The 105,894-nt window shown below is 38.8% G+C and carries 88 protein-coding genes, 1 tRNA gene and 1 pseudogene (1 of these 90 cut by a window edge); 4 read left to right on the top strand and 86 right to left on the bottom strand.

Annotation, left to right across the window (positions count from 1 at the left end; all coding sequences use genetic code 11):
• Positions 1 to 327: 327 nt before the first annotated feature.
• The 51 genes and pseudogenes from G622_RS0108775 to G622_RS0108525 form a co-directional block, all read right to left on the bottom strand.
• Positions 328 to 1,725 (bottom strand): MFS transporter, encoded by a 1,398-nt coding sequence (locus G622_RS0108775; RefSeq protein ID WP_026510413.1) that lies wholly within the window; start codon positions 1,723 to 1,725, stop codon positions 328 to 330.
• A 14-nt stretch (positions 1,726 to 1,739) separates the two neighbouring features.
• Positions 1,740 to 2,636 carry an alpha/beta hydrolase gene (locus G622_RS22260; protein WP_049945759.1) on the bottom strand — a complete coding sequence of 299 codons (897 nt, stop codon included), beginning with the start codon at positions 2,634 to 2,636 and terminating at the stop codon, positions 1,740 to 1,742.
• 17 nt (positions 2,637 to 2,653) lie between these two features.
• Positions 2,654 to 5,134, bottom strand: a complete 2,481-nt coding sequence (locus G622_RS0108765) for an AMP-binding protein (protein WP_026510412.1) — start codon at positions 5,132 to 5,134, stop codon at positions 2,654 to 2,656.
• Positions 5,135 to 5,164: 30 nt separating this feature from the next.
• Positions 5,165 to 5,542 carry a NusG domain II-containing protein gene (locus G622_RS0108760; protein ID WP_026510411.1) on the bottom strand — a complete coding sequence of 126 codons (378 nt, stop codon included), beginning with the start codon at positions 5,540 to 5,542 and terminating at the stop codon, positions 5,165 to 5,167.
• On the bottom strand, positions 5,529 to 6,734 hold the full coding sequence (locus G622_RS0108755; RefSeq protein WP_026510410.1) for an AI-2E family transporter: 1,206 nt from the start codon (positions 6,732 to 6,734) through the stop codon (positions 5,529 to 5,531). Before G622_RS0108755 ends, G622_RS0108760 begins: the two co-directional genes overlap by 14 nt.
• A 110-nt stretch (positions 6,735 to 6,844) precedes the next feature.
• Positions 6,845 to 7,735, bottom strand: a complete 891-nt coding sequence (locus tag G622_RS0108750; RefSeq protein WP_026510409.1) for a mechanosensitive ion channel family protein — start codon at positions 7,733 to 7,735, stop codon at positions 6,845 to 6,847.
• 228 nt (positions 7,736 to 7,963) lie between these two features.
• The gene (locus tag G622_RS0108745; RefSeq protein ID WP_026510408.1) at positions 7,964 to 8,995 is read right to left on the bottom strand and encodes a branched-chain amino acid aminotransferase; all 1,032 of its coding nucleotides are present in this window, start codon (positions 8,993 to 8,995) and stop codon (positions 7,964 to 7,966) included.
• Between the two features lie 226 nt (positions 8,996 to 9,221).
• The gene (locus tag G622_RS0108740) at positions 9,222 to 10,667 is read right to left on the bottom strand and encodes an AI-2E family transporter (protein WP_026510407.1); all 1,446 of its coding nucleotides are present in this window, start codon (positions 10,665 to 10,667) and stop codon (positions 9,222 to 9,224) included.
• Positions 10,668 to 10,788: 121 nt separating this feature from the next.
• Positions 10,789 to 11,607, bottom strand: coding sequence for an Mrp/NBP35 family ATP-binding protein (locus tag G622_RS0108735; protein ID WP_026510406.1), 819 nt, complete (start codon positions 11,605 to 11,607; stop codon positions 10,789 to 10,791).
• A gap of 64 nt (positions 11,608 to 11,671) precedes the next feature.
• Positions 11,672 to 12,667 (bottom strand): glycosyltransferase family 2 protein, encoded by a 996-nt coding sequence (locus tag G622_RS22255; protein ID WP_044957380.1) that lies wholly within the window; start codon positions 12,665 to 12,667, stop codon positions 11,672 to 11,674.
• Positions 12,657 to 13,145, bottom strand: a complete 489-nt coding sequence (gene leuD / locus G622_RS0108725; RefSeq protein WP_026510405.1) for a 3-isopropylmalate dehydratase small subunit — start codon at positions 13,143 to 13,145, stop codon at positions 12,657 to 12,659. Before leuD ends, G622_RS22255 begins: the two co-directional genes overlap by 11 nt.
• 29 nt (positions 13,146 to 13,174) lie before the next feature.
• On the bottom strand, positions 13,175 to 14,440 hold the full coding sequence (gene leuC, locus G622_RS0108720; protein WP_026510404.1) for a 3-isopropylmalate dehydratase large subunit: 1,266 nt from the start codon (positions 14,438 to 14,440) through the stop codon (positions 13,175 to 13,177).
• 68 nt (positions 14,441 to 14,508) lie between these two features.
• Positions 14,509 to 16,959: a YfhO family protein gene (locus G622_RS24530; protein ID WP_049945758.1), complete on the bottom strand. Its 2,451-nt coding sequence runs from the start codon at positions 16,957 to 16,959 to the stop codon at positions 14,509 to 14,511.
• Between the two features lie 59 nt (positions 16,960 to 17,018).
• Positions 17,019 to 18,047: a ketol-acid reductoisomerase gene (ilvC, locus tag G622_RS0108710; protein WP_026510403.1), complete on the bottom strand. Its 1,029-nt coding sequence runs from the start codon at positions 18,045 to 18,047 to the stop codon at positions 17,019 to 17,021.
• Between the two features lie 119 nt (positions 18,048 to 18,166).
• Complete coding sequence (gene ilvN, locus G622_RS0108705; protein WP_026510402.1) at positions 18,167 to 18,682, bottom strand: acetolactate synthase small subunit; 516 nt, start codon at positions 18,680 to 18,682, stop codon at positions 18,167 to 18,169.
• 198 nt (positions 18,683 to 18,880) lie between these two features.
• Positions 18,881 to 19,369, bottom strand: coding sequence for an acetolactate synthase small subunit (gene ilvN, locus G622_RS0108700; protein ID WP_026510401.1), 489 nt, complete (start codon positions 19,367 to 19,369; stop codon positions 18,881 to 18,883).
• A 17-nt stretch (positions 19,370 to 19,386) separates the two neighbouring features.
• On the bottom strand, positions 19,387 to 21,021 hold the full coding sequence (ilvB, locus tag G622_RS0108695) for a biosynthetic-type acetolactate synthase large subunit (RefSeq protein WP_026510400.1): 1,635 nt from the start codon (positions 21,019 to 21,021) through the stop codon (positions 19,387 to 19,389).
• A gap of 43 nt (positions 21,022 to 21,064) precedes the next feature.
• Positions 21,065 to 23,653 (bottom strand): homocysteine S-methyltransferase family protein, encoded by a 2,589-nt coding sequence (locus G622_RS0108690; RefSeq protein ID WP_026510399.1) that lies wholly within the window; start codon positions 23,651 to 23,653, stop codon positions 21,065 to 21,067.
• Positions 23,654 to 23,730: 77 nt separating this feature from the next.
• Complete coding sequence (locus tag G622_RS0108685; RefSeq protein ID WP_026510398.1) at positions 23,731 to 24,810, bottom strand: acyltransferase family protein; 1,080 nt, start codon at positions 24,808 to 24,810, stop codon at positions 23,731 to 23,733.
• 22 nt (positions 24,811 to 24,832) lie between these two features.
• Positions 24,833 to 25,258 (bottom strand): ATP synthase F1 subunit epsilon, encoded by a 426-nt coding sequence (gene atpC, locus G622_RS0108680; RefSeq protein WP_242832984.1) that lies wholly within the window; start codon positions 25,256 to 25,258, stop codon positions 24,833 to 24,835.
• A 99-nt stretch (positions 25,259 to 25,357) separates the two neighbouring features.
• Positions 25,358 to 26,761, bottom strand: a complete 1,404-nt coding sequence (gene atpD / locus G622_RS0108675) for a F0F1 ATP synthase subunit beta (RefSeq protein ID WP_026510396.1) — start codon at positions 26,759 to 26,761, stop codon at positions 25,358 to 25,360.
• A 26-nt stretch (positions 26,762 to 26,787) separates the two neighbouring features.
• Positions 26,788 to 27,723, bottom strand: a complete 936-nt coding sequence (atpG, locus tag G622_RS0108670; RefSeq protein WP_026510395.1) for an ATP synthase F1 subunit gamma — start codon at positions 27,721 to 27,723, stop codon at positions 26,788 to 26,790.
• Positions 27,724 to 27,734: 11 nt separating this feature from the next.
• Positions 27,735 to 29,534 carry a F0F1 ATP synthase subunit alpha gene (gene atpA / locus G622_RS22245; RefSeq protein WP_049945757.1) on the bottom strand — a complete coding sequence of 600 codons (1,800 nt, stop codon included), beginning with the start codon at positions 29,532 to 29,534 and terminating at the stop codon, positions 27,735 to 27,737.
• Between the two features lie 24 nt (positions 29,535 to 29,558).
• Complete coding sequence (locus tag G622_RS0108660; RefSeq protein ID WP_155831438.1) at positions 29,559 to 30,050, bottom strand: ATP synthase F0 subunit B; 492 nt, start codon at positions 30,048 to 30,050, stop codon at positions 29,559 to 29,561.
• A gap of 22 nt (positions 30,051 to 30,072) precedes the next feature.
• A complete protein-coding gene (atpE, locus tag G622_RS0108655; RefSeq protein ID WP_026510393.1) occupies positions 30,073 to 30,288 on the bottom strand; it encodes an ATP synthase F0 subunit C in 216 nt (71 codons plus the stop codon).
• Positions 30,289 to 30,322: 34 nt separating this feature from the next.
• Complete coding sequence (locus tag G622_RS0108650) at positions 30,323 to 31,012, bottom strand: F0F1 ATP synthase subunit A (RefSeq protein WP_026510392.1); 690 nt, start codon at positions 31,010 to 31,012, stop codon at positions 30,323 to 30,325.
• 133 nt (positions 31,013 to 31,145) lie between these two features.
• Entirely contained in the window at positions 31,146 to 33,992 is a 2,847-nt protein-coding gene (locus tag G622_RS0108645; RefSeq protein ID WP_026510391.1) for an InlB B-repeat-containing protein, read from the bottom strand.
• A 22-nt stretch (positions 33,993 to 34,014) separates the two neighbouring features.
• Positions 34,015 to 34,896: an HAD-IIA family hydrolase gene (locus G622_RS22240; RefSeq protein ID WP_044957378.1), complete on the bottom strand. Its 882-nt coding sequence runs from the start codon at positions 34,894 to 34,896 to the stop codon at positions 34,015 to 34,017.
• Positions 34,897 to 34,972: 76 nt separating this feature from the next.
• Positions 34,973 to 35,357: pseudogene (locus tag G622_RS27010) on the bottom strand (galactoside ABC transporter permease); the annotation flags it as partial.
• 104 nt (positions 35,358 to 35,461) lie between these two features.
• Positions 35,462 to 35,665, bottom strand: coding sequence for a DUF6465 family protein (locus tag G622_RS22235; protein ID WP_049945756.1), 204 nt, complete (start codon positions 35,663 to 35,665; stop codon positions 35,462 to 35,464).
• An 82-nt stretch (positions 35,666 to 35,747) separates the two neighbouring features.
• Positions 35,748 to 36,425, bottom strand: coding sequence for a UDP-N-acetylglucosamine pyrophosphorylase (locus G622_RS0108625; protein WP_026510389.1), 678 nt, complete (start codon positions 36,423 to 36,425; stop codon positions 35,748 to 35,750).
• A gap of 123 nt (positions 36,426 to 36,548) precedes the next feature.
• On the bottom strand, positions 36,549 to 38,624 hold the full coding sequence (locus G622_RS0108620; protein WP_026510388.1) for a DNA topoisomerase: 2,076 nt from the start codon (positions 38,622 to 38,624) through the stop codon (positions 36,549 to 36,551).
• The gene (locus G622_RS0108615) at positions 38,617 to 39,996 is read right to left on the bottom strand and encodes an ATP-binding protein (protein WP_026510387.1); all 1,380 of its coding nucleotides are present in this window, start codon (positions 39,994 to 39,996) and stop codon (positions 38,617 to 38,619) included. Before G622_RS0108615 ends, G622_RS0108620 begins: the two co-directional genes overlap by 8 nt.
• 37 nt (positions 39,997 to 40,033) lie before the next feature.
• Positions 40,034 to 41,119 (bottom strand): aspartate-semialdehyde dehydrogenase, encoded by a 1,086-nt coding sequence (gene asd / locus G622_RS0108610; RefSeq protein ID WP_026510386.1) that lies wholly within the window; start codon positions 41,117 to 41,119, stop codon positions 40,034 to 40,036.
• Between the two features lie 67 nt (positions 41,120 to 41,186).
• The gene (argH, locus tag G622_RS22230; protein ID WP_044957377.1) at positions 41,187 to 42,605 is read right to left on the bottom strand and encodes an argininosuccinate lyase; all 1,419 of its coding nucleotides are present in this window, start codon (positions 42,603 to 42,605) and stop codon (positions 41,187 to 41,189) included.
• A gap of 150 nt (positions 42,606 to 42,755) precedes the next feature.
• Positions 42,756 to 42,828 (bottom strand) — tRNA-Thr (locus tag G622_RS0108600).
• Positions 42,829 to 42,937: 109 nt separating this feature from the next.
• Positions 42,938 to 43,843, bottom strand: a complete 906-nt coding sequence (locus G622_RS0108595; RefSeq protein WP_044957375.1) for a mechanosensitive ion channel family protein — start codon at positions 43,841 to 43,843, stop codon at positions 42,938 to 42,940.
• Positions 43,843 to 46,392, bottom strand: a complete 2,550-nt coding sequence (gene glgB, locus G622_RS22225) for a 1,4-alpha-glucan branching protein GlgB (RefSeq protein WP_049945755.1) — start codon at positions 46,390 to 46,392, stop codon at positions 43,843 to 43,845. Before glgB ends, G622_RS0108595 begins: the two co-directional genes overlap by 1 nt.
• A gap of 119 nt (positions 46,393 to 46,511) precedes the next feature.
• Positions 46,512 to 46,949 carry a dUTP diphosphatase gene (gene dut / locus G622_RS0108585; RefSeq protein WP_026510384.1) on the bottom strand — a complete coding sequence of 146 codons (438 nt, stop codon included), beginning with the start codon at positions 46,947 to 46,949 and terminating at the stop codon, positions 46,512 to 46,514.
• Positions 46,950 to 46,985: 36 nt separating this feature from the next.
• Entirely contained in the window at positions 46,986 to 47,462 is a 477-nt protein-coding gene (locus G622_RS0108580) for a hypothetical protein (RefSeq protein ID WP_026510383.1), read from the bottom strand.
• 97 nt (positions 47,463 to 47,559) lie between these two features.
• Entirely contained in the window at positions 47,560 to 48,519 is a 960-nt protein-coding gene (locus G622_RS0108575) for an ROK family protein (RefSeq protein WP_026510382.1), read from the bottom strand.
• Positions 48,520 to 48,545: 26 nt separating this feature from the next.
• Positions 48,546 to 51,662, bottom strand: coding sequence for a sensor domain-containing diguanylate cyclase (locus G622_RS0108570; protein WP_026510381.1), 3,117 nt, complete (start codon positions 51,660 to 51,662; stop codon positions 48,546 to 48,548).
• 168 nt (positions 51,663 to 51,830) lie between these two features.
• Positions 51,831 to 52,484 carry a fructose-6-phosphate aldolase gene (fsa, locus tag G622_RS0108565; RefSeq protein ID WP_026510380.1) on the bottom strand — a complete coding sequence of 218 codons (654 nt, stop codon included), beginning with the start codon at positions 52,482 to 52,484 and terminating at the stop codon, positions 51,831 to 51,833.
• Positions 52,485 to 52,610: 126 nt separating this feature from the next.
• The gene (gene rnhA, locus G622_RS0108560) at positions 52,611 to 53,099 is read right to left on the bottom strand and encodes a ribonuclease HI (RefSeq protein WP_026510379.1); all 489 of its coding nucleotides are present in this window, start codon (positions 53,097 to 53,099) and stop codon (positions 52,611 to 52,613) included.
• Positions 53,100 to 53,110: 11 nt separating this feature from the next.
• Positions 53,111 to 54,799, bottom strand: coding sequence for a MutS-related protein (locus tag G622_RS0108555; protein ID WP_026510378.1), 1,689 nt, complete (start codon positions 54,797 to 54,799; stop codon positions 53,111 to 53,113).
• A 9-nt stretch (positions 54,800 to 54,808) separates the two neighbouring features.
• On the bottom strand, positions 54,809 to 56,119 hold the full coding sequence (locus G622_RS0108550) for an amidohydrolase family protein (protein WP_026510377.1): 1,311 nt from the start codon (positions 56,117 to 56,119) through the stop codon (positions 54,809 to 54,811).
• A gap of 49 nt (positions 56,120 to 56,168) precedes the next feature.
• Positions 56,169 to 56,993, bottom strand: coding sequence for a purine-nucleoside phosphorylase (locus G622_RS0108545; protein ID WP_026510376.1), 825 nt, complete (start codon positions 56,991 to 56,993; stop codon positions 56,169 to 56,171).
• Positions 56,994 to 58,961, bottom strand: coding sequence for a serine hydrolase domain-containing protein (locus G622_RS22220; RefSeq protein ID WP_049945754.1), 1,968 nt, complete (start codon positions 58,959 to 58,961; stop codon positions 56,994 to 56,996).
• The gene (locus G622_RS0108535) at positions 58,942 to 60,891 is read right to left on the bottom strand and encodes a heavy metal translocating P-type ATPase (RefSeq protein WP_026510375.1); all 1,950 of its coding nucleotides are present in this window, start codon (positions 60,889 to 60,891) and stop codon (positions 58,942 to 58,944) included. The genes G622_RS22220 and G622_RS0108535 overlap by 20 nt, the downstream gene beginning before the upstream one ends.
• Positions 60,892 to 60,950: 59 nt before the next feature.
• Positions 60,951 to 61,166 carry a cation transporter gene (locus G622_RS0108530; protein WP_026510374.1) on the bottom strand — a complete coding sequence of 72 codons (216 nt, stop codon included), beginning with the start codon at positions 61,164 to 61,166 and terminating at the stop codon, positions 60,951 to 60,953.
• 51 nt (positions 61,167 to 61,217) lie between these two features.
• Positions 61,218 to 61,535 carry an ArsR/SmtB family transcription factor gene (locus tag G622_RS0108525; RefSeq protein ID WP_026510373.1) on the bottom strand — a complete coding sequence of 106 codons (318 nt, stop codon included), beginning with the start codon at positions 61,533 to 61,535 and terminating at the stop codon, positions 61,218 to 61,220.
• A 215-nt stretch (positions 61,536 to 61,750) separates the two neighbouring features.
• On the opposite strand from G622_RS0108525, the gene G622_RS0108520 reads away from it, so the two are divergent.
• On the top strand, positions 61,751 to 62,347 hold the full coding sequence (locus G622_RS0108520) for a hypothetical protein (RefSeq protein WP_155831437.1): 597 nt from the start codon (positions 61,751 to 61,753) through the stop codon (positions 62,345 to 62,347).
• 21 nt (positions 62,348 to 62,368) lie between these two features.
• Here the strand turns inward: G622_RS0108520 and G622_RS0108515 are convergent, their stop codons facing one another.
• The 7 genes from G622_RS0108515 to G622_RS0108485 all read right to left on the bottom strand — a co-directional run bounded on the left by G622_RS0108515 (position 62,369) and on the right by G622_RS0108485 (position 70,337).
• Positions 62,369 to 63,007, bottom strand: coding sequence for a phosphoribosyltransferase family protein (locus G622_RS0108515; protein WP_026510371.1), 639 nt, complete (start codon positions 63,005 to 63,007; stop codon positions 62,369 to 62,371).
• A 149-nt stretch (positions 63,008 to 63,156) separates the two neighbouring features.
• Positions 63,157 to 63,840: a TVP38/TMEM64 family protein gene (locus G622_RS0108510; protein WP_026510370.1), complete on the bottom strand. Its 684-nt coding sequence runs from the start codon at positions 63,838 to 63,840 to the stop codon at positions 63,157 to 63,159.
• On the bottom strand, positions 63,837 to 65,186 hold the full coding sequence (locus G622_RS0108505) for an MATE family efflux transporter (protein WP_026510369.1): 1,350 nt from the start codon (positions 65,184 to 65,186) through the stop codon (positions 63,837 to 63,839). Before G622_RS0108505 ends, G622_RS0108510 begins: the two co-directional genes overlap by 4 nt.
• A 15-nt stretch (positions 65,187 to 65,201) precedes the next feature.
• Positions 65,202 to 66,710 (bottom strand): coproporphyrinogen dehydrogenase HemZ, encoded by a 1,509-nt coding sequence (hemZ, locus tag G622_RS0108500; RefSeq protein WP_026510368.1) that lies wholly within the window; start codon positions 66,708 to 66,710, stop codon positions 65,202 to 65,204.
• A 41-nt stretch (positions 66,711 to 66,751) separates the two neighbouring features.
• Positions 66,752 to 67,438 carry an MBL fold metallo-hydrolase gene (locus G622_RS0108495; protein ID WP_026510367.1) on the bottom strand — a complete coding sequence of 229 codons (687 nt, stop codon included), beginning with the start codon at positions 67,436 to 67,438 and terminating at the stop codon, positions 66,752 to 66,754.
• A 71-nt stretch (positions 67,439 to 67,509) separates the two neighbouring features.
• Positions 67,510 to 69,789 carry a RelA/SpoT family protein gene (locus tag G622_RS0108490; protein ID WP_044957373.1) on the bottom strand — a complete coding sequence of 760 codons (2,280 nt, stop codon included), beginning with the start codon at positions 69,787 to 69,789 and terminating at the stop codon, positions 67,510 to 67,512.
• Positions 69,790 to 69,812: 23 nt separating this feature from the next.
• Positions 69,813 to 70,337 carry an adenine phosphoribosyltransferase gene (locus G622_RS0108485; RefSeq protein WP_026510365.1) on the bottom strand — a complete coding sequence of 175 codons (525 nt, stop codon included), beginning with the start codon at positions 70,335 to 70,337 and terminating at the stop codon, positions 69,813 to 69,815.
• A gap of 131 nt (positions 70,338 to 70,468) precedes the next feature.
• On the opposite strand from G622_RS0108485, the gene G622_RS0108480 reads away from it, so the two are divergent.
• A complete protein-coding gene (locus G622_RS0108480) occupies positions 70,469 to 70,753 on the top strand; it encodes a hypothetical protein (RefSeq protein WP_026510364.1) in 285 nt (94 codons plus the stop codon).
• Positions 70,754 to 70,866: 113 nt separating this feature from the next.
• Here G622_RS0108480 and G622_RS0108475 read toward each other — a convergent pair whose 3' ends face one another.
• The 23 genes from G622_RS0108475 to G622_RS0108365 all read right to left on the bottom strand — a co-directional run bounded on the left by G622_RS0108475 (position 70,867) and on the right by G622_RS0108365 (position 99,415).
• Positions 70,867 to 71,970, bottom strand: coding sequence for a hypothetical protein (locus G622_RS0108475; RefSeq protein ID WP_026510363.1), 1,104 nt, complete (start codon positions 71,968 to 71,970; stop codon positions 70,867 to 70,869).
• Between the two features lie 18 nt (positions 71,971 to 71,988).
• Positions 71,989 to 73,506, bottom strand: a complete 1,518-nt coding sequence (locus G622_RS0108470) for a HAMP domain-containing sensor histidine kinase (protein WP_026510362.1) — start codon at positions 73,504 to 73,506, stop codon at positions 71,989 to 71,991.
• Between the two features lie 33 nt (positions 73,507 to 73,539).
• Positions 73,540 to 74,214: a response regulator transcription factor gene (locus G622_RS0108465; protein WP_026510361.1), complete on the bottom strand. Its 675-nt coding sequence runs from the start codon at positions 74,212 to 74,214 to the stop codon at positions 73,540 to 73,542.
• Positions 74,215 to 74,255: 41 nt separating this feature from the next.
• Positions 74,256 to 74,984, bottom strand: a complete 729-nt coding sequence (locus G622_RS0108460) for a hypothetical protein (protein WP_026510360.1) — start codon at positions 74,982 to 74,984, stop codon at positions 74,256 to 74,258.
• Entirely contained in the window at positions 74,974 to 77,145 is a 2,172-nt protein-coding gene (gene glgX / locus G622_RS0108455; RefSeq protein WP_026510359.1) for a glycogen debranching protein GlgX, read from the bottom strand. The genes G622_RS0108460 and glgX overlap by 11 nt, the downstream gene beginning before the upstream one ends.
• Before the next feature lie 181 nt (positions 77,146 to 77,326).
• Positions 77,327 to 78,727, bottom strand: a complete 1,401-nt coding sequence (locus G622_RS0108450) for an oxaloacetate decarboxylase subunit alpha (RefSeq protein WP_026510358.1) — start codon at positions 78,725 to 78,727, stop codon at positions 77,327 to 77,329.
• Positions 78,728 to 78,829: 102 nt separating this feature from the next.
• The gene (locus G622_RS0108445; RefSeq protein ID WP_026510357.1) at positions 78,830 to 79,981 is read right to left on the bottom strand and encodes a sodium ion-translocating decarboxylase subunit beta; all 1,152 of its coding nucleotides are present in this window, start codon (positions 79,979 to 79,981) and stop codon (positions 78,830 to 78,832) included.
• Between the two features lie 31 nt (positions 79,982 to 80,012).
• Entirely contained in the window at positions 80,013 to 80,375 is a 363-nt protein-coding gene (locus tag G622_RS0108440) for a biotin/lipoyl-containing protein (RefSeq protein ID WP_026510356.1), read from the bottom strand.
• Positions 80,376 to 80,425: 50 nt separating this feature from the next.
• Positions 80,426 to 81,262, bottom strand: a complete 837-nt coding sequence (locus tag G622_RS24525) for an OadG family protein (RefSeq protein WP_049945753.1) — start codon at positions 81,260 to 81,262, stop codon at positions 80,426 to 80,428.
• A gap of 14 nt (positions 81,263 to 81,276) precedes the next feature.
• Entirely contained in the window at positions 81,277 to 82,707 is a 1,431-nt protein-coding gene (locus G622_RS0108430; protein ID WP_026510355.1) for an acyl-CoA carboxylase subunit beta, read from the bottom strand.
• Between the two features lie 129 nt (positions 82,708 to 82,836).
• On the bottom strand, positions 82,837 to 83,406 hold the full coding sequence (scpB, locus tag G622_RS0108425; protein ID WP_026510354.1) for an SMC-Scp complex subunit ScpB: 570 nt from the start codon (positions 83,404 to 83,406) through the stop codon (positions 82,837 to 82,839).
• A gap of 7 nt (positions 83,407 to 83,413) precedes the next feature.
• A complete protein-coding gene (locus G622_RS0108420; RefSeq protein WP_026510353.1) occupies positions 83,414 to 84,166 on the bottom strand; it encodes a segregation and condensation protein A in 753 nt (250 codons plus the stop codon).
• Between the two features lie 16 nt (positions 84,167 to 84,182).
• Complete coding sequence (locus G622_RS0108415) at positions 84,183 to 85,058, bottom strand: metallophosphoesterase (RefSeq protein ID WP_026510352.1); 876 nt, start codon at positions 85,056 to 85,058, stop codon at positions 84,183 to 84,185.
• A gap of 96 nt (positions 85,059 to 85,154) precedes the next feature.
• On the bottom strand, positions 85,155 to 85,331 hold the full coding sequence (gene rpsU, locus G622_RS0108410) for a 30S ribosomal protein S21 (protein WP_022755619.1): 177 nt from the start codon (positions 85,329 to 85,331) through the stop codon (positions 85,155 to 85,157).
• A gap of 140 nt (positions 85,332 to 85,471) precedes the next feature.
• Positions 85,472 to 88,129 carry an alanine--tRNA ligase gene (alaS, locus tag G622_RS0108405; protein ID WP_026510351.1) on the bottom strand — a complete coding sequence of 886 codons (2,658 nt, stop codon included), beginning with the start codon at positions 88,127 to 88,129 and terminating at the stop codon, positions 85,472 to 85,474.
• A gap of 26 nt (positions 88,130 to 88,155) precedes the next feature.
• Positions 88,156 to 89,553 (bottom strand): glycine--tRNA ligase, encoded by a 1,398-nt coding sequence (locus G622_RS0108400; protein WP_044914609.1) that lies wholly within the window; start codon positions 89,551 to 89,553, stop codon positions 88,156 to 88,158.
• Between the two features lie 62 nt (positions 89,554 to 89,615).
• Positions 89,616 to 90,230 (bottom strand): hypothetical protein, encoded by a 615-nt coding sequence (locus G622_RS0108395; protein ID WP_026510349.1) that lies wholly within the window; start codon positions 90,228 to 90,230, stop codon positions 89,616 to 89,618.
• 91 nt (positions 90,231 to 90,321) lie between these two features.
• Positions 90,322 to 90,984, bottom strand: coding sequence for a DNA repair protein RecO (recO, locus tag G622_RS0108390; protein WP_026510348.1), 663 nt, complete (start codon positions 90,982 to 90,984; stop codon positions 90,322 to 90,324).
• An 11-nt stretch (positions 90,985 to 90,995) separates the two neighbouring features.
• Positions 90,996 to 92,069, bottom strand: a complete 1,074-nt coding sequence (era, locus tag G622_RS26495) for a GTPase Era (RefSeq protein ID WP_442855609.1) — start codon at positions 92,067 to 92,069, stop codon at positions 90,996 to 90,998.
• Entirely contained in the window at positions 92,062 to 95,007 is a 2,946-nt protein-coding gene (locus G622_RS0108380; RefSeq protein ID WP_026510346.1) for an insulinase family protein, read from the bottom strand. The genes era and G622_RS0108380 overlap by 8 nt, the downstream gene beginning before the upstream one ends.
• A gap of 133 nt (positions 95,008 to 95,140) precedes the next feature.
• A complete protein-coding gene (locus tag G622_RS0108375; protein WP_026510345.1) occupies positions 95,141 to 97,156 on the bottom strand; it encodes a hypothetical protein in 2,016 nt (671 codons plus the stop codon).
• A gap of 83 nt (positions 97,157 to 97,239) precedes the next feature.
• Positions 97,240 to 97,980, bottom strand: a complete 741-nt coding sequence (locus G622_RS0108370) for a YebC/PmpR family DNA-binding transcriptional regulator (RefSeq protein ID WP_026510344.1) — start codon at positions 97,978 to 97,980, stop codon at positions 97,240 to 97,242.
• A gap of 19 nt (positions 97,981 to 97,999) precedes the next feature.
• On the bottom strand, positions 98,000 to 99,415 hold the full coding sequence (locus G622_RS0108365) for a hemolysin family protein (protein ID WP_026510343.1): 1,416 nt from the start codon (positions 99,413 to 99,415) through the stop codon (positions 98,000 to 98,002).
• 202 nt (positions 99,416 to 99,617) lie between these two features.
• On the opposite strand from G622_RS0108365, the gene G622_RS0108360 reads away from it, so the two are divergent.
• Positions 99,618 to 100,673, top strand: coding sequence for a hypothetical protein (locus tag G622_RS0108360; RefSeq protein WP_026510342.1), 1,056 nt, complete (start codon positions 99,618 to 99,620; stop codon positions 100,671 to 100,673).
• A gap of 76 nt (positions 100,674 to 100,749) precedes the next feature.
• On the opposite strand, the gene alr is transcribed toward G622_RS0108360, so the two are convergent.
• From alr to G622_RS0108340, 4 genes are read right to left on the bottom strand one after another with little or no spacing between them, the layout of a single operon-like run.
• Entirely contained in the window at positions 100,750 to 101,955 is a 1,206-nt protein-coding gene (gene alr, locus G622_RS0108355) for an alanine racemase (RefSeq protein WP_044914598.1), read from the bottom strand.
• Positions 101,955 to 103,616, bottom strand: coding sequence for a bifunctional ADP-dependent NAD(P)H-hydrate dehydratase/NAD(P)H-hydrate epimerase (locus G622_RS0108350; RefSeq protein WP_049945752.1), 1,662 nt, complete (start codon positions 103,614 to 103,616; stop codon positions 101,955 to 101,957). The genes alr and G622_RS0108350 overlap by 1 nt, the downstream gene beginning before the upstream one ends.
• Positions 103,588 to 104,277, bottom strand: a complete 690-nt coding sequence (locus tag G622_RS22210) for a hypothetical protein (protein WP_044914596.1) — start codon at positions 104,275 to 104,277, stop codon at positions 103,588 to 103,590. The genes G622_RS0108350 and G622_RS22210 overlap by 29 nt, the downstream gene beginning before the upstream one ends.
• 26 nt (positions 104,278 to 104,303) lie before the next feature.
• Positions 104,304 to 104,948 (bottom strand): redox-sensing transcriptional repressor Rex, encoded by a 645-nt coding sequence (locus tag G622_RS0108340; protein ID WP_026510339.1) that lies wholly within the window; start codon positions 104,946 to 104,948, stop codon positions 104,304 to 104,306.
• A gap of 393 nt (positions 104,949 to 105,341) precedes the next feature.
• Between G622_RS0108340 and G622_RS0108335 the strand changes: the two genes are divergently transcribed.
• Positions 105,342 to 105,677 (top strand): hypothetical protein, encoded by a 336-nt coding sequence (locus G622_RS0108335; protein ID WP_026510338.1) that lies wholly within the window; start codon positions 105,342 to 105,344, stop codon positions 105,675 to 105,677.
• 90 nt (positions 105,678 to 105,767) lie between these two features.
• On the opposite strand, the gene G622_RS0108330 is transcribed toward G622_RS0108335, so the two are convergent.
• Positions 105,768 to 105,894, bottom strand: the end of a protein-coding gene (locus G622_RS0108330) for an ABC-F family ATP-binding cassette domain-containing protein (RefSeq protein WP_026510337.1). 1,871 nt of this gene lie beyond the right edge of the window; the window shows 127 of its 1,998 coding nt (coding positions 1,872-1,998); the start codon falls outside the window, past its right edge; it ends in the stop codon at positions 105,768 to 105,770.

Here is a 105,894-nt window from a genome sequence, read left to right as displayed (position 1 = left end):
CCCTTGATGGCACAAAAAATAACTGCTACACTGCTGCAAACGACGGAGAAAATCTGATTGTTCTTGAGTTCTTCGCCGTCGGTGATTAACCGTCAGCAGTTATTTTTTGTGCTGTCAAGGGTGGCGTCCGGCTACCTCAATCTAAATATCTGCATTTTTCAAGGTTCATCTGAGCCTATTTTTTTGACCCAGTTTTTTCATAGATTATTTGACACTATCTTTTTTATATTTAAAAAGATATAAGCAATATAATAGTTTGAAATTATATAAATTCCAACCATATATTGCTTATTTTTGAAATTTTTTTGATTTATTTTTTAAATTGAATTATTTCCGATCTTTAGCTATCAACTGTCTTATTTCACAGTTTTTATTAAAAATTATCGAAGAAGTGATAAACGCTATAGATTGACCAATTAAAGGTGCAACAATAAAGAAAAACGTGATCACTCTTAGCACTGTATCTGGCTGCGTCATTCCATTTGCTGCATTGAACCCTGCAGCTGACATAGCGAATCCTAAAACAACTGATGCTGCACCTGCTCCTATTTTATTTGCAGCGGATATGCCTGCATTAGCTATTCCTGCAGAAAAAACGCCGTTTTTCTTTTCTGTAAATCTTATAACATCAGCTAAAACACCCCAAAGTGACGGCATCGAGATACCCATTCCTACACCACTTATCATGAAAAATATTATCATTATGTTAAGGTTTGGTGCAGATAAAAAGATTCCTATAGCTGCAATAAAACCTATAAACTGTCCCAGAATAAAAGTGCCAAAATTATCGAATTTTCTAATAATAGACGGCATAAGAAATTTTATTGCAATCCCGGGAAGTGTATTACATACCGAAATCAGGCCTAAACTTGCAGGATCTCTTAATATATAAGTACAGTAATATATATTAAATGTAAATGCACCTGAAAAGAGAATAGCCATTATTATTGATTGAATTATCATCGTTAGCCAATACTTGTTACTAATAAGTACTCCTAATGACTTAAATATCGGTATTCTCTGCCTTTTATGTTCCAAAGAAAGTGAGTCTTCTCTTCTCTCTTTTGTTCCGAATACACTTACAAGACTTCCAATAATTATGAAAGCGCACATAATGAGAATCACTGATGTAAATCCTCTTTGAGTGTAAGGATTTTCAGGATTTTTTGAAAAAAATATAAGAAGCGGAACAAATGAAACGTTAAATATCAGTCTGAAAATGCTTGTGAATAACGAACTAATATTGCTTAACATTCCATGCTCCATTCCGCTTTTTGTCATAAGTGACAAAAGCGAAAAATGAGCTATATTCATAAATGTGAACAAGCATGTATTTATAAGATTATAAAGAACAAAAAAATAAACGTATTTGGCCGCTGCAGGCAATGCTGGAGGCATAGAAAACATTAAAAACAGAGATATCGCAAGCGGCACACAAATCCTAAGTATCCAGACTCTCGCTTTACCATATTTTGAATTCGTATTATCTATTATATTTCCGATTAAAATATCAGAAACACCATCAAGACCTTTTGATACTGCTATAAGTGTTGACAGGATAGCCATATCTAAAAATGCTACATTTGTCATATATATCATCAGATATGACGCCATCATACTCATGATTATTCCAATCGGAATATCACCGATTCCATAACAGATTCTTTCAGGCCATCCTAAAACCATAACATCTTCTTTAACGTTTTCATAAATTCTTATATCCATCTTCCCCTCATTCACTACTTTCTCAGATTCAAAGTCCACTTTTTTATTTTTGATAAAGTTTCTGCGCTTTCAGGTAAAAGTGGCAGCATTGAAATAAATGCATGCTTTAAATGATTAGCATTTTTGAAATATACTAGCTCATGCATATGATTTTCACGTTTTAATTTTTTGGCGAATTTCAAAGAATAACGTTTTAGAAAATCCCCGCTGCTGGTGATAAGAAATATGGGCGGCAGTGCAGACATAATCTCTTCATTATTTGGGTTCATAAGCTTCATAAAGCTCTTATTTTTAGCCCTTTTTCCGTATAAATCATCTTTGTACACCATTCCGATGGGATCATTAAGGGTTGTATAGAGCATTCCACTTATGCATATAAGCCCTTTAACCCTGCAGAACCTATCAGGTTTATAAATGATTCCTGAAAAAATATCAGAGTTCGCAACAACACTGGCATACAAAGAAAGGAAAGCTCCCGCGCTTTCACCAATCAAAAATACGTTATTAAGGTCACCACCAAATTCTTCAGCACAATCAGTAACAAATTTAATAGCTGAGCAGACATCCGATATTTCTCCGATTGCATCAGCTTCATCAATAAGTCGATAATCTATTGAAAAAACCAAATATCCTATTTTCGCTAAAATCTCACAGAATAATCGGTTGAATTTTCTGTTTCCAATAAAAAGTCCCCCACCATGAGCAAAAATAACTATTGGAAGCTCAGATATATACCGCCCTTTGGGGCGGTATATATCTGCAAACAGTTTATTACCATCAATTCCAAGATATTCACGGTCAAAAACTTCTTCAAGGTCGTCAGGAATATTTACATTCTCATCAATAACATTCGAAACATGGCTAGAATGACTTCTTGCATTTTTCATCAAATGTGCAAGAACCGGATTCATATGTAATACCTCAAATATTAATCTTCATAGTATTTGTTAAAATCAGATGCATTAAATAACTTACTCAGAATATCAGTAATAGAAGGATTATTCATCATGCTTCCGCCATTATATCCACCAGCATTAGGATTTTGCTGATACCCCATATCAGACATCTGGTTATTAGCGCATCCCATGCCTTGCGGCATTATATTATTGGCGCATCCCATACCACCCTGTGGCATCATACTATTGGCACATCCCATACCACCCTGTGGCATCATATTATTGGCGCATCCCATACCACCTTGCGGCATACGATTGTTTGTACAACCCGCACAATTACGTGGAATCTGAACACAACCCATATAAGGCTGAACAAATTCTCCTTGCGTCATAAAGTTATAGCCATTTCCTGGTTGTACCAAATTGCCTGATGAATACATTTGGTTAATAATTTGCCCTTGCTGGATAGCCATGTTCTGAATAAGCTGTATCAGACGCTGAAGGTCAATTTCTCCCGGAATAAAATCACAAGGCATGCATTGTCCATTCATATTTTGTCCTTGCATACCATAACCTGACATAGCACCTCCATGGATTCCCTGTGCTCCCATACCAGGCATTCCCATTCCGGATGCACCCATACCGGGCATACCCATTCCCGGATGGTTATTCATGTTACTCATTTTCTTAAAGAACCTTTTAGCAGCCTTGGCATCATTTCTCAGTTCTTCAGGAACAGTATGAATAAGTCCGAAACCAAACTCATATGGTCTTATTTTGAAATCAACTACTTTTCCGCCTCGTCTCACAGGCTTAATTACATATTCCTCGCCCTTGATATTATTTTGTATTATCTGATACACATCAACTTTTCCGGCATCATTTAAAGGAACATTGTCACATATTGAAAGAATTCCAGGAATGTTAGTATCCTCTAATAAATTCTTACTAATAAATACATCGATAAGCGCATCTATAATTGTTTCCTTTGCTTTCTCGCCACTATTTCCAGTCTTTACATATAGTACCGGAACTGTATCGTGAAGCAGCTTGTCATATTTAGGGACAAGTCCGCAGGCTTCAATTCCTTTTTCAGCGCTAAAAGCAGTTTCTATTAGTCCTGCATCAAATCTGATACCTTCATTATTAACAAAGAACTTATTCATTCTTCCGATGCAATTTAAACTACCGTCTTCGTTTACTCTTACAAGATCAAAAGTATTTAAATATTTATCACCATCTATCTCTTCAAGCTCAAAAAATTCTATCCCATTTAAAACACCATTACTTACAGATGGTGAGGCCAAATAAAGGACTCCTGTCCTTTGCCCATCTTCAAGGTTATAGAATTTTTCTTCTTTTTCATCAAATATCTTTACCTTTATTCCAGGCAAAGGATATCCCATGGAATCATCATTTCTTTCAGGAGAAGAAAGAATTGCCGCACCACCTATTTCAGTTGCACCATAGCCAATTGAAACTTTTGCGTCAGAACCACATTTCTTTAAAACTGAATTACACTTTTTCCTCTTTTCAGCAGAAAGATATGCGCCTCCAATAAAAACAAACTCAAGAGAAGACAAATCAATCTTAAATGGTAGTTTGTTAAGCAAATCAAATGCCATAGGTGCTGCAAACAGGACATTGATTTCATACTGCTTAATATATGTAACCAGCTGTGGTCCTCTGGCACCATCAGCAAGCATGACAACACATCCGCCGAAAGAAAATGGTAAATGAACCATATCCATCAATGCATATGCCGCAGTAGGTTCCATCGAAAGAATTGTTGTAATAGGTTTTTTGAATTTTTTAAACCATTCACAGCGAAGAAGTCTTGCGGCAGATTCATTTATTCCTCTGTCGGATAAAGGAACAGGCTTATGTATACCATTAGTTGTTCCCGAAGTATGCATTACAAGCGCATCATCACGTAATGCGTCCTTCCCGTAATGGATAGGCATAGCCTCATATTTTTTTAGAAGATCAGGCATAAAAAGGACACCTTTTACCTGCTTCAGCATCCTGTATTCATTCTTATGCTGTTCTGCCATTTGATTTAGTCCATTTGTCTTCTTTTGGCTGGTATGAAGAACAATAATATTTCTTATTCCTAACCTCTTTTTTGAAGATACGACATCTTCCAACAGCTTTACATCAATCTTCCTGTCACATAATATAAGATCCGTTATGCCTTCTTTTTCAATCATCTTATCAAAGCGACCGGTTTCCAAAAAGTCAAGATAATGAAGCATTGATACTATAGCTCCGGTCATATTAAGAGCATAAAAGGAAAATATCGCTTCTGTAGAAAAGCCGGGCAGCATCCCTACACAGGAATTGTTTTCATCAGTCATGCCCAAAGCAGAAAAAACTTCTGCATACATATCAAAGCGCCTGAACATCTGTCTATATGAATAATTTCTATAATCATTTCTGATAGCCAGAGCATCGAGATGTTCATCATCAAATGAATTTAATTCCTTTATAAAACTCTGACTTCTTGTGGGCATAAACGAAAATAGCCCACTAAATTCTCTGTTCTATTTTGAAATTGTATCTACTTTGTTCTCATTTTCATTTATGACAGTTGCAACAACTCTATGTGGCAGGCAAATTATTGATTCTCCCGATTTTGATATCTTACCCTGTTTTATACAGAGCTTATCAGGACAATCAGCTTCATTAACATAGCAAAAACCATCCTGAATAATTATTGTATTTTGCCCACCATCATAACCATTAATTCTAAACGTGGTATTTTTAGAAAGAGGAAGCTTATTTACAACATTTCCGTTTACACTGATTTCCACATAATTGCCATTTTCCGAAGTGAAATAATTAAGTGCCATAACAAATAAAGCAGCAGTCAAAATAATTATCATAAGCAAGTATGTTCTGTGCCCTTTATTTATTTTCATTCCTATGGCCTCTTCGAATTTCGAGAATTTTTAAAAGCTTGTCAAACTGAATCTTTATAAATGCTGCAATAGGTACCGAAACAAGCATACCTATGAATCCGCCAATAGAGCCTCCAAAAAGTAAAGCTACAATGACAAGCACCGGATGGACATTTACGCTATTACTAAGGAGCTTGGGATTGACTATATTTCCATCAATGGTCTGGATAATAAATATTATGACTATACCTATAGCAAGCATTTTGAATTGTCCATTCATAGCACAGCTTACTATTGTCATTCCATAAGCTACAAAAGGCCCAACATAAGGCACAAGATTACCGATACCGGTAGCAACACCAATCAGAGCTGCATAGGGAACACCTGCGATTCCAAAGGAAATACTAACAACAACGATCATGAATATTGCATCCGCAAGCTGTCCTCTGATGTAACCGGCAAAGCATTTATCCAAATCACCGACTATTTCAGCGCATACACCATAGACCTTATCACCAAAAATGCTTTTGAAAGCATTTTTCCAGTATCCATAAATCTTGGAGTCATACATAAAGTATATGCTGAAAATAACACCAAAAAAGAAATTCACAACTGTATTCTTGACGATATTAACTGCACCAAGGAGTCCTGATCCAAAGGAAGTGAAATATCCAACACCACTTTTTGAATCAATATTTGAGATATTCTTTTTAGCTGCGTTTACCATGTTTTCAATCGAAGGAATAGCTATGTCAAATCTCGATAAAAGTGCTTTTCTCAGATTCTCATAAAAATTATATGCCTGGACTCCAATGTACTGAATCATTCCTGAAAGTTCATCAATAGTTACAAATTGAATTTTTGAAGTAAAGGTTGAAATGATTAATGATAATAATGCGAAAAGCAGAATAAAAATCATTGCAAAAGTAAGAAAAACTGAAATTCCTCGCCTAAAACCATCTTTCTTTGAAAAGAATTTGATTTTTCCAAGGAGCCTGTCAAAAAAGTCCATGATTGGCATAAGAAGATATGCAAATATCATACCAAGTATCATCGGAGCAATAACATTAAATATCCATACTATTCCTCCAAGCAAGCCTCTAAGGAAATTCCCTGCCTGACCAAGTATAAGTATTGCTACATAGCTAATTGCTATCGTAGCTATAGCAGCAACAGATATTTTGAAATATTTACTCTCCTTAAGATTCTTCATTATTTACTCTAAAACCTCCCAACAACACTAGTCATAAATTAATTCACGTAATTATCATTATAACATCAATTACAAGATATTTTGACGATTATGTAAAAAGTCTCATCTCACTATTGTTTTAGCAAAACAGTTTCGTGAGGATAAGGCACCTCTATTCCTGCATTTTCGAGTGCCATATATACTCTGGTGTTTATATCGTCCTTAAGAACTTCTGTCGGTGTGGCGTGGTCATAATATACCGTAACCATCATCATAAGTGCGCTATCTTCTAAAGAAATAAAATATACAGGCGAATATATTTTTTCACCATTCTTATTTCTCTTACCCGGAACTGAATATGAACTCTCTTCTACTGCACCTTCTATTATTTCCTTAGTCTTTTCAATGTCACTGTTATAGCCCACCGGAAACTTAAACTGTGCTGATCTTGGAACATAATCATAACTATAATTTTTTAGTGCAGCACTATTCAGTTTGCTATTGGGGATTACAAGTCTGACTGTATCAACGAGTGTAACCACCACATGTCTCATGGTTATTCGCTCGACTATGCCTGATGTTCCGTCCTCAAGTTCAATCCTGTCCCCAAGGTCAAAGGGCTTGTAAATACTGATAAGAAGTCCTGATAGAACGTCCTGGATTATATCCTGTGCAGCAAAACCGACTATGGCCGCAATAACAGCAGCACTTCCGAGAATTGATTTTCGTATCTGATCACCTGCAAGAGGTATTACAATAAAAATAAAAATTATCGCAGCCTTGGTAAGGTTCTCAGCAAACTGCAGGTGTATCTTCCTGCCGCGTTTTTTCTGTATAAACGCAAATATCTTTCTACTAATCTGAATGGATACCCATACAAAAAATACATACACAAGAACCATAAGCAAAATGATCAGAAATGTAATCGCTAATGTAATGATAAAACCGCCAAAATCCTTGCGTATCATTTCATCGATAGCATCTATATTTTGATCTAATATATCATCCAGAAGTGCAAGCATAATTCCCCCTCTTTTTACTTAAAATCTACTGAACGCGTTGTATTTATGATAACACCTTTCCGCGAGCTGCGCATCTCACGGAGTGCTTTTTATCATATAGGAAATCCAACGGAATTTCCTATATGAAAAAAAAGACGGACATACAACCATGTCCGCCTCTTACGTTTTCGAAATATTATATTCACTCCAGAATCTTGTACAAATACTCTGAGTTGTACAAATTATTCCTTATTTAATTACATGTACCCATCCTTCAGGAGCTTCAATTTCACCCATCTGAATTCCTGTCAGAGTGTCATAAAGCTTCTTGATAACAGGACCCATTTCATCCATACCTGATTCGAAGCAAATCTCTTTGCCATGATCGTTGATCTTACCGACAGGACTTATAACAGCAGCTGTTCCGCAAAGACCCATTTCCTTAAAGTTATGAACTTCATCAAGTCTTACAGGTCTCTCATCAACCTCAAGTCCAAGATAATCCTTTGCAACCTGTACGATTGATCTTCTTGTTATTGAAGGAAGGATAGAATCAGTAAATGACTTAGGAACTACAAGATTACCATTCTCATCTACAAATAAAATATTAGCTCCGCCTGTTTCCTCAATATAAGTTCTGCTCTGTGCATCAAGATATACGTTCTCAGCAAAGCCCTCTTCATGTGCGGTTACAATTGCATGAAGACTCATAGCATAGTTTAAGCCGGCTTTGATATTTCCAGTACCATGCGGTGCTGCTCTGTCAAAATCACTTATTTTAACAACGATCGGTTTTGCGCCGCCCTTGAAGTAAGGTCCTACAGGTGTTACAAAAATTCTAAACTGATATTCATCTGCAGGCTTAACTCCGATAACATTACCGGTAGCAAACATTAAAGGTCTGATGTAAAGTGTTGCTCCGCTTCCAAAAGGAGGAACCCAGTCTTCATTTGCCTTTACAACTTCCTCAACAGCCTTGATAAATCTTTCAGCAGGGAATTCCGGCATCTCAAGACGTCTTGCAGAATCCATCATTCTTGTGGCATTAAGATCAGGTCTGAAACATACGATGTGACCATCCTCAGTCTCATAAGCTTTAAGTCCTTCAAATACCTCCTGCGCATAGTGAAGAACTCCGGCATCCTCACTGAGAACTATCTTTGCATCTGTTGTGATTTCTCCATCATCCCATTTTCCGTCCTTGTAGTTTGATACATAGCGATAATCCGCTACATGATAATTAAATCCAATGCTTGACCAATCCAAATCTTTCTTACTCATAAATTTACTCCTCCTAAAATTATCTTGATCAGTTCAGGGGATGATAGATACTCCTAAGCCGATTTAGTAAGCTAGTTATACTAATTCAACGCTTTAAAGTGCTAGCTTTTTAAAAATAATTATAATTACATTATATCAAGTGTCAAGGTGTGAATTTAAGCATTAAATTCACATGGCATACATTACAAAATTAATCTATTGTCATATTCCAACCAAAAAGAATGCATCAGATTTCATCGTTTTTATCTTCATCAGAATTATTTTCATCCATCCTGAAATCATCCTGATTTTCACTGTTTATATCATTATTTGTTTTATTCGGCAGTACATGCTCGATATATTTTTTATTCTTTTTATACAGTTTAAAAATACGTCTCCAGGTAGACCCTTCATTATGGACATAATATTTTGTATTGTCCGCCTCTGATAAAGGTACTATTCCGTTCTCATCCATATATGCTGTTTCTATGTAAATTGAGGTATCTCTCGGAAGCCTTTTTGCCCTCAGTCTCTTCATGGTAATATGTCTGCAAAATGTATAAATACATGCAAATACAGGAACACCAATGATCCATCCGATTGGCCCCCATATACCGCCAAACACCATTATTGCAAAAATCACCCAAAATCCGGAAAGTCCGGTGGAATTTCCAAGAATAAGCGGCCCTAAAATATTACCGTCAATCTGCTGGAGAATTACTATTGTAACCAAAAACACCAAAGCCTTAACCGGATTGATCATTATAAGAAGTATAAATCCAAATCCGCCGCCGATATATGGTCCAAAAAACGGGATAAGATTTGTAATTCCTACACCGAATGCAAGTACGATAGGATAAGGGATATTCAGAAAGCTGATCACAATAAAACATATAAGACCGACCAAAAGCGAATCCACTACCTTACCTATAAGAAAACTCGTAAAGGTATGATGCGCATACCTGAATGCGCCAATCACTTCATTTGCAAAATCCCTTCGAAGATACGCATAGCAGATTTTCTTACCCTGACCGATGAAATTCTCCTTTGAATTAAGAATATAGACTGCAACAACTATACCTACAATCAGATATAAGAATACCCTTATTATACTCATCATACTTTTGGATAAGGTTGTTATCATGGTTGATATGCTTGGAACAACAAAGTCTTTAAGCATATTATTGATATTTGTAGAGTATTGCTGCAAAACAGAGTCAACTACCCGTCTTACCGCAGGATTATCATTCAGATACTTGTCCATGATCCGTTGTAAATTATTAACATAGAACGGTAAATTACGGATAATATCACGTATACTTCTAATAAGCTGCGGCACCAAAATAAGAACCATAGCGTACACGATTGCCAAAAACAGAATAATGGTAATTGCTACACTAAATTTCCTTACCTGTCGTCTTTTCTTAAAATACTGCCGGTCATTTAAATCTATTCCTCTTAGCCTGTAAAAAGAATAAATCCATTTTTTCTCAATAACATTTAAAAGTGGTGTTAAAATATAGCCGATAGCACAGCCTATGATAATAGGCGTAAGAATTGATAGAATGTTGTTGATTGTCCTGGTAAGTCTGGAACCGTTGAAAAGAATATAGTATATCAGCATAATTACAAGACTGCATAAAATCACAGACACCATTATGCTTAACTGCTTTTTCCCCGGCTTCCATTTCATAGAACACTTCCCCCAAATCATGTCATAAGGAATTCTGAAATTGAACTCCTTATGACCTTTTTTCATATTTCTATTATAGCCTTACCTACAGAAATAGTAAAACACTAAGACCTTCCGGTAATCATAAGTTTTCAAGTCTGTAAACAAGAGAATCCATAAAATCGGGTTCGTAGTCTTCTATTTTTCCATTGTCGCATTTTGATGCAAACTCAGGATCAAGCGGAATTCTTGCAAGAACATCAAGTCCGTTTGCAGCAGCATATGAATCAATTTTGCTCTCACCAAATACATAAACAGGCTCTCCGCAATGAGGACAATTCATATAGCTCATGTTCTCAACAAGACCGATAACCGGCACATTCATCATTTTTGCCATGTTGACAGCTTTTTCAACGATCATTGAAACCAGCTCCTGAGGAGTTGACACAACAATGATGCCATCAACAGGCAGAGACTGGAATACTGTGAGCGGGACATCTCCGGTTCCCGGAGGCATATCTACAAACATGAAATCAATATCTCCCCAGCTTACTTCACCCCAGAACTGCTTTACAACACCTGCAATTACAGGTCCTCTCCAAATAACGGGATCTGTATCGTTATCCATTAAAAGATTTATGGACACAAGCTTAATTCCGTTTTCAGATTCTGAAGGAATCATATTACCATCATCATCTGCGTATTTTATCTGAGATGCTCCGAACATTTTAGGGATTGAAGGTCCGGTGATATCAGCATCAAGAACGGCTGTTTTATATCCTTTTTTATTCATGGCACAGGCTGATAAACCTGTAACAAGACTTTTTCCTACTCCGCCTTTACCACTGACAATGCCGATTACTTTTTTGACACTGCTTCCTTTAGCAAGGTTTACCTTAAAGCTTGCCTCACTCTCTTTTCTAAAATCTTCAGGAGTCTTTTTTTTCTTCTGTTCTGACATTTTAAAACCTCTCTAAAACTTATATTAATAACCGGAAAATGTATCAAATATATTATTCCGGATATTATTTCTTTACTTTGACATCAATAAGATCAACCACATCATCCTTATCACCAAGATATTCACTGATAATGTATCTTGGTCTGTTTTTGGTTTCAAGGTATATCTTACCAATATACTCGCCAATAACACCCAGGGAAATCATGGTAAGTCCGCCGATTGCCCATATGGACAAAACAGTTGTAGTCCATCCCTGAATCGTATTACCTGTAAAATGCCTTATAAGTGTATAAATAAGAATGATTACGCTTACTGAGAAAATAAATACTCCAAGCCCGGATATAAATCTTATGGGCTTAACACTAAGAGATGTAATACCCTCAAAGGCAAATGAAAGCATTTTCATAAGTGGATATTTACTTTCTCCCGCGAATCTTTCTGATCTTTCGTAATATACAATATCTGTTTTTAAGCCAATCATCGGAACTATGCCGCGAAGAAACAGATTGACTTCAGAGTATTCTGATAGCATCTCAAGCGCATCTCTACTCATCAGTCTGAAATCAGCATGATTATAAACTATGTCCGCACCCATTCTGTTCATGAGCTTGTAATAGCCCTGGGCTGTTCCGCGCTTAAAGAAGGTGTCTGTCTGTCTGCTGCTTCTTACGCCATAGACTATTTCAGCTCCCTCTTTATATTTTTGAAGCATCTCATCTATAGCATCAATGTCATCCTGAAGGTCAGCATCCATTGATATTGCCACATCACAAACACTTCTTACAGTCATAAGCCCTGCAAGAAGTGCATTCTGATGTCCTCTGTTCCTGGATAGCTTTACACCCTGAAAAAGAGGATTCTTCTTATGAAGTTCATCTATTAATTGCCAGGTAGTATCCTTTGATCCGTCATCAACAAGTACTACCCTGCTTGTATCTGAAATAACTCCCTTATTAATAAGACTATTTAATTTTGCTTCTAGTCTTTTTGATGTTTCAGGTAATACCTCCTGCTCATTGTAGCAGGGGATTACCATAAATAATCTGATATTACTTTGCATTGATGTAGTTAACCAGTCCTTCACAATCTATAATTTTCTGCATGAAAGGCGGAAATGCCTGTCCCTGATAATACTTACCGGTTGTCTCATCAACAATAACACCTGTATCAAAGTCAATCTTAACTATATCGCCGGCATTTATCTCTTTTGCTGCTTCTTCACATTCAACAATGGGTAAACCGATATTGATACTGTTTCTGTAAAAAATTCTTGCAAAAGTTTCAGCAATTACACAGGACACACCTGCAGCCTTAATGGCAATAGGTGCATGCTCTCTTGATGAACCGCAGCCAAAGTTTTTATTGGCAACGATTATGTCACCCTTCTTTACATTTTTAATAAATGATTTATCTATATCTTCCATACAATGAGCAGCAAGCTCTGCGTGGTCAGTTGTATTAAGATATCTTGCAGGAATGATAACATCAGTATCTACATTATCACCAAATTTGAAAACAGTTCCTCTTGCTTCCTTCATAATCCCTATGCCTTTCTATAATATTGTCATTAAAGTTCGCTTGGCTGTGATAACTTACCGGTCACAGCACTTGCCGCAGCAACAGCAGGTGAAGCAAGATAGATCTCAGAATCAGTAGCTCCCATTCTGCCTACAAAATTTCTATTGGTTGTTGATACGCATCTCTCTCCTGATGCAAGAATTCCCATATATCCGCCAAGGCATGGTCCACAGGTAGGCGTAGAAACGACTGCTCCTGCTTCAACGAAAGTCTTAAGAAGCCCTTCCTCCATAGCCTGCAGATAGATAGCCTGAGTTGCGGGAATGATGATACATCTTATGCCTTCAGCAACTTTTCTTCCCTTAAGGATTTTAGCTGCCATTCGGATATCGTCAATTCTTCCGTTAGTGCAGGAACCTATTACAACCTGATCGATCTTAATATCATCGATTTCATCAAAAGTGTGGGTATTTTCAGGAAGATGAGGGAATGCAACAGTTGACTTAAGCGTACTAAGATCAATCGTATATTCTTCATCATAAACCGCATCGGGATCAGCTTCAAAAATCTTATATTCTTTATTAGGAGCGTGCTCTTTTAAATATTCGATTGCTTTTTCATCAACAGGGAATATACCGTTTTTGCCGCCTGCCTCGATAGCCATGTTGGCAATTGTAAATCTGTCATCCATTGAAAGCTCTTTTACGCCTTCACCGGTAAACTCCATTGATTTATAAAGAGCTCCGTCAACTCCGATCATACCTATTATGTGAAGAATGACATCCTTACCGCTTACATATTCATTAAGCTTCCCTGTCAGATTGAACTTTATGGCTGAAGGCACTTTAAACCATGCTTTACCTGTAGCCATACCGGCTGCCATATCAGTAGAACCTACGCCTGTACTGAAAGCTCCGAGAGCACCGTATGTACAGGTATGTGAATCAGCACCGATAATAAGGTCTCCTGGAACTGTCAGGCCTTTTTCAGGCAGCAGTGCATGCTCTATACCCATCTGACCGACTTCGAAATAATTCGTGATAGAATTTCTCTTTGCAAATTCACGTACACATTTGCAGTTCTCTGCAGACTTTATATCCTTGTTCGGAACAAAGTGATCCGGAACCAGTGCTATTTTGTCTTTGTTAAAAACTCCCTTAGAGTTAAATTTTTCCATTTCCTTAATTGCCACAGGACTGGTTATATCATTTCCAAGTACCAGATCAAGATCAGCTTCAATAAGCTGTCCGGCCTTGACTTCTGATAAACCGGCGTGTGCTGCCAGAATTTTCTGGCTCATTGTCATACCTGCCATTTACAATCACTCCTCACCTTTCTATATCTATAATTTTTCCGAAAATATCTTGAATAAACATACCATATTTAGCGTTTTTTGTAAAAACGTACAAACATAATATATGCGCATAATATTACAATTCCGATGATGCTTATAACCGTTCCTTCTTTATACCCATAAGGTAAAAAATCAGCACGAATGTTATGAACACCCTCAGATAACTTTACCGCAATCATGCCATAGTCAGCATTTATTATCTCTGCCTCTTTCCCGTCTACTTTAATATCAAAGCCTTTCATATTTGGTACTGAGAAAAACATAAACGTTTCTGACATAAAATTATTGGTCATGGCAGTAAAGCCCCTGGTATCCGGCTCGAATTTCTGGCATGAGCTCTGGGCTCTGTCCAGACAGTTTTTGTTAAAAAGATCAAGCGGCATTTGTTCTTTGTAATAAGATTTAGGCAATTCTTTTATAATGCCACTGTATTTTTCAACATCATCATCGGATAAAATCATTGCTACCGATAAAATTCTGTCTTTTATAATCTGATCATCTATCATTTCATAATCAGATTCACTGATGCAATAATCATAAGTAAAACCCATCGGAATATAATTAGTGTTCCGGTAAATATCTATTCCATTTTCTGAGTTTAAATATATAAATCCATCTATTCCGCCTTCAGTTTCAAATATGCCTTCATCATTTATCAGTGAATTTTCAAAGTAATACTTGTTTGATGATATTGCTCTAAGACCGATGTTTTCCTTGGGTATCCTTGTCTCAACATTTCTTGTTATATCACCTGCTCCCTTCAGGAAATTGATGGTTTCTGCAGGTATCGTACTTATAAAGCTGTGTAGTGAGCCATATCCCCAGAACATATCATAATTTGTGGCAGTATCATCTGTTTCAGTTCTGAAAAATTCATCATCCGAAATCGTTGGCTTAGAATAAAGCATCTGATTTTCCCATTGCTCTTTTCCAAAATCACTTATAAGTCCGCTTCCGTTTTTCAAAACTATAAACAATGAGATAATTGAAGATATTACTGTAAAGAGTAGCATTATCTCTACTCTCATAATGGGCTTTTTTAAAACAAGGAATGCATCCTCCCTAAAAGGAATCCTTACTTTTCTTATACATTTAGGCACAGCAAAAACTGAAACAATCAGTAACAACAGAATTATTGATGTTCCGATAACATCTCTCCAGAAAATCTTTTCATTGAATATCAGTTCGAAAAAGGTGATATCACCATACTGGTCATAGGATGGCAAAACTGATATCGCAAGAATCAGCAGAAACAATAAGCAAGTAGCCAGAACGCCTTTTCTTAACTGATATGAGGAACCTCTCTCTATCACAATTGATGTTACAAGTGACATAATCAGGATTGGCATATAAAACCATCTGGCATAATAATTTTCATTCAGCAATGAAAACATGGCATTTAATCCAGGTACCAATGCAATAACAAGGCTTACTGCTAAAAGTTTTCTGTAACCACCTTTTTTATTTTTCTTTAACAAAAAGTATGCGATTACTCCTGATAATCCAAAAAAAGGAAGAAATACAGCCAGCGAAGCATTCTTTACAGGAGTTGTATAAAATACCGTTCCCTTCCCGATAATATCAGGAATCATTACCATACTCTTAAGGATATCCCATAGCATGTTCATACTTTCATAGGATACAAAATCATATCCAAGAGAAAGCTTTGATAATCTGTTGTTCCCTGCAACCCCCAATATGGCCTGGAGAAAATAAAATCCGCTTATGGCTACGCCAAGAAATCCTCCCAATAATGCTCTGAAGAACATTCTGAATATATGTTTTATCTTATTTCCGGACACATAACATGTGAAAAAATACAGAAGTAAAAAAATCACTTCTCCAAAAAAGAAATAATAATTTATAACAGCCATTAAGGTTGTCATAAGCGTAAAAAATATGAATTTTTTACCGGCTGGAACAAACAAAAGACGATCCTTATGATGATCAATTTCCATCAGCTTATCAAATGAATACAAATAAAGCGGGAAAAAGCATACTATATCAGTAAAATGATTAAATACAATATTACAGTCATTGAATCCGGAAAATGCATATAGAAGCGCTCCTATCATGGCAGCTTCATCACGGATTACTTTTCTCCTTATGAAAATATAAGCAGTTACTGCACATATTCCATATTTCATTGCCATCAAAAGCGGCATTAAGTATGGAATTGCATTCTCAGGAAAAGGAATGGTAAGCCAGAAAAAAGGACTTCCCAAAAGATAGAAAGAGAAACTCCCTATCAGGGATCCTCCGAAATCCATATTCCACAGATAAAAGAAATCACCGTTTCTTATTGCTCTATGGGCAACAGTATAAAAAGGAATCTGCTGAACGTTATAATCGCCATAATAGAAAAACGGCAAGCCTCTTTTGATAAAGAATGGCAAAACCGCTACCATATACATTGTAAAGGAAAGCGCAAAAAGCTGCACTGCTCTATAGCCATTAGACCTGTTTCTGTAATATTCCATAATTTTCTAAAATGAGCTGCCGCTAAGCGGCAGCTCTTCCTTTAAAATTATTATTATTATCAGTTGTTGATAAGCTTGTCGTTTTCGTTGTTCCAGCTGTAAAGCTTTCTGATCTCAGCGCCAACCTTTTCAGCGGGATGCTCAGAAGCAAGCTTTCTCATAGCATTGAAGTGAACCTGTCCACCGGCCTCACTCATATCAAGCAGGAACTCTTTTGCAAATGTACCATCCTGGATATCTGAGAGAATCTTCTTCATAGCCTTCTTGGTATCCTCAGTAACGATCTTGGGACCTGTTACATAATCACCATATTCAGCAGTATTGGAGATTGAATATCTCATTCCTGCAAAACCTGACTGATAAATAAGGTCTACGATAAGCTTCATCTCGTGAACGCATTCGAAGTAAGCGTTTCTCGGATCATAACCTGCATCAACAAGTGTCTCAAAACCAGCCTGCATAAGTGCACATACACCGCCGCAAAGAACAGCCTGTTCACCGAAGAGGTCTGTCTCTGTCTCTGTTCTGAAAGTTGTCTCAAGGATACCGGCTCTTGCTCCACCGATTCCGGCGCCATATGCAAGTGCCTTATCAAGAGCCTTACCTGTAGCATCCTGATATACAGCAACAAGACAAGGTGTACCCTTACCAGCCTGATACTCACTTCTTACTGTGTGGCCGGGTGCCTTAGGAGCGATCATAGTAACATCAACATCCTTGGGCGGATTGATAAGACCAAAGTGAATATTGAAACCATGAGCAAACATAAGCATATTGCCTGCCTCAAGGTTGGGCTCGATGTCTTCCTTGTACATCTTAGCCTGCTTCTCATCGTTGATAAGAATCATAATCACGTCAGCCATCTTTGCTGCTTCTTTTGTGTTATAAACCTTAAGTCCCTGTGCCTCAGCCTTAGCCTTGCTCTTTGAACCTTCATAAAGGCCTATAATGACATTGCATCCGGACTCCTTAAGGTTCAGTGCATGTGCATGGCCCTGAGAACCATAGCCGATAATTGCAATTGTCTTACCTTCTAAAAGTGAAAGATTGCAATCCTCCTGATAAAAAATACGTGCTTCCTGTGACATGTTTCTTACCTCCGTAAAAATTGTTTTTATATACTGACGAAAATCACTTAAGTCATAATTAAGCAGTTTTCGGAGTTAACAGTTTGACCATAAATAAATTCAAGGCACTATCTAAATAATTACATGTTTCGCAGCTCTTCAATTGGAATAACCTTATCTGTTCCTCTTCCAAGACCTGCAATACCGGTTCTTGCCAGCTCAAGAATCTCCTGTCCTTCAAGCATCTTAAGAAGTGCATCTACCTTTGACTGGTTACCTGTGATCTCGATAATCAGAGATTCAGGAGTAACGTCTATAATATTGGCTCTGAAAATATTAGCGATAGTCATAATATTTTCACGTTCCTTCTCACCTGCCCTGACCTTAACAAGAGCCAGTTCTCTGTATACGCTCTCTTCAGGTTCAAGTTCATGAATGTCCCTGACATCAACAAGTTTGGAAACCTGTTTCTCAATCTGGTCCAGTATGACATCATCACCGGATGTCACAATTGTAATTCTTGTAAAATTGGGATCTGCTGTAGTTCCTGCTGTTATACTCTCAATATTGTAGCCTCTTCTGGCAAACAGCGCTGATATCCTGGTAAGAACACCGGATGTATTATCTACAAGCAATTGAAAAACTTTTCTTTTCATACTTCTCCACTAAATTTAAATAATCTGATATAAAATACAAATTATCTAATATCTAAATATAAATAATCTAATATCTTCACATTTTATGCGCTTTTATTCTTAAAGTCAATAAAATACTTTTATTATTTAAAACTTTAACGTTGTAAATTATTGATTTATTTTAATCAGATACTATTGATCAAAATTAATCAGATACCGCTACTTCTCACTCTCACTGCATTTTGTGAGTGCTACAGTTCCGGTGCGGGCCATTTCAACAATAGAAACTGTACGCAACATTTCTATAAAAACTTCCACCCTTTCAGGTGTATCACATATCTGGATAATCATCATATTTTTGCTCATGTCTACTATTTGTGCCTTCATGATGTCACAATTTTCCATGATATCTCGTCTGTTCTCGCGATTATAGCGCACCTTTATAAGAGTTAGCTCTCTGCAGATGCTCATGCTCTCCTTAAAGGTTTTTACTTTTATGACATCAAGCTTTTTATTAAGCTGCTTCTCAATCTGTTCAATTGTTCGCTCATCACCGCTGGAAACAATTGTCATACAGGAGACATCCTTGGAATTGGTCTCACCAACCACAAGTGAATCAATATTAAAATTCCTTCTTGAAAACAGTCCGGCAACCTTTGACAAAACACCGGCATGATTTTCAACCAAAACAGAATAAATTCGCTTCATTTTTTCTCCTCTAATCTTTATTTGGCCAGGTCCATAGGGTCTACTACAACTTCACACAAAATGCTTTCGTCTGATACCATAAGCTCATCAATCAGCTTTGTTGCCTCAGCTTTTGATGAAGCCCTGAGATATTTCATGTCATAGGCCTCTGCGATTTTATCAAGCTTTGGTGTGTTGTGAAGCTCAACCATATTATATCTGTCATTAAGGGCATAATGCTGATACTCTCTTACCATGCCAAGATAGCCGTTGCAGAAAACAATGATACCTACATTCATGCCATACTGTCTCATGGTTGAAAGTTCCATCATGGACATCTGAAATGCACCATCTCCCATAACAGCAACAACCTTTTTATTCGGAGCGGCATATTTTGCACCAAAGGCAGCAGGTATTGAATATCCCATTGTTCCCATTCCGCCTGAAGTTAAAAATCTTCCTTCCCTGACAAGATGCCATCTGCAGGACCATATCTGGTTCTGACCAACATCTGCCACATAGATTGCATCAGCGGGGAGCTTTCTCGAAAGCTCATGAAGAAAATCCATGGGATCCACGTACTTGGTGGTATCTATTAGAGGACGCTTTTCAAGCATCTCTCCCTTGTATTGATTAAGAGTTTTTATCCATTCCTTTCTTTCATGGATAAGATCCTCTTCATCCTCAAAATCATTGATTTTCTTAAAGATGTGTTTTATATCGCCAACCAGAGGAATTGTAGGTCCAACGTTTTTACCGATCTCTGCAGGATCTACATCTATATGTATGAGAACCTTATTCTCAGTTATAAGGTCAGGTCTGTTCACGGCTCTGTCCGCAACTCTCGCTCCCACCATCAGTAACAGATCAGACTCATTGAGTGCTCTGTTGGCACAGGGTCTTCCATTATTGCCAACCATACCAAAGTAGTAAGGATCCTCTGATGCCATTACACCTATTCCCATCATGGTTGATACGACAGGAATACAATTTTCCTTAACAAACTTTCTGATCTCATTAGTAGCTCCGGAAAGATGAACACCTCCTCCTACACAGATGATTGGTCTCTTTGCCTTTGCAACTTCCTTGACAACCTTTTTTATCTGTGCAGCATTTCCCTCAACAGTTGGCTTATAAGTTCTCATATTGACCTTTTCAGGATATGAAAACTTTGTAATAAGCTGCTGCTGAATATCAATCGGAATATCAATTAGTACGGGACCTTTTCTTCCAGTACTTGCGATATGAAAAGCCTCCTTGAATATTCTCGGAATGCTGTTCACATCCCTTATCAGATAACTGTATTTTACAAATGATTCAGCAGCTCCTGTAATGTCTGCCTCCTGAAATACATCACTTCCAATCAGCTCGCTGTTAACCTGCCCTGTAATGCATACCAGGGGTATACTGTCAGCATATGCAGTCGCTATTCCTGTAATAAGATTTGTAGCTCCGGGGCCGCTTGTTACAGCACAAACGCCCACTTTCCCACTTATTCTTGCGTAACCGCTTGCACAATGTGCCGCATTTTGCTCGGTTCTTATCAATATCTGTTTAATATTTGTCTCCCCCAGGGCATCATAAAAAGGTGCGATTGCCACACCGGAGTATCCATACACTACATCAACATTCTCTGCCTGCAAGCATTTAACAATAGCCTGAGCACCGTTCATTGATATTCCTCCATATATTAATATTCAAAATTCATTTTAAATCTTAAGCATTCTCAATAATTTTCTTTACAACTCTCACGCAATTGGCGGCATCTGATGAATAACCGTCTGCACCGATTTCCCATGCATAATCCTCTGTAACAACAGCACCACCAATAATTATTTTTGATGGGCAGGATTTTTCTTTTGCAAGCTTAACTACATTTTTCATTTCCTGCATAGTTGTCGTCATAAGTGCAGAAAGAGCAATTATTTTTGCATTGGATTCTATAGCTGTATCAACGATTTTTGCACTTGGAACATCCTTTCCAAGATCGATTACATTAAAGCCGTGATTCTTAAGCATAAGTGCCACAAGATTCTTGCCTATGTCATGAATGTCGCCATGAACCGTAGCAATAACAATGGTTTCCTTCTCTTTATCATTGTCGCCGCCTGCTTCTTTAAGTAGCGGCTCAAGCTTTGCAATGCTGAGTTTCATTGCTTCTGCACTGGCAATAAGCTGAGGAAGGAAATATTTTCCTTTATCAAAAAGTTCACCCACTTCATTGATTGCAGGCATGAGAACTTCATTTAAAATAAGCTTAGGCTCGCACCCTCCATCTACAGCTTCCAGAGTGTCTTTTTCAATATTTCGCTTATTACCCTTTAAGACATCATTCCTTACTTTTATATACAGATTCGCTGTAGCTTCATCTGCCCCAAAAGGATTTGCCGCATTCTCTTTAGCGGTATCTGATTTTTTATCAGCTTTCACATCTGCATTTGCCTGTGAAGCTGTTTCTGCAGTATCTTCACTTTTAGCAACAAGCTTTTGTCCCTTTGGAACGCAAGCCACCTGCACATTCATGCCATCATAGCGGTCCATTCTTTCGATATACCGAAGGTCGGCTTCTTCTTTATTTCGTAATAAATCTGACGCAAAAGCGCTGTTGACCAAAAGCTCCTGAGAAGGATTGCAAATTGCCATGGTAAGACCATTTGCGATAGCCATGGTTAAAAATGCAGTGTTAATGAAAGCTCTCTGAGGAAGTCCAAATGAAATATTTGAAAGTCCGCATATAGTCGCAAGCCCATTCTCCTTGCAATAACTAATAGTAGAAAGAGTCTCCAATGCAGCATTCTTATTGGCACCAATTGTTGCAACCAGTCCGTCAACAACAATATCCTCTTTCCTAAGTCCAAGCTCGTAAGCTTTCTCGCAAAGAGTGTCTATAAATTCGTGCTTCTCATCAAGGCTACCCGGTAACCCTTTAGGGCCAACAGGAAGCGCAATAAACATTGCACCATATTTCTTAGCCAGAGGAAGGAAACGCTCAGCCTTATCCTTCTCCAGGGATATAGAGTTCATCAAAGCTCGTCCCGGATATTTTCTAAGCGCCATTTCCATTGTGGCTTCATCACTTGTATCGATACAGAGCGGAAGTGAAGTCAAAGGAATAATCTCATCGAGAACATCACTCATCATCTGCTTTTCATCAATACCGCTCATTCCTACATTGACATCAAGAATTGCAGCGCCGTCCTCTTCCTGCTTGGATACAAAATCACAGACCATATCAAGCCTGCCTTCTCTAAGCTCAGCCTGAAGTTTTTTCTTTCCGGTGGGATTTATTCTCTCTCCAACAATCATGAATGGATCATCCAGTTTAAATGCCACATGCATTCTCTCACTGGTAAGGAAACGGATACCGTCCTGTTTTCTTGTAAAAGGCGTTCCATCGGGATATTCAAGGCTATCCTCTGTTACAGGATAATCCTTGTATTTTTCATGGATCCCTTTAATATACTCAGGCGATGTTCCGCAGCAACCTCCAATGATAGTTGCACCTGCCTTTATAAGCTTTTCCATCTCAGGAACAAATACACTGCACTCCATGTCATAGGCAGTTGATCCATCAGGTGTAACAACAGGTAGTCCTGCATTAGGCTTTGCTATGATCGGAATTGAAGTAACAGATGCCATATCAGCGATGATTTCCGCCATATTATCGGGACCCGTACCGCAATTGGCACCTACAGCAGCAGCTCCCAAAGACTCCATAACAATTGCCGCAGTTTTTGCATCCGTGCCAAAAAGTGTCCTTCCGTCTGCTTCAAAGGTAAGAGTAACCATTACTGCTATATCAGAAACTTCCTTTGCAGCAATCATTGCAGCCCTGCATTCCTGAAGGCTCATCATAGTTTCCACAACAAGAACATCACAGCCAGCCTTCACCAGAATTTTTATCTGTTCCTTATAGACATCTATGAGTTCTTCAAAATCAAGATCTCCCATTGGCTTAAGCTGTCTCCCGGTCATGGTAAGATCACCAGCTATCAGCGCCTTTGTACCTGCACTTTCCTTTGCTATGGCAACAAGCCTTGAGTTAATCTCTTCTATTCTGTCTTCCAGCCCAAAATTCTTAAGCTTTATTCTGTTACCGGTAAATGTAGGAGCATATAAGATATCACTTCCGGATTCTACATAACTCTTTTGAAGCTTCTTAATAATATCGGGATTATCCAGTATCCATTCCTCTGTACATGCACCTGCCGGTAATCCTTCTTTCATAAGGTTTGTGCCTGTTGCACCATCCAGAAACATCAATCCCTTGCTCTTAACTAATTCCCAAAAACTTTCTCTAGTCATACCTTAAACCTTCCAGCAATTATCAAATATAATTTATCAATAAATACATCATACTTTTAATATAAACAATATGCCAACTATTTTCTCAGATTCTTATCGTTTTTAATAGTGATAAATTTCACCTTATATATAAAAATCGAGATTAATATTGTAATGGTAATTACTATTACAGGTCTTAAATACATAAAAATTGCACTTCCATAGAGTTCAGCATTCACCCTGTCAATGCACCATCCCAAAAGAGAGATTACAAGAACATGATAAAAATAGATATTTGAAGATAACTCCCTTCCAACAAATGCAAGACTTCTGTGAACTATTGAAGCTTCCTTATCAGAATCCTTTTTATCAGTATTACTGCAAGCTGCTATTAAAAGTCCTGTGACAATAAGAAGCGATCCAAAGTACACCTCAACGGATCCCCATTTTTTAAATTCCATGAGTGTAGAAAAAATGCCGGTAATCGTAAGTACACTTCCTACGGTTAAAGGCTGCTTGAGCATTAAAGAAACATTATTGTTTTTTATATAATATCCAAGAAGTGTAAAAGGTATGCCTACAAAAAGCCAGTTTCTGATCGTATACCATACTGATACACTTATTCCAAAAGGTCTTATAGGATAATAAATCTGAAGGAATTCTCCGAAATATAAAAATCCCATCAATACTACACTTATTGGAAGTGCTCCTTTTTTCAAAAGCGGAGCAAAGATATAGCACAAACCGTAGACATATATAAGTGCAAATAAATACCACATATGATCAAATGCATATGTAAAGTCATATATAAATTTTCCGGAATTAAAAAGAATAAGTCTTGAAAACTCGAACAAGTTGAATTTCTCGTTAAACCACTCTAAAGCTCCGTACTTCACAGTCATGGCATATATAAATGAATAAACGGTATAAATAAGCCATACCTTAAACGTGATTGATACGGTTTTTTTTAGTTTTCTTAACAGATTACTTCTGATTGATCTTATATCAGAATCTTCATTTTTTACCAGGTAAACACCCGCGATAGCAAAAAACATCGGCACGCCGAAACGTGCCAATGCTTCACACAAGTCCCCAAAAACAGAGGGAAATTTACAATGTATAAGAATAATCAGTATACAGGCTATAGCTTTTAACTTATCAAAGGTTTGATTTCTCATCTGTTTTCCTTAAAAGTTATTTTTAATCTATTCCATAATCAGCAGAATGCTTTAATCTGCTTAAGGCTCTGGCCATAGCTGCCTGAGCTGTATAATATTCCTTAATTGAATTATTCTGGCGCATTTCTTCTTCAGCTCTCTCCAGCGCCCTTTGAGCTCTGTTACGGTCAATATCTTCCGGTCTCTCAACAGTATCAACAAGGACTATAACCCTGTTATTAGCAATCTGAGCAGAGCCAATACCAACTATTGCCTCTATTTTATCGCCTATCTCATCTCTGATGATCATTTTACCGTTATATATAGCAAGGACCATCTCCTCATGATCAGCAAGAATGGCAAACTCACCATCAACGCAGGGTAAAATTATCTCTGATGCTCTATTGTCATAAAAGATACCGTTTATAGACATTACCTGTAAACGAAAAGTTTTCCTATCACCCTTCAATTCAATACTCCTCTATAAACGTCAGTTTATATCAAACTTATTCCGGTAGGATGCGAATACCATAAGCGCCCTAAAGATGTGCGCTTCGGTAACCATTTCTTACTCAGCATCACCTTCAAGCTTCTTTGCTTTCTGAATAACATCATCAATAGTACCGACGTTAAAGAAAGCGGCTTCAGGATAATTATCCATCTGTCCTTCGATAATCATTTTGAATCCTTTTATTGTTTCATTTAAAGGAACGTATACTCCCTTAACGCCTGTGAAATTCTCAGCAACATGGAAAGGCTGTGAAAGGAATCTCTGTATTTTACGGGCACGATAAACTGTAAGCTTATCCTCTTCTCCAAGTTCATCCATACCAAGAATCGCAATGATATCCTGCAGCTCCTTATACTTCTGCAACATCTCCTGAACCTTGGTAGCTACATAATAGTGCTCTTCACCTACAACATCAGCCTCAAGGATTCGGCTTGATGATTCAAGGGGATCAACTGCAGGGTAAATACCCTGTTCAACAATCTTTCTTGAAAGAACGGTGGTTGCATCCAGATGCGCGAATGTAGTTGCAGGCGCAGGGTCAGTCAAATCATCTGCAGGTACATATACAGCCTGAACTGAAGTTACTGAACCTGTCTTGGTTGATGCAATTCTCTCCTGAAGCTGACCAAGATCAGTTGCCAGTGTCGGCTGATAACCTACGGCTGACGGCATACGTCCAAGAAGTGATGAAACCTCAGAACCTGCCTGGACAAATCTGAAAATATTATCAATAAACAAAAGCACATCCTGACGCTCTCTGTCACGGAAATACTCTGCCATTGTAAGTCCGGTCTCAGCAACTCTCATACGTGCTCCCGGAGGCTCATTCATCTGTCCGAACACAAGTGCAGTTTTCTCAATAACACCGGACTCTTTCATTTCTGTCCAAAGATCATTACCTTCTCTGGAACGCTCTCCTACACCTGTAAAAATAGAATATCCGCCATGCTCTGTAGCAATATTCTGAATAAGCTCCTGAATAAGTACAGTCTTTCCAACACCTGCACCGCCAAAAAGACCAATCTTACCGCCCTTTGCATAGGGAGCAAGAAGATCGATAACCTTTATTCCGGTCTCAAGTATTTCAGCAACAGGGCTCATATCCTCAAGCTTGGGAGGTTCTCTATGGATTGACCAGTGCTTCTCACCTTCAAGACTTTGCCCACCATCAATGGTATCGCCAAGTACATTGAACAGTCTTCCCAGATTTTTCCTTCCAACAGGCACACTAATAGGTCCGCCGGTCTGATACACAGGCATATCCTTGGCAAGGCCTTCGCTTGCAGTAAGCATAATGCATCTGACAACATTGTCGCCAATATGCTGAGCGACTTCCATTACGCCTTTCTTTTCGCCTATCTTTACTTTTAAGGAATCACTTATGTATGGCAGATTGCCGTTTTCAAATAAGACATCCACTACAGGTCCCATAACCTGTAAGATTTTACCTTCATTACTCACTTATCTGTCCTCTTATCATCAATTGATTACTTACCCGCCTGTTTCTTTTGTTTTGCAGCCTTGGCGCGTCTAAGTGCTTTTGCTCCACTTGCTACTTCAGTTATCTCCTGAGTTATTGCAGCCTGCCTCTGCCTGTTAAACTGCTTGGTAAGCTCACCTATCATGGAAGTAGCATTTTTATTAGCATTGTCCATGGCCATCATTCTCGAATTTTGTTCAGAACAAAAAGTTTCAACTAATGCACCGTAAATAAATCCGTTTATAAAATTCGGAACGATGTTATCCAAAATCGCTTTAGGACTCGGTTCAAAAATGAACTCCTCATTATAAGTATCTATAACACGATATCTGTTTCTGGCATTCTCAATAATATCGAGAGGAAGAATCTTCTCCATCTTAACTTCACTGGTAAGAGAATTCTTCATAGAAGTATAGACTACATATACCTCATCAATTTTGCCGTTTGTATAGTCATCAAGAATAATGGTTGCAATGTCTCTGGATCTGTCCAGATTAGGATTCTGAGCAGTATATCTGAAATTCTCTTCAATTTTCAGTCCAAGACTTGTAAAATAATGCCTTCCGAATTCTCCAACGACATATAACTTATAATTCTGTAGATTATTATTATTTCTGATATGTTCCTCAGCAGTTTTTACAACATTGTGGTTAAATGCACCTGCCAGACCTTTATCTGAAGTGAGTACCAGATACCCTTTAGCTCTTGCATTAAAAGGTATATCATCAGTAGTTTTCAGGAAAATATCATCTACATCATCGGGAATATGTCTCGATACTCTGGCTATCATAGCCTGCAATGCATAGAAATAAGGCTCCGTATCAATCAGCTGCTTTTTAGCTTTTCGAAGCTTATTTGATGAGATCATATACATCGCATTTGTAATTTTCATCGTGTCGCGAATACTATTAATTCTGTCGCGAATCTCTTTTATATTTGCCACTGAAAATCACCTTAATCCAAAGTCAGTTTCTTTCTCTTTTTCTTTAGTTCTTCTTTGAGTTTGTCATTATTAAGCTTCTCAAATTCATCAGCTGCGTCAAGGATTGCCTTCCTGGTACTATCAGAAAGATCCTGAGATTTAGTCAGATCCTCGATTATATCTTTTTTATTCTCTGCAAAATAATTAAGAAGCTTATCCTTATACTCTTTAACCTGTTTTACAGGTACATAATCAAGCTTGTTTCCGTTAGCACAGACAAGAAGTATTACCTGCTCATACATAGCATAGGGCCTTCCAAGAGGCTGCTTAAGCAGTTCCATAAGTACACTTCCATGCCGAAGCTGATTCTTTGTAGTTTCATCAAGATCTGAAGCAAATTGTGTGAACACAGCCATCTCTCTATACTGTGCAAGATCGATACGTATACTTCCTGCAGCTTTTTTCATTGCTTTAGTCTGCGCAGCGCTACCAACACGGGATACGGAAAGTCCTACATTTACTGCAGGTCTCATACCCTCAAAGAACAGATCAGACTCAAGGAAAATCTGTCCATCCGTAATTGATATAACATTTGTCGGGATGTACGCAGAAACATCACCTGCCTGGGTCTCGATAATAGGAAGCGCTGTTATTGAGCCACCTCCTAAATCACTTGAAAGCTTACTTGATCTTTCAAGAAGTCTTGAATGCAGATAGAAAACATCTCCGGGATATGCCTCACGTCCGGGAGATCTTTCAAGAAGTAGTGACAGTGCTCTGTATGCTACTGCATGCTTTGACAAATCATCATAAATGATAAGTACATCCTTACCCATCAACATGAAATACTCAGCCATTGCAGTTCCTGCGTATGGCGCAATATATTGAAGAGGTGCACTGTCTGAAGCCGTGGAAGCAACAATTATTGAATACTCCATTGCCCCTGCTTCCTTAAGTGTATTAATGAGCTTGGCAATTGTACTTGCCTTCTGACCGATGGCTACATAGATACAGATAACATCTTTGCCCTTTTGATTAAGAATCGCATCCATAGCAATAGATGTTTTGCCGGTCTGTCTGTCACCAATGATAAGTTCACGCTGTCCACGACCAATCGGGAACATCGTATCTATAGACAATATGCCTGTCTCCATGGGTTCATTTACAGAGCGTCTCTCAACGATTCCGGGAGCAGGTTCTTCAACAGGTCTGTAAACATCTGTCTTTATTTCTTCTCTGCCATCTACAGGATTACCGAGTGCATCTACAACTCTTCCTATAAATGCTTCACCTACAGGGATTCCTGCCTGTTTATAGGTTCTTACACAGCGACTTCCCTGACGGATTCCTTCATCACTGCCAAACAGGATAATACCAATATGGTCTTCTCTGATATCCTGCACCATGCCCTTGGTTCCATCTTCAAATCGAACAATCTCACCATAAAATGCATGGTCAATACCAACTACATTGGCAATACCATCTCCGACCCAGATTGTCCTTCCAACTTCTTTACCTTCAGCCTTAAGGTCAAAATTATTCACCCTGTCTCTGATAATAGATACAAGGTTCTCGGCACTGGTATTTTTTCTCTTCTTTGTTAACTCAATGAGCTCTTTAAGCTGTCTGGTACGACCTTCATCACTCCAATCGTACTCAAAATTACCATAGTTAACAATAAATCCGCCACTTACCTTCGGATCATGGATAATCTCAAGCTCAAGGCCCGGATTGTTAAACTTCTTTGCAAGAGCTTCCTTAATCTGCGCAGCCTGCCCTTCTGAAGGAGCAACTGATGAGTAACGAAGTCTTGCCTTATTCTCGTTTATCATAAATATCCAATCCTTTGATATAATTTATTCGCTCTTCTCAATAGCCTCGAAGATGAACTTATTATAAAGTTCTTTATCAGACTCTTCGTCATGCTTGGAAACGGCAATCTTGTTTGCTGCATGCACAACAAGATCGGTAAGCTCAGAAACATAAGCATCCTTCTCACGCTGAGCTTCAATCTGAGCGTTATGCTTAGCTTCTGTTATAATCTGTTCAGCTTTCTGCTTTGCATCAGTTACAATGCGATCATATTCGTCATATCCATCCTTTTTGGACTGAGCTATAAGATCTTCACATTCTTTTCCTGCATCATTAAGCTTTTGAACATAACTTTCCTTTAATGATTCAGCTTCCTTCTCCTTGCGGTGAGCCTCATCAGTCGCATGATCGATCTCTTCTCTTCTTAACTGAAGAATCGCATCAACTCTTTTAAATAAAAATAATCTGAATACCACATACAGAATCAATAAGTTGATCACTGTCCATACGACATTCATAAATGTGACACTTAACACGGTACTTCTCCTCCCAAAAATATCACGTAAACAGAATCATGATTGCTACAACGAAACCGTAAATAGCTGTTGCCTCTGCCAAAGCGCAACCAAGAAGCAGGAGCTTCATAATCTTACCATCAGCCTCAGGCTGACGCGCAACCGCATCAACTGCCTTAGCTGTAGCAACACCAATTCCGATACCTGCTCCAAGTCCTGTGAAAGCTGCAATTCCTGCACCAAGTGCTGTTAAACTCATAAAAAAACCTCCGTTTCATGTTATTATTTTCAATTTATTCAATCGCCTCTTTTATATAGAGGGATGTAAGAAACACAAATACATATGCCTGAATAAGGCCGTCAAAAATATCAAAATATAAGCTGAATGCAGCGGGTACAACAACCGGAACTACCATTTTAAGAAGCTCCATAATTACTGTAGCGCCTATAACATTACCAAAAAGTCGCATACAAAGAGATAACGGTCTGATGGCAAGCTCCAATATATTCATAGGTGTTACTATAGCCATGGGCTGTGAAAAGCCTTTAAGCCACTTGCCAAAGCCCTTCTGTATTATACCGGCTGCTTCTACCAGTACAATACTGGTAATTGCGAGTCCTGCCGTGACATTTAAATCCATAGTCGCAGGAGTAAGACCGAACAGTCCAACCAGATTCGATGCTCCTATAAATACAAGAACTACTGCCATAAAGTCTCTGTACATATAGCCCTCTTCACCAAGCATTCCTCCGGTGATGCCTCGAAGTCCGTCAACAATCGTCTCCGCTATAAGCTGCCTTGTTCCTATATCATGAACCTTCATATTGCTGGTCAAAAACAATATGACCACTGCCAGAACAGCTATAACCCCCCAGGTTACTACAACCGACTTATTAATATCAAAAAAGCCGTTCATAAAGTCAAAGTGTATAAGCACCTTATCCTCTAATAACAGCTCTTTTAACAATCCTCCAATGTCCATAATCAATACCGTCCCAAAAATCTTAATTTATTAAACAGTTTTATTATACTTCCGGCAAGGAATTTTCACAATGAGAAAATCCCCTGCCAAAAAATATAATCTCATATAAAAAATTCACTTAAAGCAAGACCTGTTAAGCTTTTTTAAATTTAAACTCTGCTTTAGAAGCTCCCGCTTTTTTAAACATTTTTCTTGCTTTGTTAAAAGTTTTTTTATCTTTACATATGATGGTGAATTTTGCATTAGCTTTTATGCCTTTAAAACTGTTTTTAGCTACTGTTCTTAGATTGTCTGCATAAACTGTTATCTTAGACAGATTTTTACATCCGGAAAAAGATGCCTTTCCAATCTTTGCTATGTTTCTTCCTAGTTTTACAGACTTAAGCTTTTTGCAGTTTTTGTAAGCTTTACTGCCTATCTCTGTTATCCTGAAATTGCTTTTTCCAAATAAAAGTTCATCACCAATAATCAGATTCTTAACTTTCTTGTTAGTACACTGGAAAACAATAGCATTGTTCTCTGAAGAGATAAACATACTCTCATTTTTCTCGAAAACAAGTCTGTCCTTTGGAAGCTCCTCAACAGCTTCCATTATCTGATCAGATGAAATCACTTTATCTGCTACAACAGACTCTGTTGTTACACTTTCCCGGCTATTAGACGCGTCACCATCTGTATCTTGTCTATCAGCATTTATAGTCTGTCCATTCTCGGTGACTACTGAATTATCCGGAATTCTGTGTTCATCATTTTCTGTAATGTCAGAATTCTCAGTATTAGAGCCAGACCCTCCACCAATATCATTTATTCCGGTATCTTCGTTATTTTCCGGTATATCTACTTCCTCTGACTCATCATTAATATTTCCTGACTCATTCTCTGATGGCATCGGATTTTTTTCTGGTATCTCAGGATTTCCGGGTTGTTCAGGATTCTTTGTTGGTATCGGCTCCCCGGATGGTTTCGGATTCTCTGAAGGCACAGTGGTTTCTGTATTACCCGGATTTTCCGAGGGATTAGGATTCTCTGTGTGTTCAGGATTTTCTTCCGTTGGATCAGGCTTTTCTGGCGGATCCTGATTCACCGCAGGTTCAGGGTCTTCTTCCGTTGGATCAGGCTTTTCTGTCGGATCCGGATTAACCACTGGTTCAGGGTCTTCTGAAGGATCTGGGTTCTCTGGCGGATCCGGATTAACCACTGGTTCAGGGTCTTCTGAAGGATCTGGGTTCTCTGGCGGATCCGCGTTTTCAATTGGCTCCGGATCTTCTTCAGGCGCTTTAGTTTTTTCGTTCCAGTGTGCATAGAGGATCACATCATCATCATAAAAAATATAAGTGTCTTCAGTTATCTCCTGTCCTTCAGTCTGATCAGTAAACCATCCTGCAAATTCATATCCTTCTCTGACTACATCATTTGGCAAAACACCGTACTTATCACCGGTATTTCTTGTTATTGCTCCCACCTCTCCTGTTCCGCCATTTAGATCAAAGCTGACATTACATTCTCTAACAGGATTATCTATGATGCATTCCGCATATATACCGCCTTCCATAGATGCAGTGATTTTTGCTTTTCCAAATCCCACAACTTTATAGCTGCAGCCTTCCTCACCAAGGTCTTCTATCGATACTATTTGATTATCAGAGCTGGACCAGGATACATTTTTATCATTTGCATCAGAAGGTATGATTTTATAACCGATTTTGCCTGACTGACCGTATTTTGCACTTATAGATGTATCTGAAAGCTCAATACCAGTCACAGGAATAACCTCCGGCTGCATGCTTTCTTTCAGGATTTTCTTTACATTTGCAAAGGAATACTGCGTCCCCGTTGCCTTGGGCATATCCGCAAAGGTAACCCTTCTTATCCTCATTGTATCGGCTTTTATCGTTTTATTATCAACCACGTATTGCTTTTTATAATTTCTAAATTCGTCAGTGGTCAGGTTGTAGTATAAATGGTGTATTTCAAACAGAAGTGTTTCAGAATAATTTGCTTTTATAGTCGGATCATTCCAGGTCAGATCAACCTCATACCATTCTCCATCGATGCAAACGATATTCCAGGCATGATTTCCCTGATTACCTGATTTAGTGTAACCGGCTATTATCATTGTATCGATATTTAGTTTTTTCAAAAGATATGACAGAGCTCCTGCGTATCCGTCGCAAACAGATGTCTTGTTTATAAGGCTCCCATATGCTGTATGAGACAAATGGTAAGTGGTATTGTCTACTTCACTTGAATAATCATACTCGATTTCATCTATAAGCTTATCATGTACAGCGAGTTCCTTCAGCACATCGCTTTTAGCATTTTGTATCTCGGGATCTGACAAAAATACGTCACATGCCTGCTCGAATTCTTTTTCCATCATATTGAATCTGGCCTGGTTATATCCCTTAACCATAGACTTTAACGCTATATAAAAATCGTATCCGGTTCTTCCGCTTTTTTCATTTTTATTTTCCAGATAAAAAACATTTACACTGCATAAAGTAAGCTGAACAAGCTCAGGATGATCAAATCGCACGGCTCTGGTTACAACCAGAAACTGACTATTGTTAAAGGGCATAGATGGTGAGTCCATATCCTCAGCAAACAAATGAAAGTAAGGCAATGAAAAGCCCGGCACAGCTTCAAAGTCATAAACATGCGTACTGGCCTGAAGTATTGCCCTATACATACTCTGTTCCATATCGCTCAGATATCTATAATGAGGTCCTGTTGAAAGCTCCGGAGTAACAGCAAACAAGCCGTAAGGAGGTTCAGCATCTGCCTCAGGGAGTTCTGCTTTAATAAGCTCAGGAAAAGGAACATCCGGCATATCATCTGTCGGATAACGGATATCAAGCGTACTGTTTGTGGCAGCTTTTACCGGAACTCCTGCATAAACACCGGTATAAGTAAAAAAAATTGATACAGCAAAAATAGCTGGCATCAATTTTTTTAATAATCCCCTCACATATTTAATCATGTAATTTCCCCTTCACAAGTATTTAACGTACCAGTTTCATTATACTTGTGAGGCCCCCTATATCGTCAAGAGTATAATCCGGTTTAGTTTCCATTTCCGAAATCATCTGTTCATCAGCTTCACCGGTAAGAACACATACAGAAACAGCTCCGGAATTCTGCGCTACAGCAATGTCAGTATATAATCTGTCACCGACACAGCATATCTTTTCATTAGCTACTCCTGTCATTCTCGAAATAATATCAACCATGTTTCTATTAGGTTTACCAATGTACACAGGTTCTTTTCCTGAAGAAGCAGTAAGTAGAGCGCATATGCTTCCACAGTCAGGCAAAACCTCACCCTTTGGCATAGGGCATACCCAATCCGGATTAGCAGCGATAAATGCAGCATCTCTCCTTAAAAAATGAACAGCAAGATCTAAGTCACGATACACAAGTTCAGTATCAAAACCTACACAAACTACCGGTATATTATTTTCTTCATCAAGCTTTTCACGGAGCTCTTCAAAATCAGTTCCGTCATAGTCTGAAGTATTAAATGCTTTCAGACCGGCTGATTTTATCTCATTATAAAAAGTTCTGGTCCCGACAACATAAATATATCTGTCCTTATAATATTGATTGAGATACTCAGCAGTTGCCATTCCGGAAGTATATACATGCTCCGTATCGCACGGGAAACCAAGTCCCCTTAACCTGTCTACGTAATCAGTACCAGCTCTTGAAGAATTATTTGTCAGATAGATATATCGTTTTCCATTTTCTTCAAGAAAGTTAATAAATTCTAATGCACAGGGAAAAACATTATCCCCAAGATAGAGAGTTCCATCCATATCAAGTAGGAACAATTCACAGTTTTGCAGTTTATTATAGTTCTGTTCGAGTGATAATTCTTTTTTCATTTTCCATCCCTAAAATATTTTTTTATTTTACTCCCCCAAATCAATCGAAATTAAAAATACAAGTCTTTATATTATATCATCGCTGCTTATGTTTAAAACCATCAATCATTACTGCCAAGATGATAATAAGCCCCAGGAATATGAACTGCAGGTTGGTATCAACACCAAGAACCGTCAGCGCATATGACAGTGATGTAAAAATAAGAACTCCCACAACGATGCCACGTATTTTTCCAACACCACCGCTAAATGATATACCACCGACAACACATGCTGCAATCGCTTCTGCTTCCCAGAGCTGTTTTGTTCCATATCATAGACATCACAGCAACTGCTCCGACTGCCCATAGAATGATTGTAGGAAAACCTCCGACCACCGGGATTATTGCATCAGGAATCGCAATTTCTATGCCGCCAAAGGACACCCCCTTAGTTGCAAATGCCATAAAACCATACATAATGCGTCCATCTCCAGTTCACCGGTCACACTGTTTGCCGGCTGGGTATTTTCTAGAAAAAAAGACCTCAGGATAATAATCCTAAGGTCTTAAAAGTACAAAAAACATTAAAGATCGATGCTTCCGGTCATCTTGTTGTTTACAACATAGTAAGCCTTGTTCTCTTCAGGCTTAACGTAAAGCTCAAGATTCTTAGCACCCTTAACTCCATAATCAGCTTCATATGCTGCCTTAGCTCTTTCTACAAGGTCTTCTTGAGAAATTGACTTGTCACCATACTGAAGCTCAATCTTAGTCTTGATAGCTGCCATAATATTCCCTCCTCGTATAAAAAATTTATAAACTTTTTAGATTATAATACCTATATACAGGGCAAGTCAATTAAAGTGGGTATTAATCGTCTATTTTCTCAACTATATTTTCACTATCTTTATAAATATGTCTCGCAGGAACGCATCCTCTTACTGATGACAGAGGATAAATATTACTTTTTCTTCCTACCACTGTTCCGGGATTAAGAATACTGCCACAGCCCACTTCAACGTTATCTCCAAGCATGGCGCCTACCTTTTTAAGTCCGGTCTCTATCTGATCATCCTGGCCATTCTTTATAACTACAAGCTTTTTATCTGATTTTACATTTGAAGTAATTGATCCAGCTCCCATATGAGCTTTATATCCAAGTATAGAATCACCGACATAATTATAATGAGGAACCTGAACTTTATTGAAAAGAATAACATTCTTAAGTTCAGTAGAATTACCTACAACAGCTCCTTTTCCAACAATTGCATTCCCTCTGATAAAGGCACCCGGTCTAATTTCAGCCTCCTCATCAATTATGCAGGGACCTGCAATATAAACATTATCTGAAAGAAACTTAGCGCTTTTAGCTACCCAGATATTCTCTCCTCTTTTTTCAAATTTCTCAAGAGATAATGTATTCCCCAGTTCTACTATAAAATCCTTGATTTTCGGAAGGACTTCCCAGGGATAGGTAACTCCCTTGAAGATGTCTGCCGCAATTGTTTCGTTCAAGTCATACATATTCTCAATCTTATAGCTTTCCATAATGTCCCCTTTCTAAACTACGTAAATTCAATAAGGCTATTATTCTGATTACTTATGAGTGAGACAACTCACTATCGTATCAAATATACACACTCATAAATCAAATACTGCAACTGTATTATCTTACTTCGCCTTTTTGGACCTTGGCTTCCTGGTCTTGGCAGGCGCCTTTTTATAGTACTGCGATGATTGCATGAAAAATCTTTGCATATGAGATCTCATATCATTCTCTTTGACGTAATTGGTTCGTCTTGCAATAAAGTCAGAGAGTTTTTTCATATATTCATCTTCAGAAATCTCGCCCTGCTCAACCTGAGTAAGTCCCTTTTCCCAGCTGGCTGTGAGTGAAGGATTTAGCATAGGCTTCATAGAAACAAATACCGTATCATATATCATTTCACCCATTTGAGTAGGAGTAATTATCTGAGTCTTTTTATTAAGGTCAAGGTAGCCGTTTTTAACAAGCTTATCAAGAATACCGGCTCTTGTAGCACTGGTTCCGATTCCAGAACCCTTAATCTGAGAACGAAGCTCCTCATCCTCAATAAACTGTCCGGCATTTTCCATTGTAAGAATCAATGTTCCGGAATTATACCTTTTGGGAGGCGTTGTTTCTCCCTCCTTAATCGCAGCATTTGTAAGTTCTATCTCATCACCTTTTTTAAGCTTTGACAGGACTTCAAATAAACCTTCATCTGCGGCAGCATCATCCAGATCATTATCATTTTTGTTTTCCTCAGCATCCTTCTCATCCTTTTTCTTAAAAAAGGAATAATCCATAACATGAAGATAGCCCTTGGAGCTTAGCAGCTTAAAGCCTGCAAAGAAGCCTTCGGTAAATTCAGGATTAACAGTAGGAACCGTAATCTCCAATTTTATTTTTGAGTATTGTGCAGGAGGATAAAAAACTGCAAGAAATCGTCTTACTATTATCTCATACACCTTGGCAGATGTAGCACTTAGAGAGCTCAATGCGGAAAGTCCCTGTCCTGTAGGAATGATCGCATAGTGATCTGTTATTGCTTTATCATTAACATATCTGGTCTTTGCAATATTTTTATAGGATTCATGCTGCATTATTGCTTTGGCATAAATGCCTGCAGACTCATACGACATCAGACCTTTAATATTCTTATCAATCTCTTTTGCTATGGCACTACTCAGCACTCTGGCATCGGTTCTGGGATATGTAGTAAGCTTCTTTTCATACAATTCCTGAGCGATAGCCAGTGTCTGGTTAGGATCGATTTTAAAAAACTTAGAGCAATCATTCTGAAGTTCTGCCAGATTATATAAAAGTGGCGGATTTTTAGTTTCCTTTTTCTTCTCAAGAAGAGCTATGTTTCCTTTAACAGGAAGCTGTCCAAAGGATTCTATAAGTGACTTTGCAGACTTTTCTTCTTTAAAACCCTTTTCACTATAAAGCTCAAATGATCCTTTATATCTGCTTTTATCAGTAACTCTCCACTCCGCAGAAATAGTTTTTTCACCGAGAGAAAAATCACCCATAACACGGTAAAACGGTGTCTTTACAAAGTTTCGGATTTCTCTTTCCCTGTCAACGACTATTCCAAGTACGCAGGTCATCACACGACCAACTGCAACCACACATCTGTCTATTCCAAGAAATGTTTTAATAGAATAACCATATCTAAGCGTTAAAGCTCTTGAGAAGTTAATACCCATCAGATAGTCTTCTTTAGCCCTTAGATATGCGGCAGCACCTATGTTATCATATTCGCTGTCATCTTTTGCTTCACGAATACCTCTCAGAATCTCTTCCTCTGTCTGAGAATCTATCCATACTCTTTTCTTCAGCTTACCTGAGACATTTGCTTCCTGATCAACCAGTCTGTAAATATACTCACCCTCGCGTCCCGAGTCGGTACATATATATATGGTATCCACGTCCTGCCTGGTCAGTAGTCCCTTGACAATATTAAACTGCTTGGCATTCTGTGGAATAATTTCGTACTTAAATTTAGACGGAATAAATGGAATTGTGTCCAATGACCATTTGGCCATTTTCTCATCATACACCTCAGGATAACTCATCGTCACCAAGTGCCCATAACACCAGGTAACGATGGCCTCTTCGGATTCCATATATCCGTCTTTATTAGAAAACTTATATTTTAATGCAGCGCCGAAAGCCTTGGCAACGCTAGGCTTTTCGGCAATAAAAACGCTTTTAGGCATTCATCATTTCTTCCAATCCAACAAGTTTTATGGACTCTTCTTTCTCTGCGAGCTTGATGAGACCTTCATCAAAACCTTCTGCAGAAAACAGGTAATAATAATCCGGATTAAGTCTTGCTCTCTTGCAGCAACTTCTGACCGAATCAATTGTATTTACATCCATCTTGGATTCCCAGTTACATACTCCAACAAGAGTATCACCGGATTCGCTCTGTGCAACGACATCAAGTGAATCAATTTTACCAACCCACTCGCCTTCCTCATCAATCTTGAAAGGAAGTCTGTCATATTCTGAGAGCTTATCAATATACTCTCTGCAAACAATCTTATAAGCATCCTTTACAAAAGCACCAAGGTCATTCTCTATATAAGAATCGTAATACTCCTCAGCATTCATTCTTACTATCTGAGTAACATTAGCATAGAAAAATCTGTAAAAGAAGTGTGCAAGTGGATCACATATTCTGTAAACACCCTTCTGTACATTTTCATGCCCTGTCGTAGCAAAGGAATAAACTTTTTCTACCATTCCAAGCTCAATAAGGCTCTTTAAGTAAACCATTATCTTAGCCCTTGAGAAGCCTGTGGCATGATGTATATCATTTAATTTATTCTTACCATTTGCAAGTCCATATAGGATTGTATTATAAACTGCAGTTTCACGCAAATTTTCTTCGAGGACCTTGAAAGTCTCGCGAAGAAGCACACTGTTCTCAGCATCAAGGAACTTCTCGATAACATTTTGCCTGAAAGTCTTATTAGGATCAAAGTAAGACCATAATCTTGCATTACCACCAAAAATAGAATAAGCAGAGATTACATCCTTATCACTCATATTTTCAAATTTTTTTCTCATTTCCTGGAATGAATAGGGCTTTATCTTTAAAAATCCGGAAATATATGTTGCCTGAGCGCCAATCTTTCCAACCATATTATTCTCAATCCATGCCGCATTTGATCCCATAAGAATAAGGACAATCTGTGGGTGGGAATCATCGAATATAATAGGACTTATCTCCTCTAAGAATGAAGGAGATGCCTTTATTATATCCTCGAAATTCTCCATTAAGACACACATGGAATCTCCATGTTCAACAGAAATCTTAGCTATACCTTCAAAGATCTCACGATAGGTTGGATACTCCGGAAGCTCCAATCCTCTTGTTCTGAGCCTTTGTCCAATCAGATATCTCTGTAGTCTCTCAGAAGCAGCAACCGCACAATAATACATACGATCCTTGTCTTTAGCAAAAGTGGCTATGACCGATGTGCTCCCCGTGCGTAAATGGCCATAAACAATGACAATCTGATTATTACCGGTTTCGTAATAGCTGTTTAATTCTTCCAATTCCTGTAACTTAGTTTTTTCCATGTGTTTTTCCTCACCCCAGATTAAAAATTATGTCTTATTATTTTTTGGTAATATATCCTAGTGCTTTGAGGAGTTCAGCACACTCAACCGCACCGCCTGCAGCTCCTCTAAGAGTGTTATGAGAAAGTCCGACGAACTTCCAGTCATAAACTGTGTCTTCACGAAGTCTTCCAATGCTTACGCCCATTCCACCTTCGTAGTTAACATCAAGTGAAACCTGAGGACGATTATCTTCTTCCAAATACTGAATAAACTGCTTTGGTGCACTGGGAAGATTCAGCTCCTGTGGCTTACCACTAAAATTCACAAGACAATTAATAAGTTCATCTTTTGTAGCTTTCTTCTTAAATTTTACAAAAGCTGCGGCCGTATGTCCATACAAAACTGGAACTCTTATACATTGACATGTAATTATTGGACTTTTAGCAGGTACAATCACGCCATTTTCTATTGTTCCCCAGATTCTTAAAGGCTCTTTTTCGCTTTTCTCTTCTTCTCCTGAAATAAAAGGAATAATATTGCCTTCCATTTCTGGCCACTCTTTAAAGTTCTTACCTGCACCGGAAATAGCCTGATATGTTGTTGCTACAACCTCATAAGGCTCAAATTCTCTCCATGCAGAAAGTGCAGGAGCATAACTCTGAATAGAACAGTTAGGCTTAACAGCAATAAATCCTTTAGTAGTACCAAGTCTCTTCTTCTGGAATTCTATAACATCAGCATGCTGAGGGTTAACCTCCGGAATGATCATGGGAACATCAGGAGTCCATCTGTGAGCACTGTTGTTGGAAACAACAGGAGTCTCGGTCTTTGCATACTCTTCTTCAATAGCCTTGATCTCATCCTTTGACATATTTACTGCTGAAAGTACAAAATCAACGTCCTTTGTAACTTCTTCTACATTTGTTACATCCTTGATGACAAGCTTTTTAACACCCTCAGGCATGGGAACTTCCATCTTCCATCTGTCACCTACAGATTCCTCATAGGTCTGTCCGGCACTTCTGGGACTTGCTGCAACAACAGCAACCTCAAACCAGGGATGGTTATCAAGAATAGTAATAAATCTCTGACCTACCATACCGGTTGCACCTAAAATCGCCACTCTCAATTTCTCGCTCATTTTTTCACTCTCCTCTTAAAATATATAATAATTTATTTCCTAAACAGAACTTATGATATTCAGGAAATCATAGAACATCCAATATTTCGAAATCTTCAGAATGCGTCCAGAATTCATCCAGAAGTTTCTGATTTATTTTAATTGATCCGGACATAGCTTCAGGTCCCGGAGCTCCTACTGTAAGTCTCTTCTCAACACATGTCTTAAGACTTATGGCTTCATATACATCATTATCGAACTCAGGAGCGAATTTTTTTAGTTCTTCAATCGAAAGATCTGAAATTCCTATTGATCTATCTATACAATGTAAAACAATTCTTCCAATAATACCATGTGCATCTCTGAAAGGTACACCCTTATTTACGAGATAATCAGCGGCATCGGTTGCATCAGTAAATCCTCGGATAGCACTTTTCTCCATCTGATCTTTATTGAACTTCATTGTTTTTAACATGTCTGTAAAAAGAATAATACAGTTTTTTGTGGTGTCAATAGCATCAAAGCTTACTTCTTTATCCTCCTGCATGTCTTTGTCATAAGCCAGGGGAATTCCTTTCATGGTTACAAGAAGTGAATTAAGCGCTCCGTATACTCTTCCCGTTTTACCTCTTACAAGCTCTGCAATGTCAGGATTTTTCTTCTGTGGCATTATACTGCTTCCGGTAGAATATGCATCATCTATGGTCACAAAATTGTATTCATTTGAATTCCAAATAATAACTTCTTCCGAAAAACGTGATAAATGCATCATTATAATTGATAAAGCTGATAAAAATTCAATGAGATAATCCCTGTCGGATACGGAATCCATACTGTTATTAGTAGGTCCGTTAAACTTAAGAAGTTGTGCTGTATATTCTCTGTCCAGCGGATAAGTTGTTCCTGCAAGGGCACCTGCTCCCAAAGGACAATAGTTCATCCTGGAATAAATGTCCTTAAGCCTTGTGGCATCTCTGTAAAACATCTCAAAATATGCTCCAAGATGATGCGCAAGTGTAACCGGCTGAGCCTTCTGAAGATGAGTAAAACCAGGCATGTAAGTGTAGAGATTATCATTCATAATAGAATCAAGAGTAGTCAGCATGCCATATAAAGCTTCAGCTGTATTCTTAACCTCTTCACGAACAAAAAGTCGCATATCCAGGGCTACCTGATCATTACGGGATCTGCCTGTATGCATTTTCTTACCTGCATCACCGATTCTCTCTATCAGATTAGCTTCAAGAAAACTATGAACATCCTCATACTTATCTGTAATCTGAAGCTTTCCCTCATTTACATCTTTAAGAATTTCATCAAGCCCGTTCTTTATCTGCTCACATTCTTCATTTGTAATTATCCCCTGTTTTGCAAGCATACTAACATGAGCTTTACTACCAACAGCATCTGCATTTATAAGTCTTTTGTCAAAATAAATGGATGCATTAAACTTCCAGGCAAGTTCACTAATCTCGCCCTGAAATCTTCCTCCCCACAGCTGCGCCATATATTACTCCTTTTGAAATATTCTGATTTTTGAACTAACATTTAATAAAACAATTATACTTTAACTTATCATAGTGTTAAAGTGAATACAAGCATTCTGAATATAAAAAAACTCGTGGATTTTGCCACGAGTTTAGTGAATTTTCATAAAAGCTGGAAAAGGGACTTGAACCCTCGACCTACTGATTACGAATCAGTTGCGCTACCAACTGCGCTATTCCAGCAAAATTTTAGATTCCTGTCTGTATGAACGGGAATCTAAAACTTAAAAGCACAAATATCATTATATAGATGATATCATTCTTTGACAAGCTTTTTAAAGAAAAAATAAATTTATCTCATATGTACATCAATCTGAGGAAAGGGAATCTCAACGCCTTCTTTATCAAAGGCTTTCTTTACTGCTTCATTCATTGACCATTTTGCCTTCAGATAGTTCTCAGGCTTTACCCAACCTCTTATTCTGAGATTAACACTGCTGTCTGCAAGTGCATCAACATATACACACTTTTCATATTTATCTGAAATGTACTCGTTGGCATCCATTACCTTCTCCGCTACAGTTCTTGCTTTATCAATATCAGCGCCATAGGAAATGCCAACCATTGTATCCAGAATTCTCATTGTATTTCCGTTGTTGTTTGTAATTGTTGCAGAAGCAAGTGAGCCGTTTGGTATAACAACTCTTCTGAAATCAGCTGTCAGCATTCTCGTATTGATAAGTGATATTTCTGTTACAGTTCCTTCTACTCCGGTACTTCCGACAATTATATAATCTCCAACCCTGAAGGGTCTTGATAGAAGTATCAGTATTCCTCCTGCAAAATCTGAAAGAGTGCCCTGTATAGCAAGACCTATCGCAACACCTGCAGAACCAAGCAGTGCAACTATGCTGGCTGTATCCATTCCAAAAGCTGCAGCCAGTGAAAATACCAAAAGTATCTCGAGTGATACTCTTACGACCTTAGCAAGGAATTTTGCAGTTGCATCTTCAATCTTGGTTTTTAAAAGAGATTTTTCAACAATATTTGCAATGACCTTAATTACTTGCCACATAATCACAAGGATTATTATGGCAAGTACTGCCTGAACCAGCAGTGCAAAGGCCTTATCCGGGAGTTCTTTTAAATATTTTTCTATAACTCCCGGCTTTAAATTATCATTACCTGTTACCTCAGCTATAGTCTCGATGGCAGTTTCAGCTGTAGTAGTAGCAGTCAGGGGTAACATTCTAAGCATTATTCGTTATCTTCTTTCTTGTCCGTATTTTCTGCTTTTGATGAAGAAGTTTTCTTTGTTGAAGTCTTTCTTGTCTTCTTTGCAGCTGTCTTTGTTTCTGTCTTGGCAGTTGTCTTCTTTGCTGAAGTCTTCTTTGTCTGCGTTTTCTTAGTGCCGGAAACTGCCTTAAATGCTGCTTCTGAAACAATACTTGAAATTCGTTCTTCTTCTATCTGCTCGTACTTCTTTTCAATAGCTTCTTCCTGAGCTGCAAGCTCTCTCTCATAACGCTCATGAAGCTCCTTCAAAAGCTCTGCCTCTTCCTTCTCCTGACGATTCTTGAGTTCCCTTAAGGTTCTCTCACGTTCCTGCATCTTATTGTTTGCTTCTTCCTCACGGATTTTTCTGATCTTCTTTTCCTGAGTTGTATAAGCAGTATAAGAGAATATTGCAAGTGAAGATGATGCAAGCTTAACAGGAATTGAATATGGTCTTCCATCAGCCTCGCTGAAGTTTGCTTCGATTCTGCCGGGATTCACAATTCCGCTTCCGCCATAGCAGGTATCATCGGAGTTGAAGATCTCGTAATACTTACCGTCAGCAGGCACGCCAACTTCAAATGTTCTGTCTACACCTGCCATATTAACTACAACAATCAGCATATCTGCATCAGACTGTCCTTTTCTTATAAAGGACATCATGCATTCCTCAGCTGCCATGCTATTGATCCACTCAAAGCCGCTGTCATTAACATCAATCTGATGAAGAGCCGGTCTTGAATAATAAATCTCATTAAGAGAATGTATCAGGTTCTCTAAAAATACTGCATTATCAATGCTTAACTCATTGGGATCCATGTAAAGCATTTTCTTTCCCGGATGAGTCATAAGGTATGATATTGCAAGACGAACCCCTGCCATCTTCTGAGCGGAGTCGCCGGGCATAAGATCATAGAGACCTTCAAGTCCTTTCCCAATCTCTTCATGAGTAAATGCCAGCACAAATCTCTCTGTATAGCAATAAACAAGTGAGAATGTCAGCTCATTATGATTGCCTGATCTGAAAAGAGGATCATTTTGGATATAATCAAGGAAATCCTTAGTCCATCCATTATTCCATTTATAATCAAATCCAAGACCACCGTCGTCCAGCTCACCTGTTACTCTCGGCCAGCAGGAAGTCTCCTTTGTAAGTGTAAGTATGCCGGGGTGCTTAGTCTTCAGCACTGAGTTGAAGTTACACAAAAAGTCCTTGGCTTCAAGATTCTCATTACCGCCATATATATTAGGAATCCACTGACCGGGCTTTCTGTCATAATCAAGGTAAAGAATCTTGGCAATATCAGCAACTCTTAGACCGTCGAGATGATAATTTTCAACCCAGTAAAGTGCACATGAAAGCAGAAAGTTAGTCACCTGTTTTCTTCCAAAATCAAATATCAGATCACCGGTTCTGGGATGCACACCCATTCTCGGATCCGGATATTCATAAAGAGCCTGTCCGTCAAACGCATTAAGGCCGCATTGAAGCTTGGGGAAAAATGTTGTAACGAAATCCATTATTACCCTTATTCCAGCTCCATGCATGATATTTACAAACTTCTTAAAGTCATCAGGTGATCCATATCTTTTCTGAACAGAGAAAAATCCGTTAATATGGAAAGGATGTCCCGGAATATGTTCCATAATAGGCTTTAATTCGATGGTATTAAAACCATGGTCCTTGACATATTCAAGAATCTCTCCTGCAAGCTCCTCATAATCGGGAATATGATTCTGATGCTTTGCAGCAAAGGTATCAAGAGAAAGCTCACAAATTGACAGCGGATCAGTATCCCTGTCAAATTTGGTTCTGTTTTTTATAAATGTAGCATCATTCCAGTCGATGTCCTTTATTTCAACGACCTGTGAAATCACATTATCCCTGTCTTTATAAGCATATCCATAAGGGTCAGGTCTTTTGAATATCACACCGCCCTTGGTCTTTATCTCATACTGATAGCCATCACCGTCTTTGGCATCCGGAATGAAAATCTCGAATATTCCGGCATGATCAACACGCTGCATCTGATTGACTCTTCCATCCCATTCGTTAAAGTCACCTATTACACTGACTCTTGCAGCATCCGGTGCCCATACGGCAAAAGTACAGCCCTTTACACCGTCGATCTCGATAACATGAGCTCCAAGCTTTTCATAGATGTTATAGTGAATTCCGCTGTTGAATTTGATAAAATCCTCGCGGTCCATTCTCGGTGCAAAATTATATGGATCTGTTATTTCCCTGATATCCCCGTTCTCAAGTTTGATCCTGTATTTATATTTGAAATTTTCCTTATAGGGAACAAGCGCAGCATAGAAACCTGCTTCATCAGCAAGCTCCATCTTATATGTTTTTGTACCCGTAGCCGGAACTACTTCAATTTCTACTGCCATGGGGTAAAAGGTCTGAATAAGAAGATTAGAACCTACCTTGTGAGCGCCTAAGATTCTGTGAGGATCATCACCATCTGAATAAATAATCTCTTCAATCTCAGGCCAGTTCATAAGTTTATATAGCTTATTGTTCATAGTTTCCCTCCGCATATGTATGCTTTAAAAATAAATTCTAAAGGTTTGCACAAAAGAACTATGCAATCACCTCTAATTATATCACATTCAAAATTACAAAAGTTTTAACTATGTAAAAATCATTTCTTCCCTGTAGAGCCAAATCCACCGGCACCTCTCTCTGATTCCGCAAGCTCATCAGCCTCTTCAAATTCAACTGATAGATAGGGCTGAATAATAATCTGAGCAACTCTCTCACCAGGTGTAATTGTTCTGACTTCATCAGAATCATTATGAACCGCAACTATGATTTCACCTCTGTAATCAGAATCGACAACACCTACGCAGTTTGCAGGTCTGAGGCCTTCCTTTGTTGCAATTCCGCTTCTGGCATAGATTCCGCCAAAGTAACCATCAGGTATTTCCATTGCAAGCCCCGTACCTATCTTAGCTGTGGTATGCGGCTTAATATCTGTGTTTTCCCTGACATCTGCATAAAGATCATAGCCTGCTGCTGCAGCACTTCCTCTTGTGGGATTTGTTGCCGTGTCAGACAGTTTTTTAATATTTACTTTCATTCTATTACTCCTCCATTACTGGTAATTTATATTCGATCAGTTTCCTATTTTTTTATTAGGACTATGATAACCTTCGGCTGAAGCAGCCTTAAGAAACTCATCATATTTTTTATTATTCTTAATATATACTCTATATTTCTCAGGACCTTCAAGAACGACTCTGAGCATATTGTTTCCAACATCGGATATTTCAAGATTCCAGTCATCTTCATCATGTTTAAAGTCAAAGCTTATGCTGTCAACAGGTTCTGGATTACTTAAGGTAAACTGCCCTCTGGTTGATGTCATCAGTGAATTTAATGCCGCAAGATTATCCTGACTCATCTTGAATTTACCTTCTTTTCCGTTTACGACACATATATTTGATTCGTTACACAGAACAAAAAGATTCACTTTGAATTCTCTAAGATCATTTGATGTTTTGAGCATGGAAACTATCAGAAAAAGTGATGCGAGCAGAACTGTTATAAAAACAATCGCAAAAATCTTCCCCTTATCAATTACTTTTTTCATTAGACTTTATTCTCCCCTATTATTTCCCACTTAAAGCTGCTTGACTTCATAGATAAAAAACCTGTTGCAGGAAAAGCCCACAACAGGTTTTATTATCTTATAAATCTTCAATCATGGCAAGTGCACCGTAAATATTTGAATCATCTCCCAGTGCTGCTTTTTTAAGTTCAACAGTGCTTCTTATGGATGGCATACAATAACGGTCTACCTCAGCAAGTATCTTCTCCATAAAGATGTCTCCCACAGCTTCCATTACACCACCACCGTAAACAACTATATCAGGACTTATGGTATTTATCATATTACCGGTAGCTATTGCAAGATAGTGACATGCCCTGTCAACAGCTTCTATTGTTACGGTATCCTTCGCAGCTAAAGCCTTTTTGAGGTTCTTGCTCTTGAAAACACCGTTTTCTATGGTCTCTGCGAGCATATTTTTTCTTCCTCTGGAAGTCTGCTGCATTATATAAGCGCTCATTCCTTTTTTACTTGAAAATGCTTCAAGGCATCCTCTCTGACCGCATCCGCAGAGCGGGCCTTCAGGATCAAGAATCATGTGTCCGTATTCCGCAGCCTTATATTTATTACCTGTAAACATTTTTCCGTCAAGGATAAGACCGCCACCCATTCCGGTTCCGACAAAGAACCCTACTACATTATTATAGCCCTTGGCAACTCCGTATTTCCATTCACCAAGTACGCCTACATTTACATCATTTCCTATATAAAATGGAATATCGAATTTCTTCTCAATAGATGATTTGATATCATAATTGGTCCAGGGAAGATTAGGTGACGTAAGTATTATTCCCGCACCCTGGTCAATAACTCCCGGCGCTCCTGCAGCAATCGCCTTAATATCTTTCTTTTTAATGTCGGATTCATTAATCATATCCTCAACAACGCTTATGATCATTTTCTCAACATTGTCTGCGTCATCACCGGCTTCTTTAGTCTTTTTCTTAAGCCTGTAAACTATTTCCTTCTTTTCATTAAAAATAGCACCAAGAATCTTCGTTCCTCCGATATCCAGACAGATATTATACTTACCAGCCATCTTCCACCTCCGCTTATTAGTCTAAATCATCCTTTGTACTTTGCATAATTGTTTTTGCCATTTTCTTTTACGTAATACAAAGCCTTATCGGCGTTTTTATATAATTCATTATACGCTTTTCCGTCATCCGGGTATACAGAATATCCTATAGACATGGAATATTTTACCTGTTCGCCGTTGTATTCTATAGATTTTTTGTCCTCTGAAAACTTTTTCAAAAGTTCATCCATCTGCGAATAAGACTGGTTGCGCATGATAACAAGGAACTCATCGCCTCCGATTCTTGAAGGATAACAGTCATCACCAAGATTATTTTGCATTCTTAGCGCAGCATCTTTAATAACCATGTCTCCGCAATCATGACCGTAATTATCATTTATCTGCTTGAAGTGATCGAGATCTAATAAAACCATGGCAAGTGAATGGGTATTTTCATCTGCCTTTAGTGCATCATATACCTTACCGATAGTCATTCGGTTAAAGAGTCCTGTAAGAGTATCTCTTTCAGCAAGATTTCTTATAGTCTCATTTGTTCTCTTAAACTGATCGATATCATATTTCAAAATATAGATATGGACCATATCATCCTGCCTGTCTTTTCTCATGTAATAGCAGGCATTCTGGTATCTTGGCTGTTCATTTGTTCCGGTTCTCTCTAAATAAACCATTCTTCCGGATATTCTGCCGTTGTAGTACTCCCTTAAGAGTCTTTCTCTATTGTAGAATTCATACATTTTTTCCTGATCTTCATCTGTTACCTGTGAGAAAACCATTCCCTTTGTCACTTCATTAAACGGCAGTTCAATGTAGCCGGTTTCTCCGAAATCAGAAATAAGACCGCTTTGTCCCAAATGCATATAAACAGTTTTATCCTGTGTAAGATTAGCCTCAAGATAAAATGTATTTCTAAGGAACTGTTCAAAAGAACCGTATCCAAGTGTATCGGTAAAGGCATCACTGGCAAGAAGCAGGAATGTTGGATCGCTTGGCATATCATAATACTCAGATCCGCTCTGACTTATATCAGGAAGCTTTCTCATTCTCTCTGAGTCAATGCTTCGTGAACCCATGATAAACATGGTTGATCCTTCTGAAACAATCGGTATTATCAGATACATCAGCCAGTTATAGTTGCCTTTTGTATCAATAGTTCTAAAGTAATCCGTAAGGTGATCAATGTTATATTCATTGATTCTGTCCTCAAGATTACTAAGGTCATAGAATGCCATAAAGCCTTCCCGGTCCTCATTATAAATAGCTTCATTGGCAAATTTCTCAATAGCCCTGGTAAAGGATCCCTTCACCATACTCTGATTGTATTTGGCGTGATTTTCATATACAGTCTCAAAGCTGTCTTCATTTATATTAACTATATCCACGCGGTTATAGATCATGTACAGGAACTTCAGGTGAGAGTTCATCTGAACGGCTCTTGCCCCGGGATCATCTTCTGACATAGCCTCAGCCGTTGCAAGAATCGCAGTTTTATTTAAATCAGAAGAGCCTGTTATTTTTCTAAGCATGAGCCTGTTATAGCCCTTACTTGTTACAAATTCCATTGTATGGATGGCATCGTTATCAATACACTGCTCCGCAAGGGATCTCATATTTCTTGCAAAGGAGTGCCTGCCTGAATTGAAAAGTTCATTTATAAACCTGATATCTCCTGCAAAAAGAGGTTCAAATATATCATTAAAATCCTTACTGTACATAAGAACCTTAAATAAAGAACCGTCAAATTCAAGTATTGCAAGCGGAAGCTGATTTAAGAATATCGCCTCATTGATGTCGAGCTGCTTCTCTGCTATCGGGGTTTGTGACAGAATATTCACTTTTCCTATTTCATTATAAAATCGTCTCTCTTCCTCGCTTTCATATTCGAAAGGATAACCGCCCTCAGGATAATACCACATGGGAACAGCCTCACTGTAAAGATGTCCCTGGGTTCTTTCACAGCCTGCCTGCTTCAAGAACTCAAGTATTTCTTCATCCTCAACACTTCCCATGGTAGTATGTATGCCAAGTTCTTTAGCCATATTAATAATGTTTTTCATCATTATTCTCGGCTTTTTATCGTAGTTATACCCTTCAAGGAAACTACTGTTAATTTTCACAGCATCAAAAGGCATATCATTCAGAATATGCAAAGAAGAATACTCGCTTCCAAAGTCATCAAATATAATTGTAAAACCTGCATCCCTGAATCTTTCAAGCTCCTTCTTGATGCCTTTTCTGTCTGTTGTAATCTCTGCTTCACTAATTTCTATCTGAATAAGGCTTCTGGAAATATTATTTTTCTCAACTTCTTTAATTATGAAGCTGAGCATATCTGTCAGTTCAAAATCGAGTCTTGTAAGATTAATGGAAATAGGCACAGGTTCAAGACCTGTAAGTCCTTTGACACTGCTAAGATCCTTGCACACCTGCTGCACAACAAAGCAATCCAGTTTATTTATCTTCTTTGAATGTTCGAGAACAGGAACAAAATCACTGGGCATAAGCGCTCCATATTCAGGATTATTCCACCTTGCAAGAGCTTCATGACCACATACTTTACCTGAATAGGTATGGAAAATAGGCTGATAGTAAACAGAAAGCTCCCCGTTTTTGATTGCATCCTCAAGATGATGTACAACATAGTGCTGCATGAGAATCTTATTGTCTATATTTTCTCTGGCAAAGACGGAAATTCCATCCTCTTTTTCTTCACCGTTAGTGCAGGCTATATTTGCTTTTTCAATGATTGAAAGTGCATCCTTATCGTTTTCACTTATAGGATATATACCTGCATGAAGTGACATTCCGGTGTGGATATATACTTCATCAAAGTCCTTCTGAATTCTTTTGATGAAAGTTTCTACATCATCAATATCCGTAATTACAGCGAATTCCGCATCCTCCATTTTGCCTGATATATCAACCGGGAAAGCATTCTGAATTTTGGTTCTGACAAACCAGATTACCTGGTATCCTTCGTCGAAACCATAATACATATAATATTGCCTGAAATTTTCTATGATAAAATAAACACAGCAAAAAGAAGGAGATAACTCTCCTTTCTCTGCCTTTGAATTAACCAATTCTATAAATTCTTCTTTTGGATACAACTTGGTAAGAACCTTAGTGTCCTCAGCATTTATCATAATTATGTCGTCTTTCCTTAAAAAAAATTCACACAATTAATGTTAACAAATGAACGTAACTAAAACTATAAATCATCTATAAAAAATTGGTTAAAAATATAAATGGAATTCCCTAAAAGACAAAAAGGAGTATCACAAACGTGATACTCCCGTAAAAGAATTTTGAAATTATTCACCAAATACAGCCTTGTAATCCTTCTGGAACTTCTCAATACCAGCTGTTGTAAGAGGATGATTAACCATCTGTGCAATTACGCTGTAAGGAACTGTTGCGATATGAGCACCTGCAAGTGCACAATCTGTAACGTGCATAGGATGACGAACAGATGCAGCAATGATCTCTGTATCGATACCGTGAATGTCAAAAATCTGAGCAACTTCAGAGATAAGGTCTGTACCTCTTGTGCTGATATCATCAAGTCTACCAAGGAAAGGACTTACGAATGCAGCGCCTGCTCTTGCAGCAAGAAGAGCCTGGTTAGCTGTGAAGATAAGTGTCATGTTAACCTTAATACCTTCTGATGCAAGTGTATGGCAAGCCTTAAGGCCTTCAACTGTCATAGGGATCTTAACTACCATGTTCTTGTGAATCTTAGCAATCTCACGGCCTTCGCTGATCATTCCCTCAGCATCAACTGTTGTAGCCTTAACCTCACCACTGATAGGTCCATCTACGATAGAAGCGATCTCAGCGACAACCTGATTAAAATCTCTGCCTTCCTTTGCAATAAGAGAAGGGTTTGTTGTAACGCCGCAGATAACGCCCATTTCATTTGCTTTTTTAATGTCTTCAACATTAGCTGTGTCTAAGAAGAATTTCATAATATACTCCTTTCGCTTAAGCAATGATAGCTCAAGCATAAATTTCATTTTTTCACACCTCTAATATAATAACATATCTAAAATAATTTACATATCATTAAATGCTATTTTTATTTCAAAAATTGCTCATCGCAAATCGCCGCCATCATCATGGAGTAATAAATCCTTCGAACTGTCTGCAGCTGAGGTAGCAAGACTATCGCATCTCTCATTTTCAGGGTGTCCATCGTGTCCTTTCACCCAATTCCATGAAACCCTGTGTCTACCTGCCGCTTCCAATAATCTTTTCCAGAGTTCAACATTCTTCACAGGCTTTCCATCTGATTTCTTCCAGTTTTTCTTAAGCCATCCATTTATCCAGTTCTCATTAAAAGCACTGATGACATATTTTGAATCAGAATACAATTCCACCTCACATGGTCTGTTCAATGCTTCAAGTCCTACTATGGCACCCATAAGCTCCATCCTGTTGTTGGTAGTCTTATCATATCCTGCACTAAGCTCTTTTTCGTGAAGAGCTCCTTTAGCATCAACAAACTGTATTACAGTCCCGTAGCCACCGGGACCATCCGGATTCCCTCTGGCTGAACCGTCAGAATATATTGTTACTTTCATCAATTCACCTCTCACAATGACCACACACCGTTCTTTTCAAATCTGATTGCCATCTCCTCTGCATCCTCAACTATTCTTTCTTTATAACCAATGGTTCTCAGAAGATTGATAGCATTCCTCTTAGTTGCGGGTCCTTTTTTTAGTTTAAAATCAAAGCAGACATCATTATCATTCAGTTCACCTTCAAAATGGTAAACCTCATAATAATCCTTCAGAATATCCGAAAGCTCACCATCATGAGTCGCTGCAAAGCACATGATTTTCCGAGCATCATTTGCAAAAAACTCAAGTATTTTAGATGAAGCTGCTATTCTTTCTATTGTATTAGTCCCTCTTAAGACCTCATCAATAAAGCAAAGGACAGGTGCACTATTGTCATCTACTGCATCCAGTATTCTTTTAAGTGACTTTATTTCTACCATATAGTAGCTGTCGCCCAACTTCAGATCATCCTTTAACGCCATTGAACTAAACACTCTGAACACCGGTGCTTTATAACTTTTCGCAAGGCAGGTGTGTATGCTCTGTGCAAATATGGTATTTATGGCGCACATTTTCAGGAATGTAGATTTGCCGGAAGCATTTGATCCTGTAATAAGGAAGCCCTTTTCTGCTTTAAACGAATTAGGTACAGGCTCCTTCATTAATGGATGACGCCCTTCCTCTATCTCATAAGTTCCTTTATTTTCAAAATCAGGTTTACAATACCCATTTTCCAATGACGCCCTGTAGTAACATATGGACATAACTGAATCAATATATCCTATATTCTCTGTCAGCTTATGGACATATTGAATCTCGTTTTTAAGCTTCCTGTGCATTAAATTAAATTTTATTAGATCTATGTGAGTAAGCATCCTTACGTAATCCATGAAAATATCAAGCGGATTACCACTTCCCATGACTTTGCTTCCTGACATAAGGATAAAGGATCCTCTTGTAAATCCCTTTAGTCTTCCTATGCTCTCCATAATTTCGGAAATTTCTGAAGAAAAAACGCTATCTTTATGCTCAGACAGCTCTTTAGCTCCCCGAACAAGTCGCAAAACATATGAAAATGTCACAAGATAAGGATCAAGACCGGCTTTTATTCTAAAATAACTCACCAGATTATAAGCCATAGAAATTATCAGTATTAAAAATCCCGGCATAAAATTAAAGCACATAACCACAAGTCCTATAACCATAACTAACAGGACAAGTATATGCATAAGATTTGAACCGGGATTCACCTCATCAATAAGAGGCAGATAATCATAAATCGAATACTTCCCGGTCTTACCAATTCTGTGCAGACTCTCTTTTATTCTGATTCTCATATTCTGATCATCAGATAATCCGGAAAGCTCTTTTTCCAATTGATCAAAAGAATCAAGCCCCTTTGTTCTGGGCGCTCTTAACATGTAATATAAATATTCTACGCCTGAAGATGTCTCACAATAATTTATCCTGTCGTAGACAAAATCCATTCCCAGGTCATTCCAGGTAATATCATCTATTACAAAGCCATCATTGTGAGCTTTCAAGTATCCGCTTAAATCATCACGTTGTTTCTTAAGACGCACTGAAGGCGCAGAGCCAAATTCCTCTGCGCACTTCTCTCTAAATAGTTTCTCTTCAATTTTATTATTTCTGTATCCAAGAAGAAATGCAGCAATTATTATTGCTACAACAATCCCTACAATATAAGTTCCTGTCATACTTTATAATTATTGCATCTCCTTGTTTATTCTGTCTTTTATCTGTTCAGCCTTAGCATAGATTTCTTCAGGTGAAACGCCAATATTATAATTACCGTCTTCGTATCTGATGATACCACCTATCATAGTCAGCTTTACATTGGAATTGCTGCCACTGTAAACGATATTCTTTGCAATATTGTTTAAAGGCTGCATGTTGGGCTGATTAAGATCAATAACAATAAGGTCTGCCGTCTTTCCTGCTTCAAGTACGTCACAGTTGTTAAGTCCCATTGCGTGAGCACCGTTTACGGTTGCCATCTTGAGAACTTCATAAGCATTGACACTTGAAGCATCATTATCACGAAGCTTGGCAAGTCCGGTTACAAGGAACATCTCTCTGAACATATTGAGGCAGTTATTACTTGCAGGTCCGTCAGTACCGATTGCAATTGGAATACCCATCTTCATGTAATCGCTTATTGGTGCTATTCCACTTGCAAGTTTGGTGTTTGATCCCGGATTAGTAACAACATACATGCCTCGTTTTTTGAGTATTTCCATATCCTCTTTAGTAGTATGAACCAAATGATAGCCACCGCCACCATATTCAAACATACCAAGACTGTCAAGAAACTGAACCGGAGTCATGCCATAACGTTCTTTACAACCTTCAACCTCATCAGCAGTCTCTGATATGTGAGTAAATACAGGAGCTTTATACTTATGAGCAAGTCCGGCAATTCTTTCAAGAAGTTCCTTTGATGTAGTGTACTCAGCATGAAAACCTAAAATATATGAATTATACTCATCACGTCCGTTTAATTTGTTGTAACACTCTTCAACCAGTTCTACAGACTGACTGAAATTATTCACAGCTCCAACCTGAACACATCTCATCCCGGCATCCCTGCAGGCATCCGCAATGGATTCCGGAGTTAAATACATATCGAACATCGAGGTTATACCACCATCAAGATATTCAAGAATAGCGAGCTTCGTAAGATAGTAAATATCCTCGGCTGTAAGCTTCGCTTCAACAGGAAATATCTGATTATTCAACCAATCCGCAAGAGGAAGGTCATCAGCTCTTGAGCGCAGAAGTGTCATTGCTGAATGTGTATGGGCATTCTTAAAACCGGGCATTATAAGATTACCCTTACAGTCAATTTCCCTGTCAAAAACTAGCATAGTCTCTGGGTTATCTTTATAATATGCGTCAATCTGACTTGTGGTATCACAATAAATGATCTTATCGTTATTGGTCCACAGCTCACCTTCAAAAATTTCCTGCCCATCAACCATTGATAGTATTCTTGCATTGTAAAATCTGATTCTCATCTTTTCCTTCTCCTATCCTCTTAGCCTACATTGTGTTCATGTGATGTTATTAAAATTTTTTAACACATTCTGTTACAAGCTTCTCAAAAAGAGGACCTGTTTTATCTGCAGCCTTCTGAACATCTTCATGTGAAAGAGGCTCATTAAGCATTCCTGCAGCAAGATTACTTATGCAAGAGATACCGCAGACTCTCATGCCCATATGTCTTGCCGCGATAGCTTCTACAACTGTACTCATTCCAACAGCATCAGCTCCCATAGTTCTAAGCATACGGATCTCAGCAGGAGACTCAAATGAAGGTCCGGTAAGCTGAGCATATACTCCCTGCTTAAGAGGAATCTTATTCTTAAGTGCAGTTTTTATGATAATCTCACGAAGCTCCTTATCATAAACACAGCTCATATCAGGGAATCTTAAACCAAATTCATCAATATTCTGACCAATCAGAGGATTTCTTACAAATACTGAAATCTGATCAGTTATAAGCATCAGATCACCGCAATCAAAATTATAATTAATTCCACCTGCAGCATTTGTAAGGAACAATATATCAGCTCCCAAAAGTCTCATAACTCTGGCAGGAAGTACAACATCGCTGATATCATATCCTTCGTAAAAATGTACACGGCCTTTCATACATACAACAGGAACATCACCAACATATCCAAAAATGAATTTCCCTGCATGTCCAGGAACTGTGGATACAGGAAATCCGGGTATATCAGAATATGAAATCTCACACTCAACCTTGATCTGTTCTGCGTAATTACCAAGACCTGAGCCCAGTGTCAGAGCTACTCTTGGCTTAAAGTCCGTTACCTTTCTGATTGCTTTAACACATTTATTTACCTTCTCGTATATTTCATTTGACATTTAGCCATCCTCCATTATTACATCTTCATCTGACACCGAATCTTCAACATTTTCAATATCAGAATCATTTTTATACTCTACATCATACCCTACATCGGCATCTTTGTCATGTATAGTACCGTGAAGCTTAGGACGAACCGTATCCTGAATTGCCAATATAAGTGCATCAAGTGCGCCGTAGTCAGTCAGCTTATTTTTTACAAAACCATTGATTCCCTTCAAATCTTCAAGGTTCCCAAACTGGTTCAGAATATTTATGAGCATTCCACTTCCCGGTATTTCATCAAATCTTATACCGATATTTGCCGGAGCTTTCTCAAATAGAAATGAAATAGCATTATCATGTTCAAGCGGCTGTCTTTTCCCAAGATAAATATTCATCACTCTGGCGGTAGAATCTTCTGTAAAATAAAACTCATTTCTTATAACAGGTCTTCCGTATTCGTCAGTAGAAAACTCTGATATTGTAGCGACACTGTAGATTTCACCATGTTCATCAATATCTGTCAGAGCCGCTTTTCCATCCAGTCCGCATTTTATTTCATGAATCTTTTCTCCCTCCTTAATAAGAAGGTAAAAAGCACCGTTTGCATTATTAAGTTTAAAGCCCACAGATGAAATACCATCGGTAAAGTTATTATGCATTATCTGCATAAGTAAAGGCATGAATCCTACTCCTTTATCATCCATATCGTAAACCACTCCATCCAGACTCTTCATAAGAAGGTATCTGAATTTGTGACTCATTCCGAGAGTACTTCGCTTTTTCTTTTTATTCCAGCCTCCCGATGGTATACAAAATGAAGCTTCAGGCTCATCCTGAACACTTTTTATAAATTTCGCAAGGCTCCTTTGAGCAGCGATTACCTCATCTGAGATTTCGATGGACGCATCTTCTACCTCAAGCTCAGCCATAAGATTATGTACAGTTCTGGACATATTGCCCTTTTGGAAAAGGTCCTCATTGCCTGCATTAGTGACTATCATCATATTAATGTCAGGGAAAACATACACGTTCTGTCCAAGCATTCCGTTAAATGTATATGCCCCAAGTCTTGAACTGCTGTTCCAAAGCTGAAAACCATATCCGGGAGCAGAAGTAACCCCGGTTGGTATCTGCATTGTTGTTGCAGCTTTAACCCATTCTTCAGGCAAAATCTGTTTGCCGTCATAAGAACCATTGTTAAGATATAGCTGTCCCAGTTTAGCCATATCTTCCATTCTGAGGTACATTCCCCAGCCGCCTTTATTAATTCCCTGAGGACAGGTCTCCCAGAAGACTCTCTTTATTCCTAAAGGCTCGAATAGTCTGGGTTTTAAATAATCAAACATGCTCTCGCCAGTGACTTCACTCACTATCGCTGAGAGCATGTAGGAATTCATTGAATTATACTCAAAGGATGATCCTGGTGTAAATTTAACCTGAGCCTCCAGAAATTGTTTTCTCCAATCATTGGAAGCAATTGAGCCTGATTCATTAAATGAAGAACCACTTGTCATTGTCAAAAGATGTCTTACAGTGATTCCACTTGAAAACAGACTTTGTAAAGGTCCCTTCATTCCTTTGAATATATCTTCAATCTTGTCTTCTAATTTAATTTTTCCTTCGCATACAAGAAGACCTATAGCCATTCCTGTTACGCTTTTACACATAGAATGAGTAACATGCCATTTATCCATATCAAATGGTCTGAAAGCACACTCACCTATTACATATCCATTTCTTACTGCCATTGCTTTATGCATATGACAGCTGTTATTCTCATGTAGTGTCCTGAATAATTTCTCAATAAATACACTACTTACCCCCTGCTCCTCCGGAGTACATCTGGGAAGAGATGTCTCCCCCTCTGTATCCGTTGGAAAAACAATCTTCTGAGGGGTGTAAGTTACTTTACTGATTTCGCCTGTCTTGTGTCCAATCAGCTTCATTAAAAGCTGTATTACTTCAAGCTCTGACTTTGCCATTCATATCCTCTTTCGACCATCTCATGGCTCTCATTGAATTAAGAATAGCAAGTACGGCAACACCCACATCACCAAACACAGCCATCCACATGGTCGCAAATCCAATAGCACCAAGAAACAGTATCAATATTTTTACAAAAAGAGCGAATACGATGTTTTCCTTTACAATGCTCAAGGTTTTTCTGGCAATTTTAATTACTGCTGAAATCTTACCTATGTCATCATCCATAAGAACTATGTCTGCCGCTTCAATGGCAGCATCAGAACCCATGCTTCCCATGGCGATTCCAACATCAGCTCTCATTAGAACAGGAGCATCATTAATACCATCACCAACAAATGCAACCTTACCACCGCTGTTATTGTTAAGGAGATATTCCACTCTTTCAACCTTATCTGCTGGCAGTAACTGCGAATATACATCATCTATTCCGACTTTTTCTGCTACGACCCTGGCAGTATCTTCGTTATCACCTGTGAGCATTACAACCTTCGTCACGCCGGCTCTCTTCACACTCGAAATAGATTCTGCAGCACCTTCTTTTATTGTATCAGATATTATGATTGTTCCAAGAAAAACTTTTCCCATGGCTACATAAATAACGGTTCCCGGCTTATCAGATTCAGTAAAATCTATCTCATACTTCTTTAGAAGCTTGGCATTTCCGACAAAAATCATTTCTTTTCCAAGAAGTGCAGTTATGCCGTGGCCTGCCACCTCTTTGATATCTGAAAGCTCAGTATTATCATCGCTCAAAGAACTGTTATTACTATGCATTTCTTCATGATATTCGATAATCGATCTTGCGATCGGATGATTTGAAAATTTCTCAGCACCGGAAGCGATACATATGATTTCTTCCTTTGTGACATCAGCACTTGCAGGAATTATCTCGCTTACCTTGAATTCACCCTTAGTGATTGTACCTGTCTTATCAAGAACCAGAGTATCTGCCTCAGCTATAGCCTCAAGGAAATTACTTCCCTTAACAAGAATACCCATCCTGGAACTTGCACCAATACCGCCAAAGAATCCTAAAGGCACTGATATAACAAGCGCGCAGGGGCAGGATACTATAAGGAAAATACAAGCTCTTTTAACAGAATCTGCTATAGGCATCATTCCAAGAATCGGAGGAATTATTGCAAGTAAAGCAGCTCCAATTGTTACAACAGGCGTATAATACCTTGCAAATCTGGTGATAAAATTCTCCATTCTTGATTTCTTGTTGCTGGCATTTTCAACAAGCTCAAGAATCTTGGCAACTGTAGATTCCTCATATTTCTTCGTTGTTTTTATCTTGAGAACACTATCCTGATTTACGCATCCGCTTATGACTTCGTCGGATTCCTTAACTCTTCTTGGAACAGATTCACCTGTGATGGCAGAAGTATCTATAAATGATTCACCTTCTATTACTATTCCATCGATTGGAATCTTTTCACCGGGCTTAATCAAAAGCAGTGTTCCTATCTCTACGTCCTCAGGGTCTGTTTCCTCGATCTCACCGTCATCCCGGATCACATTTGCATACTCGGGAGCAATACTCATAAGCTCAGTTATTGACTGTCTTGACTTTCCGACAGCATAACTCTGGAAAAGCTCTCCAATCTGGTAAAAAAGCATAACTGCCAGTGCTTCTGAATATTCACCAATCGCAAATGCACCAAATGTAGCAATCATCATCAGGAAATTCTCATCAAACACCTGTCCATGAGAAATATTTACAAACGCCTTCCTTAACACATCTATGCCAATTATCAGATAAGGAATCAGATATATGATAAATATTACCGGAGTATAGAACACACCAAGAATGCTCAAGCTCTCCGGCGAGATAATGCCGGTATTATCAAGTATAAGTAATAGCAGAAATATTATAAGTACGGCGATTATTCTGTTTCGGGTTTTCTTCATCTTTTTAGTCATAGTACACGCCTCTTAAAAAAACTATATTTAATAAAAGAGCCTGTATTGGCTCTTTTTTGTCAGATTTCAATCTCACAATCAGGCTCTACCTTTTTACAAGCCTTAACTGCAGCATCCAGGATCTCATCATATCTGTCATCGTCTGCATCAAGAGTAAGCTTCTGTGTCATGAAATTTACTCTGGCACTCTTAACACCATCAATTTTATTAATTGCATCTTCCATCTTTGCTGCACAGTTTGCACAATCAACTTCACATTTAAAACTCTTCTTCATCTTTATGTCCTCTTTTCTTTATAATAATTAGAATTTATAACTACGTTTATCTTACTGTTCTTCAATATGCTCACGTCCCATTGATATAATGGTTCTCACATGATCATCTGCCAGATAATAATACATTTGCTTCCCATCACGTCTACTCTTAACGAGCTTATTAACCTTCAAAATCTTAAGCTGATGAGAAACTGCTGATTGAGTCATTCCAAGATTATCGGCAAGATCATTTACACAAAATTCTGATGCAAATAACGCGAACAAAATTCTTATTCTTGATGAATCACCGAATACCTTGAATAATTCAGCGAGATCATACATCTCTTCTTCATCGGGAAGCTCGTCAAGCTTACATGATAATGCAGCCATATTTGACCTCCTTTCATAAGCGTTTACATAAATCTCATTTAAATACTTTCATTTAAACATATGAATGATTGTTCATATGTTGATTTAAATATACATCCGTATGTCTCTGATGTCAACATGCTTTTTTATCTTTTATAAACTATTTGAAGCGTTGTAAAATGTAAGTGAATTTGATATTGATATAAATAATGATTTGATTGGGAATTTATGGAAATATGATGGAGAGGCCTTATAAATACGAGTATTTAACAAAAAATGCAAAGATGATAATTGATTCAGGAACCGGCTATCGTGACGATACGCTTTTCCCCAGAATAACTGCGCTTACCACAGACAAGCATAATCCCATAGATGTAGTAACCACAGAAATTATGTACTGCGGAAAATATGAAGTATGTGATTTTCTCATAAACCACTACTCTGCTCTGTTATCACGGAGTGACTACAGACTTCTTGCAAGCCTTGTAAATGAAATAAAAACAACAGGCTTTCCGATTATGGACATAGATAAACATGATCAGTTAAAACGTGTTGCCAGTAAGCTCACAACAAACTGTAATTACTGCCTCTGGCTCTGTTCATCTCCTGATGATATCTACAATCATTACCTTAAGACATATATTCCAAAAGCTGACAGTCTTCAAAAAGGCTATGCTTCTACCTGCCCTGATTATGACATTAAGTCCTCTCTTTCACTTGAAGAATATAAAAGCAGGTATGTTAGTACAATAAACATACCTGCTGAAAATATCGTATTATGTGATATGGGAATCGAAGGAATCCTTGTGGCCTTCAATTCACCAGATATATAACCAATTCATTAATGGAACTAATTATAAAGTAGAATATCCAAATCCATTACAGATAGCATCTACTACTACACCTTCCTTGCATAAAGGGCAGTTATCCGGAGCGTAGCTTGCATAGTCCGGAAGATCTCTCGTTGAAAACAGGGACATTATCGGATAATTCTCAATCTGTGTAGCAACGGAGAAAATTGCTGCAATTCCGACTACTTCACCCTGATAGAATCTTACAGAATCCAATGCACTCTTAAGTGACCCGCCTGTTGTAACGGAATCGGAAATGATCAAAACCTTCTTGCCGGTTATCATATGCTTATTGTTATCTCTGAACATTATCTGTCCGTTAACATTGTATTCAGGTCCTGTTATGTACATCGTCTTATGGGCATTAGTTGAGATAACCCCTGCCTGTGTCAGCTTTTCAGCAAGATAAGAGCCTACAACCTCCATACCATTGAGGCAAAGAATTGTGTCTATGGCACCCGAAGCTATATAAAACTCTGCAAGGGATTCGCCTGCAGCTCTTGCTTCCTTCATCCTGGCCTTGGCATCACAAAAATCAATAAAGTAATTAACATGGGAATTGGGTGTAATAAAATGCCCTTTTGTGTTACGTAGAATAACTTCATTATTTCTGGAATATTCAATCTTGGTATAGCCTTGCATAATTCCTCCTCCTGCAAATCAGTAAAGGTAAATCATTCAGTAACTCTATACATAATAATAACATATCAAAATTAAAATATTCAGTTAATAGTTAATCTTTTATACAAATTTTAGATTATATGAAGCATAAATAATCTGCTTTTCCAAAATCAGATTTCATCGATGTTATTATCTTCCTTACGAAGCTTCTTTATCCTAAGTAATACTACCACGTAAACCAAAACTGCAATAATTGCGCCAAGTATCAGAACACCATACTGCTGTTCCTGAATCTTATTCCCGCCATAGCTGTATAAAAAGATGTGAGGAAACCTTGCGATAAATGTAATAACCATCCACATCAGAACCTTCTCACCAGAATAATATCCAAACCATGCATAAGTATCCTTGGGAAGCGGTAAAAACATGAACATTATATGAATAAGCTTTGGACTGCCTTTCTTTATGTATTGCTCAACGGATTCGATTTTCTTTTCAGGAAACAAGTTTTCAAGGAGCTTTCTTCCAAATTTCCTTCCAAGTAAAAATGCTACGGTGTTACCTATGGTCGCAGCTAAGTCACATATAAGTGCTCCATAGAATCCACCAAGAACATATCCTGCACCCATATAAAACGGAGTACCCGGAATACAGGTAGATATTGTCTGCACAGTTACAAGAAGGCAGAATACCAGAAGTCCCATGGCTCCTCTGCTTTCTATATAAGCCTTTAATTCATCCGGATCACCAACAAATTTCAGCATCGGTTTTCCTATGAAAAAATAGACAGCAATCAGGAATGCTGCAATAAAGATCACTATAATAAGTTTTCTTATAAGATCTTTTTTCTTCACTTACTCTGCTCCTTAAAATGTCTTATTTCTGAATAAGCAAGCGGTATTGAAACTGCAATTGAAAACATATCGGCAATAGCCTGAGTAATTTCAACTCCAAATAATCCAAATATCTGTGGCAGAATTAAAATAAGCGGAATAAAGAATATTCCGTTCCTGCAGGAAGCCATTATTGATGCCTTAATACCTTTACCTATAGATTGAAGCATCATATTTGTCATAACTATGCAGCCGCTAAGAGGAAGCGTCGCTGCGGTCCACTTAAGGGCCACTGATCCAACCGCTATAACGTCGGGATCATTTCTAAAGAAAGAAATAATCTCACTTGAAAAGAAATAACTTATTGCACCAAGTATACATAAGAAAATCGTCGAATACTTAACGCAGAAAAAATATCCTTCTTTTACACGATTTTTAAGACCGGCGCCGTAATTAAAGGAACATACCGGCTGATATCCCTGACCAAAGCCTATAAGAGCTGATGACATCATCATCATAACTCTGGTATTTACTGACATTCCTGCTATAGCCGCGTCTCCACCATAGGTTCCCGCAGCCTTGTTCATAAGGAGTGACGCGATGGCAGCAAGTCCCTGCCTGAAAAGTGATGGCGCACCACCATTTATTATCTCTTTCAAATAATAAGCGTTTAATCTCACATTTGATAAGGAAAGCCTTATATTTTCACCTCTGCTACTACCTATTAGCAAAACAACAAAACTTGTAAGCTGTCCCATAATTGTAGCAATAGCTGCCCCTGATACTCCCATGTCAAATACAAAGATAAGAAGTGGATCCAGTCCCATATTCATCACTGCACCGCACATGAGACCTATCATTGCATAAACGGCACTTCCCTGAAATCTTAACTGGTTATTTATTACAAACTGACCAATCATAAAAGGAGCACCAAACAGGATTATCCTCATGTATTTTCTTGTATCATCAAGGGTTGTCGGTGTCGCACCAATGAGCCTTGCAAGATCATCTACAAATATATTCCCAACAATTGCAATAACAAGACCAAGTATTAAGGCAAGGGCAAATCCGGTTGAAGCCATTTCATTTGCTTTCTTGGATTCACCTGCTCCAAGCATTCTTGATAAAAAATTCCCGGAACCATGGCCACAGAAAAATCCGGTTGCCTGAATCAGGGCCATTACCGTAAAAACAAGGCCAACTGCTGCAGTCGCCTGTGTTGATATTTTCCCTACAAAGAACGTGTCTGCCGTATTATATATTCCCGTTACCAGCATGCTTATTATGGTTGGCACAGCCATCTTCAAAATAAGCTGAGGTATTGGTGTCTTTGTCATCATGTCATATCTTTTATTATTCTTTTGCATTCAAAACTCCGTAGTCTAAAACGAGAACAAAACACGTTTACGCTCTATCATTTCCTCTATATTATTCATATACAATGTAATATCCTTTACATTGTCGCATCTTTCAATTCTTCCATCACCATATACTCTTTTTGTTACAGTTCCTGCTCCTAAAGCCACGATTGACTGCACTTCCTCCATCATGAGGATATTGTAAATCCCGGCTTTTCCTTCTCTTGCATAACCTGTATTTTCAAGATTGCCGGAAATATTCTTCTGTCTATAGAGATAATAGGGAGATAGTCCCATTCTTTTGGCGCTCTCTGCAGCAATCTTCATCATGGAGCCTGTATCACCTGCCACAAAATATCCGTTATTTCTGATATGCTCAGCAAGTCTTGATCCTCTCTTTACGGATAAACTGTGAACCGTAAGATCATCAGGAGAAAGCTTCTCAATCTCAGACATTGTATGCTTAACATCTTCTTCGGTTTCACCGGGAAGCCCCAGGATTATATCCATGTTAATGTTGTCAAAGCCTTCTTCCCTTGCAGTTTTATATGCATCTATAAACTGTGCAACTGTATGCTGCCTTCCAATTCTTTTAAGAGTTTCATCACTCATTGTCTGAGGATTTACTGAAATCCTGTCTACACCACAGTTTTTCATTGCTCTAAGCTTTTCTCTTGTTATGGAATCAGGGCGGCCTGACTCAACTGTAAATTCCCTGCACTCCGACAAATCAATCTTTTCTCTCAGATAGCTGATAAGTCTGGTCATCTGATCAGGGCTTAGCGTTGTAGGTGTACCACCGCCTATATACACTGAATTAACTGTTTTGCCTTTAAAGTTTTCTGCTACAAAATCAATCTCTTTTTTCAGACATTCTATGTAATCATCAACCTTTTTAGACCATGTAACTATTGGAAATGATGTAAATGAGCAATACAAACATGTGGTGGGGCAAAAAGGTATTCCAAGATAAATACTATATCCATCTCGGTAGTTTATATCATCCAGTATCTTCTTTTCCCTAATAGCAATGTTATATGCCAGATCAGTTTTCTCGTCAGACACAAAGAAAGTATTTTGCATGTACTTCTTTATATCATCTTCCTGTTTTCCTGCTTCAAGCATCTGCATCGGTATTCTGGTTGGTCTTATTCCGGTAAGCGAACCCCAGGGAAGCTCATGACCTATTTCCTTTGAAAGCTCCCTGTACATCATCTGCTTAAGTGCATTCTTTGGAGTTGAAAGAGATGCAGATGTTCCGTTTGTTGAACTATCTGCACCTTCCTCAGAAGTGGCACAGATTGTCTTTGCTTCAGCACAGGAACCATCCTTCCTGATGATCTTCATGGAAATCTCGCCTTTTTCCTCTTCCAAAAAGATTTCTATTTTAAAGAGAATATCATTTTCATCAAATTCTTTTTTTGCGATTTCTTCATCAGTTAATACACTTACATCCTCTTTAGAATAAAATGCTTTCACCAAAGAATGAATATCATATTTATATTTGTCCTTGTTAATTCTGACTAAAATCATTTATATTTCCTTGTTAATAGCTTTGTTAATATTCGAAATTATTAGAGAAATGGATTATTCTGTTTCTCATATCCGATAGTTGTCATATCACCATGTCCCGGGTATACCTTAGTATCATCGGGAAGTACAAACAACTTATCATGGCAGGAACGAACAAGCTCAGACATAGATCCTCCGGGAAAATCTGTTCTTCCCACAGAGCTCTCAAACAACGTATCTCCGCTTATAAGAATACCATCCTCAAAGTAGAAGCAGCAGCTTCCCTCAGTATGCCCCGGTGTAGCTAAAAGCTTGAACTTTAGCCCTGCAGACTCACATTCTGCACCATCCGGCAGAAATCCATCAGGCTTAATGGTTATGCTTCTGCCATAATCAGCAGACAGATTATATTCCGGATCCTCGCATAATCTCTTCTCATTTTCATAGGCATAGATTTTTGCACCGGTGAGTTTTCTAAGCTCATCTGCTCCGCCAATATGATCAAAATGAGCATGAGTCAGGTATATTGCATCAACTTTAAATCCCCTCTTATCAAGCTCCCGGTAAATAAGTTCTCCCTTGTCCGCAGGATCAAAGAATACAACCGGCGTATAATCTTCTTCCTTATGGGGATCTGTACTCACACTATGATCTTTACCATCCTCTATAAAAACAAAATAGCAGTTAGTCTGCACCATTCCCAGGCACATTGAGCCAACTGCCACAGTTCCTATTTTATTATTTTTCATTTAAGTATCCCTTTCTGATACCATGTGCTAACAGTACACTAAGCGCGAATAACGCGCCAAGTGATTACCTATTAGCCTGTTGTTCTTTCGATATCGATGACGCTGTCAATATTTCTTATCTTATCAACAATCTCTCCAAGCTCCTCTCTGCTTGAAACCTGGAATGAAGTTTCCATTGTGGCAAGTCCCTGCTTACTGGTTCTGGTATTCATAGAAAGAATATCTACATTCTTCTCAGTAAGAGCTCTTGATACATCTGCAAGAAGCCCTGATCTGTTATTGGCAAAAATATTGATGGTTGCAACGTACTTCTCACCAAGTGCATGACTTTCCCACTTAGCCTCAATAAGTCTTGTTCTGTCCTCATTTTGCATAGCGCGGACATTTACACAGTCCTTCCTATGGATGGAGACGCCTCTTCCTCTTGTGACAAATCCAACAATGGGGTCTCCAGGTACAGGATTACAACATTTTGAAAATCTTACAGCAACATCATGTATGCCTTTAACGATTATAGCGCTTCCTGTACTGCTGATCCTTGGCGTAACATTTGATTCGGCAACCGCAGCAAGAACTTCCTCATCAGTCATGTTCTGCTTGTGATCTTTATCATAAAGTTCAAGTATTTTATTAACTACCTGACCTTCCTTAAGTCCGCCGTGTCCGACAGCTGCAAGTACCGCATCCCAACTGTGGAAACCATATTTTCTCACGATAAGGCTCTGATATTCCGGCTTTATGATATTGTAAATATCTATGCCTTTAGCCTTACAATACTCTACAAGGGCTTCTTTACCCCTGTTTACATTTTCCTCTTTAAACTCATGCCTGAACCACTGGTTTATCTTATTCTTTGTTGAAGTGCTTCCAACAATGCTGAGCCAGTCTCTGCTTGGTCCCTTTGAGTTCTGGCTGGTTAGTATTTCTATTCTGTCGCCATTTTGAATACGATAATCAATAGGAACCAGTTTACCGTTTACTTTGGCACCTATCATCTTATTACCTACAGCACTATGAATACTATAAGCAAAATCAATAGGTGTCGAACCTGCAGGAAGATTCTTAACTTCTCCATTAGGTGTAAAGCAATATACATCTTCAGAAAACAGATTGAGATCACTCTTAAGCAGATTCATGAATTCCTGGTTATCTGACATATCCTGTTGCCATTCAAGGATCTGTCTGAGCCAGGTAAGCTTCTCTTCTTCCTGCCTTTCGACATGTTTTCCATCTGATGCTTCTTTATATTTCCAATGAGCTGCAATACCGTACTCAGCAGCACGGTGCATTTCATATGTTCTGATCTGTATTTCAAAGGGCTGTCCGGATGCACCAATCAGCGTGGTATGCAATGACTGATACATATTGGGTTTAGGCATCGCAATATAATCTTTAAATCTGCCCGGAATAGGTTTATACATCTCATGTATTACACCAAGAGCAGCATAACAGTCCTTAACAGAATCAACGATAATTCTTACTGCAAAAAGATCATATATCTGATCAAGGGACTTGCCCTGATTGTGCATTTTCTTATATATACTGAAGAAGTGTTTTACTCTTCCGTTAACTTCTCCGGGAATTCCCGCAGCACGGATATGTTCCCGAACAACTGCGCATATTTCATCGACGTACTTCTCTCTCTCGACTTTTCTCTGGGCAACTCTCTTAACCAGGTCGTAGTAAATATCAGGTTCAAGATATTTAAGCGAAAGATCATCCAACTCAATTTTTATCTTACTGATACCAAGTCTTCCGGCAATCGGACTGTAAATATCCAATGTCTCCTGGGCAATTCTCTGCTGCTTAACAGGCGGCATATGCTTCAAGGTACGCATATTGTGAAGTCTATCCGCAAGCTTAATAAGAATTACACGGATATCCTTTGCCATTGCCAGGAACATTTTCCTGAGATTCTGCGCCTGCATCTCCATCTGATCAGGTGTCTTAGACGCGTAATCTCCTGACAATTCCAGCCCTTGCAACTTGGTAACACCATCAACAAGAAGAGCTACATCTGCTCCGAACTGCTCACTTATCTGCTCCTTCGTATAAATGGTGTCTTCAACGACATCATGCAAAAGTCCTGCCGCAATAGTCTCCTTATCCATTTCAAGATCAGCCAGGATAATAGAAACACAGAGCGGATGAATAATATAAGGCTCACCCGACTTTCGCCGCTGATCCTTATGTGCCTCAGCGGCAGCCTGATAAGCCTTCTCTATCAATGTTATATCATCTGATGGATGGTATCTGCGGACACGGGTAATAAGCCCTTCATAGAGAGCTTCGGGAGACTGAAATTCATCGATTGATTCAATTTTTCCATCATCAAATTCTGTCTGGCCCATAATATATCTATCCCCGCAAATGTTTATTTGCCTTCGTAAGCAAGAGCTGAATAAAGCTTGTAATCACCAAGAGCTTCTCTGCCTTTAAGTCCCTTAAGTTCCATAAGGACAAGGATTCCCACAACTTCACCGCCAAGTCTCTCGATAAGTTTGGTCATGGCTTTAAGTGTTCCGCCTGTTGCAATAAGGTCATCTACAATAATAACCTTCTGACCGGGCTTAATTGCATCAACATGCATCTCCATTGCTGCTGTGCCATACTCAAGCTCATATTCTTCAGATATGGTTTCACAGGGAAGCTTACCCTTTTTACGAGCCATGGAAAAGCCCTTTTTCAAATTATAGGCTATAGCAGTACCGAATATAAAACCTCTGGATTCTGCGCCTACAACTACATCAAAATCCACATCCTTAACCATATCCTGCATTGTATTTATAGCAAGCTGAAGACCATCCGGATCCTGGAGTACGGTTGTAATATCTCTGAACATAATACCCGGCTCAGGAAAATCAGGAATTGTTCTTACATAATCATTTAAATTTTTCATATTTATACCTCGTTCAAAAGAGTCTCTTTAACTAATTGATTATATCACGAATTTCATATGATGATGAAAAAAAATAATAAATTATTCTTAATATTACAATACTAATCAATAAAATATATGAAATTCAGCACTTGAATTCAGATGGTTTTGCAAATGGAAATAATACCTTTACTGAAAACTCTGCAGCTTATAATGGCGGTGCGATATACTTTGATAAAGTTGTAAATGATATCAATCTATGTAACGCTACTTTTAATAAAAATACTTCCGGATATGAATCCAATTATGATGTTTGGGGAAGTGGCGGCGGTGCCATTCTGTTCAAAGGCCAGAAGCTCATTGTAAATGGCGGAACTTTCAGTAATAATATAGCCACAAATCACGAGGGCGGAGCTATCGCATTTATTGGTAATTGATAATTGCGTTTGCGTTAGTGTTACTTTACATTCACAACATTACAGGTAAACGAAGGAAAAAATAATTAATAGAAAAACTGCCACACAAACATAAACTTGTGTGGCAGCTTTTTTCACTCCAACTTAAACTCTATCGTCTCTCCGCCCATATCTCCTATGAGTCCAAGCGATTCAACGTTTTTAAGTTTTCCGGCATCCATCTGCTTAATAAGTACCATACTCTTTTTGTCACCTGAAGGTATCATACCTTTAAATGAACTTAGGTCATTCTCAAGCATCGTTACATTTGTGTATCCAACATTTGTCCCGTTAAGAATGATCTGAAAATGAGGATTGGCTTTAACCATATCAACAGAAACATCTGTTCCCGTTGTATTATTCAACCTGAAATTCAAAATAAGAAGCTTTTTACCATTAGTGGCATTTATAACAAAAATATCATCATTATCAGGATATGAACCTGCAACGCTGTACCCTGAATATGTAAGAAACATTCCTTTTGAAAGCTCCTGTCTCATGCCTTCAACTGTCCTGTCTGCTTCTGCAGAAAGGCTGTTGTCATCATTTCCTTCCGGAGTATCTTCAGTGACAGGTTTTGTATTTTGAACATCATCTTCTTTTTTATCATCGGCAGATTCATTGTTTGTATTCTCATCTAAACCTGCATTTTCGATTCCCTGATCAAGTTCATCTCCAAACTTATCAAGAAGATTGTCGATATCATCTTCCAACTCATCGCCATTCTGATTATCTTTAGCTTCTGTACTATCCTCAGTATTCTCCGGCTGATTTGTCTCCCCACTTTCTTCTTCAGATCCATCATCTGGCATATTCTGATTTCCGAAACTTTCTTCCGTCTTACCTGAATCATCAGAATTTTGGGCAAGATCAATATTTGTATCGTTTTCTGTATCTGAGTCTTCGCCTTCTTCAAGATTCTGCGACATATTGGCAACTGCTTCTGCAGTAGCAGCATCTCTTTCAGCTTTCCTGGCATCACGGGCTTCTTTCTCCAGCTGTCTTTCAAGTTCCAAAGAACTTAATGATGAAAGCCTTTCAACCCCATTGTTAGAATACTTCATAAGTATCCCAACTGCATATTGAACAGTTTGATCATATTCTTCTTCTGTCATTTCAGGGAATTGCGACCCACACCCCGTCAACAGAATTCCTGTCATGATTCCAGTTATCAAAGCCTTAAAAACACGTTTTTTCATAAACGCCTCCAGAAGGTTTTATCTTGTCTCCAGCTCAAACCAAAACTCAACGCCATTATCATAATTCTTGACACCATATTCCTGATGCATGGATTCCATTATGGCTTTTACGATTGAAAGACCTACACCGCTTCCTCCGTACTCTCTGGTTCTGGCCTTATCAACCTTATAAAACTTTTCCCAGATATGATCTATACTATCCTCAGGTATGGGCTCTCCGGTATTAAAAATAGAAATTCGTACCTTATCGTCATGCTGAATCAGTTTTATTTCAACAATACAATCTCCATCCAGATGATTAAGCGCATTGCTGTAATAATTCATTAAAACTTCTTCTGTTTTGAACTCATCTGCCCACACGTAAATTGAAGGATAATCAGCCATCTGTACCTTAGCATTTTTCTGCTTCGTTAATATATCGGCAGATTTTATGTAATTCTTTATAGTCTCGGTAATATCAAAACGTTCCATTTGAGCAACATCATTACCAAATTCCAGCTGATTAAGGGTCAAAAGCTTCTTAACGAGCGTGTCCATTTTTGATGCTTCATCCCTTATGACATCACAATAAAAAGCCATGCTCTCCGGATCATCACTTATTCCTTCTTCAAGGCCCTCAGCATACCCCTGTATTAGTGCGATAGGGGTCTTAAGCTCGTGTGAGACATTTGATAAAAACTCACGTCTCATCTCATCAATCTGTTCTTTTTGGGCAATATCCTGCTTTAGCTCATTATTAGCAGTCTTTAATTCTTTAATTGTTGTCTCCAGAGTCTCCGAAAGTTCATTTATGTTATCGCCTAAAATATCAATTTCATTTGTATTCTTCTTATTGTTGTTAGATTGATATTTTACTTCAAAATTCAGATTTTTCATCTCTTCAGAGATTTTGGACAACTGAAGTATAGGTTTTGTAATTCTGTTACTAAGATAGAGTATACTTATCGAACCGATAACTATTGCTACAATTCCGACGTAGAGCATGAATCTGTTGGATATTCCTACGCTCTCCCTGATTCCGGCAAGAGCACTTCTTACCATGACAATATATCCTGATTCAATGACGCCCCATATTTCCAGGTATTCTGTATTTAATCTTTTATCGTTCTCAATCTGAATCGTATAGTAATTATTTTTTTCAATAATCCTGCGTCCGCTGTCGCCATTTATCAGGAGGCTGTCACCTACAAGATTATCCCACAAAATGCGCGCCATATAATCAGCGTCACTTGAGGATGATTTTATCATCTGTGAATCAGCATCAAGAACAATCAGCTCTATGCCATAAGTATCACATATACTCTGAAGCTCAATGTCGTATTCATCAGTAGTAAAGCTGCCATCCGTTGATGCTGCATCGATACTTCTGTAAGCTTTTCTTACAACATCAAGCTGATGCGACATGTAAACTCTTTCAAGAAAAAACTGATTTATTATGACCAGAAACAATATCATTCCGACCATAACAAAAAGAAATAAAATATTAAGCTCTGTTCTTAGTGAAAGTCTTACTTTCTTCTCATTATCATTTTCCAATTGTAACTAACCTGCTTTTAAAAATTCTTTATATTATGGCTCGAATTTGTATCCCATACCCCATATGGTCTTTATGAGATCTCCCTTATCACCCATTTTCCCTCGGAGCTTCTTAACATGGGTATCAATAGTTCTGGCATCACCAAAGTAATCATAATTCCACACATTATTAAGAATCTTTTCACGAGAAAGAGCCAGGCCCTTATTCTCTATAAAATAAGTCAGAAGCTCAAATTCTTTAAATGAAAGTTCTATTTCTTTTCCATCTATTGTTACGATATGGGCAGCTTTATTTATAACGATACCACCGGCTTCAATTATGTCTTCGCTTGAACCCTGGGCAGTTCTTCTTAAAATAGCTTCTACCCTCGCAACCAGGATTTTAGGACTGAAGGGCTTTCCTATGTATTCGTCAACACCAAGTTCAAATCCCTGCAGCTCATCCCGTTCTTCTGTTTTTGCTGTTAGCATGATTATAGGCACTTTGGAATATTCTCTGATTTCACGGCACACCTGCCACCCATCCATTTTAGGCATCATGACATCCAGAATTATAAGAGCAATATCTTTTTCTTCAAAAAAGATGTCAACAGCCTTCTGACCGTCCTCTGCCTCAATTACTTCAAAATTATTTTTTACAAGGAAATCTCTTACAAGTTTCCTCATTCTTGATTCGTCATCAACTACAAGTATTTTTAATTTGTCCATATTTTCACTCTCCTAAACACAAATATACGCTGTAATTGTGTTCATTTTGTATCTAATTCACTGTCATATTCAGTATCATCCTGAATATCAAGTTCTTTTTCTTTGATTCTGACAGCTTTTTCCCTCTCTTTTAATGAATCTTCCCACTCAGCATATCTGTTGGTAACGTTCTGTTTATAATTTATTATGTTGTCAGTCTCTGAATAATATGCTATCAAAAACATCGAAATCACCATCGCCACAAGAATAAGATTCATAGCAATAAGAATTATCATAGTCGCTTTAACATCTCTTTTTTTCTTCTGCGGTGGTGGTAATATATATTGTCTTGGATGATATTCATCCTTTAAATCCACTTTTGTAAATTTCGTATTTACAGGAATAGGAATTAAATCCTCTTCATTTACTCCGGCACTTATAAGCTTATCCCTAAGCCTTGCAAGATAATGCCATCCGATAGGAGTAGCAAAAATCTTATTGGTTATGGCTTTTTCATAAACAGCTTCAATATCAGATATTTTGGTAGAATGTACCTTCTGCCTCAAAACTTCAATCTTATGCTTATCAAGCTTAGCCTTTTTGACATCTTCCTCAGAAAGAAATTCAAAACCGTCAACCACAAGATTTACTTCTTCATCAGAAGTAGTATCATCTGCTTTTTGCGCTTCACCGGGATTGGGGTTTTCATTAACTTTTGTCTCTTCACCGGAAACGCCTGGATTAACCTGTGCTTCCTGATTATCAATCAGATTTCCATTCTCATCTGCCATAGCCTTCTCCATATGCTGCAATGAATACACTTACGCTTCTGGCCTTGAGTCTCCAGTTAGGTACTGACAGAGGCTTGGGTCTATTATTAAAATATCTCTTGTCTTCAGCAGCAGTATCTACAACCAAAGTCCAATAAGCCCCTTCAGGTGGATCCGGAAGTGTTATATGTATATCCTCCCAGAAAACATTTACAGACATTATAACAACATCATCATGACCCTTTTTTCGGATATAACCGGCGAACATGATGCTTATTACTTTAGTGCTGTCATTTATATTTGTATTAAAAGGATGATCAGTAAACACAGAGATATAAGGGAGCCCAGACATCGCAGGCTTCAAATCCTTACGAATGCAAGGATGCTTTCTCCTGAACTGAATCATGTCACGATAAAAATCAAAATACTGTCTGTTCTTCGTAAACAGATTCCAGTTGAGCCAAGATACCTCATTATCCTGACAGTATGCATTATTATTACCAAACTGTGTGTTTGCAAATTCATCCCCTGCAAGTATCATAGGTGTACCTCTGCTACACATCAGAACAGTAATTGCATTTCTCATCATTTTGAATCTGAGATCATTTACTTCCTGGTTATCTGTCTCACCCTCATGACCACAGTTCCAGCTTCTGTTGTCATTGGCTCCATCTGTATTATTCCAGCCATTTGCCTCATTATGTTTTTCGTTATAAGCAAACATATCATAAAGCGTAAATCCGTCATGACAGGTAATGAAATTCACCGAAGAATCGTATCCTGCATAATTATGGCCGTACATATCCATAGAGCCTGTGATACGTCTAACAGCTTCAGGCGCAGCCCAATACTCGCCTTTCAGGAATGATCTTATACTATCTCTATATCTTCCATTCCACTCAGCCCATCTGCCCCATGAAGGGAAAGATCCAACCTGATACATTCCACCTGCATCCCAGGCTTCCGCAATAAGCTTAACATCACCAAGAATCGGGTCGAATGCCAGTCTTTGAAGAAGCGGCGGAGCATCCATAGGTGCACCATTCTGGTCTCTACCAAGAATACTTGCAAGATCAAATCTGAATCCGTCTATCTTATATTCCTCAACCCAATAATGCAGGCACTCAACTATCATCTGCTGTACCATGGGATGATTACAATTAAGCGTATTACCGCAGCCGCTGAAATTGTAATAATCTCCGTCAGGAGTCAGCATGTAATATATATTATTATCAAATCCCTTAAAGGAAATGAATGGACCGTTTTTATTGCCTTCTGCAGTATGATTGAATACAACGTCCAGAATAACCTCTATTCCGTTCTCTTTAAGGAGCTTTATCATCTCCTTGAGCTCGAACCCTTCCCTGTTATACTCTTCAGTTGATGCATAACTTGTATTCGGAGCAAAAAAGCTTACAGTGTTATATCCCCAGTAATCAAGGAGCGTCCTTCCGTTTACAATTCTCTTATCTCTTGTCTCGTCGAACTCAAAAATCGGCATCAGTTCTAAGGCTGTCACCCCAAGTCTCTTAAGATAATCAACCTTTTCCATGATTCCTGCAAAAGATCCACGACACTTAATACCGGATGACTCATCCATAGTAAATCCACGAACATGCATCTCATATATTATGGAATCACTCATAGGTGTTTTAAGCCAGCTTGTATCACCCCAATCAAAGTCATTCCTTACTACTCTTGCTCTATAGGCCTCTTCAAACTTAATGGTCTGTCCCCATACTCTTTGTCCTACAACAGCCTTCGCATATGGATCGAGAAGAATATGGTTATAATCAAACAGAAGTCCTTTATCCTCGTCCCATGGCCCATCAATACGATAAGCATATTCCATGTTTTCGATTGAAAGACCAAACACTATCATTGAATGAACTTTTCCTATTCGATAATTTTCAGGAAAAGTGAGCGAAACATATGGTCTCTCTTCGCCTCTATGATAAAGAAGCAAAGTAACCTTGGTTGCTCCGTTTGAATAAACAGTGAAATTAACGCCATCAGGGAGTACTGTAGCGCCGTTTATATCATAATAACCGGGTCTTACCCTGAAGCCGTTAATTGTTTCAGCAGCAAGAATCTGTCTGTTCTCTTCAGACTTTCTATTATCCTTAAGGTGTGAAAAACCGTAGTTATTAAGTTTTGGTCTTTGTCTTCTAAACTCTGCCATAGCTATTGCTTAAGTTGTCTCTTAAGCTCCCCCTTTTCATACTTAGAATTCAAAATACCAATAGAATACTACTCTAATTGTAACATAAATTAAAAAGTAATTATATACGAAAAAAAGTACAAAAAAAGAACAACCATTCAAACCGAATAGTTGTTCTTTTGAAAATACCTCGCTAAGGCGGTTATGCAGGATATGCTCCGTTCTTGGTATCTGCGGCTGAAAGATCAACCTTTTCCTGCTGAGCAAGACGATACTTGAAGAAATCAGTAGCAACCTGAGGGAATAATGCATATGATAATACATCCTCATCCTGCTGCTTCCACTGTTTAACAGCTTCTTCAAACTTAGGAAGACCGGGAGCAAGCTTATCTGCAGGTCTGCAGGTAATAACTTCTCTGTCGCCAATGATCTTCTTCTGAACTTCAGGATTGAAAGGCTTAATTGTCTTACCATATTCACCAGCAAGAAGATCCTTAGTCTGATCTGTAGCTACCTTATATCTCTCACCCATGAGTACGTTCATAACTGCCTGAGTACCAACGATCTGAGATGAAGGTGTAACAAGCGGAGGCTCACCGAAGTCCTTACGTACTCTCGGGATCTCCTCAAGAACTGTATTGTACTTATCGCTGGCATTCTGCTCTTTAAGCTGGCTAACCATGTTAGAAAGCATACCACCGGGAACCTGATACATAAGAGTCTTAATGTTAACACCAAGAACCTTAGCATCCATAAGTCCGCTCTTAAGGCACTCTTCTCTGTAAGGTCTGAAGTAATCAGCGATCTCAGCAAGAAGCTTCTGATCGAGACCTGTATCAAATTCCTGTCCCTTGAAGGCTTCTACCATAACCTCAGTAGCAGGCTGTGAAGTACCAAGTGCAAAAGGTGAAATTGCACAGTCAATGATATCAACACCTGCCTCAGCTGCCTTCAGATATGTCATACTTGCAACACCTGAAGTATAGTGAGTGTGAAGATCAATAGGAAGGTTTGTAGCACTCTTTAATGCCTTAACAAGCTTCTCAGCTTCATAAGGAAGAAGAAGACCTGCCATGTCCTTGATACAGATTGAATCTGCACCCATTGACTCGATTTCTTTTGCAATGTTCATCCAGTACTCTTCTGTGTATGCATCACCAAGAGTATAAGCAAGGGCGATCTGAGCATGTCCGCCCTCTTTCTTACATGTCTTAACTGAAGTTTCAAGGTTTCTCAAATCGTTAAGACAGTCAAAGATACGAATAATATCAATACCATTAGCGATAGATTTCTGAACAAAGTACTCTACAACGTCATCAGGATAGTGCTTGTATCCAAGAATATTCTGACCACGAAGAAGCATCTGAAGCTTTGTGTTCTTGAAACCATCTCTAAGCTTACGAAGTCTCTCCCACGGATCTTCCTTAAGGAATCTCATGGAAGCATCAAAAGTTGCACCTCCCCAGCACTCAACTGAGTTATAACCAACTTTATCCATTGTAGGGATAATGGGAAGCATAAGCTCTGTAGGCATTCTGGTGGCAATCAGTGACTGATGGGCATCACGCAGAACTGTCTCTGTAATCTTAATTGGCTTTGCCATAATTTTTCTCCTTTATATTTTGATATGGAAATTCCGAAGTTACGTAAATACGTTTCCCGGAATAAAGTCAGATCCGGGGAATTGGTAAATTCCCCATCCAACTTAAAATACTCCAAATACTGCCATAAATGTACCTGCAACGACTGCAGTACCTACTACACCTGCAACGTTGGGGCCCATAGCATGCATGAGAAGGAAGTTACTGGGATCATACTCTGCACCAACCTTCTGTGAAACTCTGGCAGCCATAGGAACTGCAGAAACTCCGGCTGAACCGATCAAAGGATTAACCTTGCCACCGGTAATAACACACATAAGTTTACCAAAGAGTGTTCCGGCTGCAGTACCAATTACGAATGCAATAAGACCAAGCACAACGATCTTAATTGTTGTTATGTTAAGGAATGCTTCAGCACTTGTTGTAGCACCTACAGAAGTACCCAGCATAATTACTACGATATACATAAGAGCATTGGAAGCTGTCTCCTGAAGCTGACGTACAACGCCACTTTCACGGAACAGGTTACCAAGCATAAGCATACCGATAAGAGGTGCTGTTGTAGGAAGAATCATACTTACAACAATTGTAACGATGATAGGGAAAAGAATCTTCTCAAGCTTGGAAACAGGTCTGAGCTGCTGCATACGAATCTTTCTTTCCTTATCAGTTGTAAGAAGCTTCATAACCGGAGGCTGAATAATCGGTACAAGTGACATGTACGAATATGCAGCTACGGCAATAGGTCCCAGAATAGTTGTCTGGTTCAGCTTTGTAGCAAGGAAGATAGATGTAGGACCATCTGCTCCTCCGATGATTGAAATAGCTGCAGCCTGCTGATCATTAAAGCCCATGGCAATAGCCATGAAATATGCTGAAAAGATACCAAACTGAGCTGCTGCTCCCATAAGGAAGCTCTTAGGGTTAGCGATAAGTGGACCGAAGTCTGTCATCGCTCCTACACCCATAAAGATAAGTGAAGGCATGATAGCCCACTCATCCAGCAGGTAGAAATAATATAAAAGTCCGCCTACACCATTCGATGACTTATCGATTGACAGCATAATATCCGGATAGATATTAACTAAAAGCATACCGAAGGAGATAGGCACCAAAAGAAGTGGTTCGAAATCTTTGGCGATTGCAAGATACATAAATATCAACGCAACAACTACCATGATATAGTTACCGGGAGTCATTGTTGTAAATGCAGTTTGCTGCCAGAGATTCGATAATGTGTTTACAATGTAATCCATTTAACGACCTCCGTGTGAGTCTCTCCAAATTTTAGTTCATTGTTGCAACAACGCCGCCAGCTTCAACCTGGTCGCCTACAGCAACGTCGATACTTGCGATTGTTCCATCCTGAGGAGCAACCATAGGAATTTCCATCTTCATTGATTCCATTGTTACTACAGCATCGCCCTTCTTTACAGACTGTCCAACAGTTGCATTGATCTTAAGGACCTTACCTGCTGCACCGGCTGTTACCTTTACACTGCCTGCACCAGCGCTTGCCTTCTTTGCAGGAGCTGCAGGAGCCTTGGGAGCTGCTACAGGAGCTGCTGCTACGGGAGCACCACTGCCTGTGCCTTCCTCTACAGTTACATCATATACGTTTCCGTTAACGGTAATTGTATAATTTTTCATTATCTATTTCCTCCTAATATTAGCTTTAATTCAAAGCGTAATTCAAAGCTTTAAGCTTTTTTCCAATTGCTTGCTTTACCAACTTTACGAACTGATCTTACAACAAATCCGTCACCGCCAGTGCCCTGACTAGCCTCATAGGCTGCAATAGCCGCTGAAATAACAGCTATAAGCTCTGAATCATCAGTAAGCTCTTCCTTTTCAGCAATCTGGGATGTAACTGTTTCAATGGACTTCTCTGTAATCTCTTTATTAGTCTCAGGCTTCTTCTCTGTAAGCTTATTAATAAGCGGGAATAATGAAATTACCAGCGCAATAATAATAAGTACTGTAAATGCCATACCCATTCCAAGAAGGGTATTAAGACCTGCGCTCTTAAGCTTCTCACCTGTTGTATGATTTACGTTGACTGAAATAAGTGTAGGTACACCCTTTCTGTCAAGTGAATACTCAAGAATAGCTGTGTGAGCATTGTTGCCTTTTCCTTCAATAGTGGCATCAACCATAAGCTCGCCATCCTTGTTCACATAGTAGGTAAGATCCTTGACGCTTATATCCTCTGCTAATGTATCAGGACTGCTAAATCCAATCTCATCGACTGCATCATACCAGTTCTTATAACCAGCAAAAAATACATCATAGGTATTAGCATCAAAACTGTCTTCTAATTGTTCTTCGAAATTGTCAGGTGTTATACCCTGCAAATACATAGTCTCAAAGTACTGATCTTCGATAGTCTGGGCATATCCCAAAAGACCTTCCTTTGAAAATACACTCTCATCATATCTGCTTCCGGCTACAGTATTATACTGTATGTTCTGACCACAAGCTGATAGACCTAGCATGCAGATAAGCGTAACACCTAAAGCAAAAATCTTATGCTTCACTGTCAGGCTCCTCCTTATACTGTAGTGTGCTTCCTCACAGGGCGCTCTTCACGCTTACTGTAAAGCATTTCAAAAGCTCCTATTACATATTTTCTTGTGTCTGCAGCGTTAATGATTGTATCAACATATCCTCTGCCTGCAGCACTTTCTACATTGTTCTGGAGTCTCTCGTAAGCTGCTGCTGTATCAGCAACAGTAGCTGCATCCTTGCCATCAGCAATGATCTTGGCAGCATGCTCAGCATTCATTGTACCAATCTCGGCATCAGGCCATGCAAATGTCATATCTGCGCCGATTGCCTTTGAGTTCATTACAACATAAGCACTTCCATAAGCCATGCCTGTTATAACATTAACCTTGGGAACTGTAGCGCCTGCTAAAGCAGCAACAAGCTTAGCTGCACTCTTGGCAACATGTCTCTCGTCGCACTTTGTAGCACCAAAGCCCTTTACATTTGTAAGTGAGAGAACAGGAATCTCAAATGCATCACAGAAGTCAACCATATCAGCTGCCTTCTCACATGCATGAGCTGTAAGAACGTTCTCAAACTTCTCAGCAACTTCACCATTCTCATCATATAATGCTTTTCTGTTGGCAATAACACCTACAGTTGCACCATTGAGCTTGATGAAACCTGTAACCATTTCCTTTGCATAACCCTGCTTTGTCTCAAAGAAGATTCCATTATCTGAAATCTGTCTTAAAATAAGCGCAGGATCGTCAATAGAACCATCAAGGTTCTCACATGCACGATTAAGATCATCCGTGCACTCATCAAAATTCTCTGTATCTTCATTATTTGAAGGAAGTAGTGAAACGAGTTCTCTTATCTGAGCGTAGATAGACTGTTCATCAGCTGCTACATCTACGTTTCCAACCTCGCTGCTCTGCCATGCAGCAGATGATGTATCACACTTCTCCTTGCTGTTGCCCTCAAGTACATTAGGAGAATTAACAAAGAGCTTACCACTCTTTTCCTCAATAAATGTAAAATCGGTCATTGTCGGGAAAAGTGCCAGACCACCACCACAAGATCCAAGGATTGCTGTGATCTGAGGAACAACACCTGAAGCGCTAACCTGCTTGCGATAGATTTCACCGAAAGCATTAAGTGCATCAGTTGCCTCCTGAAGACGAAGACCAGCTGAATCTATAAGACCAATTACCGGTGCTCCCATCTTAAGAGCCATATCGTAGAGACCTGCTATTTTCTTAGCATGCATCTCACCTACAGAGCCACCAAGAACAGATGCATCCTGGGCATATACGTATACAAGCTTACCGCCAATAACGCCATAGCCGGTTACTACACCATCAGAGGGTGTCTCTGTCTGCTTCAGATTGAAATCTGTGCTTCTGGCTTTAACCTGAGCGCCGATTTCAACGAAACTGTTTTCATCAAGCAGAGAAAAAATTCTCTGGCTTGCCTGAGAAGAACTACTCATTTCTTCACCTCCGTAATATATTTTTAAGTGTACAAAACCACAACTTAAGTCAGAATATAGTATAGCACAAAACAAGGGCATGGAGAATACTCCATACCCTTATTTTGTGCGGAATTTTAATATTTTAAATCAAATATCAAGTTTTACACTGATTTCCTGTTCAGCCTCCTGCTTAAACTCCTCAACCCTTACTGCATCAAGAGAAGGAAGATCATCCAATGACTTAACTCCGAAGCTTCTAAGAAACTGTTCGGTAGTCCCAAAAAGAAGCGGTCTTCCCGGTGCATCAAGCCTTCCAAGCTCCTGTACAAGATTAAACTCCACAAGCCTGTTAACGGCATGATCACTGTTAACGCCCCTGATGCGTTCCACATCTAATCTGGTAATAGGCTGTTTGTAAGCAATAATTGATAATGTCTCCATCAGAGCATCCGTAAGTGTTATCTTTTTGGGTGTCTTTGCCACCTTTATAAGATATTCATACATTTCGCTCTTCGTGCAAAGCTGAATTGAATTCTCTAATTCTATCAGACTTATACCGCTATCCGCTTTTGAATATTTTTTCTTAAGATAAGCAATCTGATCACGCACGTCCTTCAAATCCTCATCCAGTGCGTTACATATTGCTGCAACAGTAACAGAATCCCCCATTGTAAAAAGGATTGCTTCAATCGCTGCTGCTCCCTCTTCCTTCGTCATATCTCCCTCACTTTGCCACTCTGTTTGAAGTAATCATAATATCCCCAAACGTCTCAGTTTGTTCTATTTCAATGTCGCCAATCTTCATAGCCTCAAGTATAACCATGAAGGTTACGATAATCTCTACTTTGCTTCCTTGTTTCTCAAGGAGCTGTTTAAAACTGAATCTCTCATGTTCTCTGATATAGGCCTTTACATAAAGAGTCTTCTGATCAAGATCCACAGACTCTTTTTCGATTTTACCAAACTTACTTCTTATGGGATCAACCTTATCTTCCTGTCTTCTCAGCAGTGCCTGGAAAATATCATTAAGTTTGGCAAGATTCGCATCGCCTATGAGAGTATCATAGTCAATCGGTTCCTCATAGGACAAGACTTCCTCAGGAACATTCTTTTTCCTGTACATATGAGTATCAGCGTTCGTCTGACGCTCGCGGAGTTCCTCAGCCATGAACTTATACATTTTATATTCCAGCAGTTTTTCAACAAGTTCTGCTCTCGGATCTTCCTCTTCGCCTTCTTCATTAACTTCCTTGGGAAGAAGCATTTTGCATTTTATGTCCACCAAAGTAGCAGCCATGACAAGAAATTCACTGGTAACTTCCATATCATCCTTCTGCATGGCTCTGATATAATCCATATACTGCTCAGTTATTACTGCAATAGGAATATCATAAATGTCTATTTTGTTTTTATCTATAAGATGAAGAAGCAGATCCAGAGGTCCTTCAAAAACCTGCAGCTTTACTTCCAATGCCATTATAGCTATCCTCGTTTTATTTTTTATCTGAAAGCATTCTGATCATACAGACTTCTCCCGGATTATTAAATCTGACAGGAATAGAATGCGTAGAAAGGCCTCTGCTTAAGATCAGAGATTTATTCCCAATCTTAAAGAGTCCCCCATCATATTTAGGAAAAAGCACCATTGCAGGTGATATCACACCACCAAGGAAAGGCAGTCTGATAATACCGCCGTGAACATGACCCGAAACAGTAAGATCAGCCCCCCATTTGGCATACTCCTCAAAATAAATCGGATTATGAGCTATCAGCACCTGAAATCTGCTGTCATCTGCTTTTCCAAACACGTTTTCAAGATAATCATCCGGAAGTTCACGCTTTACCACCTTGCGGAAGTAATCACGCTCAAGTTCCAGTCCATTCACCTCTACATTAAGGTCTTCAAGATATATACTCTCATTTCTTAAAAGAACACAACCTGCCTTAGTAATCTTATCTTCATAAGATTTATAGGCTCTGCCCCTTAAGCCACCGAGAATATCCATCTTTGTCTCATGATTACCATTGGCTGCATAAACAGGAAACTTCGAAGATAACCTTGCTACAAATTCGCCTATCTCATCATAATGATCATTTCCATGTTCATTAAATGCAGTAAGCATATCCCCTGCTATAAGAATTATATCCGGGGAATTTTTGCAAATTGCATCATAGAGTCTCTCATTATTATCTCCGAACATTTTCTCATGAAGATCGGATAAAAGACAAAAGGTGAAATCCTTTGTCAATTTAGTTGAATGTATCTCATACTTTCTTATAACAAAGTTATTCATATCATGATAAATGATTGCAATAACTGCTACAGCAAGTATCAAGATCAATATCAATATCAGAATCAGATATATCATACAAATATCTCGTATGGCTCCACTAATAAAAAGCTACAAATGTAGATTTTTAAAATAAAATAGTCCTTGATTTATAAAACCAAGGACTTATTTTTATTAATTATATTTACGTTTTCTAGCTGCTTCAGACTTTTTCTTACGCTTTACGCTTGGCTTCTCGTAATGTTCTCTTTTACGAATCTCCTGCTGGATGCCAGCCTTGGCACAGCTTCTCTTAAAGCGACGAAGCGCGCTGTCTAAAGTTTCATTTTCTTTTACAATAACTGTTGACATTCTCTACTCTTACCCTCCCTTCAGACCCTTCCTTAACGGGTGACCAGGGTTATTTGTTATGTCTTTAGGTATTAACCCACATAACATTTATTGATTATACCATATTTTTATGGTTCGTCAAGCACTAAATACGCAGTTTTTTAATTAATCTGCTCTAACAATGCCTTCTCAGCCTCTGCTATTGCATCAGGTATACCTGCAGGATTCTTGCCTCCTGCCTGAGCCATGTTGGGACGTCCACCGCCGCCGCCACCGACTTTGGCAGCAATTGCCTTAACAAGGTTTCCGGCATGTGCGCCATGTGCAATTGCGCCATCTGTAGCCATTGCCATAAGGTTAACCTTACCATTAGCTTCAGAAATGAGTACAACAACACCTTCGCCAATTTTCTCCTTCATCTGATCACCAAGATCGCGAAGGCCATTCATATCCACGCCCTTAAGCGGAGCTGCAAGAAGTTTAATACCTTTAATCTCCTTAACCTGATCCAGGACATCGCCAAGAGCTGCCTGAGCTTCTTTACTCTTGAGTGATTCATTCTCGCTCTTAAGAGCTTTGAGTTCTTCCTGAAGCTTCTTGATATGATCAGCAACATCATCAGGATTTGTCTTCAAAAGCTTTGCTGCGTCATAAAGCTTAGACTCTACATCCTTATAATATGCTCTTGCATTATCACCTGTAAGAGCTTCAATACGACGTACACCGGCAGCAACACCACTCTCAGACACAATCTTGAATATACCTACATGACTTGTATTTGAAACATGAGTACCACCGCAGAGTTCGATTGAGAAATCACCCATCTTGACAACTCTTACAGTATCACCGTATTTCTCACCAAACAGAGCCATAGCACCTGTCTTTTTAGCCTCTTCCATAGTCATCTCTTCAGTAACTACAGGAAGTGCTTCTGCAATCTTCTCATTTACGAGGTCTTCAACCTTCTGAAGTTCTTCAGCTGTCATAGCCTGGTGATGGCTAAAGTCGAATCTTGTCTTGTCAGTATCCTGATACGAACCTGCCTGCTCAACATGATCACCGAGTACTTCACGAAGTGCTTTCTGAAGAAGATGTGTAGCTGAGTGGTTACGACAGGTCTTTGCTCTGTTCTCAGCATCTACTTTAAGTGAAACACTATCTGAATTCTTAAAGCTTCCGCTAACGACAGTACCTACATGTGCTGTTCTTCCACCTGCTACATGAATGGTCTCTGTTACTTCGAACTTTGAACCATCTTTTCCGATTATCTCTCCAAGGTCACCAACCTGACCACCCATTGTGCCGTAAAATGTAGTCTTATCTGTGATTATGCTTCCCTGCTGTCCTTCACCAATTTCATCTACAAGGGACTCACCTGATGCCATAGCAATGATTTTGCCGTCACAGTTAAGAGCTTCGTATCCAAGGAATTCGCACTGCTTTGATTCATCAAGTGAATCAAATACTCCTGCTCCTGTTGTAAGATTGGCTGAGAAATTCTGGTTATCCCTTGCCTTCTGCTTCTGCTCTTCCATAGCATCCTTGAAGCCGTTTTCGTCAACCTTAAGTCCCTCTTCCTCAGCGAGCTCAACAGTAAGCTCCACAGGGAATCCATATGTGTCATAAAGGAAGAATGCATCTCTTCCGCTGATTTCTTTCTTGTTCTCAGAAGATGTCTTATCGAGAATCTTCTTAAATTCCTTCATGCCGTTCTCAAGGGTGCTCTCAAATCTTGATATTTCTCTCTCAAGCTCTGTAAGAACAAACTTGCGATTAGCAACAAGATTAGGATAGCTCTCGCTGTAAACCTCATCGATATAGATTGCAGCCATTCCAAGAATCTGCTCTTTACCAAGATTCAAAGCTCTTGCATGTCTTACCGCTCTGCGGATAAGTCTTCTAAGAATATATCCAGCACCTGTATTTGAAGGAAGAAGCTTAGCCTCATCTCCGATAAGCATAACAGAAGTACGGATATGATCAGCAAGAATTCTCATGGATTTTGTGATCTTCTCATCTTCGCCATACTTAACATTAGCATTCTTCTCAATGTAGTTAATGGCAGGAACGAAAACGTCTACCTGATAGACATCTCTTGAACCATTAAGGAATGCAAGTATTCTCTCAAGTCCCCAGCCTGTATCTACGTTCTTCTGTGAAAGCGGTGTAAGTGTGCCATCATGATGCTTCTCATACTGCATGAAAACATCGTTTCCAAGCTCTGTGTACTTACCGCAGTCACATCCGGGGCCGCAATCAGGACCGCAATCCGGTCTGTCAGCGATATAGAACATCTCTGAGTCAGGACCGCAGGGACCGTATTCAAGTCCCCACCAGTTATCTTCTGCAGGAAGGTAATAAATGTTTTCCTTCTTGAAGCCTGATTTTATGCGGCATGCTGCACCTTCTTCATCTCTTGGTGCATTCTCATCACCCGCAAATACAGTAGCTGCAAGGTGATCAGCATCAAAACCAAATACCTCTGTAAGAAGTTCAAAACTCCATTTGCATCTTTCCTCTTTGAAATAGTCACCAAGACTCCAGCTTCCCATCATTTCAAAGAATGTTACGTGGCTCTTATCACCAACTGAGTCAATATCATTTGTGCGGACACATCCCTGAACATTACAAAGTCTTGTTCCAAGAGGATGCTTCTTACCGAGAAGATATGGCATAAGAGGCTGCATACCCGCAACATTAAACATAACGCCGGTAGAACCATCTGATACCAGAGATACCGCACCTACATCAACGTGTCCTCTATCAATATAAAACTGCTTCCATGTCTTACGCAGTTCATTAGCTGTAAATTGTCTCATTTTAAACTCCTTTAAATACGTTCAAATTAGAAGCTGAACTTATCTGCAAAGTATGCCTCAAGCTCATCGATAGCAACACGCTCCTGCTCCATGCTGTCACGGAAACGTACTGTTACCTTGCCATCTGTCTCAGAATCAAAATCATAGGTTACGCAGAACGGAGTACCAATCTCGTCCTGTCTGCGATAACGCTTACCGATATTTCCTCTGTCATCAAATTCGCAATTGTACTTCTTGGAAAGTGTAGCATAAATCTTCTCAGCACCTTCATTAAGCTTCTTTGAAAGAGGAAGCACACCGATCTTAACAGGAGCAAGTGCAGGATGGAAATGAAGTACAGTTCTTACATCTCCCTCAGCAATCTCCTCTTCATCATAAGCACCACAGAGGAATGCAAGTACAACACGGTCTGCACCAAGTGAAGGCTCAATAACATAAGGAATGTATCTCTCATTCTTTGTATCATCGAAGTATGTAAGGTCTTCCTTTGAAACTTCCTGATGTCTTGAAAGGTCATAATTGGTTCTGTCAGCGATGCCCCAAAGCTCACCCCATCCAAACGGGAACATGAACTCGATATCACTTGTTGCCTTGGAATAGAATGAAAGTTCTTCCTTATCATGGTCTCTTACTCTCATCTCATCTTCCTTCATGCCAAGAGACTTAAGCCAGTCGATGCAGAACTGTCTCCAGTAATTGAACCATTCAAGATCAGTATCAGGCTCGCAGAAGAACTCAAGCTCCATCTGCTCAAATTCTCTTGTTCTGAAAGTAAAGTTACCGGGAGTTATCTCGTTTCTGAATGACTTACCGATCTGTCCGATACCGAAAGGAATCTTCTTACGGGAAGTACGCTGTACATTCTTAAAGTTGACAAAAATACCCTGAGCTGTTTCAGGACGAAGATATACTGTATTCTTAGCATCCTCTGTAACACCCTGGAATGTCTTAAACATAAGGTTAAACTGACGAATATCAGTAAAGTTATGCTTCCCGCATGACGGACAGGGAACATTATGCTCATCGATGAACTGCTTCATCTGCTCCTGTGACCAGCCATCTACTGAAGACTCAAGTGTGATATTATTCTCAGCAGCATAGTTCTCAATAAGCTGATCAGCGCGGAAACGCTCATGACATTCCTTACAATCCATAAGAGGATCAGAAAAGCTTGAAAGATGTCCTGATGCAACCCAGGTCTGAGGATTCATAAGAATTGCACAGTCAACACCAACGTTGTAAGGGCTCTCCTGAATAAATTTCTGCCACCATGCCTTCTTTACGTTATTCTTAAGTTCAACACCAAGGTTACCGTAATCCCATGTATTAGCAAGACCGCCGTATATTTCACTTCCGGGATAAATAAAACCTCTACCCTTTGCGAGAGCAATTATTTTTTCCATTGTTTTTTCATTAGCTTTCATAACCAAAACCTCTTTCCGAGCACAACGCTCATTTATTATTTTTAGAGCAACATGCTCATATATCATTTATCAAGAACAAGACATGCGCTAGCATCATCCGCCAGTCCTGAAAAATCTGCTGTTTTCTTATCGATAAGCTTTATATTATTAGAAGCATATCTTATTTTATATGGAACAGACACAAGACCTTTTGATGCACAGATTACCACATGCTGACTGCTCAAGCTGTCAGCCTTATCAGGCTCAATAGTATTCCCATCCTTATCAACAAGGGAATTAACATCTATCTGTCCTGAAATTACAGCATCTGAAACTGTCTCATATAATAACATCTCATCATTGAAATGAGCATAGTCAGATGCACTTCCAAACTTAATTACCAGCCTGACCTTGCCATCCTTGCTGTCAATGGATTCAAATGATGCAGAATCCTCTCCATTTGAAACAACAAATGCATTGATCTCGTTTTCCGTCATTTCCTTCAGCTCATCAGTACTATAGTAGCTTTCAGCAAAATCTGCGACAATGGTACTTATAACAGTCCCATCCTTCCTGATCTCAATCGAAGACTTGTCGGAATTATCGGCATCCGAGCTCTTCCCACATGCTGTGAGCGACATAACAATAAGCATCAATACAGCAGCAAAAGCAAGGTTATTGACAAAACTTTTTTTCACAATAATACCCTCTTTTATTAAATTAATTAGAGTGCCAGTGTATGCACACGTTTATGATTATATAACGCATTTTGTGCTTTTTCAAATACAATCATAAATTTAAACCTTCAATCATTTTAATCATTTCCAGACTGTTCAGTTTCCTGTCAATAAATTTCCTTCTGTATATGTCACAAATATGGAAAAGTTCGTTTTGAATTTCTGCAGTAACAGCAAAAGAATAAAGCTTTTCAATTGCCGTGACTCTTATGAATTCCAAGGTGTAAGCTGTTGATTCTTCATATTTTCTATCCGTTGGAATTCCGGGAAACTCACCGTTTATCACAAGACACTTTATCTCAAATATACATCTTACAAGTCTGTCATCAAAGTTATCCGATTCCAAAGCTCTGAGTGACCTGTATAGCAGCTTTAAAAAATCGCGTTCATCATTATTCTCCCTGGTATAATAGTCTGCAAGTTCAAGAAAAAACATTCCATACATTGAACCGTTAAAATCATTCCTGAAGGATTCAAAATAGTTAATAATCTCCGCTTCCTGTATATTATATGAAGTTCTGCCTTCGTACAGCTTGAATTTTCCAAAACAAAAAGGTTCAACAGCACCGGACAATTGATTCCCCGGACGCCTTGAACCCTTTGCAAATGCAGTGATCTTGCCACGTTCGGAAGTAAGTATAGTAACTACCTGGTCATATTCGCCGACCGGTGTCCTCTTTATAATAATTCCGTTCACTGTGGTTAATGTGGTCATTCATTCCTCGATTATTTTGTATTCTTGTAACCAAAATTCTTCATTTGAACCTGGTCGTTTCTCCAGTCCTTTCTGACTTTAACAAAAAGCTGGAGATTAACTTTGCAGCCTACCATATTCTCAATATCAGATCTGGCCTGTGAACCAATCTTTTTAAGCATTGATCCGCCTTTTCCGATGATAATTCCTTTATGAGAATCGCGTTCACAGATGATTGATGCTTCTATATCCATTATTTCAGTTTCCGTAGAAACATCGGCTGCATCCTTCTCACCGCCCTTAAGAGCTGAAAGCATTGCTTCAAGGTCAGGTACTCCACCATTGTCTGTACCGACTACAGCATCATTTTGTTTACCTTTTTTTGGCGGATGAACATGCTTTGACTTTTTCTTCTTAGTCTGCGTTGCCGCTTTTCTTGTTCTCATAGTCTCAACAGTAACTGCGATTCCATGAGGGACCTCATCATTTAAAAGTCTTAATGCTTTTTCTCTTATTATCTCGCCTACGATATCCCTTTCAGTCTGGTCTGTCAGAGTTTCTTCGCTATAAAACGGATCTCCGTAGGGAAGTCTGTCAAATATTCGCTGCATAAGCTCGTCAAGGTTATCGCTCTTAAGAGCTGAAACCGTGACGATGTCAGCATAATCCATTTCTTTTTTATAAGCATCTATAAAGCTTTGAAGATCATCCTTGGAAACTGTATCGATCTTATTTATCACGAGGATAACCTGTTTACCACATTCACGCAGCTGATCTATGATCATATGCTCACCGGCTCCGATAAATGTACTGGGTTCCACAAGCCATAATATAAGATCAACCTCTTCCATTGTTTTGGTTGCGACTTTGACCATATATTCTCCGAGCTTGTTTTTGGATTCATGAATTCCAGGTGTATCCAAAAATACTATCTGCCCTCTGTCATCTGTGTAGACAGTCTGAATCCTGCCGCGTGTAGTCTGTGGTTTGTGCGATGTGATGGCAATCTTCTGCCCTATAAGATGATTCATCAATGTGGATTTTCCCACGTTTGGTCTGCCTATAAGAGTCACATAGCCACACTTCATATTTAAATTATTATTCAGATTTTCCTGCATAAATAAGTTGCTCCACTTTTCCGAAAAGATCTTTATTCTGTAAAATCTTATTTCCATCACCAACTACGCAAAGGCAGTCATCTTCCAGAAATGCATCAATATATGCTGATAAACCTCTTATCTTCTCTATATCAGTAGCAAGAAGTGCATCTCTGTCCGCCTGAATATCCTTCATATTAGTGTGGCAAAGATAAGCTGTAAGACCATATGCGCCCTTTGTAGCCGGAGTCTTAGGTGTATCAAGATCACTGACAGCTCCGATTACAAACTGCGTAACTGTTCTTTCATCAGCTTCAAAATTCTTAAGATAATCCGATGCCTCTTTGAAAACATCAATACTTCTTGAGAGGTGTGGATCTCTGTAGGTTGCAAAATAGGAATCTCCGTTTTTGGAAAAACCGCTCATGCATCCGTAAGCGCCGCCCAGAACACGAATATTTTTCCAAAGGTAATCATAACCAAGCATTACTTTAAGAACTCTAAGAGAGCCGTCATACTTAAGTCCCTTATTAGCAAAATTACCTGCACGGCATACATACTGAACCTGACCTGCTGTCTGGAAGCCTTCATTTTGCTTGGAACATTTAATTTCGAATCCCTTTACCTGTATCTCGTCGGTATAAAGCTTATCTGCAAATGCAGTAACCTTATCCTCAAAGCCAACATACTCTTTTTCAGAAGCTGTGTAATCAACAAGAAGATTCTCAGGTCTGAAGATTATCCTGCAAAGTTCCTGCATATTATCAGCAATTTCAAGAGCATATCCCTTATCCTTGGAAAGCTTTTCCTTTACCTCCTCAAGCATTCTGTATCCACCGATTCCGGATACCATGTCTGAGATTTTGGCAGGCTTTGAAACATATGAAAGTGCACGAAGTGCAGCACTATGATGTCCTGCACTTGCAAGATCCGAACGAAGTCTGCTGCAGGTCTCGTCCAATATCTCAAGCATTCTCTTATCATCATCAAACTTTGTCCTGAAGATTATCTCACTCACAAGCTCAAATGCCTTGTCAAGCTGCGGATACAACGCTTTAACTGCCACCTCAAATGTAGTAGTAAACTCTGAAACATTCTGAGCATCCGTATATGTACTGATTGAACCTGAAATACCACCTGTCTGAAGATTGATCTCGTTATAAAGGTCGGTATATGAATAGTTCTCGGTATCCATAAGACCAAGTAAAAGCTTCAAAAGCGGTGTGTATGGAAGCAGCCTGTCAGGTACATTCTTAATATCAAAAACAAAGTTGATGTAACCTATTCCATTGGTAAATACATTGTGGAAAAGGATTTTCTGCTTTCCGACAGTTTTCTCTTCATTTATAAACTTATCGGCTTCCTTTTTTATATCGCCTCTTGTAAGAAGCGGAATCTTGGCAAGATCCTCAGGTCTGTCGGGTTCTTCCTGATATGCCTTCAGTTCTTTTGTTTCACGAACGATTTTATCAACTTCCTCGCTGCTTAGCGAATCGCGGTATGCTTTTAATTTATCAGCGAGCTCTCTGTCCTTTTTCTCTGTAAGACCTTTTTCAGGTTTCATTACAAGTACAGTACTGTGATTGTTGTTAAGAAGGTATTTCTCAATCAGTGATTCAAAATAGCCTGTCTCAACCTCTTTTTTCAGCTCAGCAAAGGTATTATTAGCCTCAATGTTTATCCATGGCTTTTTCTCATCATAAAGCCAGCTGTCCAAAACCTGAAGGCCATAGAGAAGTCCTTTAGGAAATCTACCAAAATCTGCCTCTCTGTACTTAAACTCGTCTGCATTAAGTCCGGCAAGAAGTGCCTTCTTATCTATTCCGTTCTCTACCTGACTCCTGAGCACTTCTTCTACAGTAGAGATGAACTCGTCCTTCTGCTCCGGATTGGCATTTTTAGCTACGATTGAGAAAACCGGCTGTATTATACCGTTATCGTAATCACTAAATACTTCGCTACCAATTCCCTTGTCGATCAGTGCCTTCTTAATAGGAGCGCCGGGGGCTGAACACAGAGCGTAATCCAAAATATCGAATGCAACATAAAACTTGGGATCAAGACTGCTTCCTACGCTATAGTTGAGTGTCAGATAAGTATTGTCCCTCTCTGACTCCTCATTCAGTATAGGATATTTTCCGGTGTAGCTCTTCCTGCCATCAAAAGACTTCTGCAGTCCTATTGAAGAATCAACCTCAAGATAGTCGTACTTAGACAGATAATTCTCATCTATATACTGCAGTTTCTCAACCATATCCATATTGCCATAAAGATAGATATAGCTGTTTGAAGGATGATAATATTTTCTATGGAAATCAAGATAGTCTTCATATGTCAGATTATAGATTTCATCCGGGTCTCCACCTGATTCGATTCCGTAAGTAGTATCGGGATACAATGATTTTCTTATCTGTCTTGCTACTATTTCGTCTGCGTTAGAGAATGCACCCTTCATCTCATTATATACAACACCATTTATTTTAAGTTCGTCGTCGGCATTTTCCATCTCATAATGCCAGCCTTCCTGCTTAAAGATTTTTTCTGTCTGATATATATTGGGATAAAAAACGGCATCCAGATATACGTGCATAAGATTCTGGAAATCTGCATCATTGCAGCTTGCAATGGGATAAACTGTCTTATCCGGATATGTCATTGCATTAAGAAATGTATTAAGTGATCCCTTCACCAGTTCTACAAAAGGATCCTTTATAGGAAATTCCTTTGATCCGCAAAGAACGGTGTGCTCAATAATATGTGCTACACCTGTAGAGTCCTTTGGCGGAGTTCTGAATCCAATATAGAAGACCTTATTGTCATCATCATTTGATAAAAGCGCCAGCTTGGCACCTGTCTTCTTATGTCTGACAATATAACTGTCAGAATTAAGATCTTCTATTCTTCTATGCTCTAATACTTCATAGGTATTAAGCTCTTCAACTTTCATTAACATAACCTCTTTTTTCTACAACTTTCTAAATTCGATGCCTGTCAGCACATTTATTATTGCCGCAAACGACATCAATAATTACCTTATGCTAACAGATTGTACAATTAAATTGTGAATTTCCAAAGAAATTCTATATATCAAAATCGTCACCAGGTCTGATAACGACATCAAAATCATCTTTATCCGAGGAGTTATTATGTCTTACTCCCTCATTTATCTCAGCTATTACATCATTTATGACATCAGCTATGACTTTATCATTGAGGGTAGACTGATAAGCTCTTTCTCTTAATTCAGCTCTTTCAGCAGCTTTAGACTCATCCTCTCCCTCAACCTTTGGTTCAATCTTTGCCTCATCTTTTGTTTCATCATTATTTTTCGCAGTCCCTACAGATAATATTCCAACGTCTTCCATCTGCGGTCTGTTCAGATTAAAATGCGGCACAAGATTTTCTTCGTCCTCATCACCGGTTGGAAGTACCATACCTTCCGGTACATATCTTGGTGTCCTTGCCTCCTTCTCTACCTCAGAGGAACTGCCTAAATCCTGTATCTTATGCACTTTAGTGTGTTCTGATTCAGGTAAATTCACCACGACATTATCGGCTTCAGGACGATCTGATTCAAATTTATTCACCTCGGTATTATCAACTTCAGTGCGTTCTGATTCAGATTTATTAGCCTCGATATTCCTATCTTCAGCACGCTCTGATTCAGATTTATTCGCCTCGGCATTAAAAGCTTCAGTCTGTTCTGTTTCAATTTCTATTATCTTATTTTCTTCGGAAGCATTTCGCTTAGAATTATTCAATTCAGCTTCCGGAGCGCCTTCTTCAGATTCTTCGTCTTCCTCATCCTCTTCATCATCTTCTTCGATTTCAGGCTCTTCCTTAATATCTTCGACAATATCATTATATGCCGCACAGGATACGCCGCAGCTTATGAGCACAACGATTGAAGAAATGATAAATACTTCACTATTAGTAAGGGTATCTCCAAGAAATACAGACATCACTATTCCAAGTACTGAAAACGCCAGCCAGGGAACTATTTTCTCACATCTGTCTCTTAGAATTGTCAAGGCAGCAGGAATAAGTGCAGCTGCAAGAAGTCCCAACGCAAAATATGTATTGGGAGTAGAATCATCAATCATTTTAAGCCATGAATTTTCGTTATAACCGTAAAATCTCCATGTCCAAAGATAATATGTGTTAGGAACACTATCCATTCCGCCTTCAAATACAAGCATACCTATAAATGCTGCAACGCCTGAAAGAAGAAGCAGAATCTCATTAATACATACATTTATGGTCTCGCATTCCATATCAGCCAGCATCCATGCAGCTATCAGGAATACTATTATGGCAGCACTTCCGGCTTCAAGATAAATCATTGTCCCTATTATTGCGCCGAGAACAATACTGAATATCTTATAAAACCATCTATTACCTGCGCTCTTCTCAAAGCCTACAACATACATAACCACAAGCATCAGTTCAAACCATACTGCTGTGAAAAGGAGCTGCTTTGAATCAACTACACGAAGAGAATATCCAAAAGCCGGAATGGCAAAGAAAGCTGTTCCTGCCGCAATTCCTGCAACCATTCCAAGACTTATCCTGATGGCGATATATGCAAAAACCACCATCATAATTCTCAATATCATATTTAAAGCAAATACCGCAGAAAGTGTATTACCCAAAAAACTTATAACGATTCTGAGAAGTCCTACATAAATCACATCTGCAATGCCATTAAGCTCCACTGTAGTGTCACTTACAGATAAAAGAGCGCTGTCATAAAGCGTAATATTACCTGTATATTCTGCTATAAGCGCAGCTGTATGACTATAAGCAAATATTCCGATAAGAATTAGTGAAATAACCACAAGGATCTCAAGCCATATAGGCTTTGAAAATGAATTGACACTTTCAATATCATTTACCCTGTCACCTATCTGACCCAGAATAAAAGACACAATAAAAGCCAGCACGGCAGCGGCTGCTACAGTTCCTCCGGCAACCAGAAACCTGTCATAAGCAGGAAAAAGCCCCGAAACAAAGCCGGTAACTCCTATGGCAAAAATCATTCCCAATAAATAAATTACCCCGACACAAACTCCGATCCATGTCTTTTTTAGCTTCATCTCAAGGCCTCCCCAAACCCGCGATTATTGAATTTTATCAATAACCGTATTAGATAAATTTACTTCATGCAGTTTCTTTATTATTATTCTGCTGAGCTGTCATCCCAGTTGTGATAAACAGCCTGAACATCATCATCCTCATCAAGGATATCAAGGATTCTCTGAATACGTTTTACATTTTCTTCATCAGTAACTTCAACATAGTTCTGAGGGATCATAGTGATCTCAGCTGATGCTGTAGCAATTTTCTCATTATCAAGTGCCTCAACAACGCCCTGGAAAGCATCAGGAGTTGTAAGGATCTCATAGCTGTCATCCTCTTCATTAAAGTCATCAGCACCTGCATCAAGAACAAGCATCATAAGGTCATCAGAACCCATTGAGCACTCTTCCTTATCGATAAGAATCTGACCCTTTCTGTCAAACATATAAGATACACAGCCCTGTGTACCGATATTACCATTACCCTTTGAAAATGCTGCTCTTACATTTGCTGCTGTACGGTTAGCATTATCCGTAAGTGTATCAACGATAATAGCTGTGCCGCCCGGGCCATATCCTTCGTATGTAAGATTCTGATAATCAACACTTCCATCTGCTCCGGCAGCCTTCTTAATACCACGCTCGATAGTATCGTTAGGCATATTGTTAGCCTTAGCTTTTGCTATAACCTGAGCAAGCTTGAAGTTATTTGAAGGATCCGGACCACCCTCTTTAACAGCAACGGCAATCTCACGTCCGATAACAGTAAAGATCTTACCCTTTGCAGCGTCGTTCTTCTCCTTCTTATGTTTAATGTTAGCAAATTTTGAATGTCCTGACATTGTATCCTCCTAAAAAATATTAATTTTCTTTATTTTCCTGATCGTCTCCGGTATTTTCAATCTCATCTTCTGTTATTCTCTTTACCAGAACGCTTTGGATCATGTGGTTTTCTACTGAGAGAATCTTGAAGGAATATCCTCCGATCTGTGCAGTAAAGTCTTCTCCCTCCTTGGGGATTCTGTCTAGCTTGGAAATCAACAAACCATTGATCGTTTCGAAATTAGCATCATCAAATTCAATGCCAAACCTGTCCTCTAAATCCTCAAGTGGTGTCTTCCCCTCTATTATGAACTCATCTTCATTAGATGTGGCCTCTATGTATTCCTCATCCTTATCATATTCATCCATGATATTTCCAAATATCTCTTCGATGATATCCTCCATTGAAACAAGTCCGGCAGTCTGTCCGTACTCATCAATGACAATAACCATCTGGGTCTTGGATTTTTGCATATCATGAAAAAGGCTGTCAATATTTCTCGTCTCGGGGACATTTCTGGGAGATCTCAAAAGACCTCTTGTTTTTCTTAAAGGTGTATCGTCATCTGTATGCTCAGAAAGCTTTTTCATGGCATCTCTTATGTGAAGGATTCCAATTATATGATCAATATTATCAAGGTATACCGGAAAACGGCTGTTGTTCATATTGAGCATAAAATCCACGGCTTCCTTCAATGTAGTATTGCCGTCAATACACACCATGGCTTTTCTGTTTGTCATAATATCCTGAGCCTGCTTATCTGAAAACTCAAAGATATTCGAAATCATATCAGCCTCAGAATCTTGCAGAACACCCTGCTCCTGACCCTCTGAAAGCATGGACTTGATTTCTTCCTCAGTGACATCATTATCATCAGCATCCCAGTGAAATCCAAAAATTCTCAAGATCCCCATGGCTGTAAGCCTGATAAGACCTGTGAATGGACTAAATATTTTAATTATAAGCGTAATTGCTCCCACTCCGAAATATGCCCATTTCTCAGGATATCTGGTACCGAGCTTCCTCGGAATAAGAACTCCGATCGTAAGAACGACATACATCAATATAAGAACCGCAACTACATATGAGAGTATCTGTGATAACGAAGTATTACCTAAAAGACCGCCTATCAGACCATAAGTGAGACTGCTCAAAACTCTGATATAGATCACACCCAGAATCATATTGATAAGAAGTGTCAGCAACTGAATTGTATTGATATATTTTCCCGGAAACTCCATGATCTTCTCAAGCTTCCTTGCTGATTTCTTCTCTCTTATAAGAAGTGGATTCTGTGAAGGCTGACTATCGTCGTCCTTATCCCCTCCTGCTTTTAAATCATCCGGTTTAAGATTCTCAATAGCTGCTCCAAATCCATGCAGAAGCATATCTACAAGAATCATAATGATAAATATCAGAATAAAGGCAGTGGCATTAGGCCCACCATCGTCCATCTATATTCATCTCCTTTGCTATCAAAATCGCAAAATGCGTCAAGATAGAATATAGCATTTTGCATGGATACAGTCAAGAAAACGCCTTATTCTTTAAATACTTGTCATCGTTTTTTCGTTAAGCTAAAATATAAGAATGATTTCAATCTTTTTTGAGTTCCTCACAAGAGGATTAATTTGGATATTAAAAAGCATATTCGATATGATATCGTTTTTCATGCGCCAGCTTTTCAGGCTGCTGCGCTTATTTCTTGTACTCCTTCCCGTGACTGGCATTGTTTACAGCGCATTTTACTTTATTCTCGTTGTAGAAATACTCGCAGGGGAAGATATATTTTCCGCGCTTTTACCTATACATGTGGACGCTCTGGGAGTTAAAGGACTTATCCTTGATACATTAAAAGGATATCTTCATCTCCTGTCTGCGTATAGCGGTACTTTGATGTACTTTTTACTTCTTCTGATTTTGCTTATTCTTTTCCTTCCTTTATCACTTACATTTATTGCCATAGGCACCTTTGTATTTTCCGGAAAGTTTTTGTTAATAGCAATACTTGCTGATGCAGTTATCTATGTTCTCAAATGTCTGTTTACCGGAAAATCGTTATTTCAGGTAATAAAAAAGCGGTATCAGAAGCTATTTCCCAAGTCAGGAAAACGAATTGCCGAGCGCAGTTATGACAGATGGCTTTCACGACACAGCGAAGAATTTGATGATAATGCATATCAAAAATCCTACAGAAAAAGTCCTCTTGAAGAGTTTTATGAAGATTATGAAGGCTCAGAATCCTATGAATACGATGATGCTTTATATGATGAGGATTATGATGAAAACGAATATTCTGAAGATGATTACGATGAAGAAGATGATTACGAAGATAATTATTATGATTACCGCAAATCCTTCAGGCCGCGTTATTACAAAAAAGCGAATCTAAGGCAAAAATCCTCGAGACGAAATTATATCGATGAATTTGAAGATGATGAAGATTCTGATGATAATGAGGATCTTCGAATTGAAGACAAGCGCAATAACAGAAATGCCAGATCAGATAGACAAAAGAATAAAGACACACAGCAGAAAAGCAATCCTGATCAGTCCTTTAATTTTTTTGCAGGCTGCAACTCCCTTGAGTCTGCAAACAGAAAATACAAATCTTTGGTAAAGCTCTATCACCCTGACAACATGGACGGTGATACCTCAGCGCTTCAGGAAATAAATATTCAATACAGTGCAATAAAAAAACGGCTAAGCTGACAAAAATCAGTTTAGCCGTTTTAATCTATACACTGTGTATTTAACAATTTTAACGAAGCTTTATTGAGAAAATCAATTATACCTCAAAATCTCTGAGAATTTTCCCATCCTTCACATATAATCTGGGCACTCTGTGATTAAGATTACAGGTGAGTTCGTAGTTAAATCTGCCGCTAAGATCGCCCAATTCCTCGGCAGTTATAACTTCAGCATTATTATCGCCATAATTCGTTCCTGATTTTCCTATAAGTATAACCTCATCCCCTTCCTTGGCGTTGGGGATTGAAGTAACATCCACCATGAACTGATCCATGCATACACGTCCGAGAATTCTTGCCTTCTCGCCGTGAATCAGAACATATCCCCTTCCCCCTGAAAGGCTTCTGGGATAACCATCACCATATCCAACGGGTATAGTAGCAACCCTCATACGTCTATCCGAAACGAAAGTGCCACCATAGCTGACAGGTGTGTTCTCCGGTATATCCTTAATAAAAGATATGTGACTGTAAAGAGAAAGCGCCGGCTTAATCTCTATCTTATCCCTGCTGACTTCCTCAGAGGGCCACATTCCATACATTGTGACTCCGCATCTTACCATATCCATATGTGCCTGTGGCATATCTATGATACTGGCACTGTTGGAACAATGGACAATAGGAATCTTGTAATCATTATCTGCTTCTACTTTAGTAACGAAGTCGCTAAACTCTTTAAATCTTGCATGGGCATCTGAAAGATCAGCCTCATCTGCTCTGGCAAAATGTGTAAATATTCCTTCAAGCTCTAATCCTTCAGTCTGAAGAACTGTTTTTATAAAATTCTCTCCGTTTGCATCCGGTCTGACACCGATTCTGCTCATTCCACAGTCCACAGCAACATGCACGTGGAATGTCTCGTTTCCTCCCTGCGCTCTTCTCTTTTTCACTCTTTCCGCAAGGTGATTTATCATGTCATATCTGAAAACAGAAGGCCTTATATTCTCTCTTAGCATTCTTTCGTAAGCATAAGGAAATGTGTATCCCAAAACCAGGATTGGTTTGCTTACACCGGCTTCTCTTAGTTCAAAAGCCTCTTCTGCAGTTGCAGTAGCAAATCCCCAGATATAAGCGTCCTTTTGAAGCATTCTAGCTATAGGAACCGCACCATAGCCATATCCGTCAGTTTTTACAACCGCCAACATTTTTGTGTTTCTGGGAAGCGAATTATACATGTTCTCTACATTTTGAGAAATCGCATCCAAATCTACCTTTGCATATACTCTTGAAAATTCATCCAGCATTACTGATTTGCCTCTTTTTTAAATATTTCTTGTCCGGAAAAAATATCTCTAAGACTTCCGGAAATGTCTCTTGCAGTCATCCCCTGCCTTCCGTTTCTGATAGCAGCCATGTCTCCTGCAATTCCATGCAAATACGCCCCTGCAACAGCCCCCTCCAGAGTTCCTGAAAAACCGGAAATAACCAGCGCACCAAGAAGCCCTGCAAGTACATCTCCACTTCCTGCAGTAGCCATTCCATCATTCCCGCTAAGATTAATAAAAAATCTTTCTCCATCGGTAATGACACTTCGTGCATCCTTACATATAATACTCGCATGAAATTCTTTTGCAAGTCTTACGCTTTCTTCTATAACGCAGGGCCTGCAATCATGTATGTTTTTACCAACAAGTCTTGAAAACTCAGCAAGGTGCGGAGTAAGTATTTTGTCCGCACTGTATTCTGATAAAAGTTTTCTGATTCCGCTATCCTCAGAAATAATATTCAGGGCATCAGCATCTAAAACCAATGGCAGCTTTGCATTTTCAAGAATGAACCTTAATATTTCTTTTCCGGCTTTTCCTTTACCGATACCTGGTCCGCAGACAATTGCACCAGCCCAGTCTATGGCCTTTATTAGAGTATCCTTTACTCTTTCAATATCAAGTTCATTCTCACTCTCAAAATCCTTTTCGGAATAAATATCAGTCATAGCTTCAGGAAGAAGCGTCTGTACGGCTGATAAATTAGTTTCTTCCGTAAACACACGTACCATTCCGGCACCGCTGCGCAAACAGCTCTCTGCAGCCATTATGCAGGCTCCGCTAATCCTCTTACTTCCGGCTGCTACCAGAACTTTTCCAAAGGAGCCTTTGTTCCCTGCAGGATTCCTCTTAGGAAGAATAAGCTTTGCTATCTGCGAGATATCGGGAATATCAACATATTTAAATCTTGGGAAGTCATTAAGAAAGCCATCCTCCGTGATTCCGACGTTGACGATATGGATTTCCCCGGCATGAGCTGCACCGGGATAAAAAGCCATACCCAGTTTCAGAAAACTGAATGTCACAGTCTCATCAGCCTGGATTGCTTCTCCCTGGACATGCCCTGTATCAGAATTTATTCCGGTGGGAATATCCGCCGATATCACGTGAGGGGCTTTTTCATCAAAATCCTCCCTGGCATAATTAATCTCACATACAGCAGATCTGTAATCTCCTTCTAAATCCCTTGAACATCCGATTCCGAGCATGGCGTCAACTATAACAGCACTATTCTTGATCTCAGAATTAATCCCTGCTATATCAAAATCGGAGACATCCACACCATAGGTCAGGGCTATTTTTAGTTGCTGTTCGCAGGCTTTTGTCCTTTTGGAACTTTTCTCATTGAGCTTATGATTTACCAGAATGAGCTTTACCTGAATGTTATCCTGCTGCAAAATCCTGGCGGCAGCAATGCCGTCCCCACCGTTATTCCCACTGCCTGCAAAAATCAACACTCTTCCGCCTTGTGGGAGTGCGCGTTTTACATATTTGCATATAGAAAGTGCCGCCCTCTCCATCAGAACATCCTGCGGAATACCAAAGTGTTCAATCGTAGCTTTGTCACATCTTTTCATTTCGGCGGCACTTACAACATATTTTGAATTTCGATCAATTATCGGTAAATTTATCATCGTCATATATTATCCCATCACGTTCCTTCATTCCCGGCTTAAGCATAGGATGCCTTCTCTCAGGATCATATTTCAGATCAAAGAGGTCTATAACCTCCGGTCCGAAGATATTGTGCATGTACGAATAAACACTGAAATTCTCGATTTCCTTTTCCTGCATTCTAATAACATTCTTTTTAAGCTGAACCCTGACTTGAGAGATCCAATCATCGATGGCAGTAATCTCGATTGTGTTGTCATGGATCCTCTTATAAAAAAGATCCATGGTTTCTACCATAAGGTCATAGTTTTTCTGATAGATTTCCCTGGGAAGCCCGAGCATCTCATCCTCGCACTCCTCAATTTTTTCATTACATTCATTGATAAGACGCTTATGATCATCAATCTCAGCCTCAATCTTTTTTAGCTGTTTGGGATTTTTATCGGCATCATCCCTCAAAACGACAATTTCACCTAAAAGTTTTTTCTTAAGGCGCTTTACATCCTTAATTTTTTCTCTGGTCTTTTCCTGTTTAGCCACAAGCTTAATAAGCTCAGCTTCAATACCCTTTATCTTAGCGGTTTTCGGGCTTAATGCAAAAAGCTGTTGCCATTTTTCATCCTCGAAAAGAATAGGAACATCCTTCCCAACGAGGGCATCAGAATAGTTTTTGTCGTCTTTTGACATAGCATGTCCTCACGTTTTAACAACACTTACCGTTTGTGGGAATTCTCATATCTGTCTATACTATAGGACAACTTCATAAGTGAATCCGACAAATGAACATTTTCCACCTGAACATAAGGCGGAAGCTCTAAGTCAACATGAGCAAAATTCCATATAGCTTTTATTCCGCACTTAACAAGCTTGTCAGCCATCGGCACAGCCTGATCCTTAGGAATAGTCAGCACTGCAATCTCAATCTTGTTCGTTCTTACAAAGTCCTCAATCTCCTCAACAGGGCGGATCTCGATGTCACGTATCTTCTTCCCATGAAGCTCGGGATTAAGATCAAACGCACCTTTAAAAATAAATCCTCTGTTGAAAAAATTGTTGTAGCCTGAAAGTGCCTGACCTAAATGTCCGGCACCAATGATAATCAACGTATGTTCTCTTCCAAGTCCTAAAATCTTACCAATCTCCACATAGAGATATTCCACATTATATCCATAACCCTGCTGGCCAAAGCCCCCAAAGTTATTAAAATCCTGTCTGATCTGCGAAGCTGTCACCTTCATGATATCGCTTAATTCCTGGGATGAAATACGTGTAATTCCCTGATCCTTAAGTTCTCCAAGATATCTGAAATACCTTGGGAGTCTGCTTATAACAGCCTGAGAAATTTCTTTTCTCGCCATGATTCCTCCATATTCTGTTCTCCGAATTGTTTGTAATTTCATAATGATTGCATGGAAAATCAGATTAATTCTTGCATGATAAGTATCTTAACCATTACATCATTTATATATATAGCTCTGAAAATTCGGATATAATAATTATACTATCTGTTAAAATTTAGTCAATGTAAGAAATTGCATACGCAATAAGATTTAATTTTTATTTTAGATGATTGAAAATAACTTTCATCTCAGATGTATACTGGTAAAACTAACTTTCATAAAACGCCACATTTCGCTTTTCTTTAATAAGGATTTTATAGATTCTTTCGAATTAAACGCTATAATGAACCTAGCTTCTTATGGCGTTTTTTAAAGTTCCTTGTGTAAAGCAAATTAACAGAGGTAATAGGAATGGGAATGTCAATTGGCGGATTAGGCGGATACAATGTATACCAGGCACAGCCTATGAATATGGCCATCTCAAATAAGGCACCTGTTTCAGATGTCTACGACAAGCATAAGGCTGTGGGCGATATCGCTACCGTGCCTCCTGTGGTCTATCCAAATGCCCAGGAAGTAAAGGTTGGTGAAATTGCAAGCTCCGACGGAAAAGAAGAAGCAATGAAGGTTAATAAACAATTTAACCAGATAGCTTCAAAATTTGGCAACACTACTGTTGGCTATGGACGTGACATGGCAGGTTATGCCTATGCTCAAGCCGGTAGCTCATTTGATGCTTTTGCTTGAAAATTACTAATTTAATAATTTAGCTTATATAAGTAATACATCAGAAGAGTAATACCCCGTGCACACTGCACGGGGTATTTTCAATTATTTTTATTCGCTGAGCTTGGCCCACTCATCATAAAGCGTATTGAGCCTTTCCTCATTGGCTGAAAGCTCATCAGAAAGCTTACGGACTTTTGCAAGGTCTGTTGCTACAGCCGTATCCAAAAGCTCTTCA

It is taken from the genome of Butyrivibrio sp. LC3010 (assembly GCF_000424385.1).
GTDB lineage: Bacteria > Bacillota > Clostridia > Lachnospirales > Lachnospiraceae > Butyrivibrio.
Note: the sequence above shows the minus strand (reverse complement) of the source record. Positions and strands in the feature narration are given on the sequence as shown.

Excerpts from the sequence above, each read along its gene's own strand:
- G622_RS0108765 (WP_026510412.1), bottom strand. The coding sequence starts at position 5,134 with ATGCCCACAAGAAGTCAGAGTTTTATAAAGGAATTAAATTCATTTGAT.
- recO (WP_026510348.1), bottom strand. The coding sequence starts at position 90,984 with ATGACCACATTAACCACAGTGAACGGAATTATTATAAAGAGGACACCG.
- G622_RS0108760 (WP_026510411.1), bottom strand. The coding sequence starts at position 5,542 with ATGAAAATAAATAAAGGGCACAGAACATACTTGCTTATGATAATTATT.
- ilvB (WP_026510400.1), bottom strand. The coding sequence starts at position 21,021 with ATGAACGGTGCTCAGGCTATTGTTAAATGCTTGCAGGCAGAGAATGTT.
- ilvC (WP_026510403.1), bottom strand. The coding sequence starts at position 18,047 with ATGTCACAGGAAGCACGTATTTTTTATCAGGAGGATTGCAATCTTTCA.
- G622_RS0108580 (WP_026510383.1), bottom strand. The coding sequence starts at position 47,462 with ATGAAAAAAGTAATTGATAAGGGGAAGATTTTTGCGATTGTTTTTATA.
- G622_RS0108625 (WP_026510389.1), bottom strand. The coding sequence starts at position 36,425 with ATGGAAAGCTATAAGATTGAGAATATGTATGACTTGAACGAAACAATT.
- G622_RS0108460 (WP_026510360.1), bottom strand. The coding sequence starts at position 74,984 with ATGGCAGATGAGAATGGAAATCTGATTGATAATCAGGAAGCACAGGTT.
- G622_RS22235 (WP_049945756.1), bottom strand. The coding sequence starts at position 35,665 with ATGGCAGCTATCAAGACTAAGATTGAGCTTCAGTATGGTGACAAGTCA.
- G622_RS24530 (WP_049945758.1), bottom strand. The coding sequence starts at position 16,959 with ATGGAATATTACAGAAACAGGTCTAATGGCTATAGAGCAGTGCAGCTT.
- G622_RS0108350 (WP_049945752.1), bottom strand. The coding sequence starts at position 103,616 with ATGACGATGATAAATTTACCGATAATTGATCGAAATTCAAAATATGTT.
- G622_RS22240 (WP_044957378.1), bottom strand. The coding sequence starts at position 34,896 with ATGAAAAAAGAATTATCACTCGAACAGAACTATAATAAACTGCAAAAC.
- G622_RS0108515 (WP_026510371.1), bottom strand. The coding sequence starts at position 63,007 with ATGCAAGGCTATACCAAGATTGAATATTCCAGAAATAATGAAGTTATT.
- G622_RS0108420 (WP_026510353.1), bottom strand. The coding sequence starts at position 84,166 with ATGGCATTGGAAGTAAAGCTGCAGGTTTTTGAAGGACCTCTGGATCTG.
- G622_RS0108735 (WP_026510406.1), bottom strand. The coding sequence starts at position 11,607 with ATGTCAGAACAGAAGAAAAAAAAGACTCCTGAAGATTTTAGAAAAGAG.
- G622_RS0108465 (WP_026510361.1), bottom strand. The coding sequence starts at position 74,214 with ATGGACAAATTAAAAATACTTGTAGTTGATGACGAATCAAGAATGAGG.
- argH (WP_044957377.1), bottom strand. The coding sequence starts at position 42,605 with ATGGCGCAGCTGTGGGGAGGAAGATTTCAGGGCGAGATTAGTGAACTT.
- G622_RS0108530 (WP_026510374.1), bottom strand. The coding sequence starts at position 61,166 with ATGAAGAAGAGTTTTAAATGTGAAGTTGATTGTGCAAACTGTGCAGCA.
- G622_RS0108745 (WP_026510408.1), bottom strand. The coding sequence starts at position 8,995 with ATGAGTAAGAAAGATTTGGATTGGTCAAGCATTGGATTTAATTATCAT.
- asd (WP_026510386.1), bottom strand. The coding sequence starts at position 41,119 with ATGAGCGAGAAATTGAGAGTGGCGATTTTAGGTGCAACCGGTATGGTA.
- rnhA (WP_026510379.1), bottom strand. The coding sequence starts at position 53,099 with ATGAAAGTAACAATATATTCTGACGGTTCAGCCAGAGGGAATCCGGAT.
- G622_RS0108755 (WP_026510410.1), bottom strand. The coding sequence starts at position 6,734 with ATGAAGAATCTTAAGGAGAGTAAATATTTCAAAATATCTGTTGCTGCT.
- G622_RS0108520 (WP_155831437.1), top strand. The coding sequence starts at position 61,751 with ATGATGGAGAGGCCTTATAAATACGAGTATTTAACAAAAAATGCAAAG.
- G622_RS0108615 (WP_026510387.1), bottom strand. The coding sequence starts at position 39,996 with ATGGAAAAAACTAAGTTACAGGAATTGGAAGAATTAAACAGCTATTAC.
- G622_RS0108555 (WP_026510378.1), bottom strand. The coding sequence starts at position 54,799 with ATGACAGGAACTTATATTGTAGGGATTGTTGTAGCAATAATAATTGCT.
- G622_RS0108440 (WP_026510356.1), bottom strand. The coding sequence starts at position 80,375 with ATGAAAAATTATACAATTACCGTTAACGGAAACGTATATGATGTAACT.
- G622_RS0108535 (WP_026510375.1), bottom strand. The coding sequence starts at position 60,891 with ATGACTAAAAAGATGAAGAAAACCCGAAACAGAATAATCGCCGTACTT.
- G622_RS0108595 (WP_044957375.1), bottom strand. The coding sequence starts at position 43,843 with ATGCTTAGAATGTTACCCCTGACTGCTACTACTACAGCTGAAACTGCC.
- G622_RS0108750 (WP_026510409.1), bottom strand. The coding sequence starts at position 7,735 with ATGCTTGCACTTCTGGATGATATATTAGATCAAAATATAGATGCTATC.
- G622_RS0108375 (WP_026510345.1), bottom strand. The coding sequence starts at position 97,156 with ATGAAGCTAAAAAAGACATGGATCGGAGTTTGTGTCGGGGTAATTTAT.
- G622_RS0108370 (WP_026510344.1), bottom strand. The coding sequence starts at position 97,980 with ATGTCAGGACATTCAAAATTTGCTAACATTAAACATAAGAAGGAGAAG.
- atpE (WP_026510393.1), bottom strand. The coding sequence starts at position 30,288 with ATGAGTTTAACAGCACTTGGTGCAGGAATTGCAGCTTTCACAGGACTT.
- G622_RS0108450 (WP_026510358.1), bottom strand. The coding sequence starts at position 78,727 with ATGGCAAAGCCAATTAAGATTACAGAGACAGTTCTGCGTGATGCCCAT.
- G622_RS0108505 (WP_026510369.1), bottom strand. The coding sequence starts at position 65,186 with ATGCAAAAGAATAATAAAAGATATGACATGATGACAAAGACACCAATA.
- G622_RS0108545 (WP_026510376.1), bottom strand. The coding sequence starts at position 56,993 with ATGTCAAATGAAATATACGAGAAGGTAAATAAATGTGTTAAAGCAATC.
- atpA (WP_049945757.1), bottom strand. The coding sequence starts at position 29,534 with ATGATAAACGAGAATAAGGCAAGACTTCGTTACTCATCAGTTGCTCCT.
- alaS (WP_026510351.1), bottom strand. The coding sequence starts at position 88,129 with ATGAGACAATTTACAGCTAATGAACTGCGTAAGACATGGAAGCAGTTT.
- leuD (WP_026510405.1), bottom strand. The coding sequence starts at position 13,145 with ATGAAGGAAGCAAGAGGAACTGTTTTCAAATTTGGTGATAATGTAGAT.
- hemZ (WP_026510368.1), bottom strand. The coding sequence starts at position 66,710 with ATGATTTTAGTCAGAATTAACAAGGACAAATATAAATATGATATTCAT.
- G622_RS0108550 (WP_026510377.1), bottom strand. The coding sequence starts at position 56,119 with ATGAGAATCAGATTTTACAATGCAAGAATACTATCAATGGTTGATGGG.
- ilvN (WP_026510402.1), bottom strand. The coding sequence starts at position 18,682 with ATGAAAAGAAAAGTTTTTCAATTGCTTGTAGATAATACATCCGGTGTT.
- G622_RS0108645 (WP_026510391.1), bottom strand. The coding sequence starts at position 33,992 with ATGATTAAATATGTGAGGGGATTATTAAAAAAATTGATGCCAGCTATT.
- G622_RS0108620 (WP_026510388.1), bottom strand. The coding sequence starts at position 38,624 with ATGCCTAAAAGCGTTTTTATTGCCGAAAAGCCTAGCGTTGCCAAGGCT.
- G622_RS0108365 (WP_026510343.1), bottom strand. The coding sequence starts at position 99,415 with ATGGACGATGGTGGGCCTAATGCCACTGCCTTTATTCTGATATTTATC.
- G622_RS0108685 (WP_026510398.1), bottom strand. The coding sequence starts at position 24,810 with ATGAGAAATCAAACCTTTGATAAGTTAAAAGCTATAGCCTGTATACTG.
- G622_RS0108335 (WP_026510338.1), top strand. The coding sequence starts at position 105,342 with ATGGGAATGTCAATTGGCGGATTAGGCGGATACAATGTATACCAGGCA.
- leuC (WP_026510404.1), bottom strand. The coding sequence starts at position 14,440 with ATGGCAGGTATGACAATGAGCCAGAAAATTCTGGCAGCACACGCCGGT.
- G622_RS0108740 (WP_026510407.1), bottom strand. The coding sequence starts at position 10,667 with ATGAAATGGAAGCCGGGGAAAAAGCAGTTAAGCATAATGGTGTCTGTG.
- G622_RS0108690 (WP_026510399.1), bottom strand. The coding sequence starts at position 23,653 with ATGACTAGAGAAAGTTTTTGGGAATTAGTTAAGAGCAAGGGATTGATG.
- G622_RS0108445 (WP_026510357.1), bottom strand. The coding sequence starts at position 79,981 with ATGGATTACATTGTAAACACATTATCGAATCTCTGGCAGCAAACTGCA.
- G622_RS0108775 (WP_026510413.1), bottom strand. The coding sequence starts at position 1,725 with ATGGATATAAGAATTTATGAAAACGTTAAAGAAGATGTTATGGTTTTA.
- G622_RS22255 (WP_044957380.1), bottom strand. The coding sequence starts at position 12,667 with ATGCAAAGTAATATCAGATTATTTATGGTAATCCCCTGCTACAATGAG.
- G622_RS0108575 (WP_026510382.1), bottom strand. The coding sequence starts at position 48,519 with ATGGCTGGTAAGTATAATATCTGTCTGGATATCGGAGGAACGAAGATT.
- G622_RS0108380 (WP_026510346.1), bottom strand. The coding sequence starts at position 95,007 with ATGAAAGTTGAAGAGCTTAATACCTATGAAGTATTAGAGCATAGAAGA.
- G622_RS0108490 (WP_044957373.1), bottom strand. The coding sequence starts at position 69,789 with ATGGGCCAGACAGAATTTGATGATGGAAAAATTGAATCAATCGATGAA.
- G622_RS0108570 (WP_026510381.1), bottom strand. The coding sequence starts at position 51,662 with ATGATAAATGCTGAGGACACTAAGGTTCTTACCAAGTTGTATCCAAAA.
- scpB (WP_026510354.1), bottom strand. The coding sequence starts at position 83,406 with ATGACGAAGGAAGAGGGAGCAGCAGCGATTGAAGCAATCCTTTTTACA.
- G622_RS0108415 (WP_026510352.1), bottom strand. The coding sequence starts at position 85,058 with ATGATATATCTGATTCTGATATTGATATTGATCTTGATACTTGCTGTA.
- G622_RS0108495 (WP_026510367.1), bottom strand. The coding sequence starts at position 67,438 with ATGAAAAATAATAAAATAGGAACTGTGGCAGTTGGCTCAATGTGCCTG.
- G622_RS0108475 (WP_026510363.1), bottom strand. The coding sequence starts at position 71,970 with ATGAAAAAACGTGTTTTTAAGGCTTTGATAACTGGAATCATGACAGGA.
- ilvN (WP_026510401.1), bottom strand. The coding sequence starts at position 19,369 with ATGAAGCGAATTTATTCTGTTTTGGTTGAAAATCATGCCGGTGTTTTG.
- G622_RS22220 (WP_049945754.1), bottom strand. The coding sequence starts at position 58,961 with ATGGCAAAGTCAGAGCTTGAAGTAATACAGCTTTTAATGAAGCTGATT.
- G622_RS22260 (WP_049945759.1), bottom strand. The coding sequence starts at position 2,636 with ATGAATCCGGTTCTTGCACATTTGATGAAAAATGCAAGAAGTCATTCT.
- G622_RS0108360 (WP_026510342.1), top strand. The coding sequence starts at position 99,618 with ATGATATCGTTTTTCATGCGCCAGCTTTTCAGGCTGCTGCGCTTATTT.
- G622_RS0108485 (WP_026510365.1), bottom strand. The coding sequence starts at position 70,337 with ATGAAAAATTTAAATGATTATGTAAGAACAATTCCTGATTTTCCTGAG.
- rpsU (WP_022755619.1), bottom strand. The coding sequence starts at position 85,331 with ATGTCAACAGTTATTGTAAAAGAAAATGAAACTTTAGACAGCGCGCTT.
- alr (WP_044914598.1), bottom strand. The coding sequence starts at position 101,955 with ATGCTGGATGAATTTTCAAGAGTATATGCAAAGGTAGATTTGGATGCG.
- G622_RS22210 (WP_044914596.1), bottom strand. The coding sequence starts at position 104,277 with ATGTCAAAAGACGACAAAAACTATTCTGATGCCCTCGTTGGGAAGGAT.
- glgX (WP_026510359.1), bottom strand. The coding sequence starts at position 77,145 with ATGGCAGAGTTTAGAAGACAAAGACCAAAACTTAATAACTACGGTTTT.
- G622_RS0108400 (WP_044914609.1), bottom strand. The coding sequence starts at position 89,553 with ATGAAAGCTAATGAAAAAACAATGGAAAAAATAATTGCTCTCGCAAAG.
- G622_RS0108650 (WP_026510392.1), bottom strand. The coding sequence starts at position 31,012 with ATGGACATTGGAGGATTGTTAAAAGAGCTGTTATTAGAGGATAAGGTG.
- G622_RS0108340 (WP_026510339.1), bottom strand. The coding sequence starts at position 104,948 with ATGGCGAGAAAAGAAATTTCTCAGGCTGTTATAAGCAGACTCCCAAGG.
- dut (WP_026510384.1), bottom strand. The coding sequence starts at position 46,949 with ATGAAAGTAAATATTAAAAAACTGTCTGACACGGCAACAAATCCCACA.
- G622_RS0108430 (WP_026510355.1), bottom strand. The coding sequence starts at position 82,707 with ATGAGTAGTTCTTCTCAGGCAAGCCAGAGAATTTTTTCTCTGCTTGAT.
- glgB (WP_049945755.1), bottom strand. The coding sequence starts at position 46,392 with ATGAACAATAAGCTATATAAACTTATGAACTGGCCTGAGATTGAAGAG.
- fsa (WP_026510380.1), bottom strand. The coding sequence starts at position 52,484 with ATGAAATTCTTCTTAGACACAGCTAATGTTGAAGACATTAAAAAAGCA.
- G622_RS0108525 (WP_026510373.1), bottom strand. The coding sequence starts at position 61,535 with ATGGCTGCATTATCATGTAAGCTTGACGAGCTTCCCGATGAAGAAGAG.